This is a genomic window from Autumnicola psychrophila, assembly GCF_031846645.1.
Lineage (GTDB): Bacteria > Bacteroidota > Bacteroidia > Flavobacteriales > Flavobacteriaceae > Autumnicola > Autumnicola psychrophila.
In genome coordinates, this window is record NZ_JAVRHN010000009.1 from 1 (window position 1) to 115343 (window position 115343).

The window sequence follows — 115343 nt, forward strand, 5'->3', positions numbered from 1 at the left end:
ACTGGGAAAATTAAAAGTACTGTTCAGCATTAGGGCACGCTATGTAAAAATTGCTACGCAGTTAAAAAATGGGCTCAAAGCATGTGAAATATTACACAAAACAACGCCTATTAAAAAGGAACTGGAAGAACAGAAGAAACTAATTGATATCTTGGATAAAAAAATAGCTGCCATTGAACAGAGAATGTTCAGTGAAATCCAGACAGAGTCCAAGCTGCTAAAAACTTTCAGCAAAATAACCCAGGTTGTAGGTGTGGGGCCTATAACAGCGCTTAAGTGCATCATAGAGACAGATAACTTTACCAGTTTTAGCGATCCCAGAAAGTTCAACTGTCACTGTGGCCTGGCACCATTTCCATACAGATCCGGGAGCAGTATTCGAGGGAGAACAAAAACCAGCAAACTGAGGGATAAAGAATTAAAAGCGATTCTATTTAAAGCTGCTGGATCAGCAATACAGCACGATCATCAGTTGAAAGCGTACTATAAAAGGAAAATCAGCGAAGGCAAAAATAAACTTTCTGTCCTGAATGCTGTGGCTAATAAAATCGTGTTGAGGATATTTGCCGTGGCGAAAAGGGAAGAACCCTTCGTGAAATTATCCGCTTAAATATTTGTTTTTATCTTAGAATGCTCAGCCGGACTATAGCGTCTGATTTTTCAGCGAAAATCCTGTTACTATTTTTTCTGCGGAAGAAAAGCTTCAAAGTAAAATTTCTCCGGGGCAAGCCCACGGAGCATTTTAGTGGAACACGTTTTCAAACTTTACAACATTTACTAACGAGACAAGTCTCGGGGTATTTACCCTTTTAGAATAAAAAAACTCCTGCATCAGATTGACACAGGAGTTTCTTTATAAAAAATAGAACAGGCTGTTATTCTACTAAATTGAAGGAAGCCTGCAGCCCTTCTACAGAACTTCCTCCTACAAGAATCTGGAATTCTCCGGGTTCTACAACATATTCTCCCTGTGCATTATAGAAGCCCCATTCTTTTTCTGTAAGGGTGAAATTAACAGTTTTGGTTTCGCCTTTGGCAATTTGCACCAGCTCAAAACCTTTCAGTTCTTTTACCGGTCTTATCACGCTGGCATACATGTCCCTGATGTACAGCTGAACAACCTCTTTTCCGTCATAATCACCAGTATTAGTCACTTCAACGGAGATATTAAGTTCTCCGGAAGTTGGAACTTCCTGCTTATCTAACTTAAGATTATCATAACTGAAATCTGTATAGCTTAGTCCATAACCAAAAGGATAAAGCGGGGTGTTTTCCACATCCATGTAATGCGACCAGAATACCATTTCGGTTGCTTCAGGTCTTCCGGTATTCCCATGATTGTAGTAGATTGGTGTCTGACCGACATTTCGTGGGAAAGTCATTGGTAATTTTCCGCTGGGGTTATAATCTCCATAAAGAACCTGGGCCACTGCATTTCCGGTTTCTGTTCCCAAATGCCATGCTTCAACAATTGCCGGAATATTTTCTTCTGCCCACTCTATTGCCAAAGGACGACCATTGTTAAGAACAAGAACGATATTTTGGTTTACTTCATAAACTTTTTCCATTAATTCCTGTTGAACTCCCGGAAGATCCAGATTTGTACGGCTCCTGCCCTCACCACTCTGGAAACCATGCTCGCCAAGAACCATCACCACAACATCTGCATCCTTTGCTGCCTCCAGAGCTGCATCAAATCCGCTTTTGTCGGTGGTATTAAACTCGAGTTCGTTAATAAAAGTTACCGTTCCCTTTACCAGTTCTGCTCCTTTTTCGAAAACAAGGTTATTGCCTTCGTATTTTTGCATTCCTTCTAAAACGGAAACAGCAGTATTATCATCTGATGCTATTCTCCAGCTTCCTAACGGACTGTTTTTATCATCTGCAAGCGGACCGATAAGAGCGATATTCTGACCTTTTTTCTTCAGAGGTAAAATATTGTTCTCATTTTTAAGCAGAACTATGGATTTTTTGGCCATATCAAGAACTGCTTCATGATTCTCCTTACTTCCTATAATATTTTGCTCTCTTTCTTCATCTAAATACCTGTATGGGTCTTCGAACAATCCCAGTTCGAATTTAACACGCAGTATCCTTCTAACCGCATCATCAATAAGTGCTTCGTCTACCTGGCCTTCGTTTACAAGTGCAACAAGTTCGTTTACGTAAGAATAGGATTCCATATCCATATCTACGCCTGCCTGTACCGCTTTTTTGGCAGCCATCTTTTCGTTTTTCACAAAGCCATGAGTAGCCATTTCTTCAATAGAAGCATAATCTGAAATAACAAAACCTTCAAAATCCCACTTTTGCTTCAGAATATCTCTTAATAAATATTCGTTTCCGGTAACAGGCACTCCGTTCAATTCATTGAATCCATTCATAAAGGTTTTTACTCCGGCCTCTTCCGCAGCTTTAAAAGGAGGCAAAACGATGTTGTGTAAAGTAAGCGTCCCAATATCTGCTTTGTTGTATTCCCGTCCTGCTTCAGCAAAACCATAGCCGGCAAAATGCTTAGCGGTGGCAGCGATTGTAAGTGGGTGAGACAAATCTTCTCCCTGGAAGCCTTTAACCCTTGCCACGGCAATTTTGCTGCCCAGGTAGGGATCTTCACCTCCACCTTCCATCACGCGGCCCCAGCGTGCATCCCTGGAAATATCGACCATGGGTGCAAAGGTCCAGTTAATTCCCGAAGCAGCCGCTTCTGAAGCAGCTACCTCTGCAGATTTCCTGATCGCCTCAAGATCCCAACTTGCAGATTCTGCTAATGGAATAGGGCTTAAGGTTTTATAACCGTGGATAACATCGAACCCGATAATGAGCGGAATCCCTAGCCTGGTTTCTTCTACTACAATCTTCTGAACTGCTCTAACCTGCTCCACCCCACGCACGGTTAGCATAGAGCCAACCAGACCGCTTCGTAAATGCTCATATTTAAGTTCTGCGCTACCGCCTTCAGGAGCGGGGCCGGTTACTTCCCAAAAGCCATTATATTGGTTCATTTGCCCTACTTTTTCTTCCAGGGTCATAAGGTTTAACAATGAATCTACTTTTTGGGTAATGCTGTCAATTTCTAAAGTTTCCATAGATCGATTTAGTCTTCTGTTGTTACCGCTGAAACTTAACATTGCCATTGCGGTGACAATTATCAGGGAAAAACATGCTGTTTTTTTCATTTTCATTAATATTTTTAGAGTTAATTATTTTTACTGAAGCTATCAGGTGAGCTACCCAGGATTAAGCTATAGCTTCCTATAAAGCATTTTACTTCCAGAGATAACTTCCATTGCATTTTAGCTTAATTGGCCGGCATGTCGTATAATGAAGGAAGGTCCTTCAATAGAAGAGCTTCCTCCGTTTCAACAAATTCCATAAAATCATCTTCCCCTTCTACTCCCGGAACAGGTACCGTGTAAGAATCGGAATAATTTTGCCAGAACATGATAAAGCCAATGTTCACATCGCCTTCTGTAATGACATTATAAATATTTTTTGAATAAAAATTAGAAGGCAATGGATTTTGCGCGTCTACAAAATAACCTGTCTCGGTTAATGCTGCCACCTTATTTTTTTCCTTCGCAAGGTCTGAAACCACTTTTAGTTTCTGGTTAGCTGCTGCCACGCCAGAGCCATTTTGTGAAGAAAGATCTCCGTAATTATCCATACCTAAGATATCTACATATTCATCTCCCGGATATCTGCTTAAATAGGCACTTTTACTTGTATAACTGTTATCTGGCGCGAAAGCGTACAAAATATTATGTACATCTAACTGATCCCTAAGATAAGTGACGGTAAATCTCCAAACCTCCTTAAATTCTGAAGGTGTGGAATAAGGTGCCCCCCACCAGAAAAAATCACCATCAAATTCATGAAAAGGCCTAAAAATCACCGGCACAAGCGCCCCATCGCTTCCTCGAAGATTTTTCACCACTTCTGCTACTTTTTGTAGCTTTTCCTTATAATATTCATGATTGGCGCCTCCCTCAATTATACTTCTAAAAGCATTTTCCCTTTGAAAGGCAGTCATTTCACTGGTGTAAAAATCATCCCCTTCATAAGGTTCGCGTAAATGCCACGTAAAAGCATTCACCATGCCTTTGTCGTAAGCTTCGATAGCGTCCTGAATAATTTGTTGTTCCTGTTGGTAGAACCAGTTACCGGCCTCCGCGTTATTGGAATCATCTGTAATAAACATGAAATCTGAACCGAGCATCCCGGGATCGCTTCCGGTTAGTTTTTTCATATCAGATTCTCCGGAATCATTATTATAAAAAGCATTAAAAGCATCCTGCTGACCTATGATAAATTGCGAATCTGAAATCGCCTTTAAATGATAGAACAATGCCACCGTTTCTTCTGTAGCCGAGGCATCTGCCATGTAACCCCTGGTCTCCCCGGGAGCAAAAGCATAAGTCTGCGGATCCCCCTCTTCGGGTGTTTCTTCCGGAACTTCAGGTTCTGTAGGTTCTTCCGGAACTTCTCCGGGTGTTTCTTCAACCGGGTTTGGTTCTTCAAAGCTATCGTCCTCACTACATGCCGTAGTGATTACAAAGACAAATATTAACAATGAGTAACTAAGCTTTTTCATATTTTCTATTTTACTAACATCATGCACGCCCTTGAATTGTGATAAGGTGCTTTCCACATTCCTAATTTATCTTCATTTGTGTAAGGTTTATTTTTTTCATTTACCCTAAAATGCCACTCTCCATTTTCCCTGTCTATAATTTGCGATTTCGTGTACTCCCAGATATCGAATATTGCCTCCTGGAATTTATTTTCTTTAGTTAACCTGAAAGCAAAATCGAGCCCTACCATCGCCTCTACCTGTGGCCACCAATGCCTGTCGGCATCCAACTTTCCCGATTCCAGATTTTTTTCGTTTAGCACTCCCGAGCCCATAACGTAACCTTCTTTCAGAAAAGTTTCTGCTACAGCAACAGCCACAGTATTTGCCTTTTCCAGAAGATCGTGATCGTTTAAGGTCTTAATTGCTTCAATAATAAGCCAAACCGCTTCGATGTCGTGCCCATAGGAAACAATATTGTTTGTTCTGTTCCACTTTACATCGAAAAACAGATGAAAATGCTGAATTTCTTCAGTATAAAATTTTTCAAGAAAAAGAATTGACAGATTATGTAAAGCTTCCCTAACTTTTTCCTCCTTGGTAATCTGATACAAGGTGGTATAAGCCTCAAGAATATGAAGATGTGTATTCATGGTTTTAGCGGAATTATCTTCTTTTTTGCTTAGACGCATATCCTCAATTGGTGACCAATCCTGCTGAAAAGCTTCCAGATATCCATTATTCTCTCTGTCCCTTCCATGCTTTTCTATAAGCTCGAAAAGGGAAACAGCCCATTTTTTCGCCTCCTCTTTCTGAGTTAGTTTATAATATTCAGATAAGGCATAAACAGCAAAAGCCTGAGCGTATATTTGCTTCCTAGTATTTACCGCGTTCCCCAGGTAATCCAGCTCCCAAAAGACACCTCCATTTTTCCTGTCCTGAAAAAATTCCTTCAGATAATCGTAAGCTCTTGTTGCAATTCCAACAGTACTTTTATCCTGCCGGAAATTCCCTGCTGCAGAGAATGTCCAGAGAAGACGCGTATTTAAAATAATTCCCTTTTTTGCTTCAGGAACAACCTTATTATAAAAATCCCGCCGGCCTATAAAACCACCGTAATCATCATCCTGACTAAACGTTTTCCAGTAGTCCAGGATATTGTCCAATTCTGCCGATAATTCATTTTTTAAGATGTTGCGGGAGTTAAACTGCATTTTAAAGCGATTTATTTTTATCTGCCTGCTGTATAATTTTTTCTACGGAAGCAGCCGAGGTGAAATCATCTTCAGGAGTGTTCTTTACATAATCCAGAAGTTTTTCCACCGAAGATACGGCTACATGCGACCGTGTATCTGAAGATGCATAGTAGATAAAAACCTTACCATCTTCATCTTTTATCCAGCCATTTCCGAAGAGAACATTAGGAACGTCCCCTACAGTTTCTGTATAATTTGGAGCCATAAAATATCCTGCAGGCTGGTGGATCACCTTAGATATATCATCGAGGGCCGTCATAAAAATATAAAGCGTATATCTTAGACCTCCTGCTGTATTGCGCACGCCATGTGCCAGGTGCAGCCAGCCTTCTTTTGTTTTAATAGGTGCCGGCCCCAGACCATTCTTCATCTCATATATAGTATGATATACCTTATGATTAATGATTTTTTCGTCTTCCAACACAGGGTTCTTCAGGTCCTTTACATATCCCAGACCAATTCCCCCTCCTTTACCCACTTCTATAAATCCATCCTGCGGACGGGTGTAAAGCGCATATTTCCCATCTACAAATTCAGGATGTAAGACAACGTTGCGCTGTTGTCCCGAATTAGAAATTAAATCGGGCAAACGTTCCCAGTTTACAAGGTCCTTAGTACGGGCAATCCCTGCATTGGCCACCGCCGCAGTAGTATCTTCGGGACGACTTTTATCCTTTCTTTCTGTACAGAACACTCCATAAATCCAACCATCTTCATGACTCGTAAGCCGCATATCATAAACGTTAGTGTCGGGCTCATCTGTTTGCGGAAGAACTACAGGTTTTTCCCAAAACTTAAAATTATCTACACCATTAGGACTTTCTGCAATGGCAAAAAAGGATTTCCTGTCATTCCCTTCCACCCTTACAGCCAGCACATAACCGTTATTCCATTTCATGGCACCCGGATTAAAGGTGGCGTTAATCCCAATTCGCTCAAGACCCAGCGGATTTGTTTCGAGGTTAAAGTCATATCTCCACTCCAGTGGTGCATGTGCCGCAGTAACAACCGGATAGTGATATCGCTCATAAATCCCATTGGAAATTTCCTCCGGGTAATTTTTTCTTTCGATTAGCTTTTGATGGCTTTCCAATAATTTTTGAAAGCCGGGAAGCTTCTTTATAGTTTTATTTTCATTTTTAAAATCCATACTTCCTTAATTTTTCCTGGTAATATTTGGTTCGGTTTTAATTTTATCCCACCAGTTTTTCTTTAGAATAACTACACTGATGATGAGGATTACAAATGAGATTATAAGAGGTACATTTTCTCTTAGAATTATATAAAACGGGATTACAACTAGAAGGGTTTGAGCCACAGTACCTATAAGTACATTAAACATATCTCTCCCAAAGCCCTTATTTTCTTCAAATTCGGGATCTTCTTGTTTTACTTTTTCTTTTATAGGCTTCCAGAAGCCCCACGGCCTTGTTCTTTTATAAAATTCCATAAGTGTATGCTCGTCTGTTGGCCCGGCAGTATACGTTCCTATTACACTACCCGCAATGGAAATCAACAAAATCACCGGGAAATAATAAAGATCCAGCGTATCTGTAAAAATCGGAAAGATCATGGCTGGTATAATACCGGATAACATTCCCCAGAAGTAACCCTCACCGTTAAACCTCCACCAGTGCCATTTTAATACGTTAGATACCACGTAACTTCCATATAATGCTGAAACGATCCACTGCAGTATGGAATTTACATCTTGAACAAAAAACCCAAGGATAATACTTATAATAACCACTACGATGCCACTGCTATAATTCATTATCTTAACCCTGGAGGACGAAGCCTGAGGATTTTTATATTTTAAATAGATATCATTTACAAGGTAAGCCTGGGCAGCGTTTAAAGTCCCTGCAAAAGTAGACATGAATGCAGCCAACAGACCCGCCAGAAGCAGACCCAGTAATCCTACCGGTACAAATTGCTCTATGGATGCAGGAAGAACTTTTTCAAAATCCAAAAGCCCTGCAGTTGTAAGATCCAATCTATCATAGAAGAGAACTGCCAAAATTGAGAAGCCACCTACCATTAAATACCTTGTAGGCATAAGGGCAAAAATTGAAAAGGCACTCATCTTTGCAGCTTCAAGAGGAGATTTAGTAGAAAGTATTTTCTGCATATCATAATTAGGTGCCGGCCCTGCGATGCTAGCCAATATTCCTTTAAAAACCATGAGCATAAAAAAGATTCCGAAGAGTGAATATCCATCAGAAACAATTTTTGTATTCACTTCATCAATAATTCCGCTCCAATCCAGGTTCAGTTCCCAGTTAAAAAATGGATTAAGCCAGCCATCGGGAACATTAAGCGTGTTCTCCCCTACCGCGAGCCATGCAATCACGGCGATAGCAATAGAAGAAACGGTCATTATTGAATATTGAAGCAGGTCTGTCCATACAATACCAGACATGCCACCCAATACAGAATAAAATACAGCAAATAATGTAAAAATAGTGCCATAAAAGTGTGGTATGTAAGCGGGTGGTATATCAAAAGGAATGTATGCAGAAACTATTTCCCAAGGAATAAAGATTTCTACAAATTTCCCCAGTCCGATAAATCCATACGCGAGGAAACCGAGACAACTAAGTATAGCAAAAACTACTATTATGGCGTGAGAACGTCTCCCTCCTTTCCCACTACTAAAGCGAAAGAGGATCCATTCGGCACCTGTGGTCACATTGGATCGTCTAAGCCAGGCCGACAAATACACCATAAGAAAAACCTGGTTAAAGACAGGCCAGAGCCATGGGATCCATATACTTTTAAAGCCATAGACAAAGGTTAAGGTAACCAGCCACATCGTACCTGAAATATCAAACATACCGGAAGCATTAGAAAGCCCAAGCATGTACCAGGGAAGACTTTTACCCCCCAGCAAATAATCATCCTTACTTTTTTGAGCCTTTTTTCGTAATGCCAGTCCTATTAAAATAGTTCCTACGAGATATGCCAGGATTATGGCAATGTCTAAACCTTGTAGCATTAATGCCTTTTTTTAATTAAAAATGTCTTCTACTTCATCAAGAAATAAGATTTCTTCCAAAGACTCAAATTCTTTAAAATCTTCTTCAGAAATTTCTCCTTTATAGATAGAAAAATAATGAGAAGAACTATCATTCCTCCACAGCAGAACCCAGGAAATACCGGAATTTTTAATTCCCGGATAAAGAACCTGTGTCCACCAATCCTCTCCTTCTCCAAAATTGTTGTTTCCTGTTTCTGTAAGAGCATATGGCTTATCTGATGATTGCGCCTTTCTCTTTACAATCTCCAGGTTCGATTTTAAATTCTTAACAAATACTTCATCACCTCCGTGATTGTAAATATCTATACCAAGAATATCAACATAGGCATCACCCGGATAATACTTCTCGTACTCCTCTTCACTGGAAACAATGTTTGGAGAATAAGCATACAGCAGGTTGTGCACACCGTTAGATTGCAAAAGTTCCAGGGTTTCCTTCCATAACTGCTTATAATTTGAATTTGATACATTGCCCTCACCCCACCAGAACCATCCGCCATTCATTTCGTGATATGGTCTAAAGATCACAGGTATAAATTTACCATTATCGTCCTTTAGAGAAAGAAAGAAGTTAGAGATCCTCTTTACCCAAAGCTCATATTTTTCCCGCTGCGAACCATTGGTCAATATTTCTGAAACAGCGGCGGAAGGGTCCCAGGAACTCCCGTCTGTTAAGGGATTGTCCAGGTGCCAGCTAAAAGTAATAACAGCTCCTTTTTTATGCATCTCCCGGATATGATCCTTCATAAGAGCAAAAGAGACAGTATCCAGGTTATGGCTTTTACCAAGTTCTATATGCCCCAAGTCAAATCCATGAACTGCAGGAAATTTTCCAGTAACGTGTTTAATGTCACTCCTTATTTCGTGTGGATTATCTTCATGTTTCCATCCTACCCCATAAGCTGTTGCATCCTGATGCCCAAATGCAATCCCTTCCTTTCCAATTTCACTAATGCGCCGGTAAAGAATTTTAGTTTCCCTTGTCGCGTCTTTATCGGTCAAAACAATGGTGTCTGCATCAAAAGTACGTAACGGTCCACATGATATGAATATTAAAGATGCCAAAAATGCAACTAATCTGACAAAATTTTTCATGTTAATCTTTTAAATCTGCATAGAAGTGACATATAATTTTCATTTTAAGAAAAGCTTATAGTATCTTTAACCTTTCCGTTTTTTGCGAGAATCACTTTTACAAGCTAAAATTTATGTTAATTCAAAATTAAAACGATTGAGACTATTATATCAATATCATTTTGTCATTTTATGATTAAAATTTACTAATTGACTTTTATCAATTTATTATGCATAAAGATATTCACAGAGAAATTACTCAACTTTCACCAGAAGATAGCTTCCTGGTTTTTGATAGAGTAAAGGACGATTTCGATTTCCCTATTCATTTTCATCCGGAATTTGAATTAAATTTTATCGCCAACGGCAAAGGTGTAAGAAGAATCGTTGGTGACAGCATGGAAGAAATTGAGGAGATCGAACTGGTTTTGGTTGGACCAAACCTCCAGCATGGATGGGAGCTACATAACTGCAAAAGCAAAGCAATACACGAGGTTACCATTCACTTCCACAACGATCTTTTAGATAGTAAGCTATTGAGTCGTAGAATAATGAAGCCTATAAAAGACATGTTCGAAAGATCTGCTCATGGGATATTATTTTCAGCTAAGATTTCAGAAGAAATAAAACCGAAGATCCAGCGCTTATCGAAAATTGACAGTATTGATTATTTCCTCGAATTTATTTCGGTGTTACACGACCTGGCAAATTCCAGAAAACAAAGGCTTTTATCAACATACATTTCGGAAAACAAAAACTTTGAGAATAGCCAAAAAATAAAAACAATCTATGAATTTGTACAGGAAAACTATCAGAATAAAATAAGCCTGGAAGAAATGTCCCAGTTGGTGAGCATGAGCCAGGTATCCTTTAACCGTTTTATAAAAAAGAGAACAGGAAAAACTTTTATTGATTACGTAAATGATACGAGAATAGGATACGCTGCAAGATGGCTTATAGAAAAGGATATGAGTATTGCTGAAATTGCATTTAATTGTGGTTTTAATAATATCGCTAACTTCAATCGTGTCTTTAAGAAAACTAAAAATTGTACCCCCAGTCAGTACCGAGAAGAATTTAGCGGAATTAAACGGGTACTTTAACTTATTATATTATTTTATCATGACTTTTAAAAAAAGAACATCTTTGCTTCTACTATTAATTCAATTTTCCCTCTTTACTAACTGCACTCCAACACAGGAACCCGTCAAAGATGAAGAAAACATGGTGGAAGAAGAACCCCCGTTAGATAACGAGGAAACAGAGACAGAAGAAGACATCAATCCTGAAGAGGAAGAAACAGAAGAGGAAGAAACAGAAGAAGAAGAAGAAGAAGCTGAGGAGAACATTGAGAATGAAACACCTGTTGCACGCCATGGGCAACTCAGCATACAAGGAAAAAACCTGGTAGACAAAAATGGTGAAAACATTCAGCTAAGAGGAATGTCCCTTTTCTGGAGCCAGTGGGAACCTGAATTTTACAATTTTGAAACTGTAAAAAACCTGAAAGAAGGCTGGAATGTGAATGTAATAAGAGCAGCAATGGCCGTTGAACACAATGGTTATTTACAGAACCCTGAAAGGGAAAAACAAAAAGTTTACCGGGTTATCGATGCCGCTATCGAGCTGGGAATCTATGTAATCGTAGACTGGCACGACCATCACGCCGAGGATCATACCGAAGCATCAAAAACATTTTTTAAGGAGCTGGCAATGAAATATGGAGATCAACCAAATCTCCTCTATGAAATTTATAACGAACCCCTGGAAGTATCCTGGAGCAACGTCTTAAAACCTTATCACGAAACGATAATTTCAGAAATAAGGGAACAGGATTCAGACAATATTATTATATGCGGAACACCACGTTGGTCACAAAGAGTAGATCTCGCTGCTGAAGATCCAATTGAAAAAAGTAATATTGCCTATACACTCCATTATTATGCAGCCACACATAAAGAAGAGCTGAGAGCTATTGCCAGAAAAGCATTAGATAAGGACCTACCGCTTTTTATTACAGAATTCGGAACCACCCTTGCTAACGGCGATGACCAAATAGATGCTGACGAATCTCATGAATGGTGGGACTTTGCAGAAGAAAATAATATTTCCTGGTGTAATTGGTCTATTGCGGACAAGGATGAAAAATCTGCAGCTATAATACCGGGAACAAGACCTGAAGAATTAAAGAGTAATGAGGTTCTAACAGAGTCAGGAAGACTGGTGAAAGCAGAGCTAACTAAAGAATAAAAAACCACTATATACTTAAAGTCATAGTTTATTGCCGATGACTTAAAGTTTTTAAAACAGCGTAACGATATTTCGTGCTCCACACTATGTGAGCTGTCAAACCTGGAAATCGTACCACCTATTCTTTGTTCAGGAATAAATAAATAGGCTTTTTTAAAAGCTAAAGCGAAATGCACTAAAATGCATAGTTTTATTATTCTTGAGCCAAAAAAATTCGATTACAAAAGCTTCACCTTTATCTTTTAACAGGTCCAGAAGGCAATGCTAAACCTTAACATATTTAGTGTTAATAATACAATTAACCGTTATTTAAACATAAAATATTGACTTGCAAAGGATTAAACCTTACCTAGCATCTCATTTTGTACAGAAGGAGCAAAAATAGCACAACTAAATGATAAAATAATATTAACCATAACTTGAATTTCCGTCTAAATTTGGAAACTATTAAAAAGGAGATGGTATTCTAACTATGTTCTAATGTGGGACTAAAAAATACCAAAATCTTAATTGTTTAAATTAAATCAAACAATTTTTTCTTATGCAATTTAAATTACTTAAAAGTAAAGGCTGTTTAAAAAGTAGAGGTAGGATGCTCCTCTTCGCAGCATTCTGTCTAATTACCCAGTTAGGCTTCGCCCAGGAAACTGTTTCAGGTAATGTTACAGACGCCCAGGGCATGCCTCTGTTAGGTGTAAACGTTATTGAGAAAGGAACCAATAACGGTACCACCACGAATTTTGACGGTGAATTTGAGCTTTCCATTGGAGAAAGCGGTGTAATCGTTTTTAGCTTTGTTGGATTCATGACCCAGGAAATTACGGTTCAGGGAGGCGAACAAATTAGTGTGACGCTGGATGAAGATTCTCAAAGTCTTCAAGAGGTAGTGGTTATTGGGTATGGAGCCCAATTGGAAGAAAACATCACGGGATCTGTATCTAAGATAGGTTCAGAATCTTTTGAGAATGTTCCTCAGGTAAGTGTGGACCAGCTTATGCAGGGACGTGCTTCTGGGGTAATGGTAACTAAAAACTCCGGGCAACCTGGTGCTGCTGTTTCTGTTAGAATTCGTGGGGTAAACACTATTACCGGTTCCAGTGAACCTCTTTATATTATTGATGGAGTGCCAGTTTCGGGTGATGCCGGACCGGAAGGCCTTAGCCCTTTAGCAGCAATTAATCCTAATGATATCGCTGATATAAACATCCTTAAGGATGCCTCGGCTACCGCTATTTATGGGTCCCGGGGATCTAATGGGGTTGTATTGATTACTACTAAAAAAGGTAAAATAGGCCAGGGAAGGTTAGCCTACAATACCTATTTAGGGATTCAACGTCCTACCAATAAGATTGACGTAATGAACTTACAGGAGTACGCAACCTTACAGAATAACATTGCGGAGATCTATGATCTTAATCCTCAAATGGAATTTTTGAATCCAAACCTTCTAGGACCTGGAACTGACTGGCAGGCACAAATATTTGACGATGCCCTTCAGCAAAACCATGAACTATCCTTTTCCGGGGCAAGTGAAAAAGTAAATTACTATATTTCCTCCTCATACACAGATCAGGAAGGAACAGTGATTGGTTCCGGTTTTGATCGTATAACGGTTCGAGCGAATGTTAACGGGGAAGTTAATGACTGGATTAAAACAGGTATTAACCTTACCGCCAGTAGGACTAATGATCAAATAACCTTGAATAATGCAACTAATGGTATTATTTCATTATCATTATTAAACAACCCCGCTACTGCTGTTTACAATCCTGATGGATCCTTTGCAGGACCGGTTACTCCAGATGAAATAGCTTATGGCAGAAGGAACCCTATTGCGGAAGCCCTTAATGTTCTGAACACGATTCAAAGAAACCGGATAGTAGGTAACTTATTTGCAGAATTTTCCCTTCATGACAACCTTAGCTTCAGAAGTGAATTTGGAGGGGACTTTGGTAACAATCTTCGTAATCAATTCCAGCCCACCTATTCATATGGTGCCCTGGAAACCGGACAAAACCGATTGAATTTAGCCAGGGAAAATAATGATTTCTGGATTATCAAAAATCTTTTAACTTATAATAATTCTTTTGAGGACAATCACGACCTTACAGTATTAGTAGGACAGGAAGTACAGGAATCTTCATGGCAGGGAATAAGCGCACAGGATGGAGATTTTGTAGGCAACGATGTACCCGTTCTTGGAACAGGAGATGCAGCCGACATTGCTGATCAATATATGGCAAGCTCTGCGTTAGAATCTTATTTTGGACGGGCTATCTATTCCTTTGACAATAGGTTTAATGTTACGGCCTCATTTAGGGCGGATGGATCTTCTAAATTTGCAGAAGGAAACAGGTGGGGGTATTTCCCTTCTATCTCTGCATCCTGGAGATTATCCAACGAAGCATTTATGGAGGACTTTGATGTTTTACAAAACATCAAGCTTTATGGTGGTTACGGAGAAGTAGGAAACCAGAACATCCCGAATTTCGCCTACGGAGTTAGGTTAAATACTATGAATACGGATTTGGGTACAGGATTTGAATATGCCAATTTTGAAAACCCTAACCTTACCTGGGAATCTTCAACTCAAACAAACTTAGGTGTCGACTTCTCTTTATTAAACAGGAGATTAGGTGCCACTATTGAAGTATATAATAAAGTATCGAGGGATTTCTTATATCAACTTGCAGTAACAGACTTTGTTACCGGTGGGGCTTCAGCAGGTTCTATTGCTGCTCCATGGGTAAATCTAGGAGAAATGGTAAACAGGGGAGTAGACGTAACTTTAAGTTATAACACTTTAGGAGATAGTGACTTTAACTGGAACTCAAATTTAACCTTTTCACACTATCAAAACGAAGTAACTGAATTATTGGGAGATCTTGTTATTAACGGACAGTTGTATATGAGTGATTCCAATGAAAACATTACCCGAACAGAAGTAGGGCAGCCGGTTGGGATGTTCTATGGCTATGAAGTAGAAGGTCTTTTTAGAACTACAGCTGATATTGAGAATGCTCCAATCCAATTTGGCCGACCTTATGAAGATGCGTTATTCGATACCAACTGGCTAGGAGATATTCAATATCGAGACGTAAACGGAGATGGAGTGATCAATACAGAAGACAGAACGCAAATAGGGAATCCACATCCTGATTTTACTTTTGGTTTCCAGAATAATTTCACCTACAAGGGATGGGATCTGGCAGTTTTCTTACAAGGGTCTTATGGCAACGATATTTTTAATGGTGTTAAGAGAACCTTAACTGCAGGAAATAGTTACTTCATTAACCAGGCTCCAATTGTTCTTGATTATTGGACTGTTAACAACCCAGATGGACAGCAGCCAAGGCCGGTAAGAGGTAGTGAAAGTGACCCAAATATCAGGATTTCCAGCAGGTATATCGAGGATGGTTCTTATTTAAGGGTCCAGAATTTATCACTTGGTTATACTTTGTCATCCCAAGCTGTTGAGCAAATTGGCTTAAACAGGTTAAAAATATATGGAAGTGTGCAAAATCTTTTCACTTTTACAAATTACTCCGGATACGATCCTGAAGTAGGTACATTTAATCAAAATGCGCTTTTAATGGGCGTTGACAACGGACGTTATCCTTCGCCCAGAACATTTACGCTGGGACTTAATGTTGAATTATAAAAAATAGATAAATGAAGAATTTAATTAAATCAAAGGTTTTAGTATTGGTTGCTCTTTCAGCCGTGCTATTTTTCCCTTCCTGTAGCGAAGACTTCCTGGACAGACCACCGGAGGATTCATACAGTGTAGATAATTTTTATCAGACTAACCGTCAGGTGGCTTCTGCATCAAACCACTTATATTCAAAGCCGTGGTTTAACTTTATTAGTAACGTAGCATGGCCTATCGGTGAAATAGCATCAGGTAATGCCAGGACATGGGATGCAAGGAACCAGGAATTTTCAAATTATTCCATAACCGGTGCTCACGGTACATTAACGCAGGCATGGGAATCCCTTTATGCTGTTATTGCTCAGGCAAACTCAGTAATAAATACTTTGCCCACAGCTGCAGGTCCTGATGTTTCTGAGAGAGTCCTAAATAATTCCGTTGCGGAAGCGCGCTATATCAGAGCAACAGCATATTTTTATCTGGTACGCATATTTGGATCTGTTCCAATTCTTGCAGACAATACAGAATATGTTCTAGAACCTGTTGTACCGCGTAACCCTGTAGAGGATGTTTACGAATTCATAAAACAGGACTTTCAATTTGCCATTGAAAATCTTTATGACAGGACCATGGATACCGATGTAGATGCCGGTAGGGTTTCCAGTAACTCTGCTAAAGCCGCATTATCTAAAATCTATCTTTACGAAGAAAACTGGTCAATGGCATATCAACTCTCAAGAGAAGTAATTGAATCTGGTGAGTTCGCTCTTCTGGAAGATTATAATGATTTATTTTTAGAAGAAAACGATAATAATGTGGAGTCTGTTTTTGCTTTGCAATGGACCAATACGGGGATTTATTCTGAAGGAAATGCACTACAATCTTTTTATGCTTCGGCAGGTGTTACAGGATTCTCTGATGGTTGGGGCGCTCTGGGGCCATCAATCGACCTACAGGAAGCTTACGAGCCGGGGGATGAGCGTTATTATGCCACGATTATGGAACCGGGAGCATTTTATCCCAACTTAAACGGAGGTTATACTGTTCCGGAAACTATAAATTTGCAGGGAACCAACGTAGGTATTAAAAAGTATGTCATTGGAAATCCTTCAAACGGAGCATCTCAGAGTTATCCCAACAATACCTATATTTTACGCTATGCTGAAGTTTTACTAATAAATGCCGAAGCTGCTATTATGGGAGGAGGCCCGGTTAGTGAAGGTGTGGAATCCTTCAACCAGGTTCGTACAAGAGCAGGTTTGGATCCAATCCAAAACCCCGATATGGAAGACATTTTCCATGAAAGAAGAATCGAACTGGCCCTGGAACTGGAATTCTGGTACGACATAGTTAGACGTGGACCGGAATTTGCCATAGAATATCTAGGTAATGTGGAAAGAGGACCATATGACAACTCGACTACTCCTCCTACAGTCACTTCAGAAAAAAACGTACCTACAGCAGACGATTTATTGTACCCTTATCCAAGTAGTGAAATTCAAAGTAACCCTGCATTATTAGAGGATCCGGTTCCCTATGATTTTGATGCTAACAACGGTGAATAGAATTAATTTAAAAAATATAATTATGAAAAGAACAATCTTTAAAACAACGGCTGTACCTCAGTTCTTGTTAATGATCTTTACAGTAGTCTCTTTGGTCTCCTGCGAGAGTGATTTTGATGTACAGTCTGTTGAAACAGCAGCGGAAGCTCCCGTAGTACATAGTGTGAGTGAGGCAACAGAAGACGTACCTGTTACCCAGGGAGTATTGCAAAATACTTATATAATTCGGGGTGAGAACCTGGGGAGCCTGGTTGCTGTTTATTTCAACGGTTTCCAGGCAGGTTTTAACCCTGCATTGACCACAGATAATCTTACTTTTGTATCAATTCCTGAATCTGCCCCTTACGTAGGGCAGGATAACATATTAAGACTGGATAATCTTTACGGTTCTACAACCTACGATTTTTCTCTTTTAACGATTGTGGATTTTACTGAAGGAACTACTGAGGACGGGGTTAAAACCGTGACGCTTATAGGCGGGGATTTTACAGATACATCAGAAGTTTCCTTTACTTCCGGTAGTGAAGAAGAAGGAAACCTTGTAGAGCGGCCAGCTGAAATTCTTTCTGTTTCTGAAACTGAAGTTACTGTTGTAGTACCAGATGGTGTGGAGCAGGCTTATATCGACCTTACAACATCACGAGGTGCTAGTGCCCGATCTGATTCCTATGGATTTACATATTCTATTTTTATTGATCAGTTAAACCCGGAATGGTCAATGAGCCAGTGGGGTGGTACTTTTGACGTAGAAGCAACAGATCCTGCTTTGGGGCAATACTCCATCCAGAGTGTTAGGGAGGCCTGGTCTGGATTAACATTTCTACCGGAAACAGGAATACCTTTTAACCAGTATGAAGCTATTACTGTATCCCTGTACGGTACAGGAGAACCCGGAGACATGGTAAATGTAGCCATAAATGACTTTGCCGGAACAGTAGGTGTAGAACTTATACCCGATCAATGGAATAAAGTAGTTATACCAATGGGTAGTTTCTTTCCAACCGGTGGTGCGCCAGCGGTAATTAACAGGATAGATTTCCAGGAAGCATCCAACACATCAAAACCTCAATATATATTCTATGTTGACGATTTCGGTTTTCTATAGATCGATATGCTTCAATTATAAATAAAACAAAAACAGATGAAATTAAATAAAATATATTACTTGTTAATCCTTGCGATGATTACGAGCCTTAGCTCCTGCGAGGACGACGATGATCTGTATCCGCAGTTGGGCGAGGATCCCAGAAATATTAATGAGGTCCTTGCTGAAACTGCAGATTTATCAGTCTTATATCAGTCTTTGGTTGAGGCCGAGATGGACTCGCTCTTAAGAGAAACCACGACTTATACGGTTTTTGCTCCCAGAAATGCAGCTTTTGACCAGGCAGATCTGTCAGGACTAGATCAGGAAGAAAGAGAAAACCTGTTAAGCAACCATGTGTTGAGCACGGTTACAGCAGATTTTGCTTCTACCCTATCAACAGGTTATCGCCCCACAATGGCTACAGGACCTAACGGAAATTTCCTTAGCTTATATATTAATACGGAAGGCGAAACTACTTTAAATGGTGACGTGTCCCTCGTTACCGAGTCCTCAAACAAAGGAGCTACCAACGGTGTATTGCATGTTGTAGATGGAATTTTAACTCCTCCTGCCATTCTGGACCACGTAGAAGCAAATAATCAGTTTTCCACCTTTATGGAAGCAGTAGAACTGGCAGGACTTACAGATATGTTGTCTGCAACTGAAGTTACAGACGCAGAGAATCCTGATTATCCATTGACAGTTTTTGCTCCTACCAATGCCGCATTTGAGAATTTCCTTGGCGACTTAAACGGTGCTTTTGGATGGACTACTCTAGCCGACATTCCAACTGATGTTTTAAGGAGTGTACTTGAACAGCACGTGATAACAGGCTCCAACCTAATTTCCGCCGAAGTTTTTGGAACCGAGCAAACACCAGTTTCCGGTGAAGTTTTTTCTGTGAGTGCACAAGGTGTCGTTTCTGACGCCAGTTATACAGACGGTAATGTTACAGTACAGGATATCCAGGGTACAAATGGGGTTATTCACGGAGTAGATAAAGTAATGTTAACTGAAGCTGTTTTCCAAAGCATTCTGGATGAAACGTTAAACCTGAAAGAAAGAATTGAAGACAGAGGATATACCTCTTTTATTGCTGCAGCTGAAAAAGCTGGTTTAATGGAGACTTTGGAAACTGAAGAATTAACTGCTTTTATTCCATCTAATGCTGCATTCGATTCCTTCCTTTCAGTTATCGAGAATTTTGAAAGTCTTGAAGATTTTGAAACTCCGGAAGAAATTGAATTACTTAAAAGTGTATTAGAATATCATTTACATGAAGGTAGGCTAATGAGTAGTTCTTTAACCGATGGCCCGTTAACTACGACGCAAGGTGATGAATTAATTTTTGACACTGCTACAGGAAGATTAACCCCTTCTTATGAATTTGCTCCTAAAGCAACTTTAGAAACAACTAATATAGGTGCAAGCAACGGAATTATACATCAAATAAGCAATGTCCTGGTTTCTGCTGAAGATGCAGAAGCACTGGGTTATCCGGTACCGGCTACCGGCGGGCCGGAATATGGTTACGAAATCTACCATGATGCCCTTAACCCAGGTTTTTGGGTAGGATGGACAAGCCCGGATTTTGCCAATACAGAAAATGTTTACTCAGGAAATAATTCAATAAAATTGGATTATGCTGCATACGAAGCATTGCAAATAGGTAATGATGAAGGTATTGACTTAAGTGCTTTTACCACAATTAATTTTGCTCTTTATTCGGAAAATGGAACTTCTGTTCTACTTGCATTAAATGGAAATAATGATGCTGGACAGGTTCTTTCTGTCCCTGCCGGGGAATGGACGGAATTTTCCATTCCAATAGCTAACGTTTCTGATGGTGCAACTACCTTAACCCAGTTTGTTCTTCAGGATCAATCAGGTGAGGCAGGTACCTTGTATTATGACCAAATAGGATTAGATGTAACTGTTGGAGAAGCGCCAGCACCTACTTTTGCTTTACCAGTTTACCTGGATGAAGAAACTGAATCTGGATTCCAAAATACCTGGAACGGCTGGGGAGGAACCTGGACCTGGAATAGTACAGAGCAAGTACAGAATGGTACTTCCTCCATTAAACTGGAATATTTCGCGGATAGTTGGGGAGCACTCCAAATTGGTGGTGCCGAAGGTGTTAACGCGTCGGATTATTCTACGTTCGAATTCTCTGCATATGGAGCACCAGGTAGTGGAACCACGCCCCTACTTGTTAATTTAGGCGGTAGTGATGATGGAGTTTCGCTTGATGTAATTGAGGGAGAATGGACTACTTATAGCTTTCCGGTGTCTCAATTCCCAGACACTTCGCTGGGGGAAATAAGGTTTAAAAACACCTCTGCTGAAGCCCGAACTATTTTTATAGATAATATAGGCTTCAACAACTAAGATTTCTTAAAGTCACAATAAAAAAATCTCTGTAGCTTTTGCAGGGATTTTTTTATTGCAAAAATTAGACAGTGAATAAAATTTATTAACAACAGTTGCGTCTCCTACCGCATTCACTTTAGCCTTACAAATATCACATTCCAGAGCCTGTTTTAAAGAAGCTGTATAAAAATGGCAATTATCGGCAATAAGAGCACGAAAACTGTCATTTTTATACCGCCATTATATTTTATTTCGCCTCTTCAAGTTGCAAGAAGCAATTGGTGAGCGCCCTAAAATTATGATATGCGGCTTTCCAGATATGTCCCTTGGAATCATCCCATACTTCGGGTTGAGCATCCAGCCCCCACTCATACCAGCCGCCATAAAGCTCATCCATAAAGAAAAGTTGAGTATAAACCCATAATTTATCGAAGTAATTTCTGTAATCTACAGGATCTTCAGGAAAATAGTGTTCCATCATTAATAAAGTATTTAAACCTTCAGCTTGTGACCACCAGTTCTTTTCATCATTAACAATTTCCAATTCTGTCGCACCTTCAAAATAATAACCACCATCATAGAAACCCCCAATTATCTCATCCCAACCTGTACTTAGGGCATGATCTACCATTTTTTTCCCTTTCCGAAGCGTTAATTCCTCATCCAGCCCCAGGGCGTGGGTAGCTTCCAGCATCAAATAGGCAGTTTCAACATCATGTCCAAAAGAAACGTGATCCAGGTAGTAGTGCTGCTGAATCTCTTCCCTGGACTTATTTCTGAAACTTACCGGCGTCCAGTCGGGTTCAAAAAACAGGTTCATATATCCTTTTTCTGTGGTTATCGTGTCCCGGATTAATATTAACATTTCCTCAAGCCGCTCGGCCAGTAATTCATCTGGCCAAACCTGGTACAATTCTGTAAAAGCTTCAAGTAAGTGAATAGAACTGTTCTGATCTTTATAACCGACATCTGAGGTTGAAGGAAAATCAGGAGTACGTTTAATTGGTGTACCATCTAGGTTCAAAGACTGGTAATATCCTTTATATTCAGGATCATGACTATGCTCCTCCAGCCAGTGAAATGTCCTTTTTGCCAATTCTAAGGCTTCTTCATTACCTGAAGCTCTATAATAAGCTGCAAGCCCATAAATTGCAAAAGAATTACCGTAAGCTGTTTTCTCCTGCCCTTTTTGCAGAACAGGTTTTCCAGTTTTTGTCACCAGTTGATGAAATCCGCCATTTTCGACATCCCACATTACATCCCGAAGAAATTCAAATCCATGTTTGGCATATTTTAAATATTTTTGCTTTTCTGAAAAAATTTCTGAAGCTCTGGCATTTGTCCATACATGACGGGCCTGCGTTACAATCATTTTATTATGCTCCTCCCCCACTTTAAATTCATGAGTGATTTCACTGTAGTACCCACCATCTTCCTTGTCCAGAGTCAAAGGGTACCACTTTTCAAGAAGCTGTTCTTTTGCCGCATGGCGAAGATCTCTAATGAGGTGTTCATCATTTCCTTTTTTGTCCTGTTCCTGAGCGGTACAAATTAAAATTGATAACAGCGCCACAATAGAAAAAGCCGTATATTTCATATATTTCTTTTTTCAGAATAAAGATAGAACAATAAGGATATCATTCATGATCCTGATTATATCCTATACGAAAATGATAAAAAAGTATTAAGCATAACATTAGCCATTACCCTAGTTTTATTCACTAAATTTCTAGTAATATGAAAACAGTTTTACAAAGCATTATTTTCCTTTGTTTTTTCAGCACTTATGCTCAACAAGTAAGTGATTCTTCCCAGGTTTTTACAATTAACGACCAGGAATATCTTGAAATGCGCGGCGCAAACGTTATGCTGGCCCACGATTTTTATCCGGAAAGCCACCAGGGTGGTGTTGGTATTATCCAAAACGGGATTAGAGTTGCAACAAACGGCGATCTAAGGCTGGAGCCTACCCCCGGCCAATGGCAACCGGTGCCCAAAGTTGGAGAAAGGCAGGTAGACAGGGAACAGAATGAGATTAGTGTACATATGAGCTATCCCGATCCTTCCAAAAACAGAAAGGGCTTTAATCCTATTGAATATCCAGATCTTAATATGGCTTACGACCTGAGAATTATCCCTGAAGGAAAATCATTCAGGATCGTCGTAGACCTGGTGCAGCCTCTCCCTGAAGAATGGGTGGGCAAAGTAGGCATGAATATCGAATTATTTCCGGGGATCCTCTTCGGAAAATCATATTATATGAATGATGAATTCGGAATATTTAACCTTCAGGCAAACGGACCGGGAGTTTACAATGAAGATGGAGAGTTTGAGCTGGAACCAATGGCTACAGGCAATGAGCTTGTTATTGTTCCTGAAGATGAAAAGCAAACCCTGAAGATTGAAAATTTAAAAGACAATGAACTGCAACTACTGGATGGACGTGCAATGCACAGCAACGGTTGGTTTATTGTAAGATCACTTGTACCTGCAGGTGTGACAGATAATGCGATAGAGTGGCTTATCACTCCAAACGCAGTAGAAGATTTCACTTATAGCCCGGTAGTACAGGTTTCTCAGGTAGGTTATCACCCTGCCCAGCAAAAAGTGGCAGTGATCGAAACCGATAAAAACGACAAAAATGTACAACAAGCTCAATTACTTCGTATTAATGAAAATGGAGGAACTACTGCCGTTAAATCCGAAAACCCTTCAGAATGGGGTAATTTCTTAAGGTATAACTATTACCAGTTAGATTTTACTGATGTTGAAGAACCGGGAATGTACCAGGTAAAATACGGTGATTACACGACAGAACCGTTTAAAATTTCAGAAAGCGTTTACAAACGAAATGTATGGCAGCCAACCTTAGAATATTTTCTTCCTGTGCAGATGTGCCATATGCTTGTAAACGACCGCTATAAAATTTGGCACGGCCGGTGCCACCTGGACGATGCCCGTATGGCCCCTACAGATCATAACCACTTTGACGGATACATCCAGGGAAGTGAAACCCTCACAGATTATGAGCCAGGCGAATTTGTACCCGGTCTTAATCTTGGAGGCTGGCACGATGCCGGTGATTTTGATCTACGTGTGGAATCGCAGGCTTCAACCATTCAGGGTTTATCGCATATTTATGAACTTTTCGATATAGAATACGACAACACAAGTATAGATCAGGACACCAAAACCGTGGACATTCTCCAACCCGATGGGAAAGCAGATATTTTACAACAAATTGAACATGGTGCACTATCTGTAGTAGGAGGTTATAAAGCCCTTGGCCGTTTCTATAGAGGAATTATTGTCCCATCCCTGGACCAGTACATTTTGCTTGGAGATCCTGTAAACCATTCGGACGGCGAACGGTTTGACGAAGCTTTCGGCCAGGAAGATGCAACAGAAAATGTTGAATGGGGACGTCCGGGAGACCAGGATGACCGCTGGGTTTTTACTGAAGATAATCCGCGCAGGGAACTTGGAGCAGCGGCAGGTTTAGCTGCAACTGCCCGAGCTCTTAAGGATTATAATCCTGAACTTGCACAGGACAGCCGCGAAATAGCTGAAGAGGTTTGGAACATTACTGAAACCGACAATCCGCTAAACAAGATTGAACTGGCTGTAGAACTACTACAAACCACCGGAGATCAGAAATATGCCGATTTCATAGTTGAAAACAGGCAACTTATCACTGAGAATATAGAGAGAACCGGATGGATTGTAGGACGTGCGCTCCCTCAAATAGAGAATAAAAGATTTAAAAAAGAAGTACGTGATGCTGTTAAGGAGTATCTAATTGTAGTACAGGAAAGAGAGCGAAAAACACCATACGGTTTGCCATATGAACCCGATATTTGGGGAGCAGGATGGGGTATTCAAAGTTTTGGAGTAAGGCAATATTTTTTACATACCGGTTTTCCTGATATTTTTCCAAAAGATTATATGCTACACGCCATGAATTTTGTGCTGGGAGTTCACCCGGGGGTTAATACCTCTTCCTTTGCTTCAGGAGTAGGTTCAAGATCCTTAACACAGGCTTACGGAATAAACCGCGGAGACTTTTCTTTCACCCCGGGCGGGATAGGCTCTGGTACAGCGCTAATACGTCCAGATTTTCCAGAACTTTTGGAGTGGCCTTTCCTTTGGCAACAAACAGAATACGTATTGGGAGGTGGAACAACAGATTATTTGTTCCTGATTATAGCTGCAGATAAACTTCTTAATCAGGAATAAAAATTTAAATGAAAAAATTACTCTTACTACTTGTGCTCCTCGTTAACGGAAATTGTTTTTCACAAACACCGGCAAATAAAAATGCCACCAAAGAAGCAAAGCAATTCCTAAGCTACATTTATTCCCTCGGGGATAGGGTACTTTCGGGACAGCACAGCTATAATGAAGAGCCGGAAAGCTATTACAATTTAGCTGAAGAAATCTCAGGTAACTTTCCTGCTGTTTGGGGAACAGATTTTTATTGGAACCGGGAAGATAATCCAGGTGACAGGATCGTAGAAGCGGCCCGAAAAAAACATGAAGAAGGTGCGATTATTACCCTTATGTGGCACGTCGGCAGGCCTATAGACAATCCTCCCTTTGGCTGGAGGACTAGTGTCCAGGCCGAGCTTTCTGATGCAGACTGGGAGCAACTTGTTACTACGGGAACTCCGCTCAACAAGCGCTGGCAGGACCAGGTAGACGTGGTGGCAGAATCTTTAAAAGAACTTCAGGAAGAAAATATTCCGGTGCTCTGGAGACCTTATCACGAAATGAATGGTGTATGGTTCTGGTGGGGAAATAAAAAAGGAGAAAAGGGTTTTAAAAAACTTTGGAAGATGTTATACGATCGCATGGTCAATTATCATCAGTTAAACAATCTTATCTGGGTCTGGAATGCGAACGGACCCAGAGATATTCCGAAGGATGAAGCTTTTCCTTATAAAGATTTTTACCCGGGCCACGAGTATGTTGACATTCTTGCAACAGATGTGTATCACTTTGATTACGAACAAAAAGATTACCAGGAACTTTTGAATTTAGCTGAAGGCAGACCTATAGCTCTGGGCGAAGTAGGCGAATTACCGAAAATTGACATTTTGGAGCAACAACCAAAATGGTCGTGGTTTATGGTTTGGTCGAATTGGTTAGAAACGGCAAATTCCCCTGAAAGGATAAAAGAAATATATAATTATCCCAAAACAATTACCCGAGATGAAGTTGAGATCGAAGATTAGCCTTATCAGAAACCTTTTACCGGCAATTACCCTCTTTACAATGCTGCTGGCATCAAAAAAAAGCTGTGCGCAGGCCGAGTTTACCACCTGGGGGAACATGACGGGAATACGGGTGGACAACCAATTAATGGAATTTAGCACCAGCCTGGCCCTGGTTAATAAAGATGACCGCACCTGGCGCACCCGAAAAGAAGGCCAGACCATAGATTTTAAAAGAAATGGTCAGGAAAAGCAATTTTCTTATGAAATGCAGGATATTAAGTGGACCAACTACATAGAATCTACCGGTAAAGGCGAAGCCAAAGTGGAAGTTAGCTTCAGCTCTCCAAGAGATACTCTAATAAAAGGCGCTTATTTTACTGTAGATCTTCCGGAAGAATTTGGAACAGAGACAGAATTCAGGCTTATTTCTCCTGATAAAATTGATCTCCGCGATATCCGCTCCAACTTTTCTGATGCAAAATATAAAGCCCCTGCCAAAGGTATTGTTGTAGAGTCGCCAACAAGGAAAATTGAGATCAATTTTGCCACACCTACTGAAGTTATCATTAAAACCGAAGATTCCTTAAACCCGGAGATAAGGCTGAATTTTGTCCTTGCTCACGGTCAGGTCGAGGCCGGTAAAACCTATGCAAATACTTTTACCATTAAAGCAACCGGGGAAATTGATACCTCACCATTAAACTTAAAAGTTTATCCCGACCAGGAAGGAGATAAATTTGACGGAATTGGAGGAAACTTTAGGCTTCAAAACCCCGAAACAGATCCTCAGGTAATTGACTATAGCCTTGAAAATCTAAGGGTTTCCTGGTCCCGTGTGGAAATGCCCTGGAGAGAATGGCATCCAAACGAAAATGAAGATCCTTTGGAAGAGGCCAGAAAAGGAAATCTCCATCCAAAAGTAAAGGCAGCTATGGAAATGGCGCAACGCCTGGACCAAAAAGGTATTCCTGTAATTCTTGCCGCGTGGTTTGCACCCAACTGGGCTATTATTGGAGAACCCTTTAAAGGAAAACATCCCGATGGTACTATGGGGAACTCCCTTGATCTTTCCAGGAAAGATAAAATCTACAACTCCCTTACCTCCTACATAAAATTCCTCAAGGAAGAGTACGGAGTAAAAACAGTCATGTTCTCTTTTAATGAATCTGATTTGGGAATAGATGTAAGGCAAACTGCAGAAGAACATAATGAACTGATCAAGGAGCTGGGAAAAAAATTCCGTTCTGAAGGTCTTCAGACTAAATTTCTTTTGGGAGATACTGCAGATGCCAATGGATGGGATTTTACCACCCTTGCCTCTACAGATCCTGAAGCCATACCTTTTATTGGAGGAGTGTCTTTCCACTCCTGGAGGGGTTGGACAAGGGAAAACCTTCTAAAATGGGCAGACATTTCCAATCGTGTAGATGCACCTCTTTTTATAGGCGAGGGAAGTATAGACGCCGGAGCATGGCGCTATCCTCAAATTTTTGAAGAACCCACCTATGCTTTGGACGAAATAGATGTTTACCTGAAAATCCTTAGGACTGCCACACCTTTAACGATTTTACAATGGCAGCTTACTGCAGATTACTCTCCACTTTCTGGCGGTGGTATCTTTGGAAATGATGAGGATGAGCTTTATCCAACGCAACGTTTCTTTAATCTTGAACAGTTAGGCTCCACTCCAAAAGGGCTTTTTGCTATTCCAATAAATAAGGACAAGGAAACAGTTACGGCAGCCGCATTTGGCGACAAAAGCAAAGGATCCTATGCAATCCACCTGGTGAATAAAGGAGCTACAAGAGACGTAAATTTAACCGGTCTACCGGATAGTGTAAACAACATGAAAATTTACCTTACTAATAGAGAAAATTCTTACAAAAAAATTAGGACGATAGAAGTTAAAAATGGGGAAGTAAATTTTGAACTTGAAGGGGCCAGTTATGTTTCCCTCTTCTCCGAAAATTAATATAAAATGCTAAAAATAAGTGAGCAGCTCCTCCCCGGTGTTGCTTTTTTATAATCATATAATAAACTAAAAATCTCTCTGGAATAGTAATAGTAGTATGCTTTATTTCTGAAATTAATCGATTGTAAAAACAGCAAATTTTTGTTAATTTGTTAATCCTTTGCTAATGAAGGTGATTAACCATTTTATCAGTATTCAGGAGCGTCGCCCCAAAACGGCCTCATACTTATATGACTCTACCAGAATTAAAAGCCGTCTTCGGACTGTTTCCTATTGCAGCTGCTGTAATTGAACCCGAAAATTTATCCATTCATCTATCGAATGATAAATATGCCCGACTCATTGCTAAGAAAAAATACTTTCCCTCAGCTGAAAATGAAGAATATAATTTATCATATGCTCAGGATTTCCATTTTGTTAATGTAGAACACCAACAGGATATTTTAAGCTCCCTAAAACAGGTTCAGGAGTCAAAAAAAGAAAATGTTTTAACATGCCAAACCTGTTCTGCTTCAAATGAAGAAAATGCTTTAGTTCCTTTATTCCTCAAAATTACTCATCAGCCCATAATGGCTGATAATGGAAGTTTAATTTATATTCTTCAGACTATTGAGAAAACAGATGAGGAAATGTATGCAGAAAGATATGTTCAAAAAGATTTTCAACTTTTGATGAACAACTTTCCCGCAATTACTTACCGTTGTTTACCCGATGAAGACTGGACAATGAAATACCTCAGTTCTGAGGTAGAAACTATCACCGGTTATCCGGCCTCAGATTTTATTGATAATGGAAAAAGAACCTTTGCCAGTATTATTCATCCAGATGATTTGAAGCTCACCTATAGCGCCTTCGATCAGGTAAAAAAGAAAAAAACATATTTTGCAGAGTACAGGATTATTAGAAATGGTGGTGAAATTATATGGGTCCAGGATCGCGGCACCGGTATTCTTTCTTCTGAAGGAAAGCTTTTATTTATAGATGGAGCACTTACCGATGTTACCGAGAAACTTCTCCAACAAATAAAAATTGAACATTATAATAGAAGATTTGAGGCTCTCGTTCAGGAGGCTTCAGATATAATTGCTATTTTGGATAAGAATGCCATAATAACTTTTGCCAGTGCCAGTGCAGAAAAATTACTTGGATATACTGCCGCGGAGTATCTGGAGAAAAGTATATTTGATTTTATACATCCCGAAGATGTAGGATTAGTACAGGGTAAATTTGCAGAACTTAACCATCAGAAACAGGGAAAAACACCACCATTCCGCTTCCGAAATAAAGAAGGAAATTTCCGGTGGTTACAGTCAAAGGCAACAAACTTACATCATGATCCTGCTGTACGCGGCATCGTAGTTAATTCCAAGGATATAACTACCGAGTATTTGCACAAAAAAGAACTGCAAAAAGCCAATGAACGTTATCGCCTCGCCAACAAAGCCACTAATGATGCTTTGTGGGATTACGACATTTTTAGAAAGGAAATCCATTGGGGAGAAGGTTACAAGAAAATTTTTGGATACAATGCTACCCATGCTTCCTTAGACCTCCAAAAGCCAAAATTATATAGGCCCATTCATCCAGAAGATGTAGAGGCTGTGGTTAAAAGCCTGAAACAAACTTTGGAAAACCCGGAAAAAGAGGATTGGAAAGCAAGTTACAGATATTACAGAGCAGATGGCTCGTCAGCCGCTGTAGTCAACCGAGCTACTATTTTAAGAAACAAGAAAGGTAAGGCAAAAAGAATTGTAGGCGCACTTCAGGATATTAGTGAGGAGAAAAACCGTGAGGAACAAAAAAATCTTATTTCCGGAATACAGAAAGACATTTATAATTCTTCCAGTTTCAAGGAAGGACTTGGTAAAATGATGAAGCGCCTCATCCAGTATTTTGATGTAGACCTTGCAGAATTATGGCTTACCTCTATAGATGATAAACACCTCAACCTGATATGTCAGGAAACCACAACTTCTATTGGAGACCAATTTGTTAATGACAATAAAGAAGTTATAGCCCTTCAAAAAGGAGAAGGTCTCCCCGGAGAAATATGGGAAAAGAAAAACCTCCAATCCTGGGATAGAAATCGGCTTGATTCCTTTATTAGAGATAATAGAAAATTTACGAGAGCCTACGGAATCCCTCTAAAAAGTGAAGAAGCAATAATTGGGGTGTTCTCGTTTTATAGTCAGAAGAACCAGGAAAATAAACAAAAATTCATTGAGATACTTGAGGTCATAAATAAAGAAATTGGACTGCCAATTCTTCATAGGAAAAAAGAAGAAGAATTGAATAGCTTTTTTAATCTTGCCAATGAACTTTTATGCATTGTAGGGATGGATGGCTTTTTTAAAAGAGTTAATCCTGCATTTTCGAAAAGCCTTGGGTATACTGAAGAAGAAATTTACAATATTCCCTATGCCGAAATTCTTCATCCTGAACATATAGAAGCTGCAAAAAATGAACTAGTTAAACTCCAGGCAGGAGCAACAACCTCTTTTGAAGCCAGGTACTACCATAAGAACGGTAGTATCTTATGGATCTCCTGGACGACATCCCCTGTTCCAGGTGAAGGTCTTGTTTATGCTGTGGGTAAAGATATAACTTCTTCCAAACGTTCGGCTGTCCAGCTTCTGGAGAGTACACAGAAATTAAAACACGCCCAGGAAATTGCAAAATTGGGATATTGGAGCCGGCCTTTAAAGTGTGAAGAATTTCAGTGGTCTTCTGAAGTATATAGAATCTTAGAGCTATCTCCCGAGGATTTTGTTCCAAACCTTGAGAATGTCAAGAATATATTTCATCCAGATGACAGGCATTTTCTAAATAAAACGATCCATAAAAATCATTTTCAGGATTTCGAGCACCGTATAATCACATCCAAAGGCCAAATAAAGTGGGTCCTGCAGCGGGTAAAATTAATAACAGATGATCAAAACAGACCTTTGCGACTGGAAGGTATAATTCAGGATATTAACGAGAAAAAAGAAAAAGAACTCCAAATCCATATTAGTAACAACCGTTTTAAGAAGGCGATGAAGGCCACAGAGGAAATGATATGGGACTGGGACCTTAATACAGATATCACAGTTCGCGGAAAGAGCTTTTATAACGTCTTTGGTTTCAAATCTTCTTCCACAACTACTTCACAAGATTTCTGGTTCAGTAATATCCATCCTGAAGACAGGGAAAAAGTAAGAAAATCCCTTTACAAAGCACTAAAAGGTAAAAGAAGAAAGAAATGGGCGATGCACTACCGGTTTATTAAAGCCAATGGTGAGCTGGCCCACATTTCAGATAAAGCCTTTATTGTACGAAATAAAGAAAAAGAAGCCGTACGAATTGTTGGTGCTGCAAGAGATATTACGCGCTCCAAAGAAATGATTCATGAAATCCAACATCAAAATAAGCTTCTAAAGGATATCACCTGGATTCAATCCCATGAAGTAAGAGCCCCGTTAAGCAGAATAATGAGTCTCGTGGAGCTACTCCCTGAAGCTAAAGATAAAAAGGATCAGGAAGAAATTCTTAATTACTTAAAGCACTCTGCTAAAGAACTGGATGATGTTGTTCGCAATGTGGTAAGTAAGTCGGAATATTTGGGGAAAAATGATTTGCATGAAGGGGTCGATTGAAAAAAATATGCAGAAGACGGAGATAATCTCAAAGGTATATAAATTGATTTCAATCTAGTATGAAAATTGGTCTATTTGGTCTGTCTCCCTTTACCAATTCAGGCTTCGAATTCCTCTTTCTTTCTAGCACCCATAGTAATTTTTCATCCTGTATTTTTTAATCTTCCTCCTGAAATATTTATGATGAAATCAAGATGTTACAGAGGAAAACTTCAGTTCCTGAAGGCATTTTTATTCATTTTTTAGTGCTAGAGAAATAGCTGTTCTAAAGTTAGGCAGTAAAACCGAAAATTTATCCCTGCCGGATTTTAAAATATTATTGTTTTAGGGTAAATGCTTCTTTCACAGCTCTCTACAGGTCTAAAATTGCCATTTCGCACCTAACACAGTACATCAGAAGCCTTTCTCTTCGTATTAAAATAGTAATTGATTACTACTTATGCATTAGGGCAAAAAATTGATAATTATTGTTCAAAGTCAAAAATATTTCGAAATTTTTTGCCAATTCTTACCACCTTTAATAAGGTTAAAACATCTTTTATGATATTCTTAAAACAGAGATAGATGGGAGCTACTTAACTTAAAGGGAATACAATTTTAAAAAAAGAATGTTATGGAAAAAAACGAGAAACAAACAGTATTAATTACCGGAGCAACAAGCGGAATAGGCAGAGCACTTGCCAACAAATTTGCAAGCAACGGGTATGATGTTATAGCAGTAGCGCGTAACGAGGAAAAATTAAAAGAAGTTACAGAAGAACTTCAGAAAAAGCACAATATAGAAGTATTTACTATTAAAAAAGATCTTGCCAGCGATGGAGCTGCAATGGAAGTCTATAACGAAGTAAAGCAAACGAAACGTACAGTAAACATTTTAGTTAATGATGCCGGAATAGGACAACGGGGAAAATTTGTAGATATTCCTAAAGAAAAAGATTCAGAATTAATTCATCTCAATGTCCTGGTACTTACGCAACTCACCAAACTCTATGCGAAGGAAATGGTGGAAAGAGATGAAGGACGAATTCTTAATCTAGGTTCTGTAGCCGGATTCCAGCCGGGGCCGCTGCTTGCCGTATATCACGCCACAAAAGCTTTTGTAGTCTCTTTCTCTGAAGCTTTGGCTACAGAACTGGAAGATATGGGTAGCGCTGTGACTATTACCTGTTTATGCCCGGGACCAACGGACACAAATTTCTTCTCCAGGGGTGACATGGAAAATACAAATGTGGTGGCACATAAAGATAAATTAATGGAATCTCCTGAAAAAGTAGCTGAAGAAGGTTATGATGCTTTGATGAAAAATGAACGTACACATATTCCCGGAGCTTCAAATAAAGTAATGACTTTTACCCGCCGGGTAATACCTAAAAGTCTTCAGTCTAAAATTCAGAAAAAGTTTTACGAAACCCATGAAGAGTAAGCCAATTTCACAATTGGATGCCCTTGAATTCTAAAGATAGAAAAACTAAAAATGCCCGAGAAAAATTTCGGGCATTTTTAGCTTTGGACTGGATTGTATTCCTTCAACTCCTAAACAGCAAATCAATCCTTTATTTTCTTAAATGCAGATTTGATAAAAGAATCGTTTTCCATCATTTGTTCCTTTTGGGCAAACCCTGCAGGATGCGCTGCTCCTAAATCTGGTTTACGTCCCTGGGGTGTTGCTTTTTCAAAAGAAAAACTACCTTTTCCATCTATAGATTTACCTTCACTCCACCTACCATGTGCTTTGGAATCACCATTTATGTGGGTGGAAAGGAAATTGTAATTAAAGTTTTGATTTTCCTTTTCCTGAGGAAAGCTATTTGGGATTGGGTGCACTCCTTCTGGCCCACCTAATTCTTCCAGCACCGCGAGCCACTGATTCTGGTGCATTGTATCCCGCGCAATTAAGAAGGATAGCATATCTTTCATTCCCTTATCGTCAGTTGATTTCCATAATCTTGTGGCGAGAACTCTACCTGCAGATTCTGCCATTACATTGGCGTACATATCGGCAGCCAGGTTTCCTGTACCTACCACCCAGGAGCCATTAAATGGAACTCCATTACTATCTACTGCCATTGCAGCCATTCCGCTGGAAAGTATATGCCTGGGATTGGCACCGCCCATAATTTGCTCCATAAAGGGATCTTTTGCAGCTTCATCCTTTACATCGTTGGTCGCACCCTCAAGATTTAGTGCCACTGCTGTTGCCAGCAGTTCAATATGAGCCATTTCCTCTGTGCCTGTTTCCAGAAGCATATCTCTGTATTTTTCAGGTCCTCTGGCGCCCCAGGCCTGGAAAAGATATTGCATGCATACTTTCATTTCTCCTTCTATGCCGCCGATTGCCTGCTGCAACATTTTTGCAAATTGTGGATTAGGTTTGTCAACCTTTACATCGTACTGTAATTTTCCGTCGTGATAAAACATGTTTAAATAAATTTAGAATGGTTAATAAATAATCTTCAGACTGTTACTGTTAAGTTGTTGTTCTTCTTACAGTGGGTTCCCTCTTTTCTGTGAGCAAAACTGCCCCTACTTCTATTATTCCCAATATTACAAACGGAAGATAGACCTCATTAGCAAATCCAAAAATCCAGGGAGCGGTCGCGAGAAAAATTCCTGCAACCATGTCTATCCCCAGATGTACCTTCATTGGAATAATACCAAAAGCTCCTAATTCGTATTTCGTCAAGAGGCTGTAGATTATTGTCCCTGCCCCCAGAACGATTGGAAGAGTTGTTGCCGCCCCACCGGGAAAATTGAAAATCCAGGGAGAAGCAATTAATAATACCCCCATCATGTAATCCAAATAACCGTGAATCTTTGTACTTATCATATAGACATTTTTTAAATTATACTTCAAAAAGAATGGATAGAAGCCTGATTATCTTTTTTGGGGAGCACCTTCTACTAGAGCTCAAGTTAAAATAATGCTCTACTGCTCTACGTTAATCCCGTACTAAACATATGTTACAGAAAAAATAAAAAAAAAGAGGAATAGCACTACTGAGGACTTAAAGCTATAACTGATAATGATAAAAAGGTTTATTTGTTTCGTAACAACCAAATAGAAATGAAGAATGTCACCAACCGGTTTAATTTTTCTTCTGAATATTGTTGATCTTGAACCGGCTTTTTGGAACGGCAGGGAAAAGGCTCATACTGATTCTCTCCAGATTTTCACAAAATTTTCTGTTATATGATCTACAGGGTGTGTTTCATCATCTGTTCCCTGGACTCCGCCCTCACCAAAAAGTGTTTTCTGAAATCTTTTTGGTGTAGTACCTTTCCTTTAAAATCTGTTTTGATTATAAAGGATTTCTGCAGCTTTATCTTCTTTTAGTACAATGGCTTTTTAAAAAATGTGAGTTTTGTGAAGTCCTTATTCTTTCTTCAAATTTTTCGAAAAATGCATATCCTTTAAGTGCTATTCCGAGGTACTTTCCATAATTTCTTCTTTAATAACTGAAACAAAACAATTCAGTATACGTTTTCGCAGTTTTAAGTTACCTTAAAGGTTAAGTAATAAGGAGAACCTCAAACGGCTTAAGAGTATTTAACCTTTACGGAATATTTAATTTTTAGGAAGATGTGGAGTTAGCAGAAAGACGATAAACATTTCAACTCCTTATTTTTTTCACCTACCTGAAGTCTTAGCCTTAGCAGCTTCTGAAATCTCCATTTTTGAACTTTCAGTCTTCATCCATTTATCCCAAAAAGTAAAATAGAGTCCATAATTTGTCTGAAATTCTTCATGATGATAATGATGATGGGTTGCTCCAATAAAATGCTTTCCAAATTTGCTATTCTGAAAAGATTCAGGATAAATTTCAATATCCAGATGATTTATTACACTGCTTAAGGTCATTAACAACAGGTATACTCCCAGGACAGCAAAATGAACAGGAATTAGAAGAAGAATTGCGGGTAAAATTAAAGCCTCCAGCAAAGATTCCCATGGATGAAAAGAAAAAGCAGTCCACGGAGTTGGTGTAAGGCTGTCATGATGAACTTTGTGTACTTTTCTAAATATTTTGGGATGATGCATCCACCTGTGTACCCAGTAATAATAGGTTTCGTGAATAAACAATATCACCAGCAAACTCACCGGAAGGTACCAGTAGCCAAACTCAGCAGGATCTAGATAGATAGCTGTATATCCGTTCTGCCAAAGCCAATACGTCCATGCCCCAAAAATGGCAAATATCGCCGAAGAGATAACGCTCCAGCCAATTTCCTTCTTTAGCTGGTCCTTTCTTAATTTTCTGCGACTTAATATTCTTTCCTGAAACCTGCCCGAGTTCCATACAAAATAGTAGTAATAGAAAAATCCTGCAGCCAGCAAATACCTTAATAAAACTGCACAAAACAGGATTAGAAGACATATCAGGAATCCCGATGGTTCATTTACGTCGATCATTATTTATTGTTGTACTTAAAAATCTTGATGAGTCAAGATAACAGAAAAAATCAGGTAAAGGTTTTTAGACAGAAATTATAACATTTTTTTAAGCAGAAACAGGTATATCAGTTATAGTCGCGTGCCGATCCGGATCTATCCTGTTATCTGTGTACTTTTCGCCGGAAAATTTTAAAATTCTTCTTTCTTCTGAAGGAATTTTGTTGCCCCTATTACGATTTCGACCCTGAGACCGGTGAGATCGCTACTTGTTGCCTGGTAAGGTTCACTTTAAGAAAACGAACAGATTAAACTGAAGAATCTACAGGGAAAAGTTCTTGTTATGGTGATGATCTATATGCCCTGCAAGACTGCCTGAACAAGATTGGTTGCTGATATGAGGAATATTGAAAAACAGGTAGCTGAAAAGGACCTCGACAAAGTAAAATTTATAATGGTAAGCATAGATCCTGAAACAGAAATACCTCAGCGATTAAAGCCATTCTCCAAAGAAAACTTTGTGCAAAACACCCAATGGAAATCCCTAAGAGGAACTTCCGGAGACAACGGGAAATTACTGCTGTGCTTGCTGTTAGCAATAAGCAAATATCACCCATAGATTTGTCACACTCCAACATTATAAGTGCTTTTGACGAAGATGGGGTTATGGTTCACCAGCAGGAAGGACTGGACGTAGATAATGAAGAAATAGTGGCAGCAATTAATCTTGAAGTTTCAAACTAAGGTTTAGGTACTTTGTGTTGAATTTCACGACAGCATTACTTATTTTATCAGCTAGTAAAAGCAACCATGAAAAAGCCACTTAAACGCCATAAAGCTTTAATACCACTTAGCCGGCAACACCATTACGGATTACTACTTTCCTGGAAACTCAGAGAAGGTTTTAAAAAGAATATTGATCTTGAACGAATGAAAAATTACACCGACTGGTTCTGGCAATACCATCTCATTCCTCATTTTGATACTGAAGAACAGCACATCTTTCCAATTCTTGGAAGGGAAAATGATCTGGTAAGAAAAGCAATTACAGAACACCGAAGGCTGAAAGACCTATTTAACGAAGCAGTAGAAGTTAAATCTGCTTTGCAGGCAATTGAAGAGGAACTTCAAAGCCACATAAGATATGAAGAGCGTGTTTTATTTCAGGAAATACAGGAGATCGCGACTCCTGCACAATTAGCAAAAATTGAAGAAATCCACCAGGAAAGTAAAACCGCTGAAGAATGGGAAGACGAGTTCTGGTTAAAATGAAATTTATATTGTTGGGTTCAATCCACTTTCCCTGCACCACCTTCTTTGGATAAATCTTTTTATCTTACTTCGCTAAAAAATAATTTAGGTGACAGCAATTATTTCTTTATTAATAATTATTTCCCTGTCGATTCTGGCTACGCGTATAGCTACGTTAGCATTGATTCATACAGGCATGTCGAAAGAAACGGCAAAATTCCAGGCTCGCTCTGCCTTTATGGGAGTCGGCTTTACGACTAAAGAATCAGAAATGGTCGTAAACCATCCTGTTAGAAGAAAAATTTTAACGCTTCTTATCTTTCTTGGAAACGCCGGAATCATCACTACTGTATCTTCAGCTATCTTTAGTTTTATCTCTCTGGAAGGTTCCGGTTTTCTTTCTCTTGAAGTACTGGTGCTGTTTTCAGGTTTAATCCTCCTTATTTTCCTGACTCAAAGTAAATGGATTGACAAAAAATTGTCGGTTCTAATTAATAAGGCGCTAAGTAAATATACCCAGCTGGATGTAAGGGATTATTATAACCTTTTAAACTTAGAAGGAGACTACCGGGTGACGGAAATAAAAGCTTTAGAATCACACTGGATCACAGGAAAATGTCTTCAAGATTTAGAACTCGACAAAGAAGGCCTTTTGGTGCTAGGCATAAAAAGGGCTAATGGAGAATTTACGGGAGCGCCGACAGGTACAACAGAAGTTAAGGAAGGTGACATTGCAATTATCTACGGGCATGGATCGCTGCTGAACTCTCTGGAGAAAAGACAGCAGGGAAACGAAGGAAATCAGCAGCACAAAGATACCAGCAAAGCAAAATCAGAAGAAGAAAGATAAAAAATTCTAATCTTTAAGATCCTCTTCCCCTTTGTCCTTATACGATTTCAAAAAATACCTTGGACTTACACCATACTTTTCTTTAAAAATTTTAGAAAAATAGCTTCGGTTGTTCAGCCCTATTAGGTTAACGATTTCAGAAATATTATGATCTGATGTCGTCAACATTTGTTTGGATGCATCCAGTTTTACCTGTTGTACATATTTGTTTACAGTGAGTCCATATAAATGTTTAAAACCTTCCTGAAGTTTATTTACATTAGTCCCTACTTCTTTCGCCAGATGCTCTACAGAGTAATTCTGGTTTAGGGCATCATTAATTATCCTGCTGGCTCTTTCTACTTTTTCTACATCAGATTTTCTTAGGATCTGCGGAAGGTTATCTACCTGATTATCATCTTTATATTGACGGATTTGAAGTGTTAACATCTCATAGAGCTTTGCTTCAACAAAAAGTGACCTCAAAAAACCGTCAAGTTCCTTTTGATGTATTTCCTCAACAATATCTGCAGATCTCATGCTATAGTGACCCTGATAGAAAAATTTTTTCTCTGCAACAGAGTCCTCAAATAAAGTCTTTAAATCTGAAGGAATTCCTTTATAATGATGATTTTGCCGGCGATTAAAAATGCTTCGCATGATCTCTATGCTGGTTACATGTACCTTTTTATTAGCCTTAAACTTAAGAAGATGACCGTTTTCTCCACTGCTCGAAACTATTACGTTCTGATAGGTCTCAATAGTGTGCCTGTCATTATCTTCATTAAAGCCATGATCTGCCTCACCTTCTGAACAAAAAATAAACTTAAGGGGGTGAGTTTCTTTCTTTATAAATGTGATTTCATAATCGCTAAAAAAAGTACAGTTATATTCAATAACCCCGATTCCAGAATCAAAACTTGTCCCTTGAATAAAACCTTCTCCAAGTACTTCCGGCACTTTAATAGTTAATTCACCACTGTCGTTATCTATAGGTATCTCCCATTGTTGCGAAAGATCTTTAATAATGTCCTCTACAGGTAAAGCAGTTACAGAAATTCCCATCTTGTATTTTTAATTTTATATTTTATTAGATTCAACTCCTTCATGGAAGAATTGATCTATTTCTATTTTTAATTCGGATTATCTAATTTCAAAGAAGGCCAAGAGTATTATTCTAATATTAAAAAATAATTATTATATAAAGCTAAAATCGTGTTATTTCTATGATAAATATGTCCAAAAACGGCAAACGAGACAGGAATAATAGATCAACTTTGCGCCGATAGTAATTTGGTCCAAAACCAAAATAAAGAAAACAGATTGACATATATTTATCTAATTGGTGCTCTTGAAATACTCGTAGTATTAATAGTGGCTTATTCTTTAATAATGAAAATAAATAATATTAAAGAAGGAACAAGGTCAGCAAGAACTCCCTTTAGTTCTCTACGGAATCGTCGGCTCCCTTTTTTCCCAGGTAATTATTTTTCCGCCTCTAAGGATTCAGAAAAAAGAGAAGGCTGTAACAACTGCGGAATTTAATAAAAACTTTTCTTCAGCAAACACTGAATATTCCTTACTACAGGCCGAAAATTGCCATTTTTAACCTGTCATCTCAGGAACGTATATTTTTGAACAGCAATATTCCTACTGAAACTAATATTAAAGAACTTACAAGCACCAAAAGCGGGAAATGATCATTAAAAAAAGGCAATCCAAGCCATAATGAAGCCCCTTTATAGAAAATTAAAGCTTCGGAAAGCACAAAACCGGTGAAATAGAGCCAAAATACAGGTTTTTGGAGCTTCATCAGCTTAAAATGCTGAAAATAGGTAAATAAGTAACTTCACCAGGGTTTTCACACTCATAGGTACCCCTACATTTTTCACAAGAAAACCAACAGAAACTGAAATCTTCAGTATTTCTTTTTCAGCAAAAAAAACCGGAAGCTGAAAAAGGCAATTATCGCCCTTCAGTTTCCGGTATTAATAATTTATGATATAATAATTTCTTCAGTTAAAAATTACTGAAGAAATTTGAGAGTTACAGAATATAATCTGTATTTACAAAATTAGATTCTTTACTCGCCAGTAATTTCTGTAGGATATCGTTGTTATAAGGGTTGTCCTTGGAAGCAACAAATGTTCGTATGGAGAACGATCTTAGCGCATCATGGACGCTCAATGTCCCTACAGCAGAATCTTTTCTTCCTGTAAATGGAAAAACGTCTGGTCCTCTCTGGCAGGAACTATTTAAATTCACCCTGCAAACAAGGTTTACCAACGTATCAATAAGCGGAGCGATCTGCTCAATATCCTTTCCAAACAAACTTACCTGCTGGCCGTAATTTGAGTCGGCAATTTCGTCCAGTAATTTTTCAATAGAATTAAACGGTTTTATTGGAATTACAGGTCCAAATTGTTCTTCCTGGTACACCCGCATATCCTGCGTCACCGGATAAAGCACCGCCGGAAAAATATAATTTTCAGAAACCTGTCCACCTTTAGCATTCAGGATTTCGGCACCTTTTTCTTTGGCATCTGTAATTAACTCCTGGATATATTGTGGTTTATCGGGTTCTGGTAGCGGAGTAAGCTGTACTTTTTCATCCCACGGATTTCCGAATTTAAGTTCGTCTACTTTTTGAGCAAAACGTTTATTAAATTCTTCTCGAATATCTTCATGAACATGAATAATCTTAAGTGCAGTACAACGCTGTCCGTTAAATGATAAAGTTCCCGAGATACATTCCGCAATAGCCAAATCCAGGTCCGCATCGGGAAGGATAATTGCAGGATTTTTTGCTTCAAGCCCCAGAACAAGTCTCAGCCTGTTCTTATGCGGGTGCTGATCCTGTAAGGCAATAGCAGATTTGCTGTTTCCTATTAACGCCAAAACATCAATCCTACCATCTTTCATAATTGGCGCAGCCACTTCTCTTCCCCTGCCGTAAATCACGTTCACCACTCCCGGAGGAAAACTGTTTCTAAACGCTTCCAATAACGGAGATAAAAGCAGTACCCCATGTTTAGCGGGTTTAAAAATAACCGTATTACCCATAATCACCGCGGGAATGAGTAAAGCAAATGTTTCATTAAGAGGATAATTATATGGTCCAAGACACAACACAACTCCTAATGGCCCACGACGAATATGCGCATTTACGTTATCGCGCTTTGAAAATTTAGCGCTATTGCGGTCCAGTTGTTTATAATCTTCTATGGTGTCGTAAATGTACTCCACGGTACGGTCAAATTCCTTTTCTGAATCTGGTAAAGATTTTCCAATCTCCCACATAAGCAATTTCACCACTTCCTCCCGTTTGGTTTTCATCTGCTCCACAAACTTTTCCATACACTTAATCCTGAAGGAAACTTTCGCTGTCGGCCAGGTTCCTTTGCCCTTGTCAAAAGCTTTACAGGCATGATCCAGAACTTCCAAAGCCGTGGCTTCATCCATATGTGGTATAGTGCCCAATAAAGTTTTACTATATTCAGAAGTTGAAGAAATCGTGGAGTGCACTTCATCTTTTTTACCATTCCAGGTTTTCAGCTCTCCGTTGCCTAAATAGGTTTCCTGATGTAAAAGTTCGCTAATTTGAGAATAATTTGAATTACTCATAATTCGATGATTGGTTTGAAATAAAATTATAGAATTTCTGTTGATAATATCAGTGCAAGAGACACTATATTGCTCATACTACAAAAAAAATAATCGAAATCACACATCTCCTTTTAAATTGTCTTAATAATTACAGCTTTACGATGGACACGCTGATTCAGATTTTCTAAAAAGTGATTTAAAATATATTTTTTGGGAACAATGACTTTAAGTGCTTTAAAAATTTCCCAACAGAATTCAGTATTATTTATATCAATGAAGATTATAACTATTCAGTTCTGAATATCAATCCTCTGTTTTGATGCCCAGAAGCCATAGATCATAATTAGAACAAAACACAGCACAGGTAAAATAAAAGAAAAGTTGACTTCAGAAACACCTAAAATATCATAATCGTCTACAGCAGCACCTCCCAGGTCTATGATCATTCCCTGTAATTTCGGCATTAATGCGCCACCCACAATAGCCATTACCAATCCCGCAGCTCCTATTTTAGATTCTTCCTCTTTTAAACCTTCCAGTGCTATACCATAAATGGTGGGGAACATAACAGACATAAATAAAGAAGTAGCTACAAGGCTGTAAAGACCAATTGTTCCTTCAACAAAAATCACTGTTGTACAACTCAGCACACCCAAAACTGCAAAAATACCAAGAAGTCTCCCGGGGTCCATAAATTTTAAAAGATATGTTCCTATGGCACGTCCCGCTGTAAAAAGCACAAATGCAGACAACTGATAATTGGCAGCCACACTACTGGAGATATTTATAGATTCGGCATACTGATAAATGTAGGTCCAGCACATAATTTGTGCGCCAACATACATAATTTGCGTGAATACCCCGAAATAGTAACGCTTGTTCCCGGCCAAGGCCGAAAAGGTTTCGGATAATGGCGGAATGCCTCCATCCTCTTTCGCTTGTGGCATTTTGTTCACGACAATAAGAATAAAGACTATAAGTACCACAAGACCCAGTCCAACATAGGGATCGCGGATACTCATTAAATCTGTTGTTCTTATAATAGTTTTCTGTACCTCCTCTAATTGAGAATAATTCGCAATATCATCTGATCGTAACTTATCCAGAATAAAAAACTTGGCAACCAGTAATCCGGCCAACAATCCTACTGGATTAAAAGCTTGCGCCAGATTTAGCCGTTGCGTCGCAGTTTTCGCCGGTCCCATGGAAAGTATATAAGGATTTGCAGTAGTTTCCAGGAAAGCGAGACCAAAGGTCAGAATATATAAGCCAAGACAAAAGAACCAGAATTGTTCTGATGTGGCCGCGGGATAAAATAAAAGCGCCCCTGCAGCATATAATCCTAACCCGATCAAGACACCTGTTTTATAGGAATATTTCCTCACAAAGAGCGCTGCCGGCAGTGCCATACAGAAATATCCGCCATAAAACGCCATTTGCACCCATGCCGCCTGGGAATTACTTAACTCCAAAACTTTTTTAAAAGCCTGCACCATGGGGTCTGTTACTGCATTTGCAAAACCCCACAGTGCAAATAGAGAAGTGATAAGAATAAATGGCAGAAATAACTTAGCGGGGACAACAGGTGATTTGGATGAATTGGCCATTAAACTAAATGATATTTTTAGAGAAGATCAAAATCTACAAATAAACTTAAGTTATTCTGAAAACTTTGGGTGTCCTAAGATTTCCTGGAATACCTTAAAAAAATTTCTTTGAAAAAGATAAATTTCACCTATAAAAAGCTGCTAACTTTCCAGCTGCTTACTAATTCTTGAGCAAAGATCATTTAAATCAAAAGGTTTTGAAATAAAGTCTACAGCTCCCACTTCTTTGTTCCTGCTGGGATTTTCATGTGCGGACATTAGGAAGACGGGAATGTGATTTTTATTTGAGCTAAGAGTAAGGTCTCTGCATATATCTAGTCCATTACCGTCTGGTAACATGATGTCCAATAGAATAAGATCTGGATCTTCCTGAGGTAAATAAGATTTAAATCCTTCTGCAGTGGCAAAACTCTGTACCTTATATTCCCTGCTCATAAGGAGATACTCTAATAATTCGCGGATATCATCGTCATCCTCTACAATAAAAATCTGCTTCATGGTGTAAAAATACGCATGTATAGAAATAAAAATTTTAAAAGAATCGTTAAAGATTAATTAAGGAATTCCTACTGTTTTTTCTTTAGAGGCAGAGTAAATGAAAATTCCGATCCCTTACCCTCTTCGCTCTTCACTTCTATCTTCCCGCTGTGGCGGTCAATGATTTGCTTTGTAAGATAAAGACCTAATCCTAATCCACTAATGCCTTTTGTATTTTCAGCTCTGTAAAATCTCGAAAATACCTGATCTTGTTGCTCTTTGGTTAACCCAATGCCTTTATCGCGTATTTTAACTTTTGCCGTTCTCTCTCCTACTTCAAGCGTCAGGAAAACTTTATTAGCCCCAGGAGAGTATTTGACGGCGTTGGTTAAAAAATTATTTACCGCCTGCTCAATACGTTGTTTATCTCCTTCTACCAAAGCCGAAACTTCAGATATTTTTTGAATAATCTGGTGTGACTTACAGGAGTGACTAAAAGTTTCTGCTATATCTCTAAGCATTTCTTTAAGGTCAAAGACTTCAATATTATAATCTAGCTTTCCCGCTTCGATCCTGGACATGTTTAAAAGATCTTCAACAAGGGTATTTAATTTGTTAACCTGGCTTATAGATTTATTCAGAAATCGCTCAGACAATGGATCAGATTCTTTCTGCCCCAGTAACTGGAGGTAACCTTTAATGGTAGTCAAGGGGGTTTTCAACTCATGACTGGCCAGAGCAATAAATTCATCCTTTTTAGCACTAAGACTTTTTACTTGTTCAAAAAGTTTAGAATTATCCAGGGAAATGGCTGCCTGGGATGCTATATTTAGTACCAAATCTTCGTGTTCTGCCTTAAATATTCCTTTTTCAGAATGGCCAAATAATAATCCCCCAATCACAGATCCAGATGCAGATATCACGGGTACGGCCATATAACTCGATACCGAAAGATGACCTTCAGGCATGCCCGAAAGAGGTTTGTTATGTCCATATCGTTTATCCTTTTTTACATCAGCTACACGGATAACTTCTTTTCCGTAGAATGTGGAGTGAAACATTTCTGTGTTACGTGGCATACCGAGGTGTTCAAAAGCTTCTCTGGGAGCCCCGGACAGTGTATATAGCTTGTAAGCCTCTCCCTGCTCATTAATGCTATTATAGAAAAAAGCCCCAAAAGCAGCACCGGTAAGTTTCGTTGTGGCATCTGTAACCTGCTGAAGGATTGCCTGAATATCCATACTCCTGGAGATGTTTCTTCCTATGTAATTCAAGATTTCCAGATTCCTTGTATGTTTTTTAATTTCGGACTGTGCCTTTACCTGTGCAGTGATATCCCTGGCTATTTTTGATGCGCCTATAATATTGCCATTTTTGTCCTTGACGGGAGAAACAGTAAGTGATATCACTAATTCTCTGCCGTCTTTTGTCATTCGGATGGTCTCAAAGTGGTCTAGCTTTTGGCCACTTTTTATTTTATTAATAATAAGTTCCTCTTCCTTCATTCTTTCCGGGGGAATAAGAATTGTTATAGACTTACCCAAAACTTCATTTTCAGAATATCCAAAAATCTTTTCGGCACCCTGATTCCAGCTCGTAATGATACCACCTAAATCTTTGCTAATAATAGCATCGTCTGATGATTCCACAATAGCAGATAATGTTGCTTGCTTTATCTCGTCCTCTTTCTCTCCGGTAATATCAATAAGAACATTTTGTGCACCCATCAGGTTTTTATTAGCATCAAAAATAGGCTTTGGATTAGTGAGCAGGTACCGCATCGTTCCATCTGGTCTTTTTATCCTTATTTTTTGTCTTTCGGGCGTAATTCTTCCGCGAAGGATTTGGTTCAGGGGATGTGCTTCCCATGGCATCTGTTGGCCATCTGGATAATAGATTTTCCCCGAGCCACACCAGAGATCCTTACCTATTTCCGGTGTTCTTCCCCAGAGCGCTACAGCTGCCTTATTAAAAAAGGTAAGGTAACCCTCTTTGTCGCAAGTATAGAAAGGCACATCTGTTTCTTCCCACATTTGCCGGAAATCAAGCTGAAGTTGTGCTGCTTTTCGGTTAAAATCATCCTTATTCTCAGAAACAATTGATTTCATAATTCTATCATTACATATAGCTACATCAAAAGGGATTAAACAATTCCTAATGAAGTAAAAATATCAAAAATAGTGAAGAGAGTAGGATATGCTTTTAAATTAAGCAAATGTTTAACGTAACTCATGCTTAAAATATCCTTTAGTACAGGAAGTTGACAAAATTAAATTCACCTGAAGAAGAACCGGTTATGAAGGAAACCGGAATTAATGATAATGGTAATTGTAAACTCTAGACAAAAGAACTGATACTCAGATTTAAAGACTACACATCTCATTTCACCCGCATTGTATATGATAAGAACTCCCCTGAAAATGCCAATTTTAAGAAGCTAATGTTACAGTACATAATCGTTGCCGAAATTTGGCATATTAGGCAGAAGACTTTTTTACAGGTATTCGGTGATTAATTATAATTTCTATAATGATATACTTTTAAATTATGTAAAAAGAGGCTTCAAATGTCTTTTGAAGAGATTGTGGGTAACATTATCTTCAATTTTATCACGGTATTTATCCAACAACTTTGGAAAATCTTTCTTTTCAGCAGCAACTTTATAAGCACAATGTAATAGTTGTCGAAAATTGTCATTATAGGCATCAGACTTTTGGTCGTGACGTAAGGCATCTGCAAACTCATTTCCATTTTTGAAGCTATCTGCAGCCGGAAGTTTGTCATGATTTATAGAAAGTACAGAAACATAATCTTTGGTGAGCTCATCATAACGTTCTAACGCTTCAGTATAAATATCTATTGCGAAATCGAAGGCCTCACCCCCACTTTCTGCCAAACCTATTAACTCCTCCAGCCAGGTAGTACCGGCGGTTTTTAAATGCAATCCAGAATCATGCTTACTGATAAGTTTCTGCATAATCGGGTAAATAGAGAATTTATCGCTGCCGCTATGTACACTGAGTTTTAAATTTTCCGGAAGTCCGAACTCTTTTTTGGCAAATTTCAGCACTAAAAGATCCTCTTCAAATTCTTTTTGAAACTGTTCCAAATTTCCTCTATAATCCACACCCTTATTAAATTCTCCGGTAAATTTTGGAGCAATAGTGTTCACCGGCACTTTATAAAAGGCCAATGCAGCGAGAATAAAGAAAAGTTCTACAGGAGATTGCGGCTCTTCCACTTCATCTATAGAAACTTCAGTAAAAAATTCTTCTTTTTTTTCAGCTTTAATATGATCATAAACCTCTCCTGCTTTCTTCATCGCAAACAGAAAATTGTTCAGCATTCCTTTTAACTGAGCTTCAGAAATGGCAATTTTCGATTTTATTCCTTCTATTTTAAACTCCTTCAAATACTTCTGAAAAAATTCAAGAAATTCTTCTTTATCATTTTTTAAAGCTTCCTTACCTATAAAATCGGCTACATCTATCGTGAAAAAATCACTAACGGGTATATATGGATCAACATTCTCAAGATTGATATGATCTGCATCCACAAGATAATCTCCTGAATAATTTAAAGCGCTCACCGCTTTGTCTGCCTCTTCGCGGGTACTGGCAGGCTTGGTTCCAACCGTTTCATGTTCGCGATTGGATTTGTTCCAGACCGGGGTCACCTCAACCCCTAAATCCTTCATCTTAAGAACAGCCTTTAGCTGCGCACGTCCTTCTTTTTCAAATCTATCACCCGTTCCAAATGAATATTTCCCTAATTTTCCCATAACCAATATTTTTTAAACTCCGCTAAACGCACCAAAACCTCCATCTACAGGAATAACAACGCCTGTAACGAAAGCGGCCTCATCTCCCGCGAGCCAGTTTGCAACCCCCTGAAGCTCTTCGGGTTTTCCAAAACGTTTCATGGGAGTATTATTAATAATTGTTTGGCCTCTGGAGGTAAGGCTATCATCTTTATTAAGCAGAAAATCCCTGTTTTGTTCTCCTATGAAAAATCCCGGAGCAATAGCGTTTACACGGATTCCATCGCCATATTTCTGCGCCATTTCTACGGAAAGCCACTTTGTAAAATTATCTACTGCAGCTTTAGCCGCTCCATATCCCATCACCCGCGTTAGCGCCCTTTCAGCAGCCATAGAGGATATATTTATAATACTTCCATTTTTCTGTTCTACCATCCCTTTTCCAAAAATGAGCGTTGGTAAAACAGTACCTTTAAAATTAAGGTGATTTACCTTATCGAAATCATCCAGATCCAGGTCAAAAATAGATTGATCTGGCGTAATGGTCGCTCCCTTAACGTTTCCACCGGCAGCATTTACGAGAATATCAATAGTTCCATATTCTTTGAGAATGGCATCTTTGGCAGCAAGTAGTTTTGCTTTGTCCAGGACATCTGCGACAAGCGAAAAAGCCTCACCTCCTTCGGCTTTTATCTCGTCCACACGGTTTTGAACGGTATCTTCACTTCTACCAAGAATTCCTACTTTTACTCCATTCTTTGCCAGGCCCTTTGCTATTGCCCCACCAAGAACACCGTTTCCTCCTGTTACTACTGCTACTTTATTTTTTAAACTGAACATTTTTTTATTTTTTGATTTCGGAATTATACTAAAAAGCGAAAAATCGGCATAATCGGAAATTTTTTAATTTTTCAACATAATTTTACCTCAAGTAAAAAAGTCAAGAGTATTAAAAGATAGATTCCGGCTGGAATAAAATTCTCTTCCGGAAATTCTGAAAGCCAATTACTCTAATTTACACAATTATTCCCGGACTCGCGAAATGATCAATGGAAATCCATAATCTTCCTTCGAAATTCTCAAAATTAGATTAGATAAACAATTAGCGGGATTTAAGATAAAACTGAAGGGATTTCCACTTCACTTCCATTTCTTTCCGCTGAAAGATATGCTGCATATATAGTTGCTATAACGTCTGCAGCAAGACTGCTATCGCTTTCCAGAGTCTCGCCATAAGCTAAAGATCTATAGAAAGCTTCCATTTCATGATGATAACCATTAAACCAGCTTTCATCTGGAGAAATATTAGACCAACCCTGTTTTGTTCCGGTTTTTTCTACAACATAAATGTCTTCAAAATTTTCTTCAACAGGATTGTAGGTTTGCATTGCATTATTAGGAGTAAGGTTACATACCGTTCTATGGTTACTGGCATGAACTTCCAGGTAATTTTTTACACCGCCGTGCAGCAGTTCACTGGCTACTATATCGGCAACCGTTCCATCTTCAAAAACTATGTGAGTTAAGGCGTAATCTTCAACATCTGTATATGAATCTTTGAGATGTTTTTCATTCTTATAATTTGGCATTCGGGTAATTGCATGCACTCTGCAGGTTACGGTTTTAGGACGAATAGGTTTTCCATTCCTTGCTTTGCCTTCCACATATTTTAGATAAAGAGCGCCGGCAAGCGGGTGACAACCTTTTCCCATTAAAGAGCCTCCACCAGAGCGTTTCCACTTCCCATAATCTAAGGAATGTGAACCGGAGTGTGATTGTTGTGCCTGGATCCATAAGACCTGGCTTTGGGTTTTTTCTATAACTTCCCGTTCTTTTTGAATTGCAGGTGCATAAATCCAGTTTTCGGCATACATAATTGCCCCTTTGCTCAGTTTTTCGGCCTCGAGCATATTTTTGATACTCCGCAAGGCCTGGTCCAGTCCCTTTTCCCTCGGAAAATCATCTCCGGAAAAATCTTCTTCATCATCACCAAAATATCCCGTTAAAGGCTTTTCGATAATAACATTTTTATGCTCCTGTAAAATTTGAATAGCCAGAGGTTCGTGAGTAACCGGCGGCGTACATAAATGCAGAATATCTGATGCTGCTGTTAGATCCTGAAGGGTGGGGAAGGCTTTTACCCCTTTTTCCTCTGAGAATTTTTTTAAATTTTCAGGATTCCTGGAATAGGCTCCTACCACCTCCACCGTTACTCCATACACACGCTGTAACGACTCAAAATGGAACCGGGCAGCAAATCCCGATCCTACTATTCCTGCACGTACAACCTTCTTTCCTGGCTCCATTTTTTTTCTATTTATAAAGAAACTCCACGTTTCCAGGGGATAAAATCATCCTGATCTAATTGATCTGCTTTGGATTCTTCTTCTCCACTGGCCACTTTAACTATATATTCAAGGATTTCTTCTCCCATTTCTTCAATAGTCTTTTCTCCCCGAATCACTCCACCGGAATCAATATCAATAATATCTGGCATAGATCTGGCCAGGGTAGAATTTGAGGAAACTTTTATCACAGGTGCCACAGGATTTCCTGTTGGTGTTCCCAGGCCGGTAGTAAAAACCACTACGCTTGCACCGGCTCCAACCATGGCTGTTGTACTTTCAACATCATTACCGGGAGTACAAAGTAAATTGAGGCCTGGTTTGGTAACGTAATCGCCATAATCCAGCACATCTTCAATAGGTGAAGTTCCACCTTTTTTAGCCGCTCCGGCAGACTTCATCGCATCTGTAATAAGTCCGTCTTTTATATTTCCGGGAGAAGGATTCATATCAAATCCGGAACCGGCAGCAATTGCAGAATCTTCAAATGCGCGGATAAGTGAAATGAACCTGTCTGCAATTTCATCATTCACACAACGGTTTACCAATTCCTGCTCAATTCCGCATAACTCCGGAAATTCAGAAAGTATTGGGGAACCTTTTAATGCCGATAATAAATCTGAGGCATAACCCAAAGCCGGGTTTGCAGATATACCTGAAAATCCATCAGATCCGCCACATTCCAGCCCTAACTTCAGTTTAGATAAAGGAGCCGGTTCTCTCGGAATCTTGTTTGCTTTTTTTATTTCAGCAAAAGATTCTTTAATGATCGTATTCATCATATCATCTACCGTTCCCATTTGCTGTTGCTCATAAATAAGTACGGGTTTTTGAATATCAGAATTTATTCTCTTTAAAGCACTTTTAAAGATATCTATCTGAAGGTTCTGGCACCCAAGGCTTAAAACGGTTGCACCGGCCACGTTGGGATTATTTATATACCCCGCGAGTAATCGTGCCAAAGAAGCAGAATCCTGCCGTATACCACCACATCCACCCTGGTGCGTAATAAATTTGACTTCAACATTGTCAAATATGCTACTTTCCTCAGGTTCGACATCTGCCATTGCTTCAGAATCTGTACCATGAATAAGGCTACGCAGCAATAATCTTTGCTTACTGGATTTATGAAAAGAGAGTTCGTTTTCAAAAACATCCTTTAAGAGCTCAATGTTCCGGTTCTCACAAAAAACCAGCGGAAAAAACAACCATACATTTTTTGTTCCTACCTGCCCGTCAGGTCTGTGGTACCCATTGAAAGTGCGGTCTTTCCATTTGGAGATATCGGGGGCATTCCACGCGGTAGTTTCTGTTTTCCCATAAGCAGTATTCGCTTCATGCTTTACATTGTCTACCGTTAGAACTCCGCCTTTTTTAATCTCTTCAGTAGCTTTACCTACCAAAACACCATACATATAGATCTTATCTTCAGCTGCAAAATCTACCATGGCAACTTTATGCTTGGCTTTTGTATCGCTTGTAATAAATATATCTTCTCCCTCGAAATTTACCGTATCACCCTGCCATAAATCCACCAATGCAATGGCAACATTATCTTCGGGGTGTACTTTTATCAATTTACTTTTCATAATTTCTCCTTTTTCATCTTATTCAGATCGCTCCGAAAATATCTTAAATCCTTCTTCTATCCCTTTATGATCAATAAGCTCCAGGGCAGATGCAACTTTCTCCTTCAATTGTGGAACTTCGGTTAGATCTCTATCCCAAAAATTGCCATTTTTGAGTACCCTCTCCGCAATTTCATTGTAGCTATTTAATTCCCAGGCTTGTTTTAATTCAGAAGTGGTTTTTTCATCATCTTTTACGGGCAGAATTTCACCATTCCACTCCCCTTTGTAAAACCTTATTAAACAAGCAAACGCAAAGGTAAGGCGCAAGGGTAATCGATTGTACTTTTCCTGAAAAGTAAGAAGACTTGGCAGGACTCTAACCTTAAATTTAGAAATGGAATTAAGCGCAATGCTTGAAAGCTGATGTTTAATAAACGGATTCCTAAACCTGTCAAAAACTTCTTCAGCAAAGGAATTTAATTCTTCTTCTGAAAGTTCAAGAGTAGGATTTATCTCTTCAAATACAGCTTCACTAATGAATTTTCCAGTGAATTCATGATCTACAGTTTCCTTAACGGTTTCATTTCCATAGAGAATGGAGAAAGGCACCATCGTAGTATGTGCACCATTTAGGATACGTACTTTTCTAGTTCTGTAAGGCTGTAAATCGTCAACAATAAGAATATTTTCATCTATTTTATCAAAAGGTATTTTAGACTTCAGCTTCTCATCTCCTTCAATTACCCATAACAAAAATACTTCAGCAGACACGATTAATTTATCCTCCTGCTCCAGCTTCTCCTGGTAAGCATCGATATCGTCCTTTGGGTACCCGGGAACTATCCTGTCTACAAGTGTATTATGAAAATCGTTATGATCTTTAATCCAGCTAATAAATTTGTCCTCCAGTTTCCATAGCGACGCATACTTCAAAATCATTTCTTTAAGAGCGTCTGCATTGTAGTTTATAAGTTCGCAAGGAATTATGCTAAGCCCCTTGTCTTTAGCTCCATTAAAATGCTGAAACCTTTTGTAAAGCAAAGCAGTTACCTTTGCCGGAAAACTGCTGTGAGGGTATCCTTCCAGAGTATCATTTTCATCAAAGGCAATCCCAGCTTCAGTCGTATTGGAAATTAAAAATTCAAGTTGTTCTTCTTTTGCCAGATCGAGGTAAACCTGATAATCTTCATACGGATTAATCCCTTTCTGAATACAGGATATGGTCTCCTGTTCCTGGATTTCTTTGCCTTTCTTTATACCTTTCATAAAAAGGTTGTAAAGGCCATCCTGTTCATTCAGAACATCTACCATACCAACTGCTAACGGCTGAATAACCGCCACCCCTGCATTAAAGTCGGCTTTTTTATTAAGCTTATCGATAACATAATCTACAAACGCCCTTAAAAAATTCCCTTCTCCATATTGGATAACTTTAATAGGTAATTTCTCAGTAATGCCTGCAGTCTCTCTGTTTAAGCTTTTCTTTTTTATTTTTTCCATTTTAAAATATCATTTTAATTATTCAAATAGACTTGGAAGCCATAGGGTAATTTCTGGTATAAAGGTTACTAGCAGCAATACGATAAACATAGCCACATATAACGGCAAGAGGGGTTTTATTACTTTCTGAATAGTTGTGTTTGCAACACTTACCCCTATAAACAAAACAGCACCCACAGGTGGTGAACAAAGCCCCACACAAAGGTTCATTACCATCATTATTCCGAAATGAACAGGATCTACACCCAATGCAACTACCACAGGCAGAAAAATAGGCGTGAAAATCAGAACCGCCGGAGTCATGTCCATAAAGGTTCCAACAAAAAGCAGTAATAAGTTGATGATAAGCAGAATTACAAATATATTATCGCTCAGGCTTAACAAACTATCACTAACAGCCTGAGGTATATTTTCATACGACATTACCCAGGACATACTCATTGATGTTGCTATAAGCAGCATTACAATTGCTGTTGTACCTACCGACCCAAGAAAAACACTGTATAAGCTACTCACCTTTAACTCCCGGTTTATAAAAGAAAGTATTAAAGTATATAGTACTGCGATTCCTGAAGCTTCTGTTGCAGTAAAAATACCTGTTACTATTCCTCCTATTACGACTACCAATAGCAGTAAGCTGGGAAAGGCATGCAGAAAAGTTGTCATTATATGTTTAAAACTACTTCGTTCACCAGCAGGATATTTCTTCTTTTTGATCCAAACTGCAGCCACGAGCATTAAAGCAAGTCCCATTAAAATTCCCGGAAGATATCCTGCCAGGAATAAAGAAGCAATAGAAACACCTCCACTGGCAAGGGAATAAACGATTAGCACATTGGATGGCGGAATTACCAGCCCCGTAGTGGACGCTGTAATATTAACGGCCGCTCCAAATTCGTTTGAATAGCCCTCTCGTTTCATAGCCGGACCTAAAATCCCTCCCATCGCTGAAGTGGCAGCCACTGCAGATCCAGAAATTGCTCCAAACAACATAGCGGCAATTACATTTACATAAATTAATCCACCTGGAAGCGCCCCCATGAGCGCTTTGGCAAAATCAATAAGTCGGTTGGCTATTCCTCCCTGGTTCATAATTTGGCCGGCCAGAATAAAGAGCGGAATGGCCAGCAGAGAAAAACTATCCAGACCTGTAGCCATTCGCTGTGCAACAGTAGTAAAGGCAGCCAAAGAATCTATAGATGCCAGGATTGTGAGTATACAGGAGATACCAATAGACCAGGCTACCGGAACTCCAATCGCCAAAAGGACAACAAAGGATACTACGAGAATTAAAACCTCTGACATCATACTAAATATTTTTTCGGATAAATTATTTCATTGACTTTATAGTAAATAACCAGTATGCCACTTAATGGAACCACGATGTACACGAAAGAAAGTGGTAAATTAAGAGCTGCTGAATACTGCCCAAGCAGGTAATTTACATAAACAAGATTCCCTCCTCCTATAACCAAAACAGTTAAGCTGAACAGGATGATGAGAATATTAATTCCAATACGTAGCCTCACTCTGTTTACCGGACTCAGTTTTGGAGGTAAAATATCAATAGCCAAATGAGTTTGCTGTCCCGAAGCGTATGCTGCTCCTAAAATTCCAATCCAGATAAAAAGGTAACGAGACAATTCTTCTGTAAAAGAACTTGCTGAATCAAGTAAATAACGGGAAAAAACCTGCCATAATACAGACAATACCATCAGAACCATTAGGAGAACCAAAATACCCCCTAAGGTTTTATCCATTTTTGTTTTCATTAATTTAATTTAAAGATTGAATAGCTTCAATTACTTCTCTCATTTCAGGATTCTCCTTAAACTCCTCATACATTGGCTGTACCTTTTCTTTGAATGCATCTTTATCTGTTTCGATAACCTTTACGCCAGCCTTCTGTATTTCCTCGAGTGCCTCCAGCTCTGCCTCACGCCAAATCTCCTTTTCAAATTCTGAAGATTCCATAGCAGCTTCCTTTAACCAAACTTGTTCCTGTTCTGAAAGACTATTCCATACAGGAGTTCCTATTACCAGTATATCAGGCAACGCCGTGTGTTCATCCAGGACAATATATTTACATACCTCATAATGTCTTGAAAGGTAAAAGCTGGGTAAATTATTTTCTGCACCATCAACTATCCCCTGTTGTAGAGCGGTATATAGCTCCCCCCACGCAATAGGAGTAGGCGATCCTCCTAAGAGTTTCACCATATTTATAGCGGTTTGACTTTCCATTACCCTTAGCTTAAGTCCTTCAAGATCTTCAGGGCTATCAATCGGGGTTTTACTATAAAAACTACGGCTTCCTGCATCGTAGAAGGTGAGACCTTTTAGCCGTTTATCGATGCTGGCATTTAAAAAATGCTCTCCAATTTCTCCCTCCAGAACATTAAAACGGTGTTCACGATCTTTGAAAAGGAATGGTAATCCGAATACTTTTAGTCCGGGTGCAAAATTTTCCATCACTCCGGTAGACACTTTTGTCATCCCCAGGCTTCCAATCTGAAGCAGCTCCAGGGATTCTCGTTCAGACCCTAACTGCTGACTTGGATAAATATCCAAAAGCATTTTTCCGTCTGACTTTTCTTTAAGACGTTCGCCCATAAAAACCATAGCCTTATGAACCGGATGACTAACATCCAAACCATGCCCCAATTTGATTACCCGAATGTTTCCACTTTTTTCGCAGCCTGTCAGCAATAATGCCACCAGTACAACAAGAAATGAAGCACTCATGCTACTTCTCATATTTTTATTTTTTTGCTGTATTTATTATCTTTTAATCCTTCCGCTCACATTACCATTAACTACCTCCTCCACTTCCTCGACACTTACCAGATTGGCATCTCCAACATGGGTGTGTTTTAAAGCACAGGCTGCATTGGCAAAATTAAGTACATGTTGATCATCAAAGAATTGCAACCCATATAATATTCCGGCCGCATAGGCATCACCTGTTCCTATCCTGTCCACAACATCCCTTACTTCCAGTTCTTCACTTTGTAAATATTTCTCTCCGGTCCAGGCACGTCCATAAACTTTTTGCCATGAGGAACTTACACTGGTCCGTACTTTATCAAATATCTTTTTAATCGAAGGGTGAGCAGTAATAAGTGCTTTACTGGCAACAACAAAACCTTCTTCATCAAAAGCATAATCAGATTCCAAAATTTCATTTATTTCATTAACACCACCAATAAACACAGAGGAAAGATCTATGAGTTCTGATAAAACATCATTACTTTTCCGCCCATAGTTCCAGAGATTACTCCGGTATGCGGGATCTGTTGTTACAGTGATCTTCTTCTCCCTGGCGATTTCCAGGCCTCTTTTTAAGGTTTGATAAGCACCCTCTGAAACTGCAGGAGATATTCCTGCCCAGTGAAAATAATCTGCATCTTCAAGAATATTTTCCCAATCGACACTCTCGGCGGTAATATTGGCAAAGGAACTATGAAGTCTGTTATAGGAAATCTGGCTGGAACGCATTGCAGATCCTACCTCGAGAAAATAAATTCCCAATGGGTGATCTACTTTTTTAACCGCTGAAACGTCAATCCCAAATTTACGTAAAGCTGCAATTGCAGATTCGCCCACAAAATCTTTAGAAACATTTGTTACATGTTGCACTTCAACTCCCAAATAAGCAAGGGAAGCTGCCACATTCATTTCTGTTCCTCCAAAAAAAAAGTCCAGATTTGAAGCCTGCTGTAATTTCCGGTTTTCAGTAGGGGATAAGCGCATTAACACTTCACCAAAAGTGACTACTTTTCCTTTATGACTTTTTTTCGTTTTCACTTAGTGTTCCAGATTATAGTATAAGCTTATGCTTATAAACCGGCAATGGACAAGATCAATTGTCCATTGCCGATAAAATTTAAATTAATTATTGCACTATTTTTTAAGTCGCTTAATCAACGATAAGGTTTCTTCTACTGCTTTTTGCAGCTTATCAAAATCCTTACTTGCCAGAATATCTTTAGAAATTAATTTAGAACCCATTCCCACACAGGTAACTCCAGCATCAAACCAGCCTTTCAGGTTTTCTTCAGTAGGAGAAACACCTCCTGTAGGCATAATGCTCGTCCATGGACTGGGTCCTTTTACACCTTTAACGAACTGCGGTCCGTAAATATCTCCGGGAAACAGTTTAACTATTTCACATCCCAGTTCTTCAGCACGGGTAATTTCTGTGTGTGATCCACAACCAGGAGACCACAATACCTTACGACGATTACATACAATAGCAATATCTTCCCTTAAAACAGGGGTTACTATAAAGTTTGCACCCAGCTGCATATAAAGGGATGCTGCTGCTGCATCGGTTATAGAACCCACTCCCAATATCATTCCAGGTAGCTCCTTAAGAGCATATTTGTTAAGTTCTCCAAAAACCTCAAAGGCAAAATCCCCACGACTGGTAAATTCCAAAAGTCGGGCTCCACCATCGTAACAGGCCTTTAGGACTTTTTTCCCCAGTTCTACATCAGAATGAAAAAACAGAGGAACCATCCCCGACTCTTTCATTACTGATGCTACTTCTAATCTTGTATACTTAGCCATAATTTCTATATTTCTGTTATCTGGAAACACGTCCTGAGGCGTCTCCTCCCATTAATTTTTTAACTTCATCAATAGTCGCAAGATTCGCATCTCCTTTAATGGTATGCTTTAATGCTGATGCAGCTACTGCGAAATTCAATGCATTCTGATCATCATCAGGATATTGTAATAAGCCATAAATTAACCCTGCCATAAAGGAATCTCCTCCTCCTACTCGATCCACAATATGAGTAATATTATATTCAGGTGATTTCAACATGGTTTTCCCGTCGTAAAGCACTCCGGCCCAGGTGTTGTGAGAAGCTGAAATAGAGCCACGCAACGTAGTAATTACTTTTTTGGCATTTGGAAATTTTTCCATCATCTGTTGACAAACAGACAAAAAGGCTTCTGCTTTTACGTTTTCACCCTGAGTAGTAATGTCCAAACCTTCAGGCTTTATTCCAAAATGCTTTTCAGCATCTTCTTCATTTCCTAAAACGATATCGCAATAAGAAGTAAGCTCTGTCATTATGCCTTCAGGCTCCACTCCATATTTCCACAATTTTGCTCGATAGTTTAAATCTGTGGAAACAGTAAGACCTAAATCTTTAGCAGCCTTTACAGCTTCCAGGCATACATCTGCCGCACCTTGAGAAATTGCAGGAGTAATCCCGGTCCAATGAAACCAATCAGCTCCATCAAAAACTTCCTGCCAATTAATCATTCCTTTCTCAATTTCAGCTATGGCCGAATGGGCACGATCATACACCACCTTACTACCACGGTTAACTGCACCGGTTTCCAGGAAATATATCCCCAGGCGATCGCCTCCAAATACAATTTTATCTACTCCAACATTCCTTTTACGCATTTCCATTAAAGCACACTCTCCAATATCATTCTTAGGCAAGCGTGTAACAAAATCTACCGGCACTCCATAATTGGCAAGAGAAACTGCCACGTTAGATTCGCCACCACCGTATACCACGTCAAAATTGTTTGCCTGAGAAAATCTTAAAAATTCAGGAGGTGCCAGACGAAGCATTATCTCACCGAATGTAACTACTTTTTTCATACTATTCTGGTTCATTATTATAAATTAATTGTCTCTTACTATTAAAATTCAAAGTATTCTTTGGCATTATGGTAACTAATATCTGCAATAGTTTTCCCAACCAACTCTATATCATCAGGTAGTTCGCCAGTTTCCATTTCTTCGCCGAACAAGTTACATAAAACTCTTCTAAAATACTCATGCCTTGGGAAAGACAGAAAACTTCTGGAATCAGTAAGCATCCCAATAAAGCAACTTATTAGTCCCATATTAGACAAAGCATTCATTTGTCTTTCCATTCCATCTTTTTGATCTAAAAACCACCATCCGGAACCAAGTTGTACCTTTCCTTTTACACTTCCATCATTAAAATTCCCGATCATCGTCGCAAAAATCTCGTTATCAGAAGGATTAAGATTATAAAGGATCGTTTTGGTAAGCTTGTCTTTTCCGTCTAACGTATCCAAAAATTTAGATAAATTTTCCGCCTGACTGTAATCTGAAATAGAATCCCAACCAGTATCAGGACCAAGCTGTGCCAGCATTCTTTTGTTGTTGTTTCTTAAGGCACCAAGATGAAATTGCTGTACCCAGCCAAATTCATGGTAAGTCTCACATAGATACAGCAAAATAGCTGTCTTAAACTTTTCAGCTTCCAATTCTGAAATAGCTTCTCCTTCCCTGCTCTTTCTGAAAATACCAGCAATTTCTTCTTCAGTAAATTTCTCGAAAGAGACATAGTTAAGACCGTGATCACAAAGTTTACAACCGTTAGCATCAAAATACTCAATACGCTTACGAAGCGCTTTTTGCAGATCTTCAAAAGAATCAATCTCCATATTAGCTACTTCACCCAACTTATTGAGGTAGTCATTATAACCTTCTGCCTCGATCATCACAGACTTATCAGGGCGAAAAGCAGTACTCAATTTAATACTGAAGTCGCTTTTTGACAGTTTTTGATGATATTCAAGGTTATCTATAGGATCTTCAGTAGTGCAAACCGTCTCCACATTCATCTTTTTCAGCAGTCCACGAGAAGAAAATTCCGGTTGCTGCAATTGTTTGTTTACAGCTTCATAAATACGTTCTGCGGAATCTTCATTTAGCAATTCATCAATTCCGAAGTATCTTTTTAATTCAAGATGAGTCCAGTGATAAAGTGGATTCCTTAATGTATACGGAACCGTCCTCGCCCATGCAAGAAACTTCTCCTTATCTGAAGCATTTCCGGTAATATACTTTTCATCCACTCCTAAAGTACGCATGGCACGCCACTTGTAATGGTCTCCTGCCAACCACACCTGAGTAATATTGTCAAAACTGCGATCTTCAGCAATATCTTTTGGAGATAAATGGTTGTGGTAATCTATTATGGGCTGATCAGCCGAATATTTGTGATAAAGTTCTTGGGCATATTTGCTTTGCAGCAAAAAGTTATCATTTATAAATGTTTTATTCTTCATTTCAGGGTTTTATACTTAATTAATTCTCTTCCGATACGGACATAGATACGCTTTTAAGCGAAGCAGGAAATTTGGTAATTATCGATCTTACCTGCCCATCCATCCACCATCTACCACCATAACCGAACCGCTCATATAGTTACTGGCTTGCGACGCAAGAAAAATAATGGGGCCTTTAAAATCTTCCGGCTCACCCCATCTTCCTGCAGGGATCCTGGATAAAATGCTTTCACTTCTCTCTTCATTATCGCGAAGGGCTTGAGTATTGTCCGTAGCAATATACCCAGGAGCAATTGCATTTACCTGCACTCCTTTGGATGCCCATTCATTAGAAAAAGCCATTGTTAACTGGCCAATTGCTCCTTTGGAAGCAGCATAACCAGGTACGGTAATTCCTCCCTGGAAAGTAAGCAGAGAAGCTGTGAATATAACCTTTCCGCTTCCTCTTTTCAGCATTTCCTTTCCAATTTCCCTGGTAAGTATGAACTGCGCATTTTGATTTACCTCAATCACTTTATCCCAGTATTCGTCAGAATGTTCTGCGGCAGGTGCTCTCATTATAGTTCCTGCATTGTTGACCAAAATATCAATTTGAGAATGCTCAGATTTCACTTGTTCAATAAAAGCATAGAGGGATTTTCTATCTGAAAAGTCACATTGGTAGCCCTGGAAGGTTCTTCCTTTAGCTTCTACGGCTTTACCAATTTCGGAACCTTCAGTTTCCAAAGAAGCTGATACTCCTAAAATATTTGCTCCGGCTTCGGCTAAGGCTTCGGCCATTGCGAATCCTATTCCTCTTTTACAGCCGGTTACTAAAGCTGTCTTACCTTCTAAATTAAACATCTTCATACTTTCTACTATTTCAATTCGTTTACAGCTACTTTATCCATATCGCCATAATCCAGATTTTCACCGGCCATTCCCCAGATAAAAGTATAATTAGATGTTCCTGCACCAGCATGAATAGACCATTCCGGAGAAATTACCGCCTGGTGGTTCTGCAAGAAAATATGACGGGTTTCCTGAGGTTGTCCCATATAGTGACTGATGTTTTGATCTTCTTCCAAATCGAAATAGAAATATACTTCCATTCTCCTACTATGTGTATGTGGAGGCATGGTATTCCAGATGTTTCCTTCTACCAGCTCTGTCATTCCCATCTGTAGCTGGCAAGTTTCAACAATACTATTTACAATCAATTTATTTAAAACACGCTTATTGCAATATTTTGAATCTCCCAACTCTACCACCTCAGCGTCTTCCTTACTTACTTTTTTAGTAGGATAAGCTTTATGGGCAGGAGCAGAATTGAGATAAAAATAAGGTTGTTCATTTCCAGATTTTTCAAAAATAACCTCTTTATTTCCCTGGCCTACATATAAGGCTTCTTTATGACCAAGTTCATAAACCTCTCCATCTACAGTAACCTTTCCGGTCCCACCAACATTAATGACCCCAAGTTCACGACGATCAAGGAAATTTTCAGATTTAAGGTAATCTATGGTTTCCAGCTTTACAGCTTTATCTACAGGAAAAGCTCCACCCGCGATAAAACGGTCATACATCGTATAAGTTAAGTTAATTTCATTCTTCTTAAAGATTTCCGGAATTAGAAAATGGTTCCGAAGCTCATCTGTGGTGTATCTTTTTACATCTTCCGGATGATGTGCGTATCGAAATTCTGAGTTTGTCATAATTTTTTAATTTTTGGTTAATTCTGAAAAATTTTTTGGATAAAATCACTTTTCAGTAAATTCTCAGACAGTGTAATATTAAGCACCCTGTACAGCCCTGAAAAGTTCATCGAACATATTAAGAAATTAACTGAACATTACCAAAAAATGTAATCGATTACACAAATATAAACAAAAAAACGAATTCATCAATTAATCGTAACTTTTTTACACCAAAATTGAACTATTCTTACCTCATGAAACTGGATTCGTTATTAAAAACTCTTTTTTTATATAAATATTTTGCCTGGGATGCATTTTATGGCATCTTCACAAGACCTTCCCATTTCACCTCCCAATTCCCGTCATCCGGAAACCCAGGATTTCTTTCTGTGCTTCCATCCCAACCGGCACACATCATCGCTACTGCAGTGAGCAACCCACCATTACCCGGTAGATAAAGCCTAAGCCGTTCATTCTGATAATTATGACCATTTTTTAAATAAGTATTGGTTTGCACATCCATAAATAAAGCATCTACAGCCTTTTCCGGTTGCCCCAGCCTTGCTGCAGTCATAGCCGTCATCGGGAAATCCCAGCCCCAGGTTTCTTCCCAGGACCAAACCTTCCATACTTTTTCAAAGGTGGTCTCCATGATTTCCAGATCCAGCAAATCTGTATCCGGCAACATTCCATAAGCAGCTAAAACTGAAGGGTGATCGGTTTTATATTCTGGATTTATATAAGAATCCGCTGCACTTTCGGTAGCCAGGTAAACATTTTCCTGAACAGGTAAAGGCGAAAGGTTTTCTGCCACTTTTATCCAATGCTGATTTTTATTTTCGTTTAAACGTTCCTTCCACTTTAAGGCAGCCTTTAAAGCCCACTGCCAGTAAGCCAATTCATACGTAGGGTTATAAGTTTCTGTTTTTTCAAAACGCTCCTGGGCAGGAATTAACGGTGGGCCTAAATCATAGCTGTTTTTCTCCGGATTGTAATATGCAAAAGAAGCCATGAAATCTGCCGTTGCATAAATACGTTCTTTATATTCTTCCAGCGTTGCCTTTGTGGAATTTGCCCTGTACATTAGTTCTGCATAGGTAATAAAATGCGGTTGTTGCCAAATAAGAAATGCACCAACAGAAGATGGACCTTCATCTCCATAGGAATCGGTCATTTTTTGCCATCGCACTCCTTCAAATCCCTGCCGCTCGGCAATTTTCCTGGCTTTGCTAAAAGCTTTGTCATACCAGGGCAGACTTTTTTCCAGCAATTTTGGTCTTCCCCATAATGGAAAATGAACTCCGTGCCACCAGTGCATTTCCAGGTGCGGCTTTCCATACCAGCTGTTGTAAGTAAGCCCGGTTTCCTGTGGTGGCATTTCGCCGGTACACTGCAATTTGGTTAAATACTGAGAAAGAATTACCCGTCTTTCCAGTTCCTTTGCACGACTATCTTTACATTCAGAAAAATCTACTGCTCCCCCGTTCTCCCAAAAATTTTTCCAGCCTTTTTCACTGCTCTCTTCTACGGAAGAAAATGAAGGATTTTCCGTTATATTCTTATTGCTGAATTTACAGCTGAAGGAAAAAGTATCACTTCCTTAAGGTTGCAGCACAAAATAATGTGAACTTTCTTCAGATATTTCTGCTTTACCTTCCCACGCAAGACCTATCTGGTAATGAATAGAATCCATTTTATGGGAAATAACAGCTTCATGTTTGTCCTTTTGAGATAAACTGCTTTTGTAATTCTGATTGCCTTCCCATTTTGTCCCTGTATCCATCCATTCTCCGGTAGGATATGGAATCCTCAGCCTTATTTTTAGTTGTTCCCGCTCTATAAGATCCGATTTAATTCTTACACCAACCACATCTTCTTCCTGATGAGAAACAGTTTCAACAGTAACAGGAACACCTTCAACTTTAAAAAGGCTTTCAATTTTACCCGTCCAAAGATTCAACGTTTGATCGATAATTGTAATATCTTCAGGTTTTACCTTTGCTCCGTTCTTTTTATAAAGCTCAAAACCCAGATTCCCCAACTGCAAACGGTGCGGATTCGATCTAAAATATTCAGTGGCTTTTGCTGCCCTCTCGGGAGTTTTAGGCTGAACACTGTAGGATACCTTTCTGCCATTTTGATCATAATCTTCCAGAGTTTCTTCAAATCGGTAGTTATTTTCATTTGAAAAACTGTCCCAGCCCCAGTCTGATTGCGTACCCAGCGGTATTCCGTTTTTATAATGATCGGGAAACGTTTGCAAACCCATAGCATCGACGGTAAAAGCAAAAGAACCGTTTCCCACAGAAAGGGAAGCCAGGGTATCTACAACATTTACCTTTACGTTATGACGACTAACCACCGCCTTTCTGTCAATCTTGTTCTGTGCAAAAACTGAAAGGCTACAGAACAAAAAAGCAATAAAATGATTTCCTGAATTTTTCATACTAAATAAGGTCATTAAAATTAATTATGGCTTCTATTCGCATAGGTAACACTCATCAGAACAATAGCTATTTCCGGTAATTGGAAGTTGCAGAGAAGGTGAAACAGGCTGGGGGCTCACATAATCCTGCTGAAAAATTTCGGTTACCTGTGCATTAAAAGCCGAAGTGAGATCTTTATGCCGAAAATTGACATTTTTAGGGGTGCGTATATCGCAATTCTGGAAAGTTAATTCCATAACCTCATAATTCCCTGTACTGATTTCGATTTTATTAGTTCCCTGCATTAAATTTTCTGTAAAAATGGCTACTGAAGTAGTTTATTTGCCTTTAAGCTGATGTTTTCCACTTTTCTGCCTTTCCGATACCCAAAATCAGCTCACCTTCAATATTTTCTTCTGAAATATTTCTAATCTGAAGGAAAATATGATCATTTTCACCCTGATCTGAAGTTATTTCCAATATTGGCCTCATTTGAATAATACTTGGGTGCCACCAGCTCATTTCTTCTTGCTGAAATTTTAAGAAGAAGCTTTTATTTCCAAATTCTGAATCTATGACTACTCCAAAACTCATATTATCGAATTAACGTCAGCTAAAATCTGCTGCGAATTATAAAAGCAAGATCAATTTTCTAATTAAAAAAAGTATCCTGCACATACCTGAGACTAGTCTTGCAAAAAACGACCATTGGCTAAATGTTGATAAAGATTTAAAAAGCTAAGCCTTATCCGGCTCCTCTCCCGGACTCCATTATTTTATATTTGTCAGATCCTCTATCCTGATTGAATTACCTGTTTCAATACTGTGTCTTGCTGCCACTCCAATTAAAACATTGCTCGGTCACGCAATCTGCAGCACATAAAGATTTTTATCCGAATGTGTAAAAACCTGATCAAGTTGACGCTTATCTCCTCCGCCATGTACCGGTTTTTCAATACCTACAGAAAAAATTCACATATAGATAGTCGAAATATATTACATAAAATCAACTAATTACTAACCTTTTTCTGATAGAACTTACTGATTAACAGGAATAATATTCCGCAACATATCCATGCGGGCAATGTTAGGAATGAAAGAAAAACATCAAACTGGACAGAGATGGTATAGAAAACTGCGAAACTGATTAGCCACGCCCAGAATACTGCCTGGTTAAATTTAATTCCTGTTTTTTCAGCATAAAAAGATTGTATCCCGAATTTTTTCCCGAAGAAATATTCAAAGACAATTACTGCTCCTATTGGTGCTAAAATAAAACCATAAAGAGCCACAAAATCGAGTAATTTCATTGCAAAAGCAGGGAATAATCCAGCTATAGTAGCTACTGTTCCGGCAATTATGGTTACCCAAAAGGTAGATGTTTTTGGAATCACGGCCTGAAATGCCAGGCCTGCTCTGTATATTGTTGGATTTGCGGTAGTCCAGCCTGCCAGAATAACTGCCAGGATCCCGAAGACTCCTATCGCCTCATAAGCAAGGGGGCCGGGAGCTACCGGTGGAGCTTCTCCATTACTTAAAAAGACCTGAGCCTCTGGTGACTTTAAATAAACTGCGTATAATAATGCAGCAGAAATCCAGGCGATATAGTGGCCAATGTAAATTCCGGCTGCAGTAGTCCATCCTACCGAAGGTTTTTCAGCATACCGAAAAACAGATAAGTCAGACATTCCAACATGCATTGCAGCATTGGCAAACCAGGACCATAAAAGCACATGCCAGAATGTATATTTTATCTGGCCTGGAAAAGGTTCACTGCCTTCGCCCCAAATGTTCCAAAAATCAGAGAAACTACTAACTTCAAGATTTACCAGGGAAACTACACCACAAGCAACAAAAGCCAATACTATTACGGGCGACATCCAGTTCGCTGCCTTAGCCACTGTATTGTACCCACGGGCTGCAACTACAGAAATCACAGCACCTATACATAAAACAATAACCACCCAGGTAACGCTGTTAGGCATTGTATCGGTAAGTCGTGGCATTTCCATATTAAAAGGAATACCTACTGCTGTTGCTGAAATGGTGATCATGGCTCCTGCCAGGAAACAAAATAACAGTCCGTTGGAAAGGTTGTAAACTGTAACCAGCCTCTTTCCGCAAATTTTTTCAAGGTGGTAGTAAAGAGTATATCGAAATTTCGTGCCGATTTCTGCTGTTAGGAACCTCCAGCTTAGAACAGCCAGCAAGTTACCCAGGAACAATCCCACAATTAAATCGAAAGCACTAACCCCGGTGGTTAAAAAAAGTGGACCAATAACAAATTCGGTTCCGGCAGCGTGTTCCCCGGCATACATTCCCAGGAAGCTTTTCCAGCTTTTCCATTGCGATTGGGGAACGGCCTGCCGTTCGAATTCACCTGAAGTTTCAACTTTAATTACTTCCTGTTCTATGGGGGCCTGACTCATATTTTAAATTAGAATTACAGTGTTACTTACCGCGCCTTGTGCGCCAACGACGAGGGATTGCTCGATATCTGCCGTTTTTGAAGGACCGGCTATAAATACTCCGTATCCGGTTTCGGCTATTTTTATTTTTTGATAAGCCTGGTGCATTGTGGGAACAATGGTCTTATGATCTATGATCATCAACGTATGTTCACAGGCAAAGGTCGATATTCGTTGTTTTAAGATGCTGTCATCAAACCAGAGTCCGCCGTTTTCTGCTACACCAAGCTTTGCTTCAGCAATAAAAAGATCTACTGGAGTTTGTGTAAAATCTACTTCCGTAGGATGTTCTTCAGATCTTGACAAATCGTAAAAAGTAGTTGCTAAAGGAAAATTTTTAGCAATAAATTCCTTCAGAAAAGTCTGCAGGGGAACTTCAGAATCTATTATACTCACTACATTACTCATATTTCCCGTAGAAACTTCAATAAAATCCTTAATAAGATTTTCCTGCGGCACCTCATGTTGAAATACAGATAAATCGGGAAGTTCGACCAATTCCGGTTTATTCTTTTTTATCCTCTCTAAAATGGCTGCTTTACTCATCCCTGTTCTTTTTATACCATTCTTTAAATCCTTCTTTTGGAGCTTCGGGTAAATCCCTTTGTTTTCCCCAGGCATTCCACCCGTTGTAAATCATGAAGTTTGGTAAATTCCGAAGAGAGCCACGTGCAAATTTGCCCAGAGAATTATATACTGAAGGATTTTCAAATACTTTAGTTGTAATCTTAAGCGGAATTGTTTTCGATTTTAAAAGTTCGTTATTTCTATAAATTTCCTGCCGCCATTTGTACAGCTGCTCATGAATATTGATTTTCACCGGACAAACGTCGCTACAGGAACCACAAAGCGTAGATGCAAAAGGCAAATCGCTGTATTCCTTAAGGTTTTTATTCGGAGATAAAATAGCGCCTATAGGCCCGGGAATTGTAGAATGGTAACTGTGCCCGCCACTTCTTCTGTAAATCGGGCAGGTATTCATACACGCACCACAACGGATGCATTTCAAACTATTTCTGAAATCTTCCTTCCCTAAATGGGTACTTCTGCCATTGTCGACAATCACCACATGCATTTCTGTACCGGGACGCGGTTTCTGATAATGTGACGTATAAATGGTACTCGGCTGGCCTGTCGCACTCCTTGCAAGTAGCCGAATGAAAACACCAAGATGTTCCGCATTTGGCAACAGCTTTTCTATACCCATGCAATGGATTTGTACGGGAGCTGAGTGACACCCCATATCTGCATTTCCTTCGTTTGTGCAGATGACCACTCCTCCTGTTTCGGCAATTCCGAAATTGACCCCGGTAATCGCTGCATCTGCTTCAAAAAATTTATTTCTTAAATGTGTACGTGCTGCTTTAGTAAGATATGTAGGATCAGAATTGCCTTTTTCGGTGCCTAACTTTTGGTGGAAGAGTTCGCCTACTTCTTCTTTCTTAATATGAATAGCCGGCAAAACCACATGACTTGGCGGCTCCTTTCGCAACTGAATAATACGTTCGCCAAGATCTGTATCAATAATTTCGATGTCCTTTTCTTCCAGAAAATCATTTAGCTTACATTCTTCAGTAAGCATAGATTTGCTCTTTACGATTTTCCTGGCGTTATGTTTTTTCAGAATTTCGCCAATAATATTATTATGATCTGCTGCATCTTCAGCCCAGTGGACAATTACACCATTTTTCTTTGCTTCAGCTTCAAACTGCACCAGATAATTATCAAGATTACTCAGGACATTATCTTTAACCTGGGAGGCAGTTGCACGCAACAATTCCCATTCCGGAAGCTTTTCTGCACTGGCATCGCGCTTTTCACGCACATGCCATAATGCCTTATCATGCCAATCTGTACGGGCTTCGTCTTTTATAAAATTATCTGCTCTCTTTGAGTGCTGGCTCATAATTGATCTCCATTTAAGATATTTGCAATATGAACGATTTTTGGCCCCGATTTCTGTCTTTTAGCTATTCCCTGTAAATGCATAAGGCAGGACATATCTCCAGAAGTAAGTACTTCTACATTATTAGAGTTGTGATCTGCCAGACGGTCTTTCCCCATTTTTACTGAAACGGCTTCTTCTGCAACCGCAAAAGTCCCTCCAAATCCGCAGCATTCGTCTGCCCGATTAAGCATAGCAAGGTCGATACCATCAACCATTTTCAAAACCTTGTCCCACTTGGAAGGTATATCGCTCATTAATTCTGAAGGTTTCCCTAGGTGCATTCCCCTTAAACCATGACAGCTTTGATGCAGGCCGACCCTATGCGGAAAACTGGCCTCAAGATGATCGATTTTTAAGATGTCCACCAAAAATTCAACAATATCGAACGTCTGTTTTCGCAGATTTTTAATTTCTTTTGTTTGCTCCACAATATCATAATGTGCCCTTATGTGGTGCACACAACTTGGTGACGGAGCTACTATATATTCACAACCGGCAAACAACCCGGCTAAATCATTATATATTTTTTTACCTTCCTGCTCCATACCGGTATTGGCCATAGGTTGCCCACAACAGGTTTGCTGATCGGGAAAAATGACTTCACAATTATGTTTTTCCAGGAGCTGAAGTGTCGCAATTCCAACTTCGGGAAAGAACTGATCAATATAACACGGAACAAAAAGTCCTACTTTCATAAATTATAATTCTAATGTTTTAACTTTAGAAATAACGGCATAAGTTTCTTCATCCGGTAATTCTCCTTTAAAAATTTAGAGGTCACTTTTCTTTTGGATATGACCATAGCTGCACCTAATGCAGAACCTAAAGGTGACTGAGTAGAAAGAATTTTAAATTCACTAAAATGATGCGACATCAATTTCATAAAAACATCATTATCTGTAAATCCCCCGTCGATATATATCCTGTTGATTTTCGAATTGCCAATAGCTTTGGTAATTGTCTGAATCTGAAGCTCCATTAGTTCTATCATTAGCTGATGGTATGCTTCTTCAAAAGTTTTAAAAGGCTCTAAGTCAGTTTTGTGCAGGTGCTTCCTTTTAAGGGAAATCCCTTCAAATTTAAAGTAAATGGAAGGTTTCTGCACCAATTCCAGATAAAGCTCCTGATTAAATTTCACATTGCGATGATAGCCATATTCTTTTTCGTAGTATTTACTCAAAATTTCTACCTGGATACGATACTCATTGCCCATAAAAAAACGGGAGGCTTTCACCCGTTTACCATCTACCCTTAGGTAATTAAGACAATTATCTTCAATATCCTCTTCTGAAAGCTTTTCAGAATTAAAAGGATTTAAAGCAATGCTCCAAGTTCCTGTAGAAAGCAATAAAAACGGCTTCTTTTTACTTAAAATATAAGGCAATAAAGCTGAAGAACTATCATGAATTCCAACACCTATCTTAAGTTTTTTCCCTTTATAGGAAGTATTTATACTTGCAGAAGTCGGAACTATTGGTGCCAGAACTTTATCTATTTCTTCCTGATAAACCCAATCGTGGTAATCTTCCTTCTCATAATTCCATAAATTAGTGTGGCAGCCAATACTTGTGTAATCACTTACGGGAATCCCGGTGAAAAAATAGGACAAATACTGCGGAAGATGAAGGCTGTACCTTATCTCGTTAAAAATTTCAGGCCGCTTCTTTTTTATCCAGTACAATTGCATTCCTGAATTCAACATTCCCGATTGCGGAGAAGCAGTTTCGGTTGCTACTTTGAGTTCACCTCCGTACTTGTTATAGAATTCATCAGAGACAGATTCATCAATCGTTTTCGTATAGTTGTATAAAGGAGTAAGTACTTCACCGTTATGATCCAGATGAACAAAACTGGCACCATAGGAGGAAAAATTAACTGCTTTTACTTCAAATTCTTCTTTTTTTAAAATCGAATCAAAAGTAGTTTTGATCCATTTTCGCAACTCTTCAATATCTTCTGCCGGGTAACCATCTTCATCTTCGGTTTCTGAAAGACGGGTATATTCCCTGAAAACTTCCTTGTAGTTCTTATCAAACAGGAAAAATTTCTTATTGGTTTTACCTATGTCAAAAACGGCTGTAACCTTTATTTTCGTCATTCTGAAAAGTTTTTACAATCCTGTAGCCATTGTTTTTGTTCCTCTTTCTTTAATTAGATCCTTCCGAACACCAAATTGACGGTAAGCTTGTAACGGATCAACAGCAGCTCCTGATTTTTCGCGGGCAGCTTTTAATACAGGACGAACATCTGTGCGGTAGGCATCCTGTAAAATCTCCTGACATTTTACCACATCATTCTCCTGCTGCGCATTCTTTAATGCTTTTTGGTCTACCAAAAGTGCCTGAGTGTAGGCTATTAAAATAGCTTCTAAAGACTGAAGCAGATCTTCCAAAGGATCTTTGGTATTATGACTGGCATCTATCATCCAGGATAAATCCGGGTTTTGTGGATTATTCTTCATTCCATAGACCAGCTCATTAAAAATAAGAAACAATGCATAGGGCTTTATAGAACCTACTGTAACATCGTCATCTCCATATTTACTATCATTAAAATGAAAACCTCCCAGCTTACCTTTTAGCATTAAGGTCGCTACAATTTGTTCGATATTGGTGTTGGGTAAATGATGACCGAGATCGACAAGAGTGTAAGCTCTCTCACCACAGGCGTTTGACAGCATAAAAGATGTACCCCAATCCTGAATTACCGTACTGTAAAAGTTTGGTTCATAAGGTTTATATTCAATAAACATTTTCCAATCTTCGGGCATAGTTTTGTAAATACTTTTGAGACTGTTTTCAGTATGATTTAAAGCTGTTTGGAAGTTATTTTGCCCTGGAAAATTAGCACCATCTGCCAACCAGACCGTTAAACTTTTGGATCCAAGCTCCTTTCCAATGTTAATAACATCTTTATTGTGCTGAATAGCATAATCCCTGGAGGCAGCATTTGTATTACTTAGAGAGCCAAACTTATAGGTTTCTTTAGCGTTAGGCTGATCCTGGAACGTATTAGAATTCATTGCATCAAAAGAAATTCCGTGGCTTTTTGCCACTTCTTTTATAGCCTTTACATCACTTGGAATATCCCAGGGAATATGTAAAGAAACCGCACCTGCCGTTTTGGTGAGGGCATGTAAAACACCAATATCGTCCAATTTTTGTTCTAAAGAAGCAGGTTCCCCACCAAAAGAAAACCTTCCAAATCGCGTTCCTCCTGCACCCAACGCCCAGCTGGGAATGGCTACCTGAAAGTCGGCAACTTTATGAATTATTTCATCAACTTCAATTCCTCTTTTTGCGAACTTATTTCTTAAAAAATCCAGTTCGGAGTTATAGGAATCCTCTTGTTTCTTATTTAATGCTGATATTTGATCAGTACTTATTTTCATTTTTATGCCTTATCTTTTAATTAAAATAAGGCCTCACTGTCCTGACATCATTATGATCAAAACCTGCAAGGCCGTATTGACTAACTAACAAACTAACCAATTCTAATTCTTTATCTCACAAAAGCATTGGCCATTCCTCCATCTACATTAATGGTGTTTCCTGTACTTTTTTCAAGAATACCAACACAGACAAATACGCCATTGGCAATATCTTCCGGAAGGATAATTTCATTTAACAGGTTCCTTTTAGCGTAATGCTTAGGTAGATCTTCAACAGGAATACCGTGAGCCTTGGCGCGACCTTCAGCCCATTCGCCTTCCCATATCTTACTTCCTACGATAACTCCATCAGGATTTACAGTGTTTACGCGAATTTTATCTCCGCCAAGTTCCGCAGCGAGTAAACGAGTCATATGCTGCTGCGCTGCTTTTGCCGTTCCGTAGCCTACATTATTAGGACCTGCAACCAATCCATTCTTACTGGCAATATTTACAATATCCCCACCAAAACCTTGTTTTTTCATAATCGCAACTCCTTGCTGTGCCATTAAGAACTGTCCTTTTACCAGAACATCCTGAAGCAATGCCCAATCCTTTAATGTCGTATATTCCAGGGATTTAGAAATCGCCAACCCCGCTGAATGCACAACAATATCAACACCACCAAAGGCCAAACAAGCTTGCTTATATGCATCTTCAATAGAGTCCTCTTTAGTAACATCACAAATAGCACCTGCCACCTGGTCCTTTTTGTAAGTCTTTACAGCTTTCTGTAGCGCCTCCTCTGTCACATCTGTAAGCATTACGTTTGCCCCTTCTTTTACAAGTTTATCAGCAATTGCTTTTCCAATTCCCCCAGCTGCACCGGTTACAATAGCCACTCTTCTGGAAAGTGGTTGCTCAGCAGGCATGCGTTTCAGTTTTGCCTCTTCCAGAAGCCAATATTCTATATCAAAAGCCTCCTGTCTTGGTAACGAAGTATATTCAGTAATAGCCTCAGCACCACGCATTACATTAATTGCGTTCACATAAAATTCGCTGGCCACGCGGGTTGTTTGTTTATTCTTTGCAAAACTGAACATCCCAACTCCCGGATAAATTATTATTACGGGGTTTGGATCCCTCACTGCAGGGCTGTTATCGTGCTTGCAGTTTTCATAGTACTCTTTATAATCCTTACGATATTGATCAAAAGCAGGTTCTAACTTTTTTAGTACTTCTTCTGTATTTTCAACATCTTCAGAAGTATCTAAGTTTAGAATAAGGGGTTTAATTTTTGTCCTAAGAAAATGATCTGGACACGAGGTTCCCATAGGAGCCAGTCTTTCAAGATCATTACTGTTAATAAACTGCAGTACAGTATCGCTATCTGTAAAATGACCAATCATTTTATTTTCTGAAGAAGCAAGACCCCGTAGCAGAGGCATTAGCTTTGCAGCCTTATCTTTTCTTTCTTCTGAAGGAAGGCTTTGGATCTTTTGCCCACCAAAAACTTCTCCATTCTCTTTAATTCTCTTTTCAATGTATTCTGAAGCTGTTTCAATAACCTCCAGGCTGTTGATATAACATTCATAAGAAGTATCACCCCAGGTAAAAAGTCCATGACTTCCAAGCACAATCCCTCTTATTCCTGGATTATCTGCAAGACACTTCTCAAGTTGAAGGCCCAGATCAAAACCCGGTCGTTGCCACGGTACCCAGCCCATAGTATCTCCCCAAATCTCTTTAGTAATTTTCTCACTATCCTTTGCTGCCGCAACCGCAATTAGTGCGTCAGGATGCAGATGATCTATATGCTTAAATGGAAGCAAACCGTGTAAAGGTGTATCTATAGAAGGAGCTTTACTGTTTAAATCGTATATGCAATGGTTAAAAAGCCCTACCATTCTATCTTCATCTTCCAGACCTTTATAAACATTTTTTAAATCTCTTAGCCTTTCTGTATACAAGCCTGCAATACCAGATCTATCCAAGGTACCAATATCCCCTCCTGAGCCTTTTACCCACATAACTTCCACATCTTCATTGGTAAGCGGATCCTTCTCTATAGTTTTGCAACTGGTATTACCACCTCCATAGTTGGTAATTCTTAAGTCGGCTCCTAATATATTAGACCGGTAAAGGAATAAAGCAACCTGATCATCGCCTAAATCAGCGGCTTTTTTCTCATCCCAGAGATAGTCCACGTAGTGAAATGTTTTTTCCATAATTTTATCTAAAAGTTAACATCGTAACCAAAAATATATTTTTTATTTAAGGCAGCCATCCTGTAGTGTACTGTACCATAAAAAATTTATTATTTTTCCTTCAGAATAAATTTTTACACTACCTTTATGTTAATTCTATCCTAAAAAATACACTGTTTTTCTTGTTTATGACGCAGACCTTTGATATAAAGATTAACGAGAATTCCCGAGTTCCAAAATACAAACAAATAGTAGATTGTATAATTGCCGATATTTCCAGTGGGAATCTGAAAGTTGGCGAGAAAATCCCTTCTATTAATGAACTAAGTGAAAGCTGTTATTTGTCCAGAGATACGGTTGAAAAAGCTTACAAGCAACTAAAGAAACAAAAAGTCATTATCTCTGTAAAAGGAAAGGGTTATTATACTACCAAGACAGATTTGATCTCTAAGATTAATATTTTCTTCCTGGTAAATAAACCCAGCTCTTACAAGATGATGATCTACAACTCCTTTGTAAACGCCATTGGAGTGAATGCCCATGTTAACCTTTCTATTTATCACTGCGAAGAATCTTTATTCATTCGTACCATCGAAAAGAATCTTGGAGCATATGACTATTATGTTATAATGCCACACTTTAAAGATGATCACCAACAACATGTGAGTTTTACTGCAGACGTACTTAATACACTGGAAAAAATACCCAAAGAAAAGCTGGTCATACTTGATAATACAAAACCAGAAATCAAAGGGAGTTATGGATCTATCTATCAGGATTTTCAGGCAGATATCTTTAAAGCATTAACAGAAGCTATAGAGAAGTTGAAGAAATATGACAAACTTATCCTGGTATATCCTATCAAATCTGTTCATCCATATCCCCGTCGTATCTTAAATGGCTTTCGCCAATTCTGTATTCAAAACAACTTTGATTTTGAGATCCTTGATGAGATTTATGAAGACATGGAACTGCAAAGCAGAGATACCTACATAACAATTGAAGAAATGGATCTTGTAAACCTTGTAAGACAGACCCGTTCAAAAGGTTTAAAAATGGGTAGAGATATTGGGGTTATTTCATATAATGAGACTCCCTTAAAAGAATTGTTAGGAATAACGGTTATAAGTACCGATTTTAAAGCAATGGGCGAAACTGCTGCTTATATGGTTTTAAAAAATAAAAAAGAACGGGTCAAAAACGTCTTTAAATATATCGAGAGAAATTCTGTTTGATACAAAATCACTTTTTTAACCAGAATAACACTTTTTTCCTAAAAGTAGAAGGAATATCTATACTTATTTACGATAGGAGAATAGGTGTGAAAATTAAATATTAGGTTTTTATCCATCTCCAAGGTTTTGTTGAAGATAGAGCCGAAAAACTGAATTAAAAAATATTTATTGAACACGAAACCATTCAAAATCCGCATATCCATCACTTCCCTTAATGTTCGGGTTAATGCTGAATAAACCAACTTTTGCTCCTATCCACCTTCCCTTTTTCGCCTTAAAATCTTCTCCTATTTCGTGATAATCCGTACCATCGAGGCTGTAATAAAATATACAATTATTTACCTCATCTACCTCTACGCGTAAAAAACAAGAAGAATTTGGAATTTCCAAAGAGCTTATTTTCTCTGTCTTGTCGAATCCCTGATATTAAGTTCCTTTGAACATCCCTAGTTCAAATCCATTTTTGGTTTTTTCTACCGCCAAAAAGGCCCATTCTTCACCCATTATAACCAGACCACTTTTTTCCCCAACCAGTTCGGGTGAAGCAGTAACTTTTGTGGTTGCAGTAAACGAAGGCGACATGAATTTCTGCAAAAGTAAATTCTTTACGAACCAGAAATTCCCGTATTGGGTATGGTTTTTTACATTATATAATCGTAGAGAACCTTCCATTTCAGAGAACGAATACCATTCCGTTGAAGGATTAGCATGCCATTGCCATTGTAACCCCAGTTTATTTCCTTCAAATTCGTCGCTAGTTTGAGGTATAGTTACGGGGTAATCTTTTCCTACATCTGGTTTTTTATAAGTAGCCACAGGTTCTCCTATACCGTCACTATTCTGATCTTCCCCCATTTCTGGCCACCCGTCTTTCCAGGTGACGGGTTGTAAATGAACAATTCTACCATAGGCCTCGCGATCTTGAAAATGAACGAACCACCATTCTCCAGATTTTAGTTCGACAAGGCCCCCTTGATGCGGTCCGTTAATTTCGGTATTACCCTTGTGTAAAACCACTTTATCCTCATAGGGTCCGTAAATATTTTTGGTTCTTAAAACCGTTTGCCAACCAGTACTCACACCTCCTGCAGGAGCGAGAATGTAGTAGTAACCGTCCTTTTTCATAAATTTAGGACCTTCAATCACAGGTTGTTCTTCCAAATCCTTAAAAATTGGCACTCCATTATCCATGATTTGCTTCCCGTCAGGACTCATTTTGTGTAAATATAAAACATCGGCTCTAAGTTTACCCCTCACCAAATAGGCATTCCCGTCATCGTCCCAGAGCGGAGAAGGATCTTCCCAAAGTTCAACCTTTTCTATAAAGTGCAGATCCCAATCTTCAGCAGGGTTTTCCGTTATCGCTACAAAAAGACCATCGTGTGGCGTGCAGAAATACACATAGAATTTTCCATCATGATATCTTATAGAAGGTGCCCACGAACCTTCTCCGTGAGCCGGCTTATCATATTTCTCTAATGGTAGACTGTCATATACATGATTAATAATCTTCCAATTGACCAAATCCTTGGAATGTAAAACAGGAATTCCGGGCATAGTGTTAAAACTTGAAGCTACCATATAGAAATCGTCCCCAACTCTGATTACATCGGGATCAGAATAATCGGCAAAAAGGATGGGGTTTTTATAGTTTCCATTTCCGAGATCTGCCTGCCACTCCTGCCCATATCCAAAATGTGCGAATGCCAATAATGCAAAAAAGCCGATATATATTTTTGTTTTTATCAATACCATTTTAAAAATTACTGTTTTCTTTATTCATTTTTATAACATCTACGTCTACCACAATAGGACGAGCATCCTCTTCTTCTAAGGTTATTTTGCAATCTTTAAATGTAATTAAGTCGGAATGTCGGATAAAAAATCCAGAAGCATTGGTATTTCCGAATTTGCTGCCCTCGGGATACTTTCCGTCGTATTCCATCACAGTTTGTTCTGTTGACTCAATTCCACCCTTGAGTTTCAAATCAATATTTTCAAAAATTACATTCTGAATATTGTGCCCCTCTATTCCTGTAATTATCGAGGGATATTGTTGGGTGAAATTCTTTCCCCTGACATCCCGAAAGGAGATGTTGGAGATTGTACCTATCCTGGGCTCCCGACCGGGAACTGTGCGCATTCGATCTGCAAGCAGAATAAAAAAAGCTTGTCCACAATTTTCTATTTCTATGTCATGAAATTCGATATTATCTATTACAGCACCATCCATGGATTCTATAACAATTGCCGAATTTTGATAAGCATTTTTAAGTGTCAAGCCGGAGACTTCGAAATTCATAAAACTACCCAATCCATCTGTTCCCAATTTAAAGCAATTCCCTGCCGGCACATTTAACTTATCAATAACTGTATTTCTGACTACAGCATTTTTACATCCATACTCACTACCACTTTTAAAACATATCCCATCATCTTCAGATTGTATGAAGCTTTCTTCAATCAGCACGTTATGACAATCAACAATATCAATTCCGTCTCTGTTCGGACTCAAACTTCCGGTATTAACTATAATATTTTTTATGTGAATATCATCTGATTCGATAAAAACCTGTGTCCAGCAGGCGGGATTAAGCAAAGTGATATTTGAAACAGTAATATTTTTAGATCCTACAAAAGCCAAAATTGAAGGACGATCCTTTTCAGTACCTAATTCTTTCACGTTTTTCCATGGTGCAAAATCTCCCTGGCCATTGATCGTTCCGCCACCCGTTATAGTTACGTTCTTGACGTTATCACCATATATGAGTCTGCGTTGACAATCCTCCAACATTCGATTAGGATAAACAGTGTTAATAAGTTGATATGGATAATCGTCTACCTTAATGGACTGTACACCGAGGATTGTCGCTGTGGAATCTACAAACAATATCATATTGTCCACAAGATTTATTTGTCCTGTCAAAAAATCGCCATCTTCTAAAAGGACTGTTCCACCTGTTTCTTTACATTTGTTGATAGCTGCCTGAATGGCTTTTTGATCATTGGATTTTCCGTCTCCTGTAGCACCAAATTCATAGACATTATATATCGGCTCTTTTAGTTGCCCAATAGAATTTTGGAAAGAAAAGACTAAAATGATTAAAAAAAAATAATATTTCATTAGTTATAGTATTAATAAATTTAGAACATAGGCTTCAGACCTTCCCACCGCACATTCCATTTACCATTTTTGGGAAAACCTGGATTTTTTTCAGTATTTCCTTCCCAACCGGCACACATTACTGCAATAGCTGTGAGCAATCCTCCGTTACCCGGTAGATAAATCGTCAGTCGTTCATCTTGATAATTATGTCCATTACCTAAGTAAGTATTGGTCTGTACATCCATAAACAGGGCATCTATAGCTTGTTCCGGCTTTCCTAATCTGGTGGCGGCCATAGCCGTCATAGGGAAATCCCAACCCCAGGTATCCTCCCATGCCCAAACATCCCATACCAGATCGAAAGTGTTTTCCATAATGTCTTTATCCAATAAAGAAGTTTCCGGCAACATCCCATAAGTCCCCAGAACGGAAGGATGATCTGTCATAAATTCTGGGTCGCTATAGGATTCTTTCGCATTTTCTGTAGCTAAATAAACATTATTATGAACTGGTAAGGGTGAAAGTTTCTTTAGCACTTTTTGCCATTCTTCTACAGGCTCTTCATTTAACCTCTGTTTCCATTCAAGTGCGACGTTCAAAGCCCAGTTCCAGTACGCCAATTCATACGTTGGGTTAAAAGTTTCCGTAGGATTGTGACGTTCCTGGGCGGGTATGACTCCCGGTCCAAGTTCGTACCTATCTCTTTCTTCATTATAATGGGCAAAGGATGCCATAAAATCAGCCGTAGCAAAAACTCTTTCTTTGTATTTATTCAAGGTTTTCTCATTTGGATCTTCACGGTACATCAATTCGGCAAACGTTATAAAGTGTGGCTGCTGCCAGATCAGAAAAGCTCCTACAGAAGAAGGAGTGTCGTTTCCATAAGGCCCAGTCATTTTTTGCCATCGTGCCCCGTCAAATCCCTGTCTTTGTGCAATTCCTTTTGCCTTAGAAAAAGCTGTATTATACCATGGCAGCCAATTTTCTAAAAGCTCAGAACGGCCCCATAATGGAAAGTGCATTCCATGCCACCAGGTCATTTCTAAATGGGGCCTGCCATACCAACTATTAAAAGTTAAACCTGTTTCCTGAGGAGGCTGATTTCCTGTACATTGTAGTTTGGTAAGGTATTGAGAAAGAACGACTCTGCGTTCTAATTCATGAGCACGGGGATCTGTGCTTCCGGAAAAGTCGACTGCTCCACCACCTTGCCAGAACCTTTCCCAGCCCTCAATACTGTTTTTTATCACAGAAGAAAATTCAGGAATATCTGCCGTTTCAATATTTTTTTGAAAGTGGCAGGTAAACTCAAATATGGTTGTTCCTGAGGGACTTAGAAGAAAGTCATGATCTCCTTTTTCTTCAATAGAGGCTTTTCCCTTCCAAGCCCATCCGATTTGATAATTGAGAGAGTCCATAGAATGTTTTATTATAGCTTTTTGATCGCTTTCCTGTGTGAGTGAACTTTTATAATTTCTTTCTCCTTCCCACATTGTAGCTGTGTCTTTCCAATCGGCAGTAGGATATGGTACTCTTAACCGGATTTGCAGTCTGTTTTGCTCAATCAATTTCGATTGCACACGCACTCCTATGGCATCCTTTTCTTGATGAGACGCAGTATAAACCGTCACAGGAATCCCTTCTATTTTAAACTTACTTTCTATTTCACCAGTCCATAAATTCAAAGTTTGGTGAACATTTTCAATCTCGGAAACTTCTACCGTTTCACCATTCTCCTTTTGTAGATGAAATCCCAGAATTCCCAACTGCACTCTATGTGGATTTTCACGAAAAAATTCGACTGCATTTCTTTTTCTTTCTGGCTTGTTGATCTGAACAGGATATGGAATATCCCTCCCATACTGCTCAAACTCCAACAAAGTCTCTTCAAATTTATAATCAGCAGTATTTTCATGACTATTCCATCCCCAGTCGGACATGGTTCCTAGGGGAACTCCATTTTCATATTCTTCCGGAAAGGATTGCAAACCGGTAGCATCAACAGTGAAAGCAAAAGAGCCGTTTCCTACACTAAGAGATGCAAGGGTATCCATAGAAGTAATCTCTACATTGTGGCGAGTAACCAGCGCCTTTCTATCAATTGGCTCTTTTGTAGTTGTCTTCGTATCTCCTTTGGCTGAACATGCAGCCAAGGTAATTAGAACAATCAAAACTGCAAATCTCTTCATAAGTTGTATTTCTTGTTTCATGGCGTATATTATTTGGTAACGAAAGTTCAGTTTTTTAGTACAAATCTTTTCTAGCGGTGCGGTCATAATTCTTACATCATTGAGGAGGAATAGGCGCCCTAAGATATGTCCAATTTTCCGTGATCCTGGACAATTCTTCAGGCACTGAAACTTCGCCCTCTGCCTGAATTACTCCTTGCCATTCACCTTCCTCATCAACCCATAGAGCCATGTCTATTCGTTCTTCAAGATTAATATCCATTTCTCCACCTTTAAATCTTTTTAGTCCTCCTGCGGCTATGGCTTCTAATTTTCCTTGTTTATCTAAACGTACAGCCGCAACTCCCACAGCATCCACAGTGACCATGTTGTTATTAACCATAAAATCTTTTATAATAGGATCACCGCTTTTGTCATTTGTTCCCGCAATGTTTATGACAGTACCATCAATAAGTCGGGAAAACCCAGTTGTAGGAGGAGCATATGACGTGTGGTTAAAATCCCTAATGCCCCACACGGAATTATCCAGTACTTCTGTTGCAGGAGATTGAGCCAAAACCTTTTTTTCCTTCAGCAGTCCTAATATTGTATCTAAAGCCCTATTTACATTCCTTATTTCACTCATTGAAGCAGGTAACATTCCGTTTCCATCCAACGGATTTCCGGAAAAATCTTTCGTCCAGTTCCCAATCCTGTACAAAGATGTTTTCTGCTCATTTACCTTGGAAAAGAATTCTGCCGTCGAACCTTGCTCAAATTCAGGATTATAAAGCACAACAGCATCATATTTTTGTAGACCGTACTTTATAGTACCATCTGGGTCAACCACTAAATCTCCATTTTCAATCTCACTGGTGGGAATCAAATCAGCTGGAAAACCTTTATGCCAAAGGCTATCAATCAATTTCATTCCTACATCCTCATACATGGGGCCGCTCCAATTCATTGCACTTGAATGCCCAAACACCACAGCCACACGACAATCCAAAGGAGTTTTACTTATATAATTAAGAAGTCTAATCCTGTTTTCTGCCTGCATCAAATCTTCGTCGAACAAGTAAAAATAACGGAGATAGTTTATTCTCCCGCCAGCAAGAACAGAACTCCACATATGAGTCCCCAGGTCAGGTTCCTGATAATACATATTATACCAAAGTGGGCTCCCCCATTTTTTACTTAACGCAGTACGTACAGCATAGGGAGTTAATTCATCTGTTTGCGCCCAATCTCTTTTAGCAGACCACCACACTAATCCGTTTTTTTTAAATTCAGTACGGTCAGGATAAGGCCACCAAGTGGCATGGACAGCCACTACGGCATTGGAACCAAAGATATCTTTTACTGAATAATAGAAATCTTCCTCTAAAGCAGAATTTCTTTCCGTGACCATTTGTGTGAAATGATTTATAGCCATGTTTCTTTCATTCTCCTTTCCTTCAATACCATTAGCCATCAAAAAACAATCCGCTAAAAGCTCCCGTCCCGATGTCCTCTCCGCATACGCCTTGGCCCGATGCTCAGAATACCAATAGTCAATCGTTTCATGCCTAGAAAAACGAGGGTAGTATGGGGGAAACCCCCATTCATCCTTACATACTCCCGCTAAAGGAAGCTCTGCATATTGCTCGATAAGTTCCCTCTGAAACCCCATCAAATGAGGAGCGAAAACATCAGGATACAAATGGGTAAATGACACCATAACTGTGGCATGAGTCTTATCCTCAAGTACAGGTAAATTTACTTTTACAGAATCCTTTGAAGAAGATATTAACTTAACCGAACTTGTAATATCTTTAAGAGATTCCTTCTGAATCATACCTTCGCGATTATACTTATAGGAATAAACTCTCAGAAGAGTTCCTGTACGGGCGACGTGGTGAGTAATGTCTCCTCCAGAATAATGATCATTGAGATCCTGGCTTTTAACAGTAACCAAAACAGAATCTTTTTTGGGAAATTCTACTTCCTTGAGACGCAGCATTTCCTGCAGCTCATCAGGATAGGTTTCTTCAAAAGCCCGTCTGGCATTTCTCACATCCAGATCCGGAACTAAAAAAACATTCTTTTTTACCGCGTAATTGGCTGCCTCTTTTACCTTCTCGTAAACAACCTGGTCAACAACCTCATAATCAGGGAACCTTAGAAAGGGAACAATTAAATTGAAAGGCGAATTTTCACTTAAGTTATCAATCGATTTCTCGTAACCATTACCTACAAGATCTTTTTGTCCCCACACCCAGACGCCCATAACAGGCATAACAGCATTGGACATCTGGTTTGGGCTATCTTTTTGTTTTGTGACATCAAAACTAGGATACAACTCCTGGGCATTAGCGAAAAAGGAACCTACCAACAATAAAAAAGAGAGAATAGAATTTAAATTAATTTTCATAGTAATATTTTTTCTTTTGATGTCGATAGGTACTGCAAAATCCTTAGAATCAATAGCCAGGATTCTGAGCAATCTCCGGATTCTGATCTCTTACTGATTGTGGAATTGGTAAAAGTAGGTCCTCCTCTGTAATTGTCACATCTTTTGCTTCAGAAATAACCGGTATAGCAAGATCCAATCGTTTTAAATCGAACCAACGATGAAATTCCAATGCCAGCTCCACATGTCTTTCATGTGCTATGGCCAATTTCAGGGTAGGATATTCCTCAGAAGGATAACCAGGGGTTCCGTACTCAGGCAATCCCACTCTCCTCCTGACCATGTTCAAATACTCTGGATCGTTAGCAGCCTCAGCATACATAAGTAGTATATCTGCATAGCGAAGAACAATGAAGTTGTTTTCACTAAATTCACTACCGTATCTATCTATAACAGTCCTGTCTTCCCACTTTTTTGGAAATAATATCGGAATCCAGGTTCCGCTGGTATCATAATAGCCTTCATTTATTGAAGCTTCCCTGCGCGGGTCACCTTCTTCGTAAGCCTCCCACAAATCTTCAGTAACCATATTCATACCACCGGCCGCTCTTGTAATTGAGAAATTTTCAAAAGGCGCAAAAGCTGTCCAGTAATCGCTATAAGGGTTACCAACACCTCCAAGGTACTGAATTTCAAAAACACCTTCCTCGGTATTTTCATTCTCAATATCCCAAAGATTTTCATAATTATCTATGAGTTCATATTCTCCTGAACTTATTACTTCCATTAAAATATCCTGAGCCGCATTATTATCTCCTAGTGCAAGATAAACTTTACCTAGAATTCCTTTAGCTGCGCCTTTAGTTGCTTGCCCTTCTATTTCGGTTTCAGAACGTAAAGGCAAGTTTGCTGCGGCGTATTCTAAATCTGAAATTACAAGATCATATACTTCATTCTCGGGAGATCGTAATATTTGGTAACTTTCCTGAACTGACACCGTCCTATCCAGAAGGGGCAATGGCCCGAACATTCTCACAAGATTGAAGTAATAGAGACCTCTTAAAAATCTCATTTCTGCCGTGAAAACTGATTCTACGTTTTCATCCAGATCTACACTTTCCAGACGAGTTAAAACTGTATTTATCCTATTCAATGCGATAAAACTGTCATCCCATATAGCCTGCACAACAGTATTGTCTGGACGAAGATTATAATCTTTAAAGGCCTGCCGATCAGAAATACTTCCCGCAACACGGAACATCGTGGCCTCATCAGAGAGTTGCTCTGTATAACTTAGCCCGCCCTCAGGTCCGTAATGGATGTGAAGTGTTTCATAAGCTGCATTAACAGCTAATTGAAAATCCTCTTCGGTTTCGTAAAATTCATTCTCATTCATCTCCGAAATTGGATCCAAATCCAATAAGTCATCAGAACAGGAAAAATGGAATAAACTCACACCTATTAATACTATTAATTTAAAAGTCTTCATTGTTTCAATTTTTTTTAATTTTTCTAAAATCCTAAATTCATTCCCACAGTTATCGTTCTTGGAACCGGATATGCGCCGTAGTCATTTCCGGCATTTAGGGCTCCGGATAAAATTCCGTTTTCAGGGTCATATCCTAGATAATCTGTGAAAACATACAAGTTGTCAACATTTGCATAAAACCTTAGGGTGTTAAATGGAGTTCTCTCTAATGCAGACTCGGAAAGAGTATATCCTAATCGTAAATTAGCAATACGCAGGTAGCTACCATCTTCAACCCAAAAATCAGAAAATTGCCTTTGAAGTCCTGGATAATTCAGATATGGCTTAAAGGTTTCACCATCTCCAGGGTTCTCTTCAGAAACGTAGTAGTCCGTGATCGCACTGTAACCATTCCTACCACCATCGTACCATTTATTGTAACGTGTTTGGCTGTTAAGCAGTTCATTGCCCACAGATGCCTGTAAGATAAAACTGAAATCGAAATTAGCATATGAGAAGTTGTTGGTAAGACCAAGATTGAAATCTGGTTGAGCATTTCCTATTATAGTACGATCATCTTCATCGATGGTACCATCCTCGTTTACATCACGTACCCGGGGATCTCCAGGCCTAGTCGAAGGATGATGAGGGTAGTTTTCAATTTCTTCCTGGTTTAAAAATACACCGTCAAAAATATAACCATAGTAATTAGCTATTGGCTCTCCTACTTCAGTTTTTGTAGTTCCCCAATTATTAATGTAAATAGGAGAATCATTTGGTCCAAGACTTAGAACTTCGTTACGATTTAAGGTTAAATTAAAATTTGTATCCCATTTAAAATCGTTTACCAGGTTCCTGGTTGTGAGCAAAAATTCAAACCCGCGGTTCCTCACTTCACCAATATTCGTTAATTGCTCAGTAAACCCAGTAACTGTAGGCACTGGCTGATTCAGTAAGAGATCCCTTGTTATGGAATTATAATAGTCCGCTTCAAAATATATCCTATTGTTAAATAAACCAGCATTTAATCCAATGTCCAGTTGTCCAGTTTTCTCCCATTTTAGGTCTGGATTCGAAATTGTCGACTGGTATAAACCCTGTACTACATTACCCCCGTAAACATATTGGGTTTGTCCCAGCAGACCAATGGATCCATAATTCGGAATTAAATTATTTCCTGTTTGGCCATAACTTGCTCTTACCTTCAAACTTGAAATCCAGGGCGTATCGCGGATAAAATCTTGCTCAGATACTTTCCAAGCCACCGAGGCTGACGGGAAATAACCCCACTGATTATCGGCCCCAAATCTAGAACTACCATCTCTTCTTATCGTACCTGTAAAAAGGTATTGATTTAAAAACGAGTAATTAACTCTTCCGATATAGGAAATCATACCCCATTCTGAAGCAAAAGAAGAAGCGGTATTTGGCCTACCGGCATTCAACGTATGAACCATATCGTTCGGAAACTCACCTGCAGTCATCAGGCTCTCTTCAAACTCTTCTTTTTGCAAAGAATATCCCAGGAGCACATTTAAACTATGATCACCAAAAGTTTTTTCATAATTAAGGGTATTCTCGATTAGCCAATTATAAGTGTAAGACGTATTGTCTTCGGCAACTGCAGGATTTATGTTAGAGTATCCATATCTCTGTCCCGCATTTTGATACATACTGTACCTTCTGTTATTCACTGATGCATTTAGATTCGTCCTAAACGTAAAATTTTCTAAAAAGTTATAGGAAACAAAAGCAGAACCCAAAGAGTTAAAGCGCTTGGTTTTATTGTCAATTTCCCGTGTTAATGCATAAGGATGCCAAAGCTGAAGACCGTAAGGTACAAATCTATTCCACTCCGAATTAGGATCTATAAACCCCAGATTTCCATTTTCATTGTAAACTGGGAAGATAGGGCTACTCTGCAAAGCCAGGCTAACTGCACCTGCTTTCCCTTCAGTTCCATATTCTTTACTTTCTATATTCGTAAATGATAAATTTAAACCGACTTGCACTGCAGATGAGATGTCATGGGTAACATTTGAACGAATAGTGTAGCGATCAAATTTTGATCTATCCACAATTCCGTTCTGAGACACAAACCCTCCGGACAAAAATACTCGCGTATTTTCATTCCCCCCACTTACGGAAACATTCACATTATCCATAGGAGCATCTCTAAATAGAACATCTTGCCAATCGCTTCCTTCAAATTGTTTTGGATTACTCAAGAATTCTGGAGGTATGCGGTATTCTGGTGGCCGGACATCATTAGGATCGCTGGCATTTCCTCCTGCCACTTCCCAGGAATTATTATGAGCATCTATATAATACTGAATATACTCCTGCGCATCCATCATACCGACCTTCCGAACAACTTGTTGCACTCCTTTTTCATAACTAACATTTACTTGGGTTTTACCCGTTGTACCTCTTTTTGTAGTAACCATGACCACTCCATTAGCTCCCTTTGAACCATAAATAGCAGCAGAGGACGCATCTTTTAGTATTTCAATAGACTCGATGTTCTGCGGATTAATAAGCGACATATCAAAATCCTCCATGGGATAACCATCAATAACATACAAAGGTGACGTTCCCGCTGTAATGGTTGACGTACCCCGTATTTTTACAGTGGGCGCGAAACCGGGTGCGCCTTGGGTTTGTTGGACTTGAACACCTGCAACCTGACCACCCAACGACTGCATCACATTTAAACTGGATCTTTCCTGGATCTGCCCAGCTGAAATCGAAGACACTGCTCCTGTTAAGTCACTCTTCCTAACAGTACCATATCCCACAACAACTATTTCCGATAGTTGTTCATTGTCTGCCGCCATGCTTACATTAATGCTGGTTCTACCGTTAACAGGTACTTCCGTCGTCTCAAAACCCAGATAGGAAAAGATGAGAGTTGCATCGGAATTTGCATTTACAGTATAATTACCATCAAAATCTGTAACAGTACCATCAGATCCTCCTCTCGTCCTCACATTAACACCTGGCAATGGCATTCCATCATCTGCAGATGTCACCTGCCCAGAGACTTCAATAACTTCTTGAGCATTCATTGGTAACATTAACAAAAACCCGATTAGAAAAAAGTAATATTTTAGATTTCTTTTTGTTTCCATAGTTTTTCTATTAAGATATTAGTGAAATATTAACATTCAAATCTATTTAGATATCTTCAGGAGGGTATCCTGTACTATACTGCTTTCTGGAATAATTTTTTATATTAAAATTAAAACGTTTTTAGTAGGGGAACAGAAGCCAACATTTGATGCCTAAAAGGCAGCCTCTGTTTCAGAGAAAGGAAAAAAAGGTTTTATTCTAAGATATAGCTCCAGGAGTTTCTGACTTGATAGAACCAAACTGTTCCTCCGCACACCAACATAGCAACATATGCAATAAGTTCTGAAGAGTTCTAGTATTTAATATGGAAGGAGACTATGGCCTTTTTGAATAGCCCAAAAAAACGAACAAATGTAAATCAGGCTGATTTTAGTGGAATTAAGCCTTTAGCAATTCCTATATCCTTTTCGACTTACTGCGTGTGGTTTTTTTGTGGAACCGCAATCCATGTCTTCCTTCTCTTGCATTGTCAGTTGGTTTTTCTTTATAAGAGGTTCTGTTGTAGTGACCCTATTATCCCAGTAGTTAGCGGATTTCTCCAGGTGCTCCGCCACTATAGTCTTATTTCCTCCCTCTTGCATATGAAAAATTTGTCCAAAGGCAGATCGAGATTAATGGTTCTTAAAGAAAAATGGAAACTTTCCCTATTCGTAGCAGGTAGATTCCACGCCCTAAATTTCCAATAAAGAAAGACTACTATAGATCACTCCTCTTTCACCTCCTCACTCACAGTGCTATTCCATCTATTTCAGGCATCAACATAATCAGAAGAATTTCTCTCAGGTTGTATGCGTTTATCTTAAGGATTTTTTCGACTTACCGAAGGCTAATTGGCCTTGAGATAATTTTCTGATATAATATTGCAACGCTTTGGTTCAAAAGAAAAATTAAAACAACAATAGGAAAAAAGAATTAATTGGTCCTAATACATGGTTATTAGAATAAGATTTAATCCATAGGTTTAATCGAATCATGCTGTTTGTATTTTTACTTCCTATTCGTGATCTTAGCTGCCCAATCTGTACCGGAACGATTTTTACCACTAGGAAATTTTGGAAGCTGTATTACTCCTGTTTTATCTGATCTGATTTCAATAGGTGCTTGCCATTCACCTTTCTTAGGATCGAACCACATAAACAAATAGGCCGAATCGGGATCAAATCCTTTTACCGTTGGTAGTTCCGCCTTATTCTCGAAATACACTAAAGCCATGTCTCTTTCCTCATTCCTCATCATATATGACCACCCATCCAGGCTTCTTAAAGAACTATTCGCTGATTTTTGCGGGTATAGATCCTCATGCGCAGGTTCTAGATTTTGATATTCCGCACCCTCTGAAAGCATGAAATTTGCTAAGTATTGCATTTGTTTTCCTGACTCATAGCGTAATGCGTCCCAAAAATGAGGACGCCATCCTGCAGGCTCCCCTGTTGAAGTAATATCATATGCGGCTGTTCCATGAACATGTCCCGAAAGCCCTCCAGAAAGCACTGAACCGTACATTTGCGCCCTTGCAAAATAATTATCCCTTTGCGAATTAGGTGTCGGTCTTTCTCCGCCAGGTTTATTCATTTTTGAGCCGGGATTATCCCATCCCGTATAGTAAGGCTCGAAATTAATAGCTGGATAAGGAGGGTCAAGATTGAACAAGGTATCTAAGGCACGATAAAAACCATGATCTCTTGGATCATTACCAACACTGTGCATTGTCAGCCATGGACTCTCCTGCCGATGACCAAACTGTCTATAGGTCGAATTATTAAAGATGTGTGAGGCTGACCGAAAGGTAAGGGACCATATTTTTTTACATGGTATGTTAATGCTTCGTTGAATTCATCGGCAGTCAGACTATACTTCTCTGGAATCCAGTCAAGGTGAATACCACTAAAAATTATATTGTAAGCTCCATATCTAGAGATAAGGTACTGTACGTATCGTGCGAAGGATTCATTAAAATCGAAATAGGCCTTCCAAGAAGGAGCAACATCACGTCTTACCGTCTCCAATAAGGCAGTAAAGCCAATATCTGACAAATATTGCATCTTCTTATCCAGACTTCTAAAATATTCTGGATTAATTTTATTGAAATCTGAAACACCTTTATGTTCAAGAGACATTTCGAAAGGAAGATTTCCCAACTCATCCCGCATATTTTTGGCAGTTACTTCGCCTTCACCAACTTGGTAACCGAACTTTTCCCAGGCATTCCTGAGAAATACACCATTGGTATCAGCATAGGTACTGGCATTGCTATCGCTTTCCCAGTTAGGAAAACTAGATATTAAGCTAACAGAATTGTATCCCTGCTCCTTCCGATATATAACGGCATCCTCAAAACCAATGCCCGGACCCGGAATATAATTTTTTGTTCCGGGGACTCCCCGAAAAGGGAGCCGCCAGGTTGCTCCAGCAAGCCAAGTGTCTCCCACCATAAAAAAAGGAGTTCCATCAGCGTATTGTAAGGCATGCCCATTGGCTGTAGGACTGATGAATCCATGACGGTTTTTGTTTTGCTTCTTCTCCTCATCCGTCCAGGCAATGGCAACAAATTCTCCCGAATGCCCATTGAGTCCTGCCTCGTTTGTTTGATTAGACCCACTCGTCCAATGCCATTTCCCAGGAGTGGTGCCAACAAAGCGAAAGGTGAATTTGTTTTCTCCATTCCAGAAACCATAGATTCGCCTAGAGAAATTAGGTCCCACCAGATCAATCCAACAGGTTATTTCGGTGTAATAGTTATTATATTTTCTCTCAGTACTGAGGGTTATTTCCTGCATTTCCCAAACATGTACAACAGCCTCATTCCCTTCACCTGATGTAGAAGAATAGGTATTCAAAGGAATCAGGCTGAATATAATCAAATAAGGAAGAAAAAAATATTTTTTGTTTTTCATGATAATTCTGATAAATTCTCTCTAAGATTTGAAGTGTCTTTGTACAACTAAGGATGTATATCTACATATGGAACTTCAGTCTAGGATCGGCATCAATAGATTATAAATACATAATTGCTATTAAACGTTCGTACTTTCCAATAGCTTCCCAGAAAGAGGCTCCAGGCTCCACTTCTAGAATTGCACTTCCGTTGAACCTTTGGCTTTATTCAGACTAATATGTTTAGTTTCACCATTACAGGTTACCTTATAGTCACCATAAAAAGCGCGTATTGTTAGTTCTCCGCTGCTATCAGCCTCTTGCTCTACTCCAGTCCACCATTTATCAAATACCAGATCCCTGTACGCATTAGCCTGAGGTCTTGGTGTCCAATCCTCCTTCCACATTGCACTATACGGTTGCCAATGTGAACCCGCCCAAAATCCCCACATAACAATAGCCTGCACTTGAGGGTTGGCGAAATAGATAAGAAAAAGTTTGTTGAGCTCCTCTGCCTGTAACTTTTCATCCTCATAAGCAAAGAGAACCTCGGTTATTTTTATGGGCAAATTAAATTCAGATAAACGATCAAGATTTTGTTGTACCTTCTCAGCAGGTGTCGTTAATGTGGTGCTCGTAGATCTATGTCCCTGGACTCCAATTCCACCTAAAGGAACACCGTTGTCCAGCAGGATTCCAATTTGCTTAACGTAAGGACCTGCATTGAAACCTATATCAAGAACCCCATAATCGTTTAAATAGAGAACAGCATCGGGGTTGGAGGCTTTCACTATCCACGCCATTTCATTAATCACTCCAAAACCTAAACGTCTTCGGAAGAAGTCCCCGTGTATCATTTCATTATTCAGATCGAATTCATTTATTCTCCCCTTGAAATGTTCTGTCACACTTTTGCCTCTGTTAACAACCGCTTTCCGAAGTTGAGCATTGTTTAGAGGTAAGAGCCAGTCATTCATAAATTCGTCCTTTGCCCAGTAAATACAATGCCCACGCATCGGAATGTCTCGCTCCTCACATAATTCCCAGATACGATCGGCAACGGAGTAATCTACTTCACCCATTTCAGGTTCATTAGAATACCATTTGAGAGCGTTTTCATGAACTGCGTAATTGAAGTTATCTTCGAGAACCTGCAAATATTTTTCTCTATCGGAAGAAGAAAAAGAATTGGGAACGGATTCAGCCAATTCATTCGGAATGGCTGTACCAAATAGAAATTCATGTTTCACTTGTTCAATGGTGATTTGAGCACCAGGCGGTGCGTAAACGGTCAAATCACCCATTCGAATTTCAGCAATCCGTGAATCTATATTTTCTTGAGTAACCTTTTCGGCAGGAGTAAGATCAAAAATTTGATCTTGTGCGAATGATTTTGCTGTTGTAAAGAATATTATTCCAAATAAACTAAAAAATCTGAATACTTTCATTTTTTGGCTTTGAAGTAATTAAAACAAGATTACCTGATGACTTTTCAGAAAGTTTGTTCTTTTTTGTTTTACAATTGTTGATATAAAATCAAATATAGCCTTCGTTTTTTATTCATGCATCCTGTCCTATCCTGCGAATTCTCCGCGACAATGAAAAAAAATTGAAAAACAGCAAAGAGATACCACACCACCAGACATTTACTTCGTTTGGAGAAATTTTTTAAATACAATAGTTAGAAATGATGTATCTCTCCCTCGGAGATCGTATTATTATCTCCTTAAATTTTCAGGAACAGGATACTACAGGATTAGCGGTTTTAAAATATATTATAGTTTTAAGAAATTTTTCTATATGATCTCTAAGAAGCTTTATTTGATCTTGATTTTTTTACCACCGGTTTCATATTTAACAGTTCCTGCTATTCTCAGGTGGTAAAAAAAAGATTCCAGATCGCCTGGTTGTACTGACGTTTGATGACGCGTCTAGCTCTCATTCAAAGTTTTTCGGTCTGGAATTAAAGAAGTACGGATTTGATGCTACCTTCTTCATCTGTGAATTTCCCCCGGACGTTGACGATAAAACTAAATATATGAGTTGGCAACAGATCAGAGAACTCGACCGCCAGGGCTTTGAAATTGGAAATTATACTAAAGACCATATTCGAGTGAGTAAGATGACACCAGAAGAACTTCAGAAACAAGTAGAATACGTGGAAAAGAAGTGTCATGAGCACAAGATTCCGAAACCCTTGAGCTTTGCTTACCCCGCTTGGGTAACAGCCCCCTATGCCATTGAAGAACTGAAGGAATCCGGTTACAGATTGGCTCGTTCAGGAGGGAATAGGCTATATTATCCACAAAAGGATCATCCTTTACTAATTCCCAGTTACAATGCTGCAGGAACCGACAGCTCAAAAGTGTTGGACGCAATTGAAAGTGCAAAGGATGTTGGTATTGTGGTACTTACGTTTCATGGGGTCCCGGATAATCCACATGATTGGGTTACAACACCTCCCGATTTATTCAAGTTTTACCTGAAGTATTTATATGATCATCACTACAATGTGATAGCTATGGAGGACTTAGAAGAATTTATAGATATCGAAGAGGCAATGAAACTGAAACCTGCCTTTCGGAATCAAGATTAAGTTATTACTCTACTTTTGTATGTAATATGCGAACTGCCCTCTTTTCATGCCAAAAAACCACATAAAGCTACTATAATTCAGTTATTTACAGAAAAAAGCTGAAGAGAATTGAAGCTTATTAATTCTTCGTCTAATCGTCCTTCATTAAAATATATAATTTTCCACGGAAACAACCAACTAATGAACTGTCCTTTAACCTTTCTTTTGATTTTTAGAAAGATCTAAAAAAGTTCGACTATTATTCTATCCAAATGTCCGAAAAACAGAGAATAACAATTTACGATATTTCTAAAAAGTTAAACATTAGTGCTGCAACAGTTTCCCGGGCGCTTAATGATGATCCTAAGATTAGCAAAAAAACGCAGGATCTGGTGAGAGAAACTGCTGTTAAAATGAACTACAAGCGAAATCGCTTAGCTCAGGCTCTAAAGAGTGGCAGAACGAATAATATAGCGGTAATCGTGCCTTACATCGATCGTAATTTCTTTTCATCCATTATCCGCGGAATTGAAGAGGAATTAACTCCTCATGGTTATCATGTGATTATTTGTCAATCTCATGAAAAAGTGCAAAATGAAGTGGAACAGATCGCCACCCTCTTAAATACACAGGTTGACGTCATTCTCATGTCGATTTCTAAAACTGCGCGAAACTTTGACCACATAAGAAGTATTTTAAAAGATAAGACTCCTCTGGTTTTTTTCGACAGGACAATTAAAAGCCCCCAAGTCAGCTCTGTTCTCATCGACGATTTTAAAGCTGGGTACATAGCGACTGAACACCTAATAAACCAAGGCTGTAAAAAGATTGCCCATTTGTGTGGAGACAGAAATGTTAATATCTATAAAAACCGGCATGATGGATATAGAGCCGCCTTAAAGAAATTTGGAATTCAATACTCTCCTGATTATGTTATTGAAGTCAGCAGCAAAGTAAAATCTGGAATGGCGGCAGTTCGCTCATTATGGCATTTAGAGGTTACACCCGATGCAATATTTGCAGCAGGAGATTATGCCGCACTTGGAGCTATACAGGAACTCAAAAACAAAAACGTAGAAATTCCGGAGGAGGTTTGCATAGTGGGATCTAGTAACGAGCCTTTTACGAAATATATGGAGATGCCAATAACTTCTATAAGCCAGACCCCTCGACTTATGGGGAAAATTGCTGCTCAGGTAATTCTAGAACAAATAAAAGAAAGCTATTTTATAGAAAAGAAGATAACACTTCCTCCTGAGCTGTTCATAAGAGATTCTTCCGCTAGAAGTATTGTTGATCTTTCAGTTTAAGCATTGGTCTTCTAGCATTTGAACAATCCAAAGAAGAGAAAATTTCCTCCCAAAGTACTTCTAATTTCTGAGGCAAAAGGTTATAAAAGATTATTTTGGCATCACTTGGAAATAATTGAAAATTAGTTATTTCAACTTATAATGTAATAATTACCATTTCTCCTATTCTTTCTAAACTCACTGTGATAGTAATTAATATGGAATCAACAAAATAAATTAGATGATCTTTGCACCGAATCCCATTCCACACGACGTTGCTCGACATAAGACTTATGAGCCATTAAAACAGTTATTCCTTCTTCAAAAGCTTTATCTATGTTATCACTCGGCTTTCCTCCATACCTTATGCAATCTATCCATTCCTTGATGTGCAAATGAGTTGTATCAATCTGCAGACCATTTATTACAGTATCGGTTAAACCCCGCGAGGCATAATAATTCTCTGTAGATGTCGCTCCAGACACTGCATCAATTTCATATTCCGGTGAAATAGTTAAAATTGGATCAGAAGTGCCGAAAGTCCCATTTCTTAGTTGATTAGCAAATTGAGTAGAATTCTTATCTGCTGTTACTTTCATTGAACGTCCCAATTCCATTGTGGCGTCATGCCCCATAATTCTTCGTCCTCTTGAAAAACTATTACCCAAAGTTGCACTATAAGTCATTGTTAATTCCTTTTCAGGGTAATCAAAAACAGAAGTTAGGACGTCAGGCATATCCCAATTGTCCTTCCAGTAATAAACACCTCCTAAAAAACTAACAGATTTAGGAATACCTATACCTAGCAACTGGTTAATGGCATCGTATTCGTGGGTAAATAACTGACCTTTTCCCACTCTTCTCCTAAGCTACTTTCATTAGTCATATTATAAAGAACATTCCCGTATTTAAAAGTAAGAGAAAGCAATTTATCGACATACCTCTTTTGCAAATCTAAAACCTGCTGGTTGTTCTCTTTAACGGAACCTCCATAATAATCTTCATATCCTGAAATTACTTCATCATTCCAGGTAATATTATTTTCTGGGTTTAAAGGATGCTTCTCAAAGTTACCAGAAAGATCAAAATGATCCCAGATCATCAATTGCACCACAATGTCCCTTTTAGAAGTTTCCTAGAAAAAATTCTAATTTTTCCCAGTATGTCTCATTCCATTCCTCAAGATTATATTTCCCGTTTCCCGTTTCACTAAATGCATATGTATCGCCTTCATCCCTGTCTGACATCGTATTGCGAACATAATTCCCTCCCAAAGATTTCAGAAGATCAAGATGCTTTGTAAGTTTAGCACCACTCCACTGCCAAAGGTTATCATTATCGCTGCCCCCGTAGAGCAAAATGGGTTCGTTTTTGTACTCCCAGTACCGCGGATTTTCATCATACAACCTTATATCTGATGTAAAACTCGGAGAAGACTCATGTTTAGAATCAAGAGTTTTTTGCGCTTGTGTTAATCCATTTCCAATAAGGAAGAAGATTACTATTATAATTTTATTTTTCATTTCCTAACCTAATTTAAATACAAACAGAATTCTGCGTAATTAATTATCTAACGTGAAATTAATCACTTAAATATAGAATGTTTTTATTAACCTCATTTTGAATACCGATTGAAGCTTAATTATTTTTCCAATTATCGGCATTGGCAGAGAAGATAAGTTTTCAGTAAAGTAGAAGTAGCCTACAGTTCATTACTGAAATTAGCATTTTAACGTTTTACTGCTTTTAACCACCCTTCATAATTCGTTTCCATAGATCTTTTTCTGTTTGGGTGGATTTCATGACATTCCTGAAGTTCTTTTAGATGCTCCAAATCTCTAAATAATCCCGAGGTTAAACCTGAAAGATAAGCAGCACCTAATGCTGAAACATCTGCAATATTCAGAAAGTTGACAGGTTTTTCAAGTAGATCTGCAAGAAACTGAGTAACAAAAGAGTTGTTTCTAATTCCACCATCTATGTTAAGCTCCTTAAGGTTAAGATTACCGTCTTTTTCCATAGCTTTGATCACATCCTTTATCTGGTAAGGAATAGATTCCAAAGCAGCCCGAACAATATGGTTCTTATTACAGTCAAAAGTTAATCCTTCAATAGAGGCTTTACGATCCATTTCCCAATAGGGTGCTCCCATACCACTAAATGCGGGCACGAGGTAAACGCCATTATTATCCTTTACCGATTGAGCCATCTTTCCGGTTTCTGTACTATCGGCAAATAAGTCAAGTTCATTTTTCAACCATTCAATAGTAGACCCACAGGAAACTATTATCCCTTCCAGAGCATAATTAATTTCGTTGTTGGTGCTCCAGCAAATAGTTGTAACCATCCCATTCTCAGAAAACTTAGGCTTTTTACCTATGTTCATTAGAACAGAGCATCCTGTACCTAAAGTAGCCTTCGCTGTTCCCGGCGAAAAACACTGTTCTCCAAAAGCGGCGGCATGAGAGTCTCCTATCATAGCTGTTATTGGAAGTTCTTCTGTGAAAATACCTTCAAAATCTGAACTTCCGAAGAAAGAGGATGAAAACTTAACTTGTGGGAGATTTAACCCTTCAAGGCCAAATTCCCTTATTATCTCAGCATCCCAGTCTAAAATTTCGATGTTAAAAAATAAAGTTCTACAGGCATTGGTATAATCGGTGAGATATTTTTCTCCCTTGGTTAGTTTATAAAGCAACCAGGTATCCACTGTTCCAAAGTAAGCTTCTCCTCTTTGTATTGCTTCGGCCACTCCCTGATTATGTTGATTTAACCACATAAGCTTAGTACCCGAAAAATAGGGATCTATGATAAGACCGGTCTTCTCTTTAATAAAAGGCTCCCTTCCAGCTTTCTTCAATTTTTCACAAATAGAGGAAGATCGTTTACACTGCCAAACAATAGCTTCATACAAAGGCTCTCCGTGTTTATTCCATACCAAGAAGGTCTCCCTCTGATTGGAAATTCCACAGGATTTAATCATAGATTTGCTTTTTCCTCCGCCTTCAAAAGATGCAACACATTCCTCCACCGCCTGCACTACATTCCTGAAAATACTTTCAGGATTTTGTTCAACCCATCCACCTTTTTTATAAATCGTTTCTAGAGGAACGTTAGCTTTCTCAACCTGCTCACCACGATCATCAAAAATTACCGCCTTTGTACCACTGGTACCCTGGTCTACAGAGAGAATGTAAGATGCAGTCATAAATAATGTTTTAATGTAAGATTATTCTTCTCTGGCCTTGGCTTTGTCTATAATTACAGCCAGGAGGATCACCAGACCCTTTACCACCTGCTGCCAGAAGGGAGAAACGTTAAGCAGTACCAGCCCGTTATTGAGAACGCCTATAATAATTCCTCCCAATACAGCACCCATTACACTTCCTTTTCCTCCTGAAAGTGAAGTACCCCCAATTACAACGGCGGCAATGGCATCCAACTCATAGGTCAATCCGGCATTTGGCTGGGCAGAATCCAGTCTTGAAGTTACTATGATTCCCCCAACGGCAGCCAAAGCTCCCGCTATCGCATATACCATCATCTTTACCTTATAAATATTTACACCCGATAAACGTGCGGCTCTTTCATTTCCCCCAATAGCATAAATATGTCGACCAAAAGGGGTTTTTTTAGTCAGAATAACTGCTATTATTACTACAATGGCAGTGATCCATACCGGCATAGGAATTCCAAGGAACCAACCGGTACCGATATAAGCAAATTCTTTTCCCAAATTATTAATAGGGAATCCTCCTGTCCATAGCATAGTTATACCACGAGCTATAGTAAGCATTGCCAGAGTAGCTACAAAAGGAGGCACTTTAAAACGGGTGATGGTCCAACCATTAAACCAGCCTAAGCACCAACCCACAGCAATCCCAACCATAATGGCACTTAGGGGTCCAAAGCCCACGAATAAATTAAAAATTTCAAGTTCTAAACCGTAACTTACCAGGGTAGCAGAAACCGCCCCACATAGCGCCAGGATAGAACCTACCGAAAGATCGATACCAGCAGTAAGCACTACAAGGGTCATTCCTACGGAAAGACAAATGTTCACAGATACTTGTCTTAAAATATTCCATACATTGGCTGTGGTAAGAAAATTCTCTGACAACAGGGACAGGACAAGGCATAGCACAAATAGGGCGATTAAAGACTGAAATTTTGCCGAATATGAGAGGTGTTTTTTAAGCGTTATCATTTTTAATTATTTTAGGTATTGCCGCTTTAAGTATTTGATTTTCTGAAGTTTCTTTAGTCACTTCTATATTGGCTGTAATTCTTCCTTCAGCCATAACCAGAACCCTGTCACAAACTGCAAGTATTTCAGGGAGTTCAGAAGAGACGAAAATCACCCCGAGACCATTTTGAGATTGCTTCCTCACTAATTTGTATATCTCATTTTTTGCATTTATATCAATACCTCTTGTAGGTTCATCAAGCATTAATATTTCAGGGTGGGTGGCAAACCATTTTGCCAAAACCACCTTTTGCTGGTTTCCTCCACTTAACTTTTCAACTATTTGATTAGGAGAAGAAGCTTTGATCTTAAGAGATTCCATATATTTGGTAGCCAAATCATTATCCTTTTTTTTTCTGAGAAATCCTGCTGAAGAAACCTGGTCCAGCACAGTGAGACTAGTATTCTTTGTGATGTTAAACCCCAGTACAAGACCATCTTCTTTACGATTTTCAGGCACCAGTGCCAGTCCTTTATCCATTGCATCTCTAGGTGATTTTATCTGATGCAGCTGTCCTTTTATATAAACCTCTCCTGAAATCCGGGAAGAATAGAGACCAAATAGTACTTCCATTAATTCTGTCCTTCCGGCTCCCATAAGACCGAAAAGCCCGAGCACCTCTCCCTTGAATAATTCGAAGTTCACTTCCTTTAAAAGATAATTATCTCGAACAAGCAAGTTTTTGAGAGAAAGATTTTTCACAGAAAGTAAGCATTCTTTCTTGTTACACTGGAAAGACTCCCGGCTTATTATAATTTCCCGGCCAACCATTTTATGAATGAGTTCATCTTCGGTAGTAGCATTTATCTCTCCCGACTCAATAAATTTCCCATCCCTGAGCACTACATATTTTTCGGTTATTTTAAATAACTCATCCAGCTTGTGTGAGATATAAACTATTGCTTTCCCTTCAGCCTTTAGATCTTTTATTATCTCGAAGAGTACTTCTACTTCATTTTCGCTGATGGCTGAAGTGGGTTCGTCCATGATGATCACCTCCGGGTTCAGAGAGAGGGCTTTTGTAATTTCCACTAGCTGCTGTTCCCCCACCTTCAGTTTGAAAATCGGGGTATCGGGATCAACTTGCAGTTTCATGCGTTCCAGCAGCTTCGCTGTGTTCTTTCGCATCAGAGGATAATCAATAATCCCAAGGGAAGTAAGAGGTTCCCGTCCCAGAAAAACATTTTCAGATATAGTAAGGTTCGGGATCAGGTTCAACTCTTGATGAATAATGGCTACCCCTTTCTGCTGGGCTTCGGTGGTGTTCTGAAAATGAACGAGTTCATTCTTATAATAAATCTCCCCCTCGTAAATATTATATACCCCCGACAAAATCTTCATAAGGGTGGACTTACCTGCGCCATTTTCTCCAATAATTGCTGTAGCCACGCCACCTTCAAGTTGTAGGCTTATCTCGTTCAATGCCTTTACACCGGGAAATTCTTTGGTGATATTCTCCACCCTAAGGATCGGTTCGTTAACCTTCATCGCTAGGTTTTCTTTTATATTGCTGAAACTCGACAAAAACAGGAATGATTTCAGTATTCTCCAAGTTCACTTGCTCTCTGTTAAGTTCCATAGCCCCTACAAAATAAAGTTTATTACCCACTTCGGCTCCTTCCTTTAAAGTTGGAAGTACATTCTGTCTGACCAGCTTATTAATTTCAGCAGAAACCATATTAAAATCCATGGTCTGCTCGAATTCCTGCAGATCGATCTTTCCACTTGCATCTCTTACCGCATTCCCAAAAATATATTCTGTAGCGATCTTAATGTTCTTTTCAGAGGAATCGGAATGTATTACGACCGTTATATTATTTTCGCCTATATGGGCAACTTGCCCCTCTCCCTTAATCATAAAGTATCTAATATTCCCGATTCCGAGAGCTTTGGAATGGTCGGCAAAAGCTTTCTCTGGATCTTCCCTCAAAAGCTCCAGGAGACGGTTAATCTCCATAGTTTCAGACAGGTTGGGGATCAGTTTATTTTCCCAGAATTCCTGAGCATACGAGGCCGCGTCAAATTCACTGTGAGCGGCTCTTGCTTTCACCTCATCCAGGTTTTGTACAGAAATAGAGCTTATAAAAGCTATTAGAATAAAAGTAGCAATAAGGATCTTCTTAATTTTTTTCAGTCTCATTTTTACTTCTTTTTGCCATAGGCAGTATAATGATCTACATTACCAGGGTGCACTAGTTCAACATCTACCGGAAGTTTTTGTATAAATTCTCTTTCGCCATTCATATATTTATCGGCCAGGATGGCTGCAGTTTTAGCCATCACCTTGGGAAATTGCATGGCAGTGGCAGCTATTCTCCCGTCCTCTATGGCCTGTATAACGTTATCAGCTCCATCAAATCCAAAGACTTTCACTTGTTGCTCCAGTCCGGCTGCCTTTAAGGCCTGGTAGGCACCCATAGCCATAGCATCATTCCCGCAAAAAACAGCATCGATATCTTTATGAACCTGCAGGATGGATTCCATCACCTGCATGGCTTTGTTTCGATCGAAATCTGCACTTTGTTGAGCCACCATAACCAGGTCAGGATAATAGTCTACCACACTATGAAAACCTTCGGAGCGATTCCAGGTGTTATTATCCCCCACTAGCCCAAGCAACTCTACATATTTTCCTTTTTTATTCAGTTGATCCACAAAATATTTCCCCAGAGAAACAGTGCCAGCATAATTATCAGAAAGAATCTGAGAGGTGGCCCTATTGGAGTTCACCTCCCGATCCATTGTAAATACAGCTAAACCAGAGTCGACAGCCTTTACTACATTACTTACAGAACCTTCTGCATCGGTAGGATTAAATAGGATAGCATCATACCCCCCAACGATCGCATTTTCAAAATGTTCGCTTTCAACAGCTGTATTATTCTGGGAATCAAAAATATTCACCTCGTAACCGAGCTGGCGTGCCTCCTCAGCAGCTGTCTCCGCAAGAACAACGAACCAAGGATTGTTTAAGGTGGAAACCACTACCGCCACTTTCTTCTTAGAACCTTCTTCTTGTTTTCCCTCACAGCCGGTAAAGTTTACAGCTAACAAAAGCAGAAGAAAAATAAATAATTTATTGTTGCAGATCATATTTTTGAAATTTTTGAGGATCAGGAGATAAGCTCCAAGACTTTCTCAGATATTCCTTCTTCAGAAATTCCGTAATGTTCAAAAATCTCTAACTGAGAGCCTGTCACGGTATATTCGTCCGGAATTCCCATAATCCTGAATTTGACTGGTTTTTTATTCTGAAGAAAATAAGAGGCACAGGCCTCACCTAACCCTCCATAAACCGAATGCTCTTCAACAGTTAAAATAACAGAGTATTTCTCTGACAGCCTGTCTAGCATCTCCAGGTCCAAAGGTTTAATCGTGTGCATACTCACCACCCCAATTTGCAAGTCATTTTTTTCTTCCAATGCAATTGCAGCTTGCAGCGCGGGAAACACCGTTTCTCCTGTAGCTATAATTACCGCATCTTTACCTTTTCGAACACTCCGGCCTTTACCAAATTCGAAATCTTTATTTTCAGAAAGAGTAGGCATAGCCTTTTTACCAAATCTAATATATACAGGTGAAGGCATCTCGGATGCAAGCTTAATAGCCATTTCCGTTTCATAATTGTCGGCAGGAGCCACAATAGTGAGATTATTGATAGCCCTCAGCACCGCGAAATCATGAAGACTATGATGGGTAGAGCCTAAAGCACCGTAACTCACTCCTGCACTGATTCCAATAAGGTTCACGGGATTATCAGAATACGCGACATCGTTCTTTATCTGCTCCAAAGATCTTGCCGTTAAAAAACATGCAGGAGAAACGGCAAAAACTTTCTTTCCTGCAGAGGAAAGTCCGGCGGCGACTCCTACCAGACTCTGTTCTGCAATACCTACCTCAACTATTTGATCGGGATAGTCTTCCGCAAATGGCATAAGTTTCCCCGATCCTCTCGAATCACTAGTAACGACAATAATATTTTTATCTTTTTCCGCTAGCTTCTGAAGGCTGGCTGAAAAAACTTCGAGATTAGCTACTCCTTCTTTTGTAATATTCTCTATTTCTTTCATGATCTTTAAATTTCAGCTTTTGATAAAGATTCCATACTGGCTTGAAGCTCTTCTTGGGCCAATTTATACTGTTCATCCGATGGCACTTTATGATGCCATTTGATGTTTTTCTCCATGAAACTCACCCCTTTTCCTTTAATAGTGTGTGCAATCACAAGCGTAGGTTTTTCGGATTCTCTTAAAGAAATTTCCCTAAAAGCGGCAACAAGTTCATCTATATTATGACCATCAACATGTTTTACAGACCACCCGAAGGCCACAAACTTTTCTGCTACAGGAGCTGAATTCAGAACCTCTTCATTGTCGCCGGTAATTTGTTGCTTATTATAATCAAGAATCGCTACCAGATTGTTAAGCTTGTAATGCGCAGCAATCATGGCTGCCTCCCAATTGGAACCTTCCAATAATTCTCCATCTCCTAGAAGAGTATACACCTTCAAGTCCAGGTCATCCATTTTGGCAGCAATGGCATTGCCAACACTTATCGGAAGACCGTGACCAAGGGCACCTGTATTATGTTCCACTCCCGGAATTTTTTTGGTAGGATGTCCTATAAAATGAGATTGAAAACGGCACAGGGATTCCAATTCAGATTCCGGATAAAATCCTTTATCGGCGAGTACTACATACAATGCTTCCACTGAATGTCCCTTGCTTTGTATGTACCTATCCCTCGAATTATCTTTGAAATTGCGAGGGCTAACGTTCAATATTTCATTATAAAGAACATTTAGAATATCTATACAAGAAAGACTTCCGGCCGTATGGCCTGCATTTGCATTTTTAATATACTTAAGCACCTTTTTCCTGTATTCGATTGACTTTTTCCGAAGTTCTATAGTTGTCATTTTCCTATATTATAAATGGTTATTAAAGCTCCTTCTTTTTCAATTTACATTTGTTCAATTTCGCTCATTTCATTTGAGGAATGATGATATACTTCCCAGCCCATATAATTTTCTAAGGCTTCTTTAAGAATTTCTGAAGTATGAGAAGCATTCATCACCACATGATGCTCAAAACCGTTCCTACAGACGTACTGCATTAGCCCCTGTAAATTAGGTATCTTAGAGACAGCTCTGTTTCCAAAAGTATTAAGGGAATCATCGGTTAAAGTTCCCTCCCCTATATAGGCTTTAATTATTCCTTTGGGATCATCGGTACTAATCCTACCATATGTAAGTGGTGAAGCTGGAGTACGTCCGGAAAGAGCACCATAGGTATTCTCTTCTCCTACGGTAGTACCCAGGATGGGCGCTGTACTTATCTCGATGTCAGGAAGAAAAGATTTGGCCCAATTCCCACAATGAAACAAGACGCACTTTTCAGGATCCTCAGCGTAGTTGTTATTCCAGTCCACCAAGGCGCTGGGAGATCCCGATGCGAGTTGCATAGCATACATCGTGAGGGTTCCAGTAACATCTACCTCACACGCACTAGGCTGCATATTCTCACTCATCATACTCATACTAGTGCAAACGTTACAGCCATAGTTCTCCTGTACCGAGGTCCAGCACTGAATCGCAGTGGCATCCAACATATTTTCATCCACAAATTCGTTAAGCACTACATCCATTTTAGCAATTTGGAAAAGTGCCTCCTGTGGGGTTTTACCTATAGCGGCATAATCGCCTATTCGCTCTAGCCTTTCCTTTACCCGCTGCTCATTGTTGTCGAGTTTATTAGCTCTTCCGAGGATTTCTGAAAGATCTATTGTAGTTACGGAAATCCCATGTCGTTGAAGTAATTTTTCACTGTATCTCACGGTATTAAAACCTCCAGGTCTTGCACCTATAGCCCCTATTCTTGCGGTTCGGAGTCCTTTCACAACCCGACATACTGCAATAAATTTCTGAAGATCTTCAACAAATGCAGGATCTGCCGGACGAATAACATGATTCCTGGTCAAGCTGTATTTTATTCCATATTGATAAAGATTATTGCAGGCAGAGATCTTACCGCACCAAGCATCCCTGCGGCGGGCGACATCCAGCTTATCGAGGTCATCGGGATATCCCTGAACCAGCACAGGCACGTTTAAATTGGCCAATTTTAAGGTTTCAGCTATTCCGCGTTCATCACCAAAGTTGGGAAGTATTACTAACACCCCCATTATATCCTTTCGGTTTTTTTCAAAAAGTGCTGAACATTTAACAGCATCACTAAACGTTTCTACTCCGCCTAATTTTGTTTCCTGATCATTCAGTAAAACAGGATTTATCCTATGCTCTTTAAGCACCTCCAGAATTTCAGTTCTAGCCTGAGATACTAACCTATCCGGGAAAAAATCCCGGTTTCCGATAATTACGCCAAGAGTAATGGGTTTTTGTTCTTTTCCTTTAAAAATCATTTCATGTATTTTTTTTAAGTCATCATTGGGTTTTTAAGCCACAACAACTTCAATTTCATTGTCAATAAAAACATTTTTATCTTTCTCCCGAATACCGGAATCTGTAATGATATAGTCAATTAACGATAGCGCACCCAAACTAGCAAGTGCACTTTTACCGAATTTGGTATGATCTGCAACTAAATAAGTAATATCCGCCGCCTCTATCATTGCCTTTTTTACAACTAAATCACTTATACTTGGATATGTTAGACCTGATTTTAAGGAGATCCCTGCGGTGGCGAGAAATAACTTTTGCGCATACAGTCCTTTAAAAAAATCAGCTGCCTTTTGTCCTGTAAGTGATAATGTTGGAGGCTTAAATTCACCCCCCGTCATAATAACTTCAATACCCCGCTCTGTACCAAGCAATAATGCAATATTTAATGCGTTGGTAATAACTGTTAAATCTTGATAACCACTTAATTTTTTGGCAATTTCTGTGGTTGTACTACCAGAATCTAAAATAATAGTATCCCCACTTTCAATAAATTCTAAACATTTTAAAGCTATGGCTTCCTTATGTTCTAAATTTTCCTGATGTATCAAAGAAAAACCACGTACTTGATCTTCCAGATCTCTAAGAAATGCTCCTCCATGCTCTTTTACAACAAATCCTTGGTTTTCGAGCTTCTCTAAATCCTGTCGAATAGTCACTTCAGTCACCTTAAACAGTTTTGAGAGATCTTTAACTTTTGCTGAGCCATCCTCCTTTAAAAACTCTATAATCTTTTCTCTTCTCTTATTTGCTAACATTTTTAAATAAAAAATAAATGTAAATATAAACAAATATAAAAAAATAATCGTAAAATCATATTTTTATTCGGAGTAGATAATAAATCTTGCTTTTTACATCCATAGTCCCTTTTCCCGACCATGTAATTAAAAAACTTATACTATTAACCCCAGACCGATTCTTAGAGAATTCCAGTTCTTCCTCTCAAATAAACTCGACATTTTGGAAAACTCTACTGACAACAAGAATTAACAAACATTTAGATTGGAGATTTATTTTTTTTAAACCATTCAAATTAACTTGAAAATTGGCTCTTAAAAACCTGAAGATGTTGAATTCCTTTCACCGACTCTTTCTATTCCTTTTTTTAGGTAGTTTTTCCCATTCTTCCATTCAGGCTCAGGAATCTCCTGAAGTAGATATTGGTGGAGCATTACGTTTTAATTACAACCTCTCTTCATGGAAACCTGAACAAAAAAACCGGGGAGGTGATTTTGGCTATGATATGTTCAGGATCAATGCCGTTGCTGCTTATAAAGGAATTTATGTCAATGCAGAATTCCGCCACTATTCAGAAGCCTTTGGTGGAGGAATGTTGAAACAGGGATGGTTTGGCTATAAGTTTGACGAATTCAGGGAACTTCAGGTAGGTCTCACTCAGGTTCCTTTTGGAATACAGCAGTATAATTCCCACAACTGGTTCTTTAACCTTGGATACTACATGGGCCTGGAGGACGACCATGACATGGGGGTAAAATACCAACATTTCGGCGAAAACTTTGAATATCAGATCGCATACTTCAAAAATGCTGAAGAATTACGATTTGGTGATGCCTCACCCGTTTCTTATAGCAGGTATTCTTATGATGTGGCGGGGAACAATAAAGAGGTTCATCAGGGAAATATAAAGCTCCTCTACAACTGGGGGGATAGCTTGCGGTCAGGTTTGGGAGCATCTGCACAATACGGTGGACTTTATAATATCATCACTAAAAAAACCGGAAATCATTATGCTTTTGCGGTACACTATGAGGCAGATTACAAACTGTGGAACTTAAAGACAGAAGTTATGCTGGTTTCACACAACCCCAAAAATGAACCCGATAGTTCTGAAGAAGTTATAATTATGGCTGCCTATGGTGCACCTTACGAAGTTGCAGCGGATTTCAATCTCTACACTGCTGCCATTGCACGAAATGTTCCGGTAAACTGGGGACCTGTTTCAAATCTGCAGTTTTACAATGATTTTGGATACATGCAGAAAAAGGAGAGCTCTTTTGAAGATTCCTTTATGAACGTCACCGGAATTCTGGTCACAGCAGGAAACTTGTATACATATATAGATTATGCTGCAGGATATAATCACTCCTGGCTGGGTGGCAATTTTGTAGATGATTTTGCTGCGGGAAATCCCGATGCGAAATGGGAGGCGAGGTTTAATATCAACTTCGGTTATTATTTTTAAATTACAGGAAAGTTAAATATTTCAACTATGGCTAAAAAGATTATAAGGAGTGACGAACGAAAATCAATTTTTGGTCTGGACGTGAATGGTCCTGTTTTTTTCACTTCTTCTATTATTATAATAATTAGTATTGCTTTAACCTTAATCTTCAGGGAAGAGGCCGAAGGTTATTTTGATGCAATTCAGGATTTTGTTGCCAATACCGGAGGTTGGTTCTTTGTACTTTGTGTGAATATATTCCTCATTTTCGTGCTCTACCTTGCCTTCAGCAAATTCGGAAATATCAGGATAGGAGGAAAAGATGCCAAGCCTGAATTTAAAACCCTCTCCTGGTTTGCCATGCTCTTTAGTGCGGGAATGGGAATAGGTCTGCTCTTTTGGAGTATAGCCGAACCAATTACGCATTTTATGAGTCCTCCTCTTACAGAAGGTGGGACTCCCGCAGCTGCACAAGAGGCGATGAATTTCACCTTTCTACACTGGGGCTTTCATGCCTGGGGGGTATATGCCCTGGTTGGACTTTCTCTTGCCTATTTCACCTATTCACATGGCTTGCCGCTCACAATTCGATCTGTTTTTTATCCTGTTCTGGGGGACAAAATCTACGGAAAAAGAGGTGATCTTATAGATATTTTTGCAGTTCTGGCTACGCTTTTTGGGTTAGCCACTTCCCTGGGATTTGGGGTGCAACAAATAGCCGCCGGTCTTGCTCATGTCTTTGGTTTAGACAGTGGTATTACTACACAAATAAGCCTTATAGCCGGAATTACAGCTATTGCTACCCTTTCTGTTGTATTGGGAGTTGACAAAGGAGTAAAATTCCTGAGTGAATGGAATATGAGAATTGCGGTTTTATTGTTGTTGCTTGTGGTAATTTTAGGACCAACTATCTTTATATTTCAATCTTTCGTTCAAAACACGGGAAGTTACTTTTACAGTTTTCTTGAAATATCATCCTGGACAGAAAGCTATACCGGTAATAACTGGCAAAATGCATGGACAGTTTTTTATTGGGGCTGGTGGATAGCGTGGTCTCCATTTGTAGGTATGTTCATAGCCCGTATTTCCAAGGGCCGGAGTATTCGGGAGTTCATTCTGGGAGTTCTCATTGTTCCTTCCCTTATCACATTTTTCTGGATTACAGCTTTCGGCAGCACGTCTATACAGCAGGCCCTTTTGGGAAATGATACTATTGTAAATGCCGTTAATGATAATGTAGCTACTGCGTTATTTGTATTTTTAGAAGACTTTCCTTTTTCTGGTGTGTTGAACATCATAGCAGTAATTCTTATTGCCGGCTTTTTTGTCACGTCCTCTGACTCAGGTTCCCTTGTGGTAGACAGTTTAACCTCGGGAGGAAAAATTGATGCTCCTGTGGGCCAGCGTATTTTCTGGGCCGTGGCCGAAGGAACCATTGCAGCTGTTCTACTAATAGGGGGCGGGCTACAAGCCCTGCAGACTGCATCCATAGTTACTGGCTTGCCTTTTGCCTTTATTCTCCTTTTTATGTGCTATTCTCTTTATACGGGACTGCGGGATGAAAACATAAAATCAGAAGAGAAAAAGGCGCAGAAGGAGCTGGAAAGTTATGAAAATACCATTTCAGAAATTATCAGGAAAAGAAGCACACACAAACATTGATAATAAGAAATAAAATTAATCATGAAAAAGATCAAAAATATCCTCGTCGCACTTGACCTTTCCGCACTGGACGAAAAACTTATTATGTATGCTTCCTTTCTAGCTGAAAGGCTTAATGTGGAAAATGTATACTTTGTACATAACATCAAAAAATATGAAATTTCTGAACTGTTTTCTGAACATCTAAAAGACATAAACCTGGATGAGGTGATTGGAGATGAGCTGAATGAGAAGGTTAAAGAGCATTTTAAAGCACGTGCGAATTGGGATGTGTTTATTTCTGAAGATCCATACAGTGAGTCGCTTATCAAATACGTTGTGGAGAAATACTCCATCGATCTGGCAATTGTAGGGAATAAAAAACATGAAAACGGTACAGGTGTCGTCAGTGGTAAGCTGCTGCGGTTGCTTAAATGTGATATCGTTACAGTTCCAAAATTAGCAAAGGAAAAGATCAACACCATTTGGGCCGGAACAGATTTCTCCCATGATTCCAGAAAAATTTTCAGGGTAACTAAAGATCTTCAGGAAGGTCATGATTCCTCCTTAAAAGTAGTTCATGTTTACAGTGTACCACTACAGTTCTCTCCTTATGTTTCTGCAGAAGAGATGGGCCCTCAGGTTAAAAAACATGTTCATGAAAAATATAATAAATTTATTAAAAAACTCAATTATTCTGAACCTATAGAACCTCTTATCTTATTGGGAAGAGAATCGGGGGCAGCAAAGAAGATACTGGCAAATACCAAAACCTCAAAAGATGTGGACCTCCTGGTAGTTTCTGATAAAGGAGGAAACACTTTTTCTCCTTTTGCCGTGGGAAGCGTTACTGAAGAATTGTTCAACTCCAATTTAGAGGTACCTCTCTGGGTTGTTAAATAAGCAATGATTTAAAGAGGGATCCTAGGATAATTGTGAATTTCTTTTTCCTCTCCCTCTTTGCTATTAACAACCTTACTCGGCCTGTTTTCCTGTGCAACAAAGCGCGCTTTTTCAATGGCTTCTTCTTCCTCTTTAAAACTATGGATCATTTTGTTCTCATGATCCAATACATGCCACTGTTTACCATCCTCGTTCCACTGAATGCGATAGGTTCTTTCCATTATGACCTCATCTTTTCCCCGGATAAGGTCCAGAATAATTTTTCCGTCACTGTAGTTCCCGTCCGGATAAGGCATAGGTAAAATTGCGAAAAAAATGTAATAAAGTGAAAAATAGGTAAACTGGTAAGTGGCAATTCCCTCCTCAAAATAACCATTTTCTACCAGCATCATTACAGCTATTGTTGACAATAGATTAAACAATGCTCCTCCTGAAAATATAAGAATATTAGCCAGTTTCTCTTTACGTCTAATATTTTCAAAGGTACATACCCCATACCAGAAATAATATTTTCGTACTTCAAGCATTCCCAACCGAAAAAGTGGCTTTCCGGTTCCTACGGTAACTTTTATATTTTTTCCTCCCATGAGCCACGCGAAAAAGACGTGTCCTCCTTCATGAAGAATTGAAATAACCGGCATTAGGATAAAGAACGCCAGTATAAATTTAGGTATGTCACTTATTCCAAACATTATCTTTCCCGCTATTCTATGAAAGGTACAATTTTGGAATTGGCATTTTTCATAAATAAAGATTAAAGACGCACATGAACATTTTAAAATTTAAACTGATATCTTAAATTTATAAATATTTATTTATAAATGAATCAAAAGCATTTCGATCTCTATCTGTTTCTGTTATCTTTAGCTGTAAACTGAAATCAGGAATTGAATGTCTTTATTATTTTCACCTCTTACAATTAAAGAAATTGAAGTTAAAAATCGAATTACCGTATCTCCTATGTGCATGTACAGCAGTAAAGACGGGTTTTCCAACAACTGGCACATGGTACACCTTGGAAGCCGTGCAGTAGGTGGCGCCGGGCTCATTTTTACTGAAGCTGTTGCGGTCTCTCCAGAAGGCCGAATTACTCCGCACGACCTGGGAATTTGGAAAGATGAACATATCAATGGATTAAAAGAAATCTTGGAGTTTGTCGAATCTCAGGGAGCAGTTATTGGCACCCAACTTGCCCACGCAGGTCGTAAAGCGAGCACAACGCCACCCTGGGAAGGAGGCGCCCTTCTGGACAATAAATCCGGTGGCTGGAATACCCTTGCTCCCAGCCCGATTCCGTTTATAAATAATAATCCGTTACCAAAGGAGCTGGATGATACCGGAATTAAAAAAGTAATTACCGACTTTAAAGCTGCGGCAAAAAGAGCTGTAAAAGCCGGATTTAAAGTAGTGGAAATCCATGCTGCTCATGGGTATTTACTGCACCAGTTTCTGTCGCCCATAAGCAATCAAAGAAATGACAATTATGGAGGAGGCTTTGAAAATAGAATTCGTTTACTTCTGGAAGTTCTGGAGGCTGTAAAGAAAGAATGGCCGTCAGATTTGCCAATTTTCGTCCGTATTTCTGCGACAGACTGGGTCGAAGGTGGTTGGGACGAAGAAGAATCAGTAAAACTGGCAAAAATTTTAAAAGAAAAAGGCGTTGATCTTATCGATTGTTCTTCGGGAGGAATGGTTCCTCATGCAAAAATTCCGGTGGAAAAAGGATACCAGGTACAATTTTCAGAAAAAATTAAAACCGAAGCAAATATTGCTACAGGAGCAGTAGGGTTAATTACAAATGCTGAAGAGGCAGAGAAAATCCTCACCCACGATCAGGCTGATCTTATATTCATGGCACGGGAGTTCCTCCGGGAGCCTTATTTTCCGCTAAAAGCTGCAAAAACATTGGGAACAGACGTTCCCTGGCCTCCTCAATATGACCGCGCAAAACCGAGGGGATAAAATTCAATTAATTATATTTCGAATAACGCAAAACTTAGATTTTTATGAAAAAAAGATTGTTATCTACATGTATCCTGCTGCTAATTGGCTTTAACCTGTTTGCGCAAAGAGAAGAATACAAAGAACTTATGAGCCAGGATTGGGCGAATTTAAAAAAGTACCGAGAGGCCAATGAGAGCATCGTTAAAAATGGCAATTATCCCCAGGTAGTCTTTATGGGGAATTCGATTACCGAAGGTTGGGTGAATATGCATCCGGAATTCTTTTCTGATAACAACTTCGTCGGAAGGGGAATTAGCGGGCAAACCACTCCGCAAATGCTTATCCGTTTTATGCCAGATGTTGTGGATCTCAAGCCAAAAGCGGTCGTTATCCTCGCCGGAACTAATGATATTGCCGGTAACACTGGATTTTCTTCAGTAAAAATGATTACAGATAATATAAAGGCGATGTCCCAGCTTGCCGAAGCCAATGGAATAAAAGTGATCCTGAGTTCTATCCTTCCTGTATATGATTATCCCTGGCGCCCGGGTCTGGAACCAGTCTCGAAAATTGCCAAAATTAACGAGTGGCTTAAAAATTATGCTGAAGAAAATAATTATGTTTACCTGGACTATTTTTCTGCACTAAAGAACGAAAAAGAAGGCATGAAGATGGAATATGCTGAAGATGGCGTCCATCCCACAAGTGCCGGATACGATGTCATGGAACCTTTGGCAAAAGAAGCCCTTCAAAAAGTATTAAAATAGGAACAGAAGCTTACCGAGAATCGTTTTCGGCACGAAATCTGAAGGAAATAATCCCGAAAACGGCTATCTTGCCGCACCCAAACCACAAATTTATAATATTTATGAAGAAAATTCTTTTTCTGGCGCTAACAGCCAACTTTCTTGCCTGCGGTACGCAACCTAAAAATGTGGAAAACGCAAACCCTATGGAATATGCCAACACTATTACTGCTGAAGAGTTAAAAGAACATCTCTACACCTTCGCCAGTGACGACTTTGAAGGGCGTGAAACCGGTGAACCGGGCCAGAAAAAAGCTGCTGAATATCTTAAAAATGAATATCAGAAATTGAACATTCCAGCACCAATGGGAGACGATGATTACTACCAGGAAGTACCTTCCAGCGTCTTTCGTGGTGATATTAAAGATTCTGAAAATGTAGTTGCTTATTTCAAAGGCAGTGAAAAATCTGATGAACTATTGGTAATTTCTTCACATTATGACCATGTGGGAATGGATGCCGAAGGAAACGTTTTTAATGGTGCAGATGACGATGGCTCCGGGACAGTGGGTATTCTTGAAATAGCCGAAGCTTTTGCTAAAGCCAAAGAAGACGGCTACACTCCAAAAAGATCTATTCTTTTTCTTAATGTAACCGGTGAAGAAAAAGGGCTGGTAGGATCAAAGTTTTATACAGATAATCCCATTTATCCTTTAGAAAACACTGTTGCTAACCTTAACATAGATATGATTGGGAGAATAGATCCTGAACACAAAGGAAATGACAATTATGTCTATCTTATTGGCAGCGATAAACTCAGCACAGATCTGCATGAACTAAGTGAAGAGGTTAACGAAAACTATATGAACGTTGATCTGGATTATACTTATAATGACGAGAATGACCCTAACCGTTTCTATTACAGAAGTGACCACTATAACTTTGCAAAAAACAATATACCGATTATTTTCTATTTTAACGGAGTTCATGAAGATTACCACAAAATTACCGATACTCCAGATAAAATTGAATATGATGCCCTGGCGAAACGAGCAAAACTTGTTTTCCTTACCGCCTGGGAAATTGCAAACCGTGACGAAAGGTTAGTAGTTGATAAAGCAACAGCTGCTTCAGAATAAAAAAATTTGAATTGCAGAAATCAAGCCTCACAAAAGTGGGGCTTTTTTTATAAAAGCTGTTTAATGTTTCTTGTTCTTTGTTTTCGATATTATGCTAACTACGAACTATAGACCATGAACTACAGACCATGAACCACAAACAATTTAATTCTTGTCTTCCAGCAAAGGCACAAACCTAAAATCACCGTACTCTTTTTTATCAAATTCGGTATCAGATTTCCTGGTAAATAAGGTCATAACCTGTACGCCCTGCCCAATTGGGATTACCATCTTCCCTCCTACTTTCAGCTGGCCCAGCAACGTTTTTGGTAAAAAGGGTGCACCTGCAGTTACAATAATTTTATCAAAAGGAGCATATTCCGGCCATCCCTTGTAACCATCCCCAAAACTCAGTTGTTTTGGACGATAGCCAATTTTCGCCAGGAAGTTTTTTGTCTTCTTATAAAGCTCCCGCTGCCTTTCTATACTATATACTTTCGCACCAAGTTCGCACAAAACAGCAGTTTGATAACCACTTCCGGTTCCGATTTCCAAAATGGTATCAGTCCGGGAAACCTCAAGAAGTTCAGTTTGAAAGGCTACGGTATAAGGCTGGGAAATGGTTTGATCTGCAGCTATAGGAAAAGCTTTATCCTGGTACGCATGATCTTCAAAACTACTGTCCATAAATAAATGCCTCGGAATTTTTCCAATGGCTTCCAGCACCTTTTTATCGGTAACACCTTTTCTTTTTACAGTATCTACCAGTTGCTGTCTTTTTCCTTTATGTCTGAAGTTATCCTTTTGCAATTTATGAAGTTTTGGAAGCATAAAATTAAGAAAATATTCACATTGCATACAAACAAATTGGCGGGGTATTATAACAGAATCTTTTAAAGTATTTATTCTCAAAATACTATTTTTGCAGTAAACTGCTTCTGCTTTAAGGTAAGCCCCACGAAGCATCAAGAAGAAATAATTTTCAATTTCGAGCCAAACCTCGGAGAATTAAAATCTCGATTATCGAGTAAATCCTGAAAACTATGCTAAAAGTAGGCGTTCTGGGTGCCGGCCACCTGGGAAAAATTCATTTAAAACTTCTCAACCAATCCGAAAAATTTGATCTAATAGGCTTCTATGATGCCAATGAAGAAAATGCCTCTAAAATTGAAGAGGAATTCGGTTATAAAAAGTTTAGCAGCCTGGATGATTTAATTAAATCCGTTGAAGTTGTAGACGTGGTCACCCCTACCCTTTCTCATTTTGAAGTTGCGAAAAAGGTGATCTCCGCAGGGAAGCATCTTTTTATTGAAAAACCTATTACCAATACTTTTGAAGAAGCTCAGGAACTTATACAATTGGCTAAAAAAAGCAACGTAAAAGGCCAGGTAGGCCATGTGGAGCGTTTTAATCCTGCTTTTCAGGCTGTGGTTTCCCGTATTGAAAACCCGATGTTTATTGAAGCGCACCGCCTTGCAGAATTTAATCCGCGCGGGACAGATGTTCCGGTAGTGCTGGATTTAATGATCCACGATATTGATGCTATTTTAAGCGTGGTAAAATCTGAAGTGAAAAATATCAGCGCAAGCGGAGTTTCAGTAATTAGTGACACTCCGGATATCGCGAATGCCCGTATAGAATTTGAAAATGGCTGTGTGGCGAATTTAACGG

General features: G+C 39.1%; 87 protein-coding genes and 1 pseudogene (1 of these 88 running past the window's edge). 25 read left to right on the forward strand and 63 right to left on the reverse strand.

Annotation, left to right across the window (positions count from 1 at the left end):
• Positions 1 to 610 (forward strand): transposase (locus tag RM541_RS12375; RefSeq protein WP_311500457.1); only part of this gene is annotated, 610 nt, incomplete at its 5' end.
• Between the two features lie 265 nt (positions 611 to 875).
• On the opposite strand, the gene bglX is transcribed toward RM541_RS12375, so the two are convergent.
• The 6 genes from bglX to RM541_RS12405 form a co-directional block, all read right to left on the reverse strand.
• Positions 876 to 3176, reverse strand: a complete 2301-nt coding sequence (gene bglX / locus RM541_RS12380) for a beta-glucosidase BglX (protein WP_311500458.1) — start codon at positions 3174 to 3176, stop codon at positions 876 to 878.
• Positions 3177 to 3298: 122 nt separating this feature from the next.
• Complete coding sequence (locus tag RM541_RS12385) at positions 3299 to 4591, reverse strand: glycoside hydrolase family 26 protein (RefSeq protein WP_311500459.1); 1293 nt, start codon at positions 4589 to 4591, stop codon at positions 3299 to 3301.
• Between the two features lie 5 nt (positions 4592 to 4596).
• Positions 4597 to 5784, reverse strand: coding sequence for an AGE family epimerase/isomerase (locus RM541_RS12390; protein WP_311500460.1), 1188 nt, complete (start codon positions 5782 to 5784; stop codon positions 4597 to 4599).
• A 1-nt stretch (position 5785) separates the two neighbouring features.
• The gene (locus RM541_RS12395; protein ID WP_311500461.1) at positions 5786 to 6976 is read right to left on the reverse strand and encodes a glycoside hydrolase family 130 protein; all 1191 of its coding nucleotides are present in this window, start codon (positions 6974 to 6976) and stop codon (positions 5786 to 5788) included.
• A 6-nt stretch (positions 6977 to 6982) separates the two neighbouring features.
• Positions 6983 to 8824 carry a sodium:solute symporter family protein gene (locus RM541_RS12400; protein ID WP_311500462.1) on the reverse strand — a complete coding sequence of 614 codons (1842 nt, stop codon included), beginning with the start codon at positions 8822 to 8824 and terminating at the stop codon, positions 6983 to 6985.
• 12 nt (positions 8825 to 8836) lie between these two features.
• Entirely contained in the window at positions 8837 to 9961 is a 1125-nt protein-coding gene (locus RM541_RS12405; protein WP_311500463.1) for a glycoside hydrolase family 26 protein, read from the reverse strand.
• A gap of 209 nt (positions 9962 to 10170) precedes the next feature.
• On the opposite strand from RM541_RS12405, the gene RM541_RS12410 reads away from it, so the two are divergent.
• From RM541_RS12410 to RM541_RS12435, 6 genes are all read left to right on the forward strand, one after another.
• Positions 10171 to 11043 (forward strand): AraC family transcriptional regulator, encoded by an 873-nt coding sequence (locus RM541_RS12410; RefSeq protein ID WP_311500464.1) that lies wholly within the window; start codon positions 10171 to 10173, stop codon positions 11041 to 11043.
• Between the two features lie 43 nt (positions 11044 to 11086).
• On the forward strand, positions 11087 to 12190 hold the full coding sequence (locus tag RM541_RS12415; protein WP_311500465.1) for a glycoside hydrolase family 5 protein: 1104 nt from the start codon (positions 11087 to 11089) through the stop codon (positions 12188 to 12190).
• A 541-nt stretch (positions 12191 to 12731) separates the two neighbouring features.
• On the forward strand, positions 12732 to 15851 hold the full coding sequence (locus RM541_RS12420) for a SusC/RagA family TonB-linked outer membrane protein (protein WP_311500466.1): 3120 nt from the start codon (positions 12732 to 12734) through the stop codon (positions 15849 to 15851).
• Positions 15852 to 15862: 11 nt separating this feature from the next.
• Entirely contained in the window at positions 15863 to 17407 is a 1545-nt protein-coding gene (locus RM541_RS12425; protein WP_311500467.1) for a RagB/SusD family nutrient uptake outer membrane protein, read from the forward strand.
• A gap of 22 nt (positions 17408 to 17429) precedes the next feature.
• Positions 17430 to 18512, forward strand: a complete 1083-nt coding sequence (locus RM541_RS12430) for a hypothetical protein (RefSeq protein ID WP_311500468.1) — start codon at positions 17430 to 17432, stop codon at positions 18510 to 18512.
• Between the two features lie 36 nt (positions 18513 to 18548).
• Complete coding sequence (locus RM541_RS12435; protein WP_311500469.1) at positions 18549 to 20885, forward strand: fasciclin domain-containing protein; 2337 nt, start codon at positions 18549 to 18551, stop codon at positions 20883 to 20885.
• A 229-nt stretch (positions 20886 to 21114) separates the two neighbouring features.
• Here the strand turns inward: RM541_RS12435 and RM541_RS12440 are convergent, their stop codons facing one another.
• On the reverse strand, positions 21115 to 22464 hold the full coding sequence (locus tag RM541_RS12440) for an AGE family epimerase/isomerase (RefSeq protein ID WP_311500470.1): 1350 nt from the start codon (positions 22462 to 22464) through the stop codon (positions 21115 to 21117).
• 140 nt (positions 22465 to 22604) lie between these two features.
• Here RM541_RS12440 and RM541_RS12445 point away from each other — a divergent pair, with 140 nt between their 5' ends.
• From RM541_RS12445 to RM541_RS12465, 5 genes are all read left to right on the forward strand, one after another.
• Positions 22605 to 25103: a glycoside hydrolase family 9 protein gene (locus RM541_RS12445; RefSeq protein WP_311500471.1), complete on the forward strand. Its 2499-nt coding sequence runs from the start codon at positions 22605 to 22607 to the stop codon at positions 25101 to 25103.
• 8 nt (positions 25104 to 25111) lie between these two features.
• Positions 25112 to 26101 carry a glycosyl hydrolase gene (locus tag RM541_RS12450; RefSeq protein WP_311500472.1) on the forward strand — a complete coding sequence of 330 codons (990 nt, stop codon included), beginning with the start codon at positions 25112 to 25114 and terminating at the stop codon, positions 26099 to 26101.
• Positions 26079 to 28055, forward strand: a complete 1977-nt coding sequence (locus RM541_RS12455) for a glycoside hydrolase (protein ID WP_311500473.1) — start codon at positions 26079 to 26081, stop codon at positions 28053 to 28055. Before RM541_RS12450 ends, RM541_RS12455 begins: the two co-directional genes overlap by 23 nt.
• A gap of 230 nt (positions 28056 to 28285) precedes the next feature.
• Positions 28286 to 31690, forward strand: coding sequence for a PAS domain-containing protein (locus RM541_RS12460; protein WP_311500474.1), 3405 nt, complete (start codon positions 28286 to 28288; stop codon positions 31688 to 31690).
• Positions 31691 to 32303: 613 nt separating this feature from the next.
• On the forward strand, positions 32304 to 33113 hold the full coding sequence (locus RM541_RS12465; RefSeq protein WP_311500475.1) for an SDR family NAD(P)-dependent oxidoreductase: 810 nt from the start codon (positions 32304 to 32306) through the stop codon (positions 33111 to 33113).
• A gap of 122 nt (positions 33114 to 33235) precedes the next feature.
• Here the strand turns inward: RM541_RS12465 and RM541_RS12470 are convergent, their stop codons facing one another.
• The 3 genes from RM541_RS12470 to RM541_RS12480 all read right to left on the reverse strand — a co-directional run bounded on the left by RM541_RS12470 (position 33236) and on the right by RM541_RS12480 (position 36101).
• Complete coding sequence (locus RM541_RS12470; RefSeq protein WP_311500476.1) at positions 33236 to 34108, reverse strand: manganese catalase family protein; 873 nt, start codon at positions 34106 to 34108, stop codon at positions 33236 to 33238.
• A 49-nt stretch (positions 34109 to 34157) separates the two neighbouring features.
• Positions 34158 to 34517 (reverse strand): SPW repeat domain-containing protein, encoded by a 360-nt coding sequence (locus RM541_RS12475; protein ID WP_311500477.1) that lies wholly within the window; start codon positions 34515 to 34517, stop codon positions 34158 to 34160.
• Between the two features lie 801 nt (positions 34518 to 35318).
• Positions 35319 to 36101: a sterol desaturase family protein gene (locus RM541_RS12480; RefSeq protein WP_311500478.1), complete on the reverse strand. Its 783-nt coding sequence runs from the start codon at positions 36099 to 36101 to the stop codon at positions 35319 to 35321.
• Between the two features lie 513 nt (positions 36102 to 36614).
• Here RM541_RS12480 and RM541_RS12485 point away from each other — a divergent pair.
• The 3 genes from RM541_RS12485 to RM541_RS12495 all read left to right on the forward strand — a co-directional run bounded on the left by RM541_RS12485 (position 36615) and on the right by RM541_RS12495 (position 38181).
• Entirely contained in the window at positions 36615 to 36824 is a 210-nt protein-coding gene (locus RM541_RS12485) for a hypothetical protein (protein WP_311500479.1), read from the forward strand.
• Between the two features lie 66 nt (positions 36825 to 36890).
• Positions 36891 to 37352, forward strand: a complete 462-nt coding sequence (locus tag RM541_RS12490; protein WP_311500480.1) for a hemerythrin domain-containing protein — start codon at positions 36891 to 36893, stop codon at positions 37350 to 37352.
• 88 nt (positions 37353 to 37440) lie between these two features.
• On the forward strand, positions 37441 to 38181 hold the full coding sequence (locus RM541_RS12495) for a TrkA C-terminal domain-containing protein (protein WP_311500481.1): 741 nt from the start codon (positions 37441 to 37443) through the stop codon (positions 38179 to 38181).
• A 6-nt stretch (positions 38182 to 38187) separates the two neighbouring features.
• Here the strand turns inward: RM541_RS12495 and RM541_RS12500 are convergent, their stop codons facing one another.
• The 30 genes from RM541_RS12500 to RM541_RS12645 form a co-directional block, all read right to left on the reverse strand.
• Positions 38188 to 39225 (reverse strand): helix-turn-helix domain-containing protein, encoded by a 1038-nt coding sequence (locus RM541_RS12500; RefSeq protein WP_311500482.1) that lies wholly within the window; start codon positions 39223 to 39225, stop codon positions 38188 to 38190.
• A 981-nt stretch (positions 39226 to 40206) separates the two neighbouring features.
• Positions 40207 to 41784, reverse strand: a complete 1578-nt coding sequence (locus tag RM541_RS12505) for an NADP-dependent glyceraldehyde-3-phosphate dehydrogenase (RefSeq protein ID WP_311500483.1) — start codon at positions 41782 to 41784, stop codon at positions 40207 to 40209.
• Positions 41785 to 42056: 272 nt separating this feature from the next.
• Complete coding sequence (fucP, locus tag RM541_RS12510) at positions 42057 to 43373, reverse strand: L-fucose:H+ symporter permease (RefSeq protein ID WP_311500484.1); 1317 nt, start codon at positions 43371 to 43373, stop codon at positions 42057 to 42059.
• A gap of 141 nt (positions 43374 to 43514) precedes the next feature.
• Positions 43515 to 43871: a response regulator transcription factor gene (locus RM541_RS12515; protein ID WP_311500485.1), complete on the reverse strand. Its 357-nt coding sequence runs from the start codon at positions 43869 to 43871 to the stop codon at positions 43515 to 43517.
• Positions 43872 to 43939: 68 nt separating this feature from the next.
• On the reverse strand, positions 43940 to 45958 hold the full coding sequence (locus RM541_RS12520; protein ID WP_311500486.1) for a sensor histidine kinase: 2019 nt from the start codon (positions 45956 to 45958) through the stop codon (positions 43940 to 43942).
• Between the two features lie 437 nt (positions 45959 to 46395).
• Complete coding sequence (locus RM541_RS12525; protein WP_311500487.1) at positions 46396 to 47631, reverse strand: tagaturonate epimerase family protein; 1236 nt, start codon at positions 47629 to 47631, stop codon at positions 46396 to 46398.
• A gap of 12 nt (positions 47632 to 47643) precedes the next feature.
• A complete protein-coding gene (locus tag RM541_RS12530; protein ID WP_311500488.1) occupies positions 47644 to 48450 on the reverse strand; it encodes an SDR family oxidoreductase in 807 nt (268 codons plus the stop codon).
• Positions 48451 to 48722: 272 nt separating this feature from the next.
• Entirely contained in the window at positions 48723 to 49916 is a 1194-nt protein-coding gene (locus tag RM541_RS12535; protein ID WP_311500489.1) for a Gfo/Idh/MocA family protein, read from the reverse strand.
• Positions 49917 to 49927: 11 nt separating this feature from the next.
• Complete coding sequence (locus tag RM541_RS12540; RefSeq protein ID WP_311500490.1) at positions 49928 to 51544, reverse strand: UxaA family hydrolase; 1617 nt, start codon at positions 51542 to 51544, stop codon at positions 49928 to 49930.
• Between the two features lie 18 nt (positions 51545 to 51562).
• Entirely contained in the window at positions 51563 to 53026 is a 1464-nt protein-coding gene (locus tag RM541_RS12545; protein ID WP_311500491.1) for a tagaturonate reductase, read from the reverse strand.
• 18 nt (positions 53027 to 53044) lie between these two features.
• A complete protein-coding gene (locus RM541_RS12550; RefSeq protein WP_432264565.1) occupies positions 53045 to 54334 on the reverse strand; it encodes a TRAP transporter large permease in 1290 nt (429 codons plus the stop codon).
• Positions 54331 to 54798: a TRAP transporter small permease gene (locus tag RM541_RS12555; RefSeq protein WP_311493279.1), complete on the reverse strand. Its 468-nt coding sequence runs from the start codon at positions 54796 to 54798 to the stop codon at positions 54331 to 54333. The genes RM541_RS12550 and RM541_RS12555 overlap by 4 nt, the downstream gene beginning before the upstream one ends.
• Before the next feature lie 4 nt (positions 54799 to 54802).
• Positions 54803 to 55783, reverse strand: coding sequence for a TRAP transporter substrate-binding protein (locus tag RM541_RS12560; protein ID WP_311500492.1), 981 nt, complete (start codon positions 55781 to 55783; stop codon positions 54803 to 54805).
• Between the two features lie 24 nt (positions 55784 to 55807).
• Complete coding sequence (locus RM541_RS12565) at positions 55808 to 56833, reverse strand: sugar kinase (protein ID WP_311500493.1); 1026 nt, start codon at positions 56831 to 56833, stop codon at positions 55808 to 55810.
• Positions 56834 to 56929: 96 nt separating this feature from the next.
• Positions 56930 to 57598, reverse strand: a complete 669-nt coding sequence (locus tag RM541_RS12570) for a bifunctional 4-hydroxy-2-oxoglutarate aldolase/2-dehydro-3-deoxy-phosphogluconate aldolase (RefSeq protein WP_311500494.1) — start codon at positions 57596 to 57598, stop codon at positions 56930 to 56932.
• Positions 57599 to 57614: 16 nt separating this feature from the next.
• On the reverse strand, positions 57615 to 58655 hold the full coding sequence (locus RM541_RS12575; RefSeq protein ID WP_311500495.1) for a PfkB family carbohydrate kinase: 1041 nt from the start codon (positions 58653 to 58655) through the stop codon (positions 57615 to 57617).
• Between the two features lie 41 nt (positions 58656 to 58696).
• Positions 58697 to 60100, reverse strand: coding sequence for a glucuronate isomerase (uxaC, locus tag RM541_RS12580; protein WP_311500496.1), 1404 nt, complete (start codon positions 60098 to 60100; stop codon positions 58697 to 58699).
• An 87-nt stretch (positions 60101 to 60187) separates the two neighbouring features.
• A complete protein-coding gene (locus tag RM541_RS12585; RefSeq protein WP_311500497.1) occupies positions 60188 to 60949 on the reverse strand; it encodes an SDR family NAD(P)-dependent oxidoreductase in 762 nt (253 codons plus the stop codon).
• A gap of 8 nt (positions 60950 to 60957) precedes the next feature.
• Entirely contained in the window at positions 60958 to 61794 is an 837-nt protein-coding gene (kduI, locus tag RM541_RS12590; protein ID WP_311500498.1) for a 5-dehydro-4-deoxy-D-glucuronate isomerase, read from the reverse strand.
• Positions 61795 to 62092: 298 nt separating this feature from the next.
• On the reverse strand, positions 62093 to 63172 hold the full coding sequence (locus RM541_RS12595) for a hypothetical protein (protein WP_311500499.1): 1080 nt from the start codon (positions 63170 to 63172) through the stop codon (positions 62093 to 62095).
• A gap of 204 nt (positions 63173 to 63376) precedes the next feature.
• Positions 63377 to 64222: a hypothetical protein gene (locus RM541_RS12600; protein ID WP_311500500.1), complete on the reverse strand. Its 846-nt coding sequence runs from the start codon at positions 64220 to 64222 to the stop codon at positions 63377 to 63379.
• A 33-nt stretch (positions 64223 to 64255) separates the two neighbouring features.
• On the reverse strand, positions 64256 to 64507 hold the full coding sequence (locus RM541_RS12605; RefSeq protein WP_311500501.1) for a hypothetical protein: 252 nt from the start codon (positions 64505 to 64507) through the stop codon (positions 64256 to 64258).
• Positions 64508 to 64550: 43 nt separating this feature from the next.
• The gene (locus RM541_RS12610; protein ID WP_311500502.1) at positions 64551 to 64796 is read right to left on the reverse strand and encodes a hypothetical protein; all 246 of its coding nucleotides are present in this window, start codon (positions 64794 to 64796) and stop codon (positions 64551 to 64553) included.
• A 416-nt stretch (positions 64797 to 65212) separates the two neighbouring features.
• Positions 65213 to 66631, reverse strand: a complete 1419-nt coding sequence (locus RM541_RS12615; RefSeq protein ID WP_311500503.1) for a purine-cytosine permease family protein — start codon at positions 66629 to 66631, stop codon at positions 65213 to 65215.
• 3 nt (positions 66632 to 66634) lie between these two features.
• Positions 66635 to 67216, reverse strand: a complete 582-nt coding sequence (locus RM541_RS12620) for a LutC/YkgG family protein (protein ID WP_311500504.1) — start codon at positions 67214 to 67216, stop codon at positions 66635 to 66637.
• Positions 67209 to 68576: a lactate utilization protein B gene (locus tag RM541_RS12625; RefSeq protein ID WP_311500505.1), complete on the reverse strand. Its 1368-nt coding sequence runs from the start codon at positions 68574 to 68576 to the stop codon at positions 67209 to 67211. Before RM541_RS12625 ends, RM541_RS12620 begins: the two co-directional genes overlap by 8 nt.
• Complete coding sequence (locus RM541_RS12630) at positions 68573 to 69313, reverse strand: (Fe-S)-binding protein (protein ID WP_311500506.1); 741 nt, start codon at positions 69311 to 69313, stop codon at positions 68573 to 68575. The genes RM541_RS12625 and RM541_RS12630 overlap by 4 nt, the downstream gene beginning before the upstream one ends.
• An 11-nt stretch (positions 69314 to 69324) precedes the next feature.
• Positions 69325 to 70716, reverse strand: a complete 1392-nt coding sequence (locus RM541_RS12635; protein ID WP_311500507.1) for an FGGY-family carbohydrate kinase — start codon at positions 70714 to 70716, stop codon at positions 69325 to 69327.
• A gap of 12 nt (positions 70717 to 70728) precedes the next feature.
• Positions 70729 to 72009, reverse strand: coding sequence for a sugar isomerase (locus RM541_RS12640; protein WP_311500508.1), 1281 nt, complete (start codon positions 72007 to 72009; stop codon positions 70729 to 70731).
• A 110-nt stretch (positions 72010 to 72119) separates the two neighbouring features.
• The gene (locus tag RM541_RS12645; protein WP_311500509.1) at positions 72120 to 74216 is read right to left on the reverse strand and encodes a bifunctional aldolase/short-chain dehydrogenase; all 2097 of its coding nucleotides are present in this window, start codon (positions 74214 to 74216) and stop codon (positions 72120 to 72122) included.
• Positions 74217 to 74383: 167 nt separating this feature from the next.
• Between RM541_RS12645 and RM541_RS12650 the strand changes: the two genes are divergently transcribed.
• Positions 74384 to 75430, forward strand: a complete 1047-nt coding sequence (locus RM541_RS12650) for a GntR family transcriptional regulator (RefSeq protein WP_311500510.1) — start codon at positions 74384 to 74386, stop codon at positions 75428 to 75430.
• A gap of 165 nt (positions 75431 to 75595) precedes the next feature.
• On the opposite strand, the pseudogene RM541_RS12655 reads toward RM541_RS12650, so the two are convergent.
• From RM541_RS12655 to RM541_RS12695, 9 genes and pseudogenes are all read right to left on the reverse strand, one after another.
• Positions 75596 to 77185: pseudogene (locus tag RM541_RS12655) on the reverse strand (glycoside hydrolase family 43 protein).
• 1 nt (position 77186) lies between these two features.
• Entirely contained in the window at positions 77187 to 78554 is a 1368-nt protein-coding gene (locus tag RM541_RS12660) for a glycoside hydrolase family 28 protein (RefSeq protein WP_311500511.1), read from the reverse strand.
• A 20-nt stretch (positions 78555 to 78574) separates the two neighbouring features.
• Entirely contained in the window at positions 78575 to 80746 is a 2172-nt protein-coding gene (locus tag RM541_RS12665; protein ID WP_311500512.1) for a hypothetical protein, read from the reverse strand.
• 76 nt (positions 80747 to 80822) lie between these two features.
• Entirely contained in the window at positions 80823 to 83117 is a 2295-nt protein-coding gene (locus tag RM541_RS12670) for a hypothetical protein (protein ID WP_311500513.1), read from the reverse strand.
• Between the two features lie 49 nt (positions 83118 to 83166).
• A complete protein-coding gene (locus RM541_RS12675) occupies positions 83167 to 84585 on the reverse strand; it encodes a RagB/SusD family nutrient uptake outer membrane protein (RefSeq protein ID WP_311500514.1) in 1419 nt (472 codons plus the stop codon).
• Positions 84586 to 84608: 23 nt separating this feature from the next.
• A complete protein-coding gene (locus RM541_RS12680; protein ID WP_311500515.1) occupies positions 84609 to 87695 on the reverse strand; it encodes a SusC/RagA family TonB-linked outer membrane protein in 3087 nt (1028 codons plus the stop codon).
• Positions 87696 to 88683: 988 nt separating this feature from the next.
• Positions 88684 to 89517: an apiosidase-like domain-containing protein gene (locus RM541_RS12685; protein WP_311500588.1), complete on the reverse strand. Its 834-nt coding sequence runs from the start codon at positions 89515 to 89517 to the stop codon at positions 88684 to 88686.
• On the reverse strand, positions 89406 to 90590 hold the full coding sequence (locus tag RM541_RS12690) for an apiosidase-like domain-containing protein (protein ID WP_311500516.1): 1185 nt from the start codon (positions 90588 to 90590) through the stop codon (positions 89406 to 89408). The genes RM541_RS12685 and RM541_RS12690 overlap by 112 nt, the downstream gene beginning before the upstream one ends.
• 174 nt (positions 90591 to 90764) lie before the next feature.
• A complete protein-coding gene (locus tag RM541_RS12695) occupies positions 90765 to 92018 on the reverse strand; it encodes an endo-1,4-beta-xylanase (RefSeq protein WP_311500517.1) in 1254 nt (417 codons plus the stop codon).
• A gap of 443 nt (positions 92019 to 92461) precedes the next feature.
• Here RM541_RS12695 and RM541_RS12700 point away from each other — a divergent pair, with 443 nt between their 5' ends.
• Complete coding sequence (locus RM541_RS12700) at positions 92462 to 93166, forward strand: polysaccharide deacetylase family protein (protein WP_311500589.1); 705 nt, start codon at positions 92462 to 92464, stop codon at positions 93164 to 93166.
• 251 nt (positions 93167 to 93417) lie between these two features.
• Positions 93418 to 94455, forward strand: coding sequence for a LacI family DNA-binding transcriptional regulator (locus RM541_RS12705; protein WP_311500518.1), 1038 nt, complete (start codon positions 93418 to 93420; stop codon positions 94453 to 94455).
• A gap of 203 nt (positions 94456 to 94658) precedes the next feature.
• Here RM541_RS12705 and RM541_RS12710 read toward each other — a convergent pair whose 3' ends face one another.
• The 12 genes from RM541_RS12710 to RM541_RS12765 form a co-directional block, all read right to left on the reverse strand.
• Positions 94659 to 95291, reverse strand: a complete 633-nt coding sequence (locus tag RM541_RS12710) for a hypothetical protein (RefSeq protein ID WP_311500519.1) — start codon at positions 95289 to 95291, stop codon at positions 94659 to 94661.
• On the reverse strand, positions 95237 to 95548 hold the full coding sequence (locus tag RM541_RS12715; protein ID WP_311500520.1) for a hypothetical protein: 312 nt from the start codon (positions 95546 to 95548) through the stop codon (positions 95237 to 95239). Before RM541_RS12715 ends, RM541_RS12710 begins: the two co-directional genes overlap by 55 nt.
• A gap of 10 nt (positions 95549 to 95558) precedes the next feature.
• Entirely contained in the window at positions 95559 to 95957 is a 399-nt protein-coding gene (locus RM541_RS12720) for a hypothetical protein (RefSeq protein WP_311500521.1), read from the reverse strand.
• 206 nt (positions 95958 to 96163) lie between these two features.
• Entirely contained in the window at positions 96164 to 97642 is a 1479-nt protein-coding gene (locus RM541_RS12725) for an FGGY family carbohydrate kinase (RefSeq protein WP_311500522.1), read from the reverse strand.
• 21 nt (positions 97643 to 97663) lie between these two features.
• Positions 97664 to 98641: an ABC transporter permease gene (locus RM541_RS12730; RefSeq protein WP_311500523.1), complete on the reverse strand. Its 978-nt coding sequence runs from the start codon at positions 98639 to 98641 to the stop codon at positions 97664 to 97666.
• On the reverse strand, positions 98628 to 100169 hold the full coding sequence (locus RM541_RS12735; protein ID WP_311500524.1) for a sugar ABC transporter ATP-binding protein: 1542 nt from the start codon (positions 100167 to 100169) through the stop codon (positions 98628 to 98630). The genes RM541_RS12730 and RM541_RS12735 overlap by 14 nt, the downstream gene beginning before the upstream one ends.
• Entirely contained in the window at positions 100159 to 100821 is a 663-nt protein-coding gene (locus RM541_RS12740; protein WP_311500525.1) for a DUF2291 domain-containing protein, read from the reverse strand. Before RM541_RS12740 ends, RM541_RS12735 begins: the two co-directional genes overlap by 11 nt.
• 2 nt (positions 100822 to 100823) lie before the next feature.
• Positions 100824 to 101774: a D-ribose ABC transporter substrate-binding protein gene (locus tag RM541_RS12745; protein ID WP_311500526.1), complete on the reverse strand. Its 951-nt coding sequence runs from the start codon at positions 101772 to 101774 to the stop codon at positions 100824 to 100826.
• Between the two features lie 20 nt (positions 101775 to 101794).
• Positions 101795 to 102751, reverse strand: coding sequence for a transketolase family protein (locus RM541_RS12750; RefSeq protein WP_311500527.1), 957 nt, complete (start codon positions 102749 to 102751; stop codon positions 101795 to 101797).
• Positions 102752 to 102756: 5 nt separating this feature from the next.
• On the reverse strand, positions 102757 to 103599 hold the full coding sequence (locus RM541_RS12755; RefSeq protein WP_311500528.1) for a transketolase: 843 nt from the start codon (positions 103597 to 103599) through the stop codon (positions 102757 to 102759).
• Positions 103600 to 103643: 44 nt separating this feature from the next.
• Positions 103644 to 105101, reverse strand: coding sequence for an L-fucose/L-arabinose isomerase family protein (locus tag RM541_RS12760; protein ID WP_311500529.1), 1458 nt, complete (start codon positions 105099 to 105101; stop codon positions 103644 to 103646).
• A 33-nt stretch (positions 105102 to 105134) separates the two neighbouring features.
• Positions 105135 to 105896, reverse strand: coding sequence for a DeoR/GlpR family DNA-binding transcription regulator (locus tag RM541_RS12765; RefSeq protein WP_311500530.1), 762 nt, complete (start codon positions 105894 to 105896; stop codon positions 105135 to 105137).
• A gap of 308 nt (positions 105897 to 106204) precedes the next feature.
• Here RM541_RS12765 and RM541_RS12770 point away from each other — a divergent pair, with 308 nt between their 5' ends.
• The 3 genes from RM541_RS12770 to RM541_RS12780 are packed head-to-tail and all read left to right on the forward strand — an operon-like array spanning position 106205 to position 109864.
• Positions 106205 to 107341 (forward strand): hypothetical protein, encoded by a 1137-nt coding sequence (locus RM541_RS12770; RefSeq protein ID WP_311500531.1) that lies wholly within the window; start codon positions 106205 to 106207, stop codon positions 107339 to 107341.
• A 27-nt stretch (positions 107342 to 107368) separates the two neighbouring features.
• Positions 107369 to 108982, forward strand: a complete 1614-nt coding sequence (locus tag RM541_RS12775) for a BCCT family transporter (RefSeq protein ID WP_311500532.1) — start codon at positions 107369 to 107371, stop codon at positions 108980 to 108982.
• A 21-nt stretch (positions 108983 to 109003) separates the two neighbouring features.
• Positions 109004 to 109864, forward strand: coding sequence for a universal stress protein (locus RM541_RS12780; RefSeq protein ID WP_311500533.1), 861 nt, complete (start codon positions 109004 to 109006; stop codon positions 109862 to 109864).
• A gap of 8 nt (positions 109865 to 109872) precedes the next feature.
• Here the strand turns inward: RM541_RS12780 and RM541_RS12785 are convergent, their stop codons facing one another.
• On the reverse strand, positions 109873 to 110556 hold the full coding sequence (locus RM541_RS12785; protein WP_311500534.1) for a site-2 protease family protein: 684 nt from the start codon (positions 110554 to 110556) through the stop codon (positions 109873 to 109875).
• A 199-nt stretch (positions 110557 to 110755) separates the two neighbouring features.
• Here RM541_RS12785 and namA point away from each other — a divergent pair, with 199 nt between their 5' ends.
• The 3 genes from namA to RM541_RS12800 all read left to right on the forward strand — a co-directional run bounded on the left by namA (position 110756) and on the right by RM541_RS12800 (position 113693).
• The gene (namA, locus tag RM541_RS12790) at positions 110756 to 111826 is read left to right on the forward strand and encodes an NADPH dehydrogenase NamA (RefSeq protein ID WP_311500535.1); all 1071 of its coding nucleotides are present in this window, start codon (positions 110756 to 110758) and stop codon (positions 111824 to 111826) included.
• A 44-nt stretch (positions 111827 to 111870) separates the two neighbouring features.
• Positions 111871 to 112575: an SGNH/GDSL hydrolase family protein gene (locus tag RM541_RS12795; protein ID WP_311500536.1), complete on the forward strand. Its 705-nt coding sequence runs from the start codon at positions 111871 to 111873 to the stop codon at positions 112573 to 112575.
• A 101-nt stretch (positions 112576 to 112676) separates the two neighbouring features.
• Positions 112677 to 113693 carry a M28 family metallopeptidase gene (locus RM541_RS12800; RefSeq protein WP_311500537.1) on the forward strand — a complete coding sequence of 339 codons (1017 nt, stop codon included), beginning with the start codon at positions 112677 to 112679 and terminating at the stop codon, positions 113691 to 113693.
• Between the two features lie 144 nt (positions 113694 to 113837).
• Here RM541_RS12800 and RM541_RS12805 read toward each other — a convergent pair whose 3' ends face one another.
• Complete coding sequence (locus tag RM541_RS12805) at positions 113838 to 114482, reverse strand: protein-L-isoaspartate(D-aspartate) O-methyltransferase (protein ID WP_311500538.1); 645 nt, start codon at positions 114480 to 114482, stop codon at positions 113838 to 113840.
• A gap of 233 nt (positions 114483 to 114715) precedes the next feature.
• Between RM541_RS12805 and RM541_RS12810 the strand changes: the two genes are divergently transcribed.
• Positions 114716 to 115343: the 5' portion of a Gfo/Idh/MocA family protein gene (locus RM541_RS12810; RefSeq protein ID WP_311500539.1), read on the forward strand. Its footprint extends 332 nt past the window's final position; only the first 628 of its 960 coding nucleotides appear in the window; its start codon is at positions 114716 to 114718; its stop codon lies beyond the right edge, outside the window.

Bases quoted from the DNA above. Each gene is read 5' to 3' on its own strand.
- RM541_RS12620 (WP_311500504.1), bottom strand. From the start codon at position 67,216: ATGAGTAAAGCAGCCATTTTAGAGAGGATAAAAAAGAATAAACCGGAA.
- RM541_RS12645 (WP_311500509.1), bottom strand. From the start codon at position 74,216: ATGGAAAAAACATTTCACTACGTGGACTATCTCTGGGATGAGAAAAAA.
- RM541_RS12400 (WP_311500462.1), bottom strand. From the start codon at position 8,824: ATGCTACAAGGTTTAGACATTGCCATAATCCTGGCATATCTCGTAGGA.
- RM541_RS12675 (WP_311500514.1), bottom strand. From the start codon at position 84,585: ATGAAGACTTTTAAATTAATAGTATTAATAGGTGTGAGTTTATTCCAT.
- RM541_RS12660 (WP_311500511.1), bottom strand. From the start codon at position 78,554: ATGAAATATTATTTTTTTTTAATCATTTTAGTCTTTTCTTTCCAAAAT.
- RM541_RS12635 (WP_311500507.1), bottom strand. From the start codon at position 70,716: ATGACGAAAATAAAGGTTACAGCCGTTTTTGACATAGGTAAAACCAAT.
- RM541_RS12570 (WP_311500494.1), bottom strand. From the start codon at position 57,598: ATGGCTAAGTATACAAGATTAGAAGTAGCATCAGTAATGAAAGAGTCG.
- RM541_RS12390 (WP_311500460.1), bottom strand. From the start codon at position 5,784: ATGCAGTTTAACTCCCGCAACATCTTAAAAAATGAATTATCGGCAGAA.
- RM541_RS12725 (WP_311500522.1), bottom strand. From the start codon at position 97,642: ATGACTGCATCTTACATTCTCTCTGTAGACCAGGGTACCAGTGGTACA.
- RM541_RS12420 (WP_311500466.1), top strand. From the start codon at position 12,732: ATGCAATTTAAATTACTTAAAAGTAAAGGCTGTTTAAAAAGTAGAGGT.
- kduI (WP_311500498.1), bottom strand. From the start codon at position 61,794: ATGACAAACTCAGAATTTCGATACGCACATCATCCGGAAGATGTAAAA.
- RM541_RS12695 (WP_311500517.1), bottom strand. From the start codon at position 92,018: ATGAAAGTATTCAGATTTTTTAGTTTATTTGGAATAATATTCTTTACA.
- RM541_RS12640 (WP_311500508.1), bottom strand. From the start codon at position 72,009: ATGAAAATAAGTACTGATCAAATATCAGCATTAAATAAGAAACAAGAG.
- RM541_RS12730 (WP_311500523.1), bottom strand. From the start codon at position 98,641: ATGATAACGCTTAAAAAACACCTCTCATATTCGGCAAAATTTCAGTCT.
- RM541_RS12500 (WP_311500482.1), bottom strand. From the start codon at position 39,225: ATGGGAATTTCTGTAACTGCTTTACCTGTAGAGGACATTATTAAAGAT.
- RM541_RS12785 (WP_311500534.1), bottom strand. From the start codon at position 110,556: ATGTTTGGAATAAGTGACATACCTAAATTTATACTGGCGTTCTTTATC.
- fucP (WP_311500484.1), bottom strand. From the start codon at position 43,373: ATGGCCAATTCATCCAAATCACCTGTTGTCCCCGCTAAGTTATTTCTG.
- RM541_RS12720 (WP_311500521.1), bottom strand. From the start codon at position 95,957: ATGAAAAATAAAATTATAATAGTAATCTTCTTCCTTATTGGAAATGGA.
- RM541_RS12395 (WP_311500461.1), bottom strand. From the start codon at position 6,976: ATGGATTTTAAAAATGAAAATAAAACTATAAAGAAGCTTCCCGGCTTT.
- RM541_RS12505 (WP_311500483.1), bottom strand. From the start codon at position 41,784: ATGAGTAATTCAAATTATTCTCAAATTAGCGAACTTTTACATCAGGAA.
- RM541_RS12575 (WP_311500495.1), bottom strand. From the start codon at position 58,655: ATGAAAAAAGTAGTTACATTCGGTGAGATAATGCTTCGTCTGGCACCT.
- namA (WP_311500535.1), top strand. From the start codon at position 110,756: ATGTCTTTATTATTTTCACCTCTTACAATTAAAGAAATTGAAGTTAAA.
- RM541_RS12680 (WP_311500515.1), bottom strand. From the start codon at position 87,695: ATGGAAACAAAAAGAAATCTAAAATATTACTTTTTTCTAATCGGGTTT.
- RM541_RS12770 (WP_311500531.1), top strand. From the start codon at position 106,205: ATGTTGAATTCCTTTCACCGACTCTTTCTATTCCTTTTTTTAGGTAGT.
- RM541_RS12735 (WP_311500524.1), bottom strand. From the start codon at position 100,169: ATGAAGGTTAACGAACCGATCCTTAGGGTGGAGAATATCACCAAAGAA.
- RM541_RS12800 (WP_311500537.1), top strand. From the start codon at position 112,677: ATGAAGAAAATTCTTTTTCTGGCGCTAACAGCCAACTTTCTTGCCTGC.
- RM541_RS12605 (WP_311500501.1), bottom strand. From the start codon at position 64,507: ATGCAGGGAACTAATAAAATCGAAATCAGTACAGGGAATTATGAGGTT.
- uxaC (WP_311500496.1), bottom strand. From the start codon at position 60,100: ATGAAGAATAAAACATTTATAAATGATAACTTTTTGCTGCAAAGCAAA.
- RM541_RS12555 (WP_311493279.1), bottom strand. From the start codon at position 54,798: ATGAAAACAAAAATGGATAAAACCTTAGGGGGTATTTTGGTTCTCCTA.
- RM541_RS12615 (WP_311500503.1), bottom strand. From the start codon at position 66,631: ATGAGTCAGGCCCCCATAGAACAGGAAGTAATTAAAGTTGAAACTTCA.
- RM541_RS12560 (WP_311500492.1), bottom strand. From the start codon at position 55,783: ATGAGAAGTAGCATGAGTGCTTCATTTCTTGTTGTACTGGTGGCATTA.
- RM541_RS12490 (WP_311500480.1), top strand. From the start codon at position 36,891: ATGAAAAAGCCACTTAAACGCCATAAAGCTTTAATACCACTTAGCCGG.
- RM541_RS12780 (WP_311500533.1), top strand. From the start codon at position 109,004: ATGAAAAAGATCAAAAATATCCTCGTCGCACTTGACCTTTCCGCACTG.
- RM541_RS12750 (WP_311500527.1), bottom strand. From the start codon at position 102,751: ATGAAAGAAATAGAGAATATTACAAAAGAAGGAGTAGCTAATCTCGAA.
- RM541_RS12765 (WP_311500530.1), bottom strand. From the start codon at position 105,896: ATGTTAGCAAATAAGAGAAGAGAAAAGATTATAGAGTTTTTAAAGGAG.
- RM541_RS12535 (WP_311500489.1), bottom strand. From the start codon at position 49,916: ATGGAGCCAGGAAAGAAGGTTGTACGTGCAGGAATAGTAGGATCGGGA.
- RM541_RS12745 (WP_311500526.1), bottom strand. From the start codon at position 101,774: ATGATCTGCAACAATAAATTATTTATTTTTCTTCTGCTTTTGTTAGCT.
- RM541_RS12470 (WP_311500476.1), bottom strand. From the start codon at position 34,108: ATGTTTTATCACGACGGAAAATTACAGTACGATGTAAAGGTTGACAAA.
- RM541_RS12515 (WP_311500485.1), bottom strand. From the start codon at position 43,871: ATGAAGCAGATTTTTATTGTAGAGGATGACGATGATATCCGCGAATTA.
- RM541_RS12525 (WP_311500487.1), bottom strand. From the start codon at position 47,631: ATGGGAAAATTAGGGAAATATTCATTTGGAACGGGTGATAGATTTGAA.
- RM541_RS12445 (WP_311500471.1), top strand. From the start codon at position 22,605: ATGAAAACAGTTTTACAAAGCATTATTTTCCTTTGTTTTTTCAGCACT.
- RM541_RS12740 (WP_311500525.1), bottom strand. From the start codon at position 100,821: ATGAGACTGAAAAAAATTAAGAAGATCCTTATTGCTACTTTTATTCTA.
- RM541_RS12460 (WP_311500474.1), top strand. From the start codon at position 28,286: ATGACTCTACCAGAATTAAAAGCCGTCTTCGGACTGTTTCCTATTGCA.
- RM541_RS12540 (WP_311500490.1), bottom strand. From the start codon at position 51,544: ATGAAAAGTAAATTGATAAAAGTACACCCCGAAGATAATGTTGCCATT.
- RM541_RS12530 (WP_311500488.1), bottom strand. From the start codon at position 48,450: ATGTTCAGTTTAAAAAATAAAGTAGCAGTAGTAACAGGAGGAAACGGT.
- RM541_RS12405 (WP_311500463.1), bottom strand. From the start codon at position 9,961: ATGAAAAATTTTGTCAGATTAGTTGCATTTTTGGCATCTTTAATATTC.
- RM541_RS12690 (WP_311500516.1), bottom strand. From the start codon at position 90,590: ATGAAAAACAAAAAATATTTTTTTCTTCCTTATTTGATTATATTCAGC.
- RM541_RS12520 (WP_311500486.1), bottom strand. From the start codon at position 45,958: ATGAAATCAATTGTTTCTGAGAATAAGGATGATTTTAACCGAAAAGCA.
- RM541_RS12625 (WP_311500505.1), bottom strand. From the start codon at position 68,576: ATGAGCCAGCACTCAAAGAGAGCAGATAATTTTATAAAAGACGAAGCC.
- RM541_RS12485 (WP_311500479.1), top strand. From the start codon at position 36,615: ATGGAAATCCCTAAGAGGAACTTCCGGAGACAACGGGAAATTACTGCT.
- RM541_RS12435 (WP_311500469.1), top strand. From the start codon at position 18,549: ATGAAATTAAATAAAATATATTACTTGTTAATCCTTGCGATGATTACG.
- RM541_RS12795 (WP_311500536.1), top strand. From the start codon at position 111,871: ATGAAAAAAAGATTGTTATCTACATGTATCCTGCTGCTAATTGGCTTT.
- RM541_RS12385 (WP_311500459.1), bottom strand. From the start codon at position 4,591: ATGAAAAAGCTTAGTTACTCATTGTTAATATTTGTCTTTGTAATCACT.
- RM541_RS12440 (WP_311500470.1), bottom strand. From the start codon at position 22,464: ATGAAATATACGGCTTTTTCTATTGTGGCGCTGTTATCAATTTTAATT.
- RM541_RS12665 (WP_311500512.1), bottom strand. From the start codon at position 80,746: ATGAAACAAGAAATACAACTTATGAAGAGATTTGCAGTTTTGATTGTT.
- RM541_RS12465 (WP_311500475.1), top strand. From the start codon at position 32,304: ATGGAAAAAAACGAGAAACAAACAGTATTAATTACCGGAGCAACAAGC.
- RM541_RS12410 (WP_311500464.1), top strand. From the start codon at position 10,171: ATGCATAAAGATATTCACAGAGAAATTACTCAACTTTCACCAGAAGAT.
- RM541_RS12545 (WP_311500491.1), bottom strand. From the start codon at position 53,026: ATGGAAAAAATAAAAAAGAAAAGCTTAAACAGAGAGACTGCAGGCATT.
- RM541_RS12450 (WP_311500472.1), top strand. From the start codon at position 25,112: ATGAAAAAATTACTCTTACTACTTGTGCTCCTCGTTAACGGAAATTGT.
- RM541_RS12585 (WP_311500497.1), bottom strand. From the start codon at position 60,949: ATGAAGATGTTTAATTTAGAAGGTAAGACAGCTTTAGTAACCGGCTGT.
- RM541_RS12630 (WP_311500506.1), bottom strand. From the start codon at position 69,313: ATGAAAGTAGGACTTTTTGTTCCGTGTTATATTGATCAGTTCTTTCCC.
- RM541_RS12650 (WP_311500510.1), top strand. From the start codon at position 74,384: ATGACGCAGACCTTTGATATAAAGATTAACGAGAATTCCCGAGTTCCA.
- RM541_RS12550 (WP_432264565.1), bottom strand. From the start codon at position 54,334: ATGATGTCAGAGGTTTTAATTCTCGTAGTATCCTTTGTTGTCCTTTTG.
- RM541_RS12425 (WP_311500467.1), top strand. From the start codon at position 15,863: ATGAAGAATTTAATTAAATCAAAGGTTTTAGTATTGGTTGCTCTTTCA.
- RM541_RS12705 (WP_311500518.1), top strand. From the start codon at position 93,418: ATGTCCGAAAAACAGAGAATAACAATTTACGATATTTCTAAAAAGTTA.
- RM541_RS12475 (WP_311500477.1), bottom strand. From the start codon at position 34,517: ATGATAAGTACAAAGATTCACGGTTATTTGGATTACATGATGGGGGTA.
- RM541_RS12760 (WP_311500529.1), bottom strand. From the start codon at position 105,101: ATGATTTTTAAAGGAAAAGAACAAAAACCCATTACTCTTGGCGTAATT.
- RM541_RS12610 (WP_311500502.1), bottom strand. From the start codon at position 64,796: ATGAGTTTTGGAGTAGTCATAGATTCAGAATTTGGAAATAAAAGCTTC.
- RM541_RS12755 (WP_311500528.1), bottom strand. From the start codon at position 103,599: ATGACAACTATAGAACTTCGGAAAAAGTCAATCGAATACAGGAAAAAG.
- RM541_RS12430 (WP_311500468.1), top strand. From the start codon at position 17,430: ATGAAAAGAACAATCTTTAAAACAACGGCTGTACCTCAGTTCTTGTTA.
- RM541_RS12670 (WP_311500513.1), bottom strand. From the start codon at position 83,117: ATGAAAATTAATTTAAATTCTATTCTCTCTTTTTTATTGTTGGTAGGT.
- RM541_RS12775 (WP_311500532.1), top strand. From the start codon at position 107,369: ATGGCTAAAAAGATTATAAGGAGTGACGAACGAAAATCAATTTTTGGT.
- RM541_RS12600 (WP_311500500.1), bottom strand. From the start codon at position 64,222: ATGAAAAATTCAGGAAATCATTTTATTGCTTTTTTGTTCTGTAGCCTT.
- RM541_RS12455 (WP_311500473.1), top strand. From the start codon at position 26,079: ATGAAGTTGAGATCGAAGATTAGCCTTATCAGAAACCTTTTACCGGCA.
- bglX (WP_311500458.1), bottom strand. From the start codon at position 3,176: ATGAAAAAAACAGCATGTTTTTCCCTGATAATTGTCACCGCAATGGCA.
- RM541_RS12480 (WP_311500478.1), bottom strand. From the start codon at position 36,101: ATGATCGACGTAAATGAACCATCGGGATTCCTGATATGTCTTCTAATC.